At 71.3% G+C, this 90038-nt stretch carries 71 protein-coding genes and 1 pseudogene; 32 read left to right on the forward strand and 40 right to left on the reverse strand.

Annotated elements, in window-relative coordinates:
• The coding region (locus BGM09_RS23620) for a peptidase C14 (RefSeq protein ID WP_223187496.1) at positions 1–1954 on the forward strand (1954 nt) is incomplete at its 5' end.
• Positions 1955–1978: 24 nt separating this feature from the next.
• Positions 1979–2923 (forward strand): GNAT family N-acetyltransferase, encoded by a 945-nt coding sequence (locus tag BGM09_RS23625; RefSeq protein ID WP_223187497.1) that lies wholly within the window; start codon positions 1979–1981, stop codon positions 2921–2923.
• Between the two features lie 46 nt (positions 2924–2969).
• On the opposite strand, the gene BGM09_RS23630 is transcribed toward BGM09_RS23625, so the two are convergent.
• The 6 genes from BGM09_RS23630 to BGM09_RS23655 form a co-directional block, all read right to left on the reverse strand.
• Positions 2970–3683 carry a class I SAM-dependent methyltransferase gene (locus tag BGM09_RS23630; RefSeq protein ID WP_411158364.1) on the reverse strand — a complete coding sequence of 238 codons (714 nt, stop codon included), beginning with the start codon at positions 3681–3683 and terminating at the stop codon, positions 2970–2972.
• Complete coding sequence (locus BGM09_RS23635) at positions 3680–4309, reverse strand: DUF2064 domain-containing protein (RefSeq protein WP_188283689.1); 630 nt, start codon at positions 4307–4309, stop codon at positions 3680–3682. Before BGM09_RS23635 ends, BGM09_RS23630 begins: the two co-directional genes overlap by 4 nt.
• Positions 4306–5034 carry a glycosyltransferase family 2 protein gene (locus BGM09_RS23640; protein WP_188283690.1) on the reverse strand — a complete coding sequence of 243 codons (729 nt, stop codon included), beginning with the start codon at positions 5032–5034 and terminating at the stop codon, positions 4306–4308. The genes BGM09_RS23635 and BGM09_RS23640 overlap by 4 nt, the downstream gene beginning before the upstream one ends.
• 51 nt (positions 5035–5085) lie before the next feature.
• Positions 5086–6144 (reverse strand): NAD-dependent epimerase/dehydratase family protein, encoded by a 1059-nt coding sequence (locus BGM09_RS23645; RefSeq protein ID WP_188283691.1) that lies wholly within the window; start codon positions 6142–6144, stop codon positions 5086–5088.
• A gap of 79 nt (positions 6145–6223) precedes the next feature.
• On the reverse strand, positions 6224–6925 hold the full coding sequence (locus BGM09_RS23650; RefSeq protein ID WP_188283692.1) for a hypothetical protein: 702 nt from the start codon (positions 6923–6925) through the stop codon (positions 6224–6226).
• Positions 6922–8220: a molybdopterin-dependent oxidoreductase gene (locus tag BGM09_RS23655; protein ID WP_188283693.1), complete on the reverse strand. Its 1299-nt coding sequence runs from the start codon at positions 8218–8220 to the stop codon at positions 6922–6924. Before BGM09_RS23655 ends, BGM09_RS23650 begins: the two co-directional genes overlap by 4 nt.
• A 113-nt stretch (positions 8221–8333) precedes the next feature.
• Between BGM09_RS23655 and BGM09_RS23660 the strand changes: the two genes are divergently transcribed.
• The 3 genes from BGM09_RS23660 (at position 8334) to BGM09_RS23670 (ending at position 10581) form a co-directional block, all read left to right on the forward strand.
• Entirely contained in the window at positions 8334–9764 is a 1431-nt protein-coding gene (locus tag BGM09_RS23660) for a hypothetical protein (protein ID WP_188283694.1), read from the forward strand.
• 128 nt (positions 9765–9892) lie between these two features.
• Positions 9893–10162, forward strand: a complete 270-nt coding sequence (locus BGM09_RS23665) for a CopG family transcriptional regulator (RefSeq protein WP_188283695.1) — start codon at positions 9893–9895, stop codon at positions 10160–10162.
• Complete coding sequence (locus BGM09_RS23670; RefSeq protein ID WP_188283696.1) at positions 10159–10581, forward strand: PIN domain-containing protein; 423 nt, start codon at positions 10159–10161, stop codon at positions 10579–10581. Before BGM09_RS23665 ends, BGM09_RS23670 begins: the two co-directional genes overlap by 4 nt.
• Before the next feature lie 176 nt (positions 10582–10757).
• On the opposite strand, the gene BGM09_RS23675 is transcribed toward BGM09_RS23670, so the two are convergent.
• From BGM09_RS23675 to BGM09_RS23685, 3 genes are read right to left on the reverse strand one after another with little or no spacing between them, the layout of a single operon-like run.
• Positions 10758–11138, reverse strand: a complete 381-nt coding sequence (locus BGM09_RS23675; protein ID WP_188283697.1) for a RidA family protein — start codon at positions 11136–11138, stop codon at positions 10758–10760.
• On the reverse strand, positions 11135–12262 hold the full coding sequence (locus tag BGM09_RS23680; RefSeq protein WP_188283698.1) for a mandelate racemase/muconate lactonizing enzyme family protein: 1128 nt from the start codon (positions 12260–12262) through the stop codon (positions 11135–11137). Before BGM09_RS23680 ends, BGM09_RS23675 begins: the two co-directional genes overlap by 4 nt.
• Positions 12249–13088 carry a creatininase family protein gene (locus BGM09_RS23685; RefSeq protein WP_188283699.1) on the reverse strand — a complete coding sequence of 280 codons (840 nt, stop codon included), beginning with the start codon at positions 13086–13088 and terminating at the stop codon, positions 12249–12251. Before BGM09_RS23685 ends, BGM09_RS23680 begins: the two co-directional genes overlap by 14 nt.
• 41 nt (positions 13089–13129) lie before the next feature.
• Between BGM09_RS23685 and BGM09_RS23690 the strand changes: the two genes are divergently transcribed.
• Complete coding sequence (locus BGM09_RS23690; protein ID WP_188283700.1) at positions 13130–14101, forward strand: ROK family protein; 972 nt, start codon at positions 13130–13132, stop codon at positions 14099–14101.
• A gap of 44 nt (positions 14102–14145) precedes the next feature.
• Here BGM09_RS23690 and BGM09_RS23695 read toward each other — a convergent pair whose 3' ends face one another.
• Genes BGM09_RS23695 through BGM09_RS23715 form a run of 5 tightly spaced genes read right to left on the reverse strand, consistent with a single transcriptional unit; the run spans position 14146 to position 19265 of the window.
• A complete protein-coding gene (locus BGM09_RS23695) occupies positions 14146–14970 on the reverse strand; it encodes an ATP-binding cassette domain-containing protein (protein WP_188283701.1) in 825 nt (274 codons plus the stop codon).
• Entirely contained in the window at positions 14967–15788 is an 822-nt protein-coding gene (locus BGM09_RS23700) for an ATP-binding cassette domain-containing protein (RefSeq protein WP_188283702.1), read from the reverse strand. The genes BGM09_RS23695 and BGM09_RS23700 overlap by 4 nt, the downstream gene beginning before the upstream one ends.
• A complete protein-coding gene (locus BGM09_RS23705; RefSeq protein WP_188283703.1) occupies positions 15785–16693 on the reverse strand; it encodes an ABC transporter permease in 909 nt (302 codons plus the stop codon). The genes BGM09_RS23700 and BGM09_RS23705 overlap by 4 nt, the downstream gene beginning before the upstream one ends.
• Positions 16690–17694: an ABC transporter permease gene (locus BGM09_RS23710; RefSeq protein ID WP_188283704.1), complete on the reverse strand. Its 1005-nt coding sequence runs from the start codon at positions 17692–17694 to the stop codon at positions 16690–16692. The genes BGM09_RS23705 and BGM09_RS23710 overlap by 4 nt, the downstream gene beginning before the upstream one ends.
• Entirely contained in the window at positions 17691–19265 is a 1575-nt protein-coding gene (locus BGM09_RS23715; protein ID WP_188283705.1) for an ABC transporter substrate-binding protein, read from the reverse strand. The genes BGM09_RS23710 and BGM09_RS23715 overlap by 4 nt, the downstream gene beginning before the upstream one ends.
• 54 nt (positions 19266–19319) lie before the next feature.
• Between BGM09_RS23715 and BGM09_RS23720 the strand changes: the two genes are divergently transcribed.
• Both BGM09_RS23720 and BGM09_RS23725 read left to right on the forward strand, forming a co-directional pair.
• Positions 19320–20156 carry an IclR family transcriptional regulator gene (locus BGM09_RS23720; protein ID WP_188283706.1) on the forward strand — a complete coding sequence of 279 codons (837 nt, stop codon included), beginning with the start codon at positions 19320–19322 and terminating at the stop codon, positions 20154–20156.
• 86 nt (positions 20157–20242) lie between these two features.
• Positions 20243–21253 (forward strand): serine hydrolase domain-containing protein, encoded by a 1011-nt coding sequence (locus BGM09_RS23725; RefSeq protein ID WP_188283748.1) that lies wholly within the window; start codon positions 20243–20245, stop codon positions 21251–21253.
• Positions 21254–21347: 94 nt separating this feature from the next.
• Here BGM09_RS23725 and BGM09_RS23730 read toward each other — a convergent pair whose 3' ends face one another.
• On the reverse strand, positions 21348–23096 hold the full coding sequence (locus BGM09_RS23730; RefSeq protein WP_188283707.1) for a ricin-type beta-trefoil lectin domain protein: 1749 nt from the start codon (positions 23094–23096) through the stop codon (positions 21348–21350).
• 195 nt (positions 23097–23291) lie between these two features.
• On the opposite strand from BGM09_RS23730, the gene BGM09_RS23735 reads away from it, so the two are divergent.
• The 4 genes from BGM09_RS23735 (at position 23292) to BGM09_RS23750 (ending at position 31310) form a co-directional block, all read left to right on the forward strand.
• Positions 23292–23900, forward strand: coding sequence for a phosphorothioated DNA-binding restriction endonuclease (locus tag BGM09_RS23735; RefSeq protein WP_188283708.1), 609 nt, complete (start codon positions 23292–23294; stop codon positions 23898–23900).
• A 164-nt stretch (positions 23901–24064) separates the two neighbouring features.
• Positions 24065–28780: a DUF6531 domain-containing protein gene (locus BGM09_RS23740; protein ID WP_188283709.1), complete on the forward strand. Its 4716-nt coding sequence runs from the start codon at positions 24065–24067 to the stop codon at positions 28778–28780.
• Between the two features lie 25 nt (positions 28781–28805).
• Positions 28806–29273, forward strand: a complete 468-nt coding sequence (locus BGM09_RS23745) for a hypothetical protein (protein WP_188283710.1) — start codon at positions 28806–28808, stop codon at positions 29271–29273.
• A 339-nt stretch (positions 29274–29612) separates the two neighbouring features.
• A complete protein-coding gene (locus BGM09_RS23750) occupies positions 29613–31310 on the forward strand; it encodes a choice-of-anchor P family protein (protein WP_188283711.1) in 1698 nt (565 codons plus the stop codon).
• Positions 31311–31456: 146 nt separating this feature from the next.
• Here the strand turns inward: BGM09_RS23750 and BGM09_RS23755 are convergent, their stop codons facing one another.
• Entirely contained in the window at positions 31457–32785 is a 1329-nt protein-coding gene (locus BGM09_RS23755) for a hypothetical protein (RefSeq protein ID WP_188283712.1), read from the reverse strand.
• 203 nt (positions 32786–32988) lie between these two features.
• On the opposite strand from BGM09_RS23755, the gene BGM09_RS23760 reads away from it, so the two are divergent.
• The 5 genes from BGM09_RS23760 to BGM09_RS23780 all read left to right on the forward strand — a co-directional run bounded on the left by BGM09_RS23760 (position 32989) and on the right by BGM09_RS23780 (position 36025).
• Entirely contained in the window at positions 32989–33633 is a 645-nt protein-coding gene (locus BGM09_RS23760) for a dihydrofolate reductase family protein (protein ID WP_188283713.1), read from the forward strand.
• 123 nt (positions 33634–33756) lie between these two features.
• A complete protein-coding gene (locus BGM09_RS23765) occupies positions 33757–34125 on the forward strand; it encodes a Tat pathway signal sequence domain protein (RefSeq protein WP_188283714.1) in 369 nt (122 codons plus the stop codon).
• Between the two features lie 56 nt (positions 34126–34181).
• A complete protein-coding gene (locus tag BGM09_RS23770) occupies positions 34182–34868 on the forward strand; it encodes a class F sortase (protein WP_317452863.1) in 687 nt (228 codons plus the stop codon).
• Positions 34869–35025: 157 nt separating this feature from the next.
• On the forward strand, positions 35026–35517 hold the full coding sequence (locus tag BGM09_RS23775) for an RNA polymerase sigma factor (protein WP_188283715.1): 492 nt from the start codon (positions 35026–35028) through the stop codon (positions 35515–35517).
• The gene (locus BGM09_RS23780) at positions 35501–36025 is read left to right on the forward strand and encodes a hypothetical protein (protein ID WP_188283716.1); all 525 of its coding nucleotides are present in this window, start codon (positions 35501–35503) and stop codon (positions 36023–36025) included. The genes BGM09_RS23775 and BGM09_RS23780 overlap by 17 nt, the downstream gene beginning before the upstream one ends.
• 116 nt (positions 36026–36141) lie before the next feature.
• Here BGM09_RS23780 and BGM09_RS23785 read toward each other — a convergent pair whose 3' ends face one another.
• The 3 genes from BGM09_RS23785 to BGM09_RS23795 all read right to left on the reverse strand — a co-directional run bounded on the left by BGM09_RS23785 (position 36142) and on the right by BGM09_RS23795 (position 45090).
• Positions 36142–42987 (reverse strand): glycoside hydrolase domain-containing protein, encoded by a 6846-nt coding sequence (locus BGM09_RS23785; protein WP_188283717.1) that lies wholly within the window; start codon positions 42985–42987, stop codon positions 36142–36144.
• Positions 42988–43312: 325 nt separating this feature from the next.
• Positions 43313–43855, reverse strand: a complete 543-nt coding sequence (locus BGM09_RS23790; RefSeq protein ID WP_188283718.1) for a GNAT family N-acetyltransferase — start codon at positions 43853–43855, stop codon at positions 43313–43315.
• Complete coding sequence (locus BGM09_RS23795) at positions 43846–45090, reverse strand: XRE family transcriptional regulator (protein WP_317452864.1); 1245 nt, start codon at positions 45088–45090, stop codon at positions 43846–43848. The genes BGM09_RS23790 and BGM09_RS23795 overlap by 10 nt, the downstream gene beginning before the upstream one ends.
• A 207-nt stretch (positions 45091–45297) precedes the next feature.
• On the opposite strand from BGM09_RS23795, the gene BGM09_RS23800 reads away from it, so the two are divergent.
• The 3 genes from BGM09_RS23800 (at position 45298) to BGM09_RS23810 (ending at position 47467) form a co-directional block, all read left to right on the forward strand.
• Entirely contained in the window at positions 45298–45825 is a 528-nt protein-coding gene (locus BGM09_RS23800; protein WP_188283719.1) for an ATP-binding protein, read from the forward strand.
• 11 nt (positions 45826–45836) lie between these two features.
• Positions 45837–46370, forward strand: coding sequence for a DUF6907 domain-containing protein (locus tag BGM09_RS23805; protein ID WP_188283720.1), 534 nt, complete (start codon positions 45837–45839; stop codon positions 46368–46370).
• 206 nt (positions 46371–46576) lie between these two features.
• Complete coding sequence (locus BGM09_RS23810; RefSeq protein ID WP_317452865.1) at positions 46577–47467, forward strand: D-alanyl-D-alanine carboxypeptidase family protein; 891 nt, start codon at positions 46577–46579, stop codon at positions 47465–47467.
• 95 nt (positions 47468–47562) lie between these two features.
• On the opposite strand, the gene BGM09_RS23815 is transcribed toward BGM09_RS23810, so the two are convergent.
• Together BGM09_RS23815 and BGM09_RS23820 are read right to left on the reverse strand one after the other, a co-directional pair.
• Entirely contained in the window at positions 47563–49785 is a 2223-nt protein-coding gene (locus BGM09_RS23815) for a YncE family protein (RefSeq protein ID WP_188283721.1), read from the reverse strand.
• 335 nt (positions 49786–50120) lie between these two features.
• A complete protein-coding gene (locus tag BGM09_RS23820) occupies positions 50121–50714 on the reverse strand; it encodes a snapalysin family zinc-dependent metalloprotease (RefSeq protein ID WP_188283722.1) in 594 nt (197 codons plus the stop codon).
• A gap of 261 nt (positions 50715–50975) precedes the next feature.
• Between BGM09_RS23820 and BGM09_RS23825 the strand changes: the two genes are divergently transcribed.
• Positions 50976–51578: a nitroreductase family protein gene (locus BGM09_RS23825; protein ID WP_188283723.1), complete on the forward strand. Its 603-nt coding sequence runs from the start codon at positions 50976–50978 to the stop codon at positions 51576–51578.
• Positions 51579–51662: 84 nt separating this feature from the next.
• Here the strand turns inward: BGM09_RS23825 and BGM09_RS23830 are convergent, their stop codons facing one another.
• From BGM09_RS23830 to BGM09_RS23845, 4 genes are all read right to left on the reverse strand, one after another.
• The gene (locus tag BGM09_RS23830; RefSeq protein WP_317452866.1) at positions 51663–54365 is read right to left on the reverse strand and encodes a PA14 domain-containing protein; all 2703 of its coding nucleotides are present in this window, start codon (positions 54363–54365) and stop codon (positions 51663–51665) included.
• A gap of 371 nt (positions 54366–54736) precedes the next feature.
• On the reverse strand, positions 54737–57328 hold the full coding sequence (gene pepN, locus BGM09_RS23835) for an aminopeptidase N (protein ID WP_188283724.1): 2592 nt from the start codon (positions 57326–57328) through the stop codon (positions 54737–54739).
• Positions 57329–57508: 180 nt separating this feature from the next.
• A complete protein-coding gene (locus BGM09_RS23840; protein WP_188283753.1) occupies positions 57509–58078 on the reverse strand; it encodes a DinB family protein in 570 nt (189 codons plus the stop codon).
• Positions 58079–58259: 181 nt separating this feature from the next.
• Complete coding sequence (locus BGM09_RS23845) at positions 58260–59183, reverse strand: isocitrate lyase/phosphoenolpyruvate mutase family protein (RefSeq protein ID WP_188283725.1); 924 nt, start codon at positions 59181–59183, stop codon at positions 58260–58262.
• Between the two features lie 317 nt (positions 59184–59500).
• Here BGM09_RS23845 and BGM09_RS23850 point away from each other — a divergent pair, with 317 nt between their 5' ends.
• The 3 genes from BGM09_RS23850 to BGM09_RS23860 are packed head-to-tail and all read left to right on the forward strand — an operon-like array spanning position 59501 to position 62211.
• The gene (locus tag BGM09_RS23850; protein WP_188283726.1) at positions 59501–59878 is read left to right on the forward strand and encodes a hypothetical protein; all 378 of its coding nucleotides are present in this window, start codon (positions 59501–59503) and stop codon (positions 59876–59878) included.
• A gap of 6 nt (positions 59879–59884) precedes the next feature.
• Positions 59885–61504: a hypothetical protein gene (locus BGM09_RS23855; protein ID WP_188283727.1), complete on the forward strand. Its 1620-nt coding sequence runs from the start codon at positions 59885–59887 to the stop codon at positions 61502–61504.
• A gap of 38 nt (positions 61505–61542) precedes the next feature.
• Positions 61543–62211 (forward strand): TIR domain-containing protein, encoded by a 669-nt coding sequence (locus BGM09_RS23860; RefSeq protein ID WP_223187498.1) that lies wholly within the window; start codon positions 61543–61545, stop codon positions 62209–62211.
• Between the two features lie 117 nt (positions 62212–62328).
• On the opposite strand, the gene BGM09_RS23865 is transcribed toward BGM09_RS23860, so the two are convergent.
• On the reverse strand, positions 62329–63159 hold the full coding sequence (locus BGM09_RS23865) for a macro domain-containing protein (RefSeq protein WP_317452867.1): 831 nt from the start codon (positions 63157–63159) through the stop codon (positions 62329–62331).
• Between the two features lie 250 nt (positions 63160–63409).
• Here BGM09_RS23865 and BGM09_RS23870 point away from each other — a divergent pair, with 250 nt between their 5' ends.
• Entirely contained in the window at positions 63410–64804 is a 1395-nt protein-coding gene (locus BGM09_RS23870) for a macro domain-containing protein (protein ID WP_188283728.1), read from the forward strand.
• 347 nt (positions 64805–65151) lie between these two features.
• On the opposite strand, the gene BGM09_RS23875 is transcribed toward BGM09_RS23870, so the two are convergent.
• Genes BGM09_RS23875 through BGM09_RS23885 form a run of 3 tightly spaced genes read right to left on the reverse strand, consistent with a single transcriptional unit; the run spans position 65152 to position 66870 of the window.
• Positions 65152–65532, reverse strand: a complete 381-nt coding sequence (locus tag BGM09_RS23875; RefSeq protein WP_188283729.1) for a roadblock/LC7 domain-containing protein — start codon at positions 65530–65532, stop codon at positions 65152–65154.
• Positions 65533–65569: 37 nt separating this feature from the next.
• The gene (locus tag BGM09_RS23880; protein ID WP_188283730.1) at positions 65570–66589 is read right to left on the reverse strand and encodes a hypothetical protein; all 1020 of its coding nucleotides are present in this window, start codon (positions 66587–66589) and stop codon (positions 65570–65572) included.
• Complete coding sequence (locus tag BGM09_RS23885) at positions 66586–66870, reverse strand: hypothetical protein (protein ID WP_317452868.1); 285 nt, start codon at positions 66868–66870, stop codon at positions 66586–66588. Before BGM09_RS23885 ends, BGM09_RS23880 begins: the two co-directional genes overlap by 4 nt.
• A 259-nt stretch (positions 66871–67129) precedes the next feature.
• Here BGM09_RS23885 and BGM09_RS23890 point away from each other — a divergent pair, with 259 nt between their 5' ends.
• Positions 67130–67495 carry a hypothetical protein gene (locus BGM09_RS23890; protein ID WP_188283731.1) on the forward strand — a complete coding sequence of 122 codons (366 nt, stop codon included), beginning with the start codon at positions 67130–67132 and terminating at the stop codon, positions 67493–67495.
• 374 nt (positions 67496–67869) lie between these two features.
• Here the strand turns inward: BGM09_RS23890 and BGM09_RS23895 are convergent, their stop codons facing one another.
• The 5 genes from BGM09_RS23895 to BGM09_RS23915 all read right to left on the reverse strand — a co-directional run bounded on the left by BGM09_RS23895 (position 67870) and on the right by BGM09_RS23915 (position 75945).
• Positions 67870–71097: a family 78 glycoside hydrolase catalytic domain gene (locus BGM09_RS23895; RefSeq protein ID WP_188283732.1), complete on the reverse strand. Its 3228-nt coding sequence runs from the start codon at positions 71095–71097 to the stop codon at positions 67870–67872.
• A gap of 213 nt (positions 71098–71310) precedes the next feature.
• Entirely contained in the window at positions 71311–72780 is a 1470-nt protein-coding gene (locus tag BGM09_RS23900) for an oxygenase MpaB family protein (RefSeq protein WP_188283757.1), read from the reverse strand.
• A 284-nt stretch (positions 72781–73064) separates the two neighbouring features.
• Complete coding sequence (uppS, locus tag BGM09_RS23905; RefSeq protein WP_188283758.1) at positions 73065–73787, reverse strand: polyprenyl diphosphate synthase; 723 nt, start codon at positions 73785–73787, stop codon at positions 73065–73067.
• A 699-nt stretch (positions 73788–74486) separates the two neighbouring features.
• Positions 74487–74996 carry a signal peptidase II gene (locus BGM09_RS23910; RefSeq protein ID WP_188283733.1) on the reverse strand — a complete coding sequence of 170 codons (510 nt, stop codon included), beginning with the start codon at positions 74994–74996 and terminating at the stop codon, positions 74487–74489.
• Positions 74997–75144: 148 nt separating this feature from the next.
• Positions 75145–75945, reverse strand: a complete 801-nt coding sequence (locus tag BGM09_RS23915; protein ID WP_188283734.1) for a VOC family protein — start codon at positions 75943–75945, stop codon at positions 75145–75147.
• 234 nt (positions 75946–76179) lie between these two features.
• On the opposite strand from BGM09_RS23915, the gene BGM09_RS23920 reads away from it, so the two are divergent.
• Entirely contained in the window at positions 76180–76626 is a 447-nt protein-coding gene (locus tag BGM09_RS23920) for a universal stress protein (RefSeq protein WP_188283735.1), read from the forward strand.
• 565 nt (positions 76627–77191) lie between these two features.
• Here the strand turns inward: BGM09_RS23920 and BGM09_RS23925 are convergent.
• Entirely contained in the window at positions 77192–77464 is a 273-nt protein-coding gene (locus BGM09_RS23925; RefSeq protein ID WP_188283736.1) for a helix-turn-helix domain-containing protein, read from the reverse strand.
• A 165-nt stretch (positions 77465–77629) separates the two neighbouring features.
• On the opposite strand from BGM09_RS23925, the gene BGM09_RS23930 reads away from it, so the two are divergent.
• The 3 genes from BGM09_RS23930 to BGM09_RS23940 all read left to right on the forward strand — a co-directional run bounded on the left by BGM09_RS23930 (position 77630) and on the right by BGM09_RS23940 (position 80775).
• Positions 77630–78112: a helix-turn-helix domain-containing protein gene (locus tag BGM09_RS23930; RefSeq protein ID WP_188283737.1), complete on the forward strand. Its 483-nt coding sequence runs from the start codon at positions 77630–77632 to the stop codon at positions 78110–78112.
• A gap of 175 nt (positions 78113–78287) precedes the next feature.
• Positions 78288–78677 (forward strand): MmcQ/YjbR family DNA-binding protein, encoded by a 390-nt coding sequence (locus BGM09_RS23935; RefSeq protein WP_188283738.1) that lies wholly within the window; start codon positions 78288–78290, stop codon positions 78675–78677.
• A 220-nt stretch (positions 78678–78897) separates the two neighbouring features.
• Complete coding sequence (locus BGM09_RS23940) at positions 78898–80775, forward strand: discoidin domain-containing protein (RefSeq protein WP_223187501.1); 1878 nt, start codon at positions 78898–78900, stop codon at positions 80773–80775.
• Positions 80776–81052: 277 nt separating this feature from the next.
• Here BGM09_RS23940 and BGM09_RS23945 read toward each other — a convergent pair whose 3' ends face one another.
• Genes BGM09_RS23945 through BGM09_RS23955 form a run of 3 tightly spaced genes read right to left on the reverse strand, consistent with a single transcriptional unit; the run spans position 81053 to position 85336 of the window.
• A complete protein-coding gene (locus BGM09_RS23945) occupies positions 81053–82744 on the reverse strand; it encodes a glycosyltransferase family 39 protein (protein WP_188283739.1) in 1692 nt (563 codons plus the stop codon).
• Positions 82741–84024, reverse strand: a complete 1284-nt coding sequence (locus BGM09_RS38960) for a glycoside hydrolase family 26 protein (RefSeq protein WP_188283740.1) — start codon at positions 84022–84024, stop codon at positions 82741–82743. The genes BGM09_RS23945 and BGM09_RS38960 overlap by 4 nt, the downstream gene beginning before the upstream one ends.
• Complete coding sequence (locus BGM09_RS23955) at positions 84017–85336, reverse strand: glycosyltransferase family 2 protein (protein WP_188283741.1); 1320 nt, start codon at positions 85334–85336, stop codon at positions 84017–84019. Before BGM09_RS23955 ends, BGM09_RS38960 begins: the two co-directional genes overlap by 8 nt.
• Before the next feature lie 441 nt (positions 85337–85777).
• On the opposite strand from BGM09_RS23955, the gene BGM09_RS23960 reads away from it, so the two are divergent.
• Positions 85778–86875, forward strand: a complete 1098-nt coding sequence (locus BGM09_RS23960) for a glycoside hydrolase family 26 protein (protein ID WP_188283742.1) — start codon at positions 85778–85780, stop codon at positions 86873–86875.
• Positions 86876–86954: 79 nt separating this feature from the next.
• Positions 86955–87929: a hypothetical protein gene (locus BGM09_RS23965; protein ID WP_188283743.1), complete on the forward strand. Its 975-nt coding sequence runs from the start codon at positions 86955–86957 to the stop codon at positions 87927–87929.
• Positions 87930–88075: 146 nt separating this feature from the next.
• Here the strand turns inward: BGM09_RS23965 and BGM09_RS23970 are convergent, their stop codons facing one another.
• Together BGM09_RS23970 and BGM09_RS23975 are read right to left on the reverse strand one after the other, a co-directional pair.
• A complete protein-coding gene (locus tag BGM09_RS23970) occupies positions 88076–88897 on the reverse strand; it encodes an FHA domain-containing protein (RefSeq protein WP_188283744.1) in 822 nt (273 codons plus the stop codon).
• Positions 88894–90038: pseudogene (locus BGM09_RS23975) on the reverse strand (hypothetical protein); the annotation flags it as partial. The pseudogene BGM09_RS23975 and the gene BGM09_RS23970, both read right to left, overlap by 4 nt.

Here is a 90038-nt window from a genome sequence, read left to right on the forward strand (position 1 = left end):
CGGCGACGGCGGGGGCATGACCGTGCGCTGGGACGCGGCAAGCACCAGGGCGCCCAACGGCGGCACCGCGCTGCGGCCCGCCGGCCGCCCGGCGCGGGGCCGGTGGCTCCGCCTGCACGACGGCGTGCTGGACTTCCGCGGTTTCGGCCTGTTCGACGCCTCCCGCCCGGCGGACGACGCCCTGGACGCCATGGTCGGCGACCCGGCCGTCCACCGCGTGGAGGCCCACACCGACCTGCTCTTCCAGCGCCGCCACACCTACCGCCGCTCCCGGATCACCCTCGACTTCGGCGGCCACACCGTCCACACCGGCGGGATCGAGCGCAACGCCCACGACAACCCGTTCGGCGCTGTCCTGTTCTTCCAGGGCGCCGTCACCGGCGACCGCGTCAGCCACGCCCTGCCCGCCGAGGTCATCGAACTCACCGACGCCTTCCCGGTCCCCGACTCCGGCGCCTTCGAGGTCGGCCAGTGGTGGGCGGTGCAGTGCGACGAGGTGCCGGGCGGCGGCAGCGACGAGCGCGAACTGCAGAAGATGGTCGAGGTCACCGAGATCATCGACCGCACCCACATCCGGGTCGGCTACCTCAACGGCTGGCGGCTGGCGGCAGGCCGGACCGTCACCTGGCGCCGGGTCGAGCCGGTGGTCGCCGCCCGGGTGGACAACCTCGTCTTCCTCGGAGCGGGCCAGGACACCGGCGCGGTGGACGACGAGTACACCGGCTCGCACCCGGTGGCGTACGAGTACGCGGTGGACTGCGACGTCTCCGGCATCCAGGCCACCGGCACCTTCTGGCCGGTGATCATGCGGCGCTGGTGCACCCGCTACCGCACCGTCCGGTGCGGGCTGAAGAACCCGCCCACCGTGATGTACGGCGGCGCCGGCTATCTCACCCAGCAGATCTACTGCCTCTACGGCCACGTCGCGGACTGCACCAGCAGCAACGTCCGGCACCTCAACGACCTGACGGCGTCGGCCTACTGTCAGGTCGTCAACTGCCACGGCGACGGCGACGACGAGGGCGGCAACCCGTTCACCACCCACGGCCAGTACGAGCACGACCTGCTCTTCGACGGCAACTCCGGACTGATGGACATCGCCAACTCCGGTGCCCAGTGGGGGAATTCCGCCAAACGCATCACCGTGCGCAACCACGTCTGCTCCTGGTTCACCGCCAACACCAAGATCACCGACCTGACGCTGGAGAACGTCAAGGTCATCGCCCGGCCGACCTTCGACCCGGCCGGCACCCTCGTCGTCAACGCCGACGGCGCTCAACTGCGCGGTTGCAGCGCCTCGTTCTTCGCTGTCGCCCAGCAGTCGGCCCGGTCCAGCCGGCCGACCACCGTCACCGACTGCACCTTCGATCTTCCCCGGGCGAGCGTGCTCGTGCAGACCCCGGTCACCGCCGTGCTGCGCTTCGTCCGCACCACGCTCAACGGCTGCGACGGGACGGTGCTGCGCGGCACCGGCGCCGTCCACTTCACCGACTGCCGACTGGTGGGCGGCGCGGGCGCGGCGCCGATGTCGGTCGGCGCGCCCGAGGTCACGGTGGACGGCGGCAGCATCACCGACACCGGTATCGCGCTCAGCGCCGTACGCGACCAGCGCATCGGCGTCGGCGGCGGCGCGGTCCTGTCCGGGACCAACACGGCGGGCGCACTGCTGTCCCGTGTCACCGGTACGACCGCGACCGTCACCTGGGACCTGGCCGATCTGCGCAGCACCGCGGCCGACGCGACCACCGCGCACCTGCGCGTGAGCGACGGCCGCAACCGCTACACCGCCGTCGGCGCCCGGTTCACCGGCGGCCGACTCGCCCTGGCCGCCGCCGCGTTCGGAGGCACGTCCTCGCTGCTGCACACCGCGTGCACGGAGGACGGCGTCACCCGGGACGGGCTTCCGCCGGACGGCGAGCGGGTCAGTGCCACGACCGGCAATCTCACTCTCTGACGTCCGAACGGGAAGGCCATCGCCATGCGCTACCGCACCGCCACCGCGGCGGACGAGCCGGGGCTGCACGCCCTGTGGGCGGTGGCCTTCCCCGACCCGGCGCAGGTCATCGCCCTGTGGCAGCGGGACCCCGGTCGGCACGGTCGTACCTTCGTCGCCGAGGACGACGGCGGCCGGCCGGTCTCCGTGGTCCACTACCTGCCGCGTCCGATCCGCTCGGCCGAGGGCCGCCCGCAGCGCGTCGGGTGCCTCGGCAGTGTCGCCACCCACCCGGACGCGCGCGGTCGCGGCCACGTCCGTCACCTGCTCGCGGCGGCGGTGCGGGCCATGACGGCGGACGCGTGCGCGTGGTCGCTGCTGTTCACCGGCACCCCGCAGGTCTACGAAAGCGCGGGCTGGCGTACGTTCGCCGCCCCCGGCTGGTCCGGCCCGCTCGCCGCCCCGCCCTCCACCGGCCTGCCCCCCTCCGTACGCCCGGCGACCCGCGCCGACCTGCCGGCCCTGCGGGCGCTGCGCGACGGCTTCGACGCCGTCCGCCCGCTGTCCACTGTGCGCGGCGCGGACGACTGGCTGCACCGGATACCCGTCTGGTACGCGGCCCCGACCGAGATCCTGGTCGCGCACGAGCCGGGACCCGCCGGCCGCCCCGTGGGCTTCGCCGTCCTTCGCCGCCCCGCCCCCGACCGGGCTGAGCTCGCGGAGATCGCACTCGCCGCGGACCATGCCGCCGCGGCCGACTCCCTGTTGGCCACCGCGGCCGTACGCGCACGCGCGGCGGGCGCCACGACCGCGACGGTGCGGCTGCCGCCGGAGGCCGCCGTCCTCGCCGCTCTCCCCCGGTTCCTCGCCGAGCCCGTCCCTGTCGTCAGCCATTACGGCATGGCCCGGCCGATCCTCTCGCCGGCGGCCGACGTCACGGCGACCGTCACCGCCCCGGGCGCCGTGCACTGGTACGGCGACTCCTTCTGACCCGGTTTCTGACCCGGTTTCTGACCCGGTCGGCTCGCGGATTCGGTTACCGCTCGTCGCCGGTATCGGTGAGGGCGAGCGTGACGAATCGTCGGCCGGACCGCGTCCACGCGTCGCTCGGTGTCCATCCGGCCGCGGCGGCGTACCGGATGAGCGGGCGGGGGCCGAGCCTGGCCCAGGGAAACACCTCGCCGTACCGGCCACGGCAGTCGTCGAGATGGACCTGGACGTATTCGTCGATGTCGTCGTCCACATCGGGCGGGAGGGTTTCCACGATGAGGGACCCCGCGGGTCGGGTGATGTCGGCCATACGGCGAAGGAGCGCGGCCGGGTCGCCGCCGATGCCGATGTTGCCGTCGATGAGCAGTGCGGTGTCCCATCTGCCCTCGCCGGGCAGCGGCTCGAACACCGAGCGCATCAGCGCCGGTCCACCGGTGCGGGCGGTGCGGCGGACGGCCTCAGGGCTGACATCGATGCCCAGGGCCCGGTGCCCGCGGACGGCCAGCGCGGTGACGAGCCGTCCCGGGCCGCAGCCGACGTCCAGGACCGCGCCGCCGCATCGCGCCAGCACCGTGAGATCCGCGTCGTCGGGCTCCGCGCACCAGCGCTCCACGTCCAGGGGCAGGAGCCAGCCGGTCGTACTGCGCAGGAACAGCGGTCCCCGGCCGGCGCGCAGCGCGCGCGTGTACGGGTCCGCGTCCCACCGGGCCCGGCGGCCGCCCGGAGCGGGCATCCGCAGGGGCGCGATGGACGCACTCACGACGCCGCCTTCGTCATCCGCTCCAGGGCCGCCGCGAACCGGCTGTCCGGCGCCTCGGCGGCCACCGACTCGGCGTCCGCCGCGGTATCCACATCGCGCAGGACGGGCAGGTCCCGTACGGTCAGCCCCGCGTCGGTGAGCCGCCGCCGCTGCACGCGGCCCGTTTCCGGGGTCGACATCGGTACGCCCCTGATCAGGCCGGGGTCGGGCACGGCGAGTCCCAGGGCCCAGAATCCGCCGTCGACGGCCGGACCGAACCACGCGGAGCACGTGTCCCAGGCGTCCGGGGCGAGAGCCGGCGCGAGCAAGCGCGCGGACACCTGCGGGGTGTCCATGCCGATCAGTACGGTCGGGCCCCGGCTCCGGCCGAACGCCGCGGCAAGCCGCTCGTCGAGGCCGCCGGACACCTGGGGCACCACCTCGATTCCCGGCGGCAACCACGCGCCGGGCGTTCCGTCCAGTACGAGCACCCGGCGCCGCACCGGCATCGCCAGCACGGCGTTCAGGGTGTCGACGAGCGCGGCCTCGGCGAGATCCGCGGCCTCCCGCGGAGACCAGGGCGGGGTGAGGCGGGTCTTGACCCGGCCGGGCACCGGCTCCTTGGCGATCACCAGCACCGTGGTCATCGCGAGACCGCCGAGGTCGGGCTCGGGGCCGCCGAAGGGCTGCCCGCGGGCGCGGCGAGGACGGCGCGCATGTCGCGTACGGCGTGCCAGGTGCCGAGCCAGGTGCCGGTCACCTTGGACTTGCCCGTCCGCGGCCGGTACGGCACATCCCGCTCGGTCACCCGCCAGCCGGCGTCGGCGGCACGTACGACCGTCTCCAGTGGATAGCCGCTGCGGCGGTCGGTGACCCCCAGACCGAGCAGTGCCTCGCGCCTCGCGGCCCGCAACGGACCGTTGTCGTGCAGGCGCAGGCCGGTCCTGCGGCGCAGCATCGCGGACAGCGCCAGATTGGCGACCCTCGCGTGCGGCGGCCACGCCCCGGCCGCCTCGGGACGGCGACGGCCGATGACCAGGTCCGTCTCGCCGTCGGCGACCTGCTGGACGAACGCGGGCAGCAGCCCGGGATCGAGTGAGGCGTCACAGTCGCAGAAACAGACGATGTCGGCCGTGGCGGCGAGCAGGCCGGCGTGGCAGGCGGCACCGAAACCGCGCCGTGACTCGTGCACGACGGTGGCGCCCGACTCGGCGGCGAGGGCGGCGGATCCGTCGGTCGAGCCGTTGTCGACGACGATCGCACGCCATCCGGAGGGAATCTGCCCCAGGACCCAGGGCAGCGCGAGGGCCTCGTCGAGGCAGGGCAGAACGACATCGGCTGTGGTGGGGGGCACGTCACTACCGTCCATCATCGGGAACAGCGGGCTGTGAACCCGCGGGCGTTGAGCTGGGAGAGGGGCCGGTCAGGCAGCGGGAACCGCCCGCTGCTCGGCGTTCGCGAATTCGGCCATGCCCGCAGCGAAGCCGACCTCCGGCGCCCATCCCAGTTCCCGGCGCAGCCGTTCGGAGGAGGCGGTGATGTGCCGGACGTCGCCGAGCCGGTACTCGCCGGTGACCACCGGTGCCGGGCCTCCGTGCGCGTCGGCGAGGGCGGTGGCCATCTCCATGATGGTGTGCGGGGTCCCGCTGCCGGTGTTGAAGGCGCGGAAGGTGCCGGGACGGCTGTCGGGCAGCGCGGCCAGGGCCACCGCGTTGGCCGCGGCCACATCCCGCACATGGACGAAGTCCCGGCGCTGGCCGCCGTCCTCGAAGACACACGGCGCCTGTCCGCGGGCCAGGGCGGAACGGAAGAACGACGCCACTCCGGCATACGGGGTGTCGCGCGGCATGCCCGGTCCGTACACGTTGTGGTAGCGCAAAGCCACCGCCCGGCCGTCGACCGCGCGCGCCCAGGCCGCGGACAGGTGCTCCTGGGCGAGCTTGGTCGTCGCGTACACATTGCGCGGATCGGCGGGCGCGTCCTCGCCGACGAGGCCCGGAGTGAGCTCGGCGCCGCACCGCGGGCACCGGGGCTCGAAGCGGCCCCCGGTGAGATCGGCGACGGTCCGCGGGCCGGGGGCGACGCGGCCGTGCCGCGCGCAGTCGTAGCGCCCCTCGCCGTAGACCACCATCGATCCGGCCAGGACGAGTTGCCGCACCCCCGCCTCGGCCATCGCCGCGAGCAGCGTCGCCGTACCCAGGTCGTTGCACTCGACGTAGGCGGGCGCGTCGGCGAAGTCCTTGCCCAGGCCCACCATGGCCGCCTGATGGCACACCGCGTCCACACCGCGCAGCGCGTGGGCGACGGCGGCCCGGTCCCTCACGTCGGCGTGGATCCAGTGTGCGTCGGGCCGGGGCGGTGGCACGGCGTGGGCCGCGGGGAGCAGGGCATCGAGTACGACCGGTTCGTGGCCTTCGGCGATCAGGGCGGTGACGACGTGCGAGCCGATGAAGCCCGCGCCGCCGGTGACGAGTACGCGCATGTCGCCGACCCTAGGGGCCGTTGCCCGCGATCCGGTGCGCTGCGGCCGTGGCGCCACCGTTTCGTAAGATCCGCGTCTTTCAACGGCGGTGCGATGATCCGCCGGTCCGCTTTCGCGCTTGTCGGTTCGGTGTCCTCGGGGCGCGGTACCGCCACAGGCGGAGACCGAACAGGGCAGCGGACGCGGCGAACACCACCGCGGTGATCAACAGCCAGCGGCCCAGGAACACGTCGGGGCTCAGCGCGGTCGCTCCGGCGTACGGTGCCGAGTCCTGGAACACCAGCGGCCAGTAGACCAGCAGGAGCAGCAGCGAAAGGAACGCGGGCACCCGGAGGTGGTTGAGCACCGCGGTCCTGGTGTCCCGGCCCCCGGTGGAAGGCGGCACCGGACGGCCGCCTCGCAGGGCCCGGTTCACCAGCCAGTCGGTTCCGGCGTACAACGGGACGAGCACGAGGTCGTGCACCAGGCCCGCTCCCACGACCCACTTGGCGACGCCGAACCAGTCGGCGTCGAGCAGCCGGACCGCCGCGTAGCCGCTCACCACGAGACAGAAGACCAGCGCGAGCAGGTGCCAGGGCGATTCCCCGTACAGCCGGCGGAAGCGCGCGACCAGCGTGCGCCCCTTCGTCGGTGCCGACCGCCCGGCGGAGGCGGGCGCACGCCCGGATTCGGACTCGGGCTGGGATTCGGACTCGGGCTGGGGCTGGGATTCGGACTCGGGCTCGGGCTCGGGCTCGGACTCGGGCTGGGGCTCGGATTCGGACTCGGGCTCGTCCGTCATGACTGTCCTCCGGGCACGGTCGCGCCGAAACTGAGCCGGCCCACCCACTTGGTGTTCATCACGCCCGGCGCGTTGGGCACGATGATCCGTGCCGGATAGCCGTGGTCGTGGGAGAGGACCGCGCCGTTGACCCGCAGCGCGAGCAGGGACCGCCCGTCGCGGACCTGGTTGTCGCGCATCGCCGCCGCCCGGAAGGCTCCGCCGCGCTGGACCGACTCCACGAACACGTCGGGCGGATCGGCGGCGTAACCGACGAGCTTCGCGAGATCGGCCAGCCGCACGCCTTCCCACTGCTGGTTCTCCGTCGACCAGCCCTCCACACACGCGATGGGCAGCGCGGAACGGTGCTGCGGGAGCTGCCGCAACTGCGGCAGCGACAGCGAGACCTCCTCGCCGCGGCCCCGGACGACGAGGCGCCAACTGTCGTCCACGTCCGTAGCCCTGATGCGGGCATAGGCCGCCGTCTTGTTGACCGGGAAGCCGTTGGGACCGGAGCCCGGCTGCCGCCCGTGCGGCGCGAGCAGCGCCGTCTCCCGCAGCGGACCGCCGATGCTCTGCCCCGCCGTCACCCCGAACAGCGCCACCGAACCGAGCCCCACCATGCCGAGGGCGCCGCGCCGGGACATCGTCGGCTCGGCCGGACGGGAGGACACCAGCCCGCTCCGGTCGTCGGGTTCCGGACGCGTCCGGGTCCTCGACGTCCGCAGCTCCGCCCACAGATCACGCCCCCGCACGGCCCGCAGCGTACGGGGGAGCCGGATCGCCACATGGGCGGTGACCGCGCCGAAGAACACCCACGCACCGTAGAAATGGAGCGGATAGAACGAGCCCGGGAAAATGTAGTCCAGTTGGACGTTGAGAATTCCGGTGAGGAATTCGAAGATTCCCCCGCCCACCAGAAGCAGCAGGGAAAGCCGCTCCAACGCGTGCCCGGGGGAACGCACCGGCGGCAGTGCGAAGAGCTTCGGCACGACCGACCACAGCTTGGCCAGCAGCACGGGCACGAGCACGATGCCCAAGGTGACGTGCACACCCTGGTTGACCCGGTAGAGCCAGTACGGGTGGGTGGGCCAGGAGAAGAGGTAGAAGCCCAGCAGGCCCTTGTCCGGGGTCTGGTCGTTGACCGGCGACAGGTTCGGGTTGTAGGCGGCGTAGGACAGCAGCCCGGTGAGGAACAGCACCGGAATACCGCAGAGCAGCACGAGTCCCAACACCGAGGTCAGCCATGGTCCGCGCAGCGGGCTGCGCCATGGACTGCGCAGCGGAACGGAGGGAAGCCGCGCGGGGATCTTCATGCCGGGACCCTAATTCGGGTCACCGCCGATATGACCGCAGCGACATGTGACGGAAGTCTGACGTTCCCGCGGGGGCGCGCGGGCCGGGCCCGGAGCGTGCCTAATGTGAGGTCGTGTCCTCGCCGCCGCGTTCTCCCGTTCCCCTCGACGTCCCCGTCCCCGGCCCCGGTCCTGACGCCGCAGCGGGGACGGATGCGGCCGGCGGTCGCCGCACCGACCTGACCGCGGCCGGAATCGGCGTGCTGTTCTTCGCCGCGGTCGCCGTCATCGGCGTCCTCGTCGACCGCCGCACGCACTCCGTCCTCGTCCCGTGGCCGCCGCTGATGGCCCAGTGGAGTCCGCACGTCGGTCCCGGAACTCCGGCCGCTGTGGCCGTCGCCGCGCTCGTCGTCGCGTACGGGCCCGTCGTGGCCGGCCGGCTGCCATGGAAAGCGCTGCTCTGGTCGGCCTGGGCGGCAGCCATGGCCTGGACCTGGTCGCTCGCCCTGGTGGACGGCTGGCGCGTCGGTATCGCGAACCGCCTGTCCACGCCGAGCGAGTACGTCAGGGGTGTCGGCCACTTCGACGACGTCGGCGCCGCGCTGCGGGACTTCACCCACCACATTCTCGCCGACTCGCCCGCTCCCTGGGAGACCCACGTCATCGGCCACCCGCCCGGAGCCGTCCTGACGTTCGTCGGGCTCGACCGGATCGGTCTCGGCGGCGGTGCCTGGGCGGGCGTCTTCTGCATCACCGTGGGCAGTTCCTTCGCAGCCGCCGCCCTGCTGACCCTGGGCATCCTGGGCGGCGAGCGGACGGCACGGGCGGCGGCGCCCTTCCTGGTCCTGGCGCCCGGCGCGGTCTGGGTGGGCGTGTCGGCCGACGGCTATTTCGCCGCGGTCACCGCGTGGGCGATCGCGCTGCTGGCCGTCGCCGCCACCCGAACGTCCGCCGTACGGGGGGCGGTCGCCGGTCTGGCCAGCGGCCTGTTGTTCGGCGCGGCGGTCTACCTCTCCTACGGTCTCGTCCTCATGGCGCTCCCGGCCGCCCTCGTCCTCATCTGCACCCGGAAGGTCCGCCCGCTGCCGTACGCGCTGCTCGGATTCACGATCGTCGTGACCGCCTTCACCGTGGCCGGCTTCAACTGGTGGGAGGGGTACGGCCTGCTCAAGATCCGCTACTTCCAGGGGTACGGCGGCGTGCGCCCCTACGCCTACTGGCTGTGGGGAGATCTCGCCGCCGCCCTGGCCGCCGCCGGCCTCGCCGCTCTCGCGGGTATGCGCCGCGTCCTCGTGGGCGTCCCGGGATCGCTGCGTTCGCTGCCGCACGGCACCCCGCCGACGTCAGCGGCGACCGTACTGCTCCCCTGCGCCTTCCTGCTCGCCATGGTCGCCGCCGACCTGTCGGGCATGAGCAAAGCGGAGACCGAACGCATCTGGCTCCCCTTCGTGCTCTGGCTCCCGGCGGCGGCGGGCCTGCTGCCCCCACGCGACCACCGCGGCTGGCTCATCGCCCAGGCCGCCGCCGCCCTCCTCGTCAACCACCTGCTGCTGACCCTGTGGTGACCGCGGCGGCGGCGCCGCGGACCGCACCGCATCCGTGTCACCGCCGCTCCTCGACGGGCCGGGCGGGACCGTACGTCCCATACTCGCTCATGTGGCAGGCTCGAAGCACCAGGAGTATGGTCACTTGTATGGCGAGTAAGAAGGTGACGGTGACGATTCCCGAGGATCTCCTCGACGAGATCCGTGCGGAGGCGGCCGAGCGCGGCCTGTCGGCGTACGTTGCCGAAGCGCTGCGGGCCAAGCGCGATCGGGACCGGCTGGTGGAACTCGTCGACTGGCTGGAGGAAGAGCACGGTCCGGTCACCGAGGATGAACACTCGGCGGCACTCGACGAGTTGAACCGTCTCGACGCCGAGCACGCACACCGTCGGCCGGGCAGCTCCGGAGAGGCCGCGTGAAGAAGCGCGGCAGCGATCACGAGTCCCCGCTCCGGGTCTTCGTCCTCGACTGCGAGGCCCTGTCCCTCGCCGTGCGGGGCGACCGGAAGATGCTCGCTTGGCTCGACCTCGCCGCCCGGGGCGAGGCTGACGTGGTGACGTCCCCGATGACGCTGGTCGAGGCGTACGACGGCAGGACCACAGAACAGCGGTGGGACTGGGTGCTCTCCCGGCTCAAGGTCGCCGACGTAGGAAAGGAAGAGGCGCGCCAGGCCCGCCGCCTTCTGGCCGGTGCCAAGCTCCATGGCCACAAGTACGCGATCGACGCGGTGCTCGCCGTCATCGCGCGACAGCAGAAAGGCCAGGTCACCGTCTTCACCTCGGACGTCGACGACCTGGAGAAACTGGTCCCGGACACGATCGTCATCAAGCAGGTGTGACCCGCCCGGCGGCGTCCGTGGCTTGCGGGGTTCGCTGGAGATTCGTGTTCTCGGTGGTGCCGTGTCCGGTGGGGAGTCGAACCCCCGCGTTGCTCTTCACGCGCCAGATGTGGGCCGGAAAACCGCCGGCCCTCGGTGTGTGCACGCCTCCGAAACCGCTACCTGCGCGGGCGGGGTCAGGTCGGGAGCAGGGCGACCACGTCGATTTCTACGAGGATGTTCATGAGGTCGGAGCCGACGGTGGTGCGGACGGGGTAGGGGGCGGTGAAGAAGGGGCGGTAGGCGGCGTCGAATTCGGCGAAGTCGCGGTGGAGGTGCTGGAGGTGGACCGTGACCTTGACGACGTCGTCGAGGGTGAGGCCGCGCTCGGCGAGGACGGCGGTGAGGTTGCGGAGGACCTGGCGGGTCTGGTCGCCGACGAGTTCGGGGACCTCGCCGGTGAGGGGGTCCTTGGGGCCGAAACCGGCGGTGTACAGGAAGCCGCCGGCGACGACGCCCTGGCTGTAGGCGCCGGCGGGCTCGGGCGCGTGGGTGGTGTGTACCGCTTCCTTGGTCATCCGGTCAGATCCCCGTCCCGCTCGTTGGCCTCGGCGAAGTGCCGCAGCTTGTCCTCGTCCACGCTGACTCCCAGGCCGGGCCCTGTGGGTACACGCAGACGGCCGTCCGCGAGGTGCAGCGGCTCGATGATGTCATCGGCGTGCAGGTAGTACATGCTGTCGATCGCGCGGGAGAGCACGGGGGTGCTGGAGACGACCGCGAGGTGCGCGGCCGTGGCGATGCCCAGCTCACCGCCGCTGTGCAGGTTCATGCCGAGCCCGAACGTCTCGCAGTGGGCGGCGAGCGCCTTGGTGGCGGCGATACCGCCCCACTTGTAGACGTCGCCGTGGATGACGTCGACCGCGTTGAGCCGCATCGCGGGGGCGAAGTCCTCGAACCGTACGACGCACATGTTGGTACACAGCGGTATCCGGACCTTCGCCTTCACCTGGCTCATGCCCTCGATGCCGACGCAGGGGTCCTCCAGGTATTCGAGGTCCAGCTCCTCAAGGGCGATCCCGGCGCGTACCGAGTCCGGTACGGACCAGGCCGCGTTCGGGTCCACCCGCAGATTGACGCCGGGCAGGGCGGTGCGCAGCGCCCGCAGGATGGCCACGTCGCCCGTGACATCGGTGGTGCCCTTGAGCTTGACGGCGCTGAAGCCGCCCTCCTCGACCACCCGCGTCGCGTGTTCGGCGAGCTGCCCCGGCAGGGCGGCGGCGCTCGCGCCGGGCGCGTCGGCGCGGGTCACCAGTGCGGTGATCGGCACCTCGTCGCGTACGGGACCGCCCAGCAGGTCGGTGAGCGACTGGCCGGTGGCCTGGCCCATGGCGTCCCAGCAGGCCACGTCGAGGGCGGCGATCGCCGCGTATCCGAGGTAGCCGTGGAAGAAGGGCACCATGTGCTGCTTGCGGTGGAAGCTCTCCAGGGCGAACGGGCTGGTGCCGATCAGATCGTCGGCCATCGCCCGGACGATCGCCGCGACGGGCCGGCCCCACATCGTCTCGCCCCAGCCCTCGACACCGTCGTCGGTGCGGATGCGCACGACCGTCCTGGTCTCCCCGGTCTTGGTCTCGAAAGAGCTGGTGAACGGGTTGAGCAGGGGCAGATTGACCACCCATACGTCGACGTCAGTGATCTTCATTCTTCTCCTCAGCTCGGATGGTGGCCGCGTCGGCCGCAGGGGCAGTGGCCGCATCGGCCGCACGCACGGTCGCCTCGTCAAACGCCCTGATCGCCCGCGCGAGCCCCCGCGCCCGGTCCGCCAGCAGCCGGCGCCCGGCCCCCGCGTCCGCTCCGGAGGCGTCGTCGGTCGAACCGCCGACCCGCGCCCACTCGCCGTGGCGCTCCACGGTCAGGCCCGGATACGGCGGGTTGTCGAAGAGCGGCGGCGGCTCGACCGGGGCGCGGGCGGCGACCGGGGTACGGACGAGTTCCGGGTGGGCGGCGAGCATCAGGGAGGTCTCGAACCAGCCCGCGTGCCCCGGGGTCACCTCGGGCCTGCCCCCGTCGGGCTCGCCGTCACCGGCCGTGACCGTCCAGTACGAGCAGGCGGCCACGGTGACGTCGGCGCGCAGCGCGAAGCGCTTCACGGCCAGCCGCATGATCTCGTCGTTGCCGCCGTGCCCGTTGACGACCATGATCCGCCGGTAACCGCTGGTCACCAGGGAGTCCAGTACGTCGTCGAGTACGGCGCCGAGCGTGGCGGCGGACAGCGAGACGGCGGCGGCGAACAGGTGGTGCGGGCTGTGGCCGAACGGGAGGGCGGGCAGCCGTACCAGTTCCGAGGGCGTCGGGTCCTGGTCGAGCAGCGCGGCGGCGGCGTCGAGGACGGCCTCGGCGAGGAGCGTGTCGGTGCCCATCGGCAGGTGGGCGGCGTGCTGCTCCTGCGATCCGATGGGCAGCAGGGCGATTCCGCTCGCCCCGGCACCGCGTACTTCGCGCCAGGTCAGCCGGGTCAGATCTCTCACAGCGCTACCTCCCGGAAACCGTGTCGTGGCAGAGTCGGCGCATGGTCCATGAAGGTTCTCCGTTGCGGCTGGTGCCCGAGCCCGCGCCGGGGACGGTCGCGCCCCGGCCGCCGCGGACGCTCGGAGCTGTCGAACTGGTGCCCGGACGGGTCCGGGCGGCGGTGCTGACGATGTCCGGCGCGGTGCTGCGCCGGGCCGAGGCGTCGTACGACGCCGCCACCGCCCTGCCCGCCGACATCGACGCGGCGCTCGCGCTGGCCGCCGAGGTCTTCGCCGGGTACCACCCGGTCGGGGTCGGGGTGGCGGCGGCCGGGATCGTCGATCCCGGAGCCGGTCTGATCACCGAGGTCAACGACGTACCGGCGCTGCACGGCTATCCGGTGACCGCCCGGCTCGCGGCGCTGACCGGCGCCCCGGTACGGGTCGAGCACCGGGCCAGGCTCCAGGTGCTCGGCGACCGGTGGTTCGGCGCCGGGCGTGGCCGCCGTACGTTCGCGTCGGTGTCCACCGGTGAGGTGCTGGGCGTCGGCATCCTGTACGACGGCGGGGTGCTGGCCCCGGCCGGCGGGCGCAGCGGCGCCCATATGACCGTGTCGGCCAGCGGCGAGGCGTGCACCTGCGGCGGGCGCGGCTGCTGGAAGACGGTGGCCACCACCCGCTGGCTGCGCGAGCGCGCGCGGGCGGCCGGGCTCGGCGACGGCGCCACGCTCGCCGCGCTGGTGGAGCGCGACGACGAGGCGGCCCGCCGGACGGTCGAGGAGTACGCGGAGAACGTCGCCCTGGGGCTGGTCAACGTCCAGCATCTGTTCGCGCCGGGACTGTTCGTCCTGCACGGCGAGGCGCGCGAGGGCGGTGAGCGGTTCCGTACGCTGATCGAGGAACGGCTGCGCTCCGACGTCGCCGCGGCGGGAGCCTCCGCGGGAGCCGAGCTGCCGCAGGTGCTGGTGAGCGGCGCGGCCGTGGACGATGTGGCGCTGCTGGGCGGCGCGGGGCTGGTGCTCTCCCACCTCTAGCCGCGCACCGGTTTCTGCCGCTGCTCGCGTTTCCGGGCCCACCTCTAGACCGCCTCCGTACGGGGGCGGGACCGGGTACGGCGGGCGCGGCGCGGGTCGGGTACGGGCACGGCGTCCAGCAGCTGCCGGGTGTACGGGTGCTGCGGAGCGCCGAAGACGTCCGCGGCGGCGCCGACCTCCACCAGCTTGCCGTGCCGCATGACGGCGACCCGGTCGGCCACCTGCCGGACGACGGCGAGATTGTGCGAGACGAAGACGTAGGTGAGGCCGAGGCGCTGTTGCAGCTCCGCCAGCAGGTCGAGCACCTGCGCCTGCACGGAGACGTCGAGCGCGCTGGTGGGCTCGTCGAGCACCACGAGCCTTGGTTCGAGGGCGAGCGCGCGGGCGATCGACACCCGCTGGCGCTGACCGCCGGAGAACTCGTGCGGGTAGCGGTCCTGGATCGTCGCGGGCAGGCCCACCGACTCCAGCAGCTCGCCGACGCGTTCGCGGCTACGGGCCCGGCCGCGTCGGCCGCGGGCGTCCGGATCGTGGGTGACCAGCGGTTCGGCGACGATGTCGGAGATCCGCATGCGCGGGTTCATGCTGGAGTACGGGTCCTGGAGGACGACCTGCATCTGGCGCCGTACGGACCGCAGTTGGGCCGGTGAGAGGGCGGCGAGATCCTGGCCGTCGAACCGGACACTCCCGGCGGTCGGCTCCATCAGCCGCAGCAGCAGCCGGGTCAGGGTGGTCTTGCCGCAGCCCGACTCGCCCACCAGGGCGAGGGTTTCGCCCTCGGTCACGGTCAAGGACACGTCGTCGACCGCCACATGGACCGGCCTGCTACCGAACTCCTTGCGCAGTCCGTCCAGTTCGAGCAGCGTCATGCCGACTCCAATCGTGGGGTGGCGTCCAGCAGCCGCCGTGTGTAGTCCTCGGCGGGGTGGTCGAAGACGTCCATGACGTCCCCGCTCTCCACGACCCGGCCCGCGTTCATGACCACGACCCGGTCGGCCGTCTCCGCGACGACTCCGAGGTCGTGGGTGATCAGCACGACGGCCATGCCGTGCTGTTCCTGGAGTGCGACGAGCAGGTCGAGGATCTGCCGCTGCACGGTGACGTCGAGCGCGGTGGTCGGCTCGTCGGCGATGAGCACGCGCGGCCGTCCCACCAGGGCCGTCGCGATCATCACGCGCTGGCGCAGGCCGCCGGACATCTCGTGCGGATACTGCCGGTAGCGCCGCTCGGGGTCGGGGATGCCGACCTCGTCCAGCGCGGCGACGGCCGCGTCCTTGGCCTCGGCGCGGGAGACGCCCCTGTGGTGCCTGAGCACCTCGGCGACCTGGGCGCCGACCCGCTGGAGCGGGTCGAGGCTGGTCATCGGGTCCTGGAAGATCATGGCGATGTCATGGCCGCGGACCGCGCGGAGTTCCTTCTCGCTCACGGCGAGCAGGTCGCGTCCCGCGAAGCGGATCTCACCGCCCGCGTACACGCACGGCGGCTCGGGGTTGAGGCGCAGCACCGACAGCGCGGTGGCCGTCTTGCCGCTGCCCGACTCCCCCACCACGGCGAGGGTTTCGCCCGCGCCGACCTGGAGGCTGACGCCCTGGACGGCGTGCACGGTGGAGCTGTCGAGCCTGAAGTCGACGCTCAGGCCGTCGATTTCGAGCACGGGCTCGGGTGGCGTCGTACGGTCGGTTGTCATCGGCGGTACGCCTTCGGGTCCGCGACGTCGCGCAGGGCGTCGCCGGTGATGTTGACAGAGAGCGAGGTGACCATCAGGGCGATGCCCGGGAACACCGCGACCCACCAGGAGGTGCCGAGGTAGAGCTGGCCGTCGGCGAGCATCGAGCCCCAGGTGACGGTCTCCTTGGGCACGCCGAGTCCGAGATAGCTCAGCGACGCCTCGGCGACGATGGCCGCCGCGATGTGCAGCGTGCCGATGGTGGCCAGCGGCGCCATCACGTTGGGCAGCAGGTGGCGGCGCATGATGGCGCCGTCGGTGACACCGATCGCGCGGGCCTCGGTGATGAAGTCGCGCGAGCGCAGCGACATCACCTCGGAGCGCACGACGCGGGCGTACGAGACCCAGCCGGTGAAGCCGAGCACGAGGATCACGTACCAGAGCCCGGAGCCGAGGAAACCGACGACGGCCAGGGCCAGCAGGATGGAGGGGAAGGCCAGTTGGACGTCGGCGAGCCGCATGAGCACCCGGTCGAGCCAGCCGCCGAAGTAGCCGGAGGCGAGTCCTACGGCGGTGCCGATCACTCCGGCGAGCAGCGCCGCGCCCGCGCCGACCAGCAGCGAGATCCGGGTGCCGTAGATGACGCGGGAGAGCATGTCGCGGCCGAGCTGGTCGGTGCCGAGTAGATGGGCGCCGCTGCCTCCGGACTGCCAGGCGGGCGGCTTCAGCCGGAGCAGCAGGTCCTGGGCGTTGGGGTCGTGCGGGGCGATCAGCGGCGCGAAGACCGCGAAGACCAGCATGACGGTGAGTACGGCGAGCGCGACGACGGCGAGCTTGTTGCGCAGCAGGGTCCGCAGGGCGGCGGCGCGCGGGCCGGGCCCCGCCGTCGTCGCCGGTGCGGCGACGGCCGGTGATGTGACGGTCATCGGGACGTCCTCACCCTCGGGTCGAGGAAGCTGTAGGAGAGGTCGACGAGCAGGTTCACCACGACGAAGGTGGCGGCGAAGAACAGCACGGTGGCCTGGACGAGCGGGAAGTCGCGGTGCGAGATGGCCTCGATCGTCAGCTGTCCGACGCCGGGCCAGGAGAAGACCTGTTCGGTGAGGATCGCGCCGCCCAGCAGGCTGCCGACCTCCAGGCCGACCACGGTCACCACCGGCAGCGACGCGTTGCGCAGGCCGTGGGTGAGCACCACCTTGACCGGGCCGAAGCCCTTGGCGCGGGCGGTGCGGATGTGGTCGGAGGACAGCACGTCGATCAGCGAGGAGCGCAGCAGCCGCGCGACGACGGCGACGGAGTACACGGCGAGGGTGACCGCGGGCAGCACGAGGTTGGCGAACGTGCCGTAGCCGGACGCGGGCAGCGCGTGCAGTCCGACGGCGAAGACCAGGATCAGCAGGATGCCGACCCAGAACGGCGGGGTCGACTGGCCGAGCAGCACGCCGGTCATCACGGTGCGGTCGGAGGCCCGGCCGCGGCGCATCGCCGCGAAGATGCCCGCGGGGACCGCGACGACGAGCGTCACCACCAGTGCGGCGGCGGCCAGTTGGAGCGTGGCGGGCAACCGGTCGGCGAGCACGGTGCGTACCGGCTCGTTGTAGAAGAGGGAGTTGCCGAAGTCCAGGCGCGGCAGGCCCCACAGGAAGTCGAGGTACTGGGTGAACAGCGGCCGGTCCAGGCCCAACGACCCGCGCAGTACGGCTTCTTGCTGCGCCGTCGCGTCGGGCGGCAGCAGCAGTTTGACAGGGTCGCCGGAGAGCCGGACGAGGAAGAACGAGACGGTCGCCGTACAGAGCAGGACCAGCAGCGCGGTGCCGAGCCTGAGCAGGACGGTACGCAGCAGCCGCAGTCCGGCGCGGTCGCGGGTGTGTTCCCGCGGCTCGCCGTCGGCGGCGGACGGCCGCGGCTGGAGGGAGATGTCGGTCATCGGGAGACCTCCGCGCTCGACATGTCGAGGACGCCCGCGGGCCCCGGCTTCCAGCGCGGCCGTCGGTTGCGGGCGTAGATGTTGTCGAGCTGGTAGAGGAAGACGAACGGCGCTTCCTGCTGCATCAGCCGTTGCAGGTCGGCGAACGCCTTGGTGCGCTCGGCGGGATCGACGGAGAGTTCCTCGATGTCGACGAGGCGGTCCGCCTCCTTCGAGTGCCAGCGGCTCTGCCTGCGGTCGCTGCGGACGTTCGACTGGATCATGCTCTCGCCGTCCAGCGTCCAGATGGTGCTGGCGGCCAGGTACATCGGGCCGAGCGCCGAGTGGTTGGTGGAGGTGAGCCGGCCGGCGTACGTGCCGGGGTCGAGCAGGCTGACCTTGGCGCGTACACCGGCCTTGGACAGGAGTCCGGACAGCGCCTCGGCGACGTTGGAGTCGTTGTTGGAGGCGGTGAGCGTGGTGCTGAAGCCGTGCGGGTATCCGGCTTCGGCGAGCAGCGCGCGGGCGGTCTCCACCGAGCGGGTGAACGGCTTGACCGTCGGGTCGAAGCCGAAGGCGCCGTGCGGGATCATCGCGGGCACCTCGCGCGCCTTGCCGCCGAGCACCGCTTTGATCAACAGGGGTACGTCGATGGCGTGGTTGAGGGCCTGGCGCACCCGCCGGTCGCTGAGCGGCCCCTTCTCCAGGGTGTTCAGGGACAGGTAGGAGGTGCGGATGCCGGTGTAGGCGTCCAGGGTGACACCGGGGTAGCCGTCAAGCTGCTGCGCGGCGTCGGGGGTGAGTCCGGCGACGAGGTCGACGCCGCCGCTCTGGAGGGCGGCGAGCGAGGACGAGGCGTTGGGCGCGGGGCGGAAGACCAGTTCGTCCGCGTGCGGACGGCCGGACCAGTGCTTCGGGTAGGCCCGCATGCGCAGTTCGTGGTCGCGCTGCCAACTGACGAACGTGAACGGCCCGGTGCCGACGGGGTGCGCGGCGAAGCCCCGGTCGCCGACCTCCGCCAGATAGCGCGGCGGCACGACGACCCCGCCGAACAGCGAGAGCTTGTCGGGCAGGATCGGGTCGTGCTGCGTGGTGTGCACGTCGACGGTGAGCGGGTCGACCACGGTGACGTTCTTCACGTACCGCAGTTCGACGATCGGTGACTTGGTCTTGGGGTCGAGCAGCCGCTCGACGGAGAACTTGACCGCTGCCGCGTCACACGCCTCGCCGTTGTGGAAGGTCACGCCGGGGCGGAGCGTGAACCGCCAGGTGAGCTCGTCGCGCGCGGTCCACGTCAGCGCGAGCCGCGGGTGCAGGGCGTTGTCCTGACCGCGGGTGGTGAGGGTGTCGAACATGTTGATCAGGGCGTTCATCGAGACCATGTCGCCCTGCTTCTGCGGGTCCATGGTCACCGGGTCCCCGGGCTGCGAGACCCGCAGGACGTTGCCCGCGCCGCTCGCCGGGTTGGCGCCGCATCCCGTCAGCAGTCCGGGCGCGGCGATGGCCGGCACGAGCAGGCCGCCGAGGCGCAGGACGTCGCGGCGGCGCGGACGGCTGCGGTCCACGGCCCGCCCTTGACGTATTCGTTCCATTGAACAACACATCCGTTCCGGCAGATGGAATGCGGTTGGGTTAAGCTAAGCGACATGTCGAAAGCGGTCAACACCCGAGCCAGCGAGCAAGAGCCCGCGAAGGGTCCCGTCGACAAGGCGATGGAGGTGCTCGAAGCGCTCGTACAGACCGGTGGCCCGCACCGGTTGGGCGATATCGCACGACGCACGGGACTGACCAAACCGACCGTCCACCGCCATCTGAGAACGCTGGCCGAGTACGGCTTCGCCCAGCCCGCCGAGGGCGGCAGCTACCGCGCCGGACCCCGGCTGCTGGGGCTCGCCGCCGCCGCGCTGCACGACAGCCGGGACCTCGCGCTCGCCCGCCCGGTCCTGGCCGACCTGCGGCGGCGTACCGGACTGCTCGCGCAGTACGCCGTACGCCACGGCGACGAGGCCGTCCTGCTGGCGGAGTCCGAGCCCGCCGGCGAGTACCGGCTGAGCGGGCGGCCGGGCGGCCGGGTCCCGCTGCACAGCAGCGGGGTGGGGCTCGCGATGCTCTCCGCGCTGCCGCCGCACGAGACGGCGGCGCTGCTGGACGCCGGGCCGCTGACCGCCCGCACCCCGCGCACCCCCACCGAGGCCGCGGAGCTGCGCGCGCTGCTGCGGGACGCGGCGAGCACCGGTTACGCCGTGGACGACGAGTACGACGAGCCGGACGTACGGTCGGTGGCCGCGCCGGTCCTCGACGGCGAGGGGCGGGTGGTCGGCGCGATCGGCGTCCGCGGCCTGACCTTCACGCTGGACGAACGGAGTGTGGAGATGTTCGGTCCGATGGTGCGGGCGGCGGCTCGTACGGTGTCGGGGGGGCTGGGCCGCGTGCCCGCGACGCCGTTCCTCGTGGTGGACACCGAGGCGGGTGAGTTGGCGTGAGCGGGGGCGGAGCCGGGGGCGGGGGCGGGGGCGGGGACGAGTTCAGCGGCGGGGACGAGTTCAGCGGCAGGGTCGCGCTCGGGGAGATCGTCGCCGCCGGGCGCACGCGCCGCGCGTACTCGGGCGCCGCCTGGTCCGTCGGTACGGCGGCGGGTCCACTGGACCGGGGCTGGACCGGCACCCGCGCCTGGGACGGACCGGCGCTCACCGGCGACGAATTGTGGGACCTGGCGTCGGTGACGAAGCCCGTCGTCGGCCTCGCCGTGATGGCCCTGGTGGACCGGGGCGCGCTGGACCTCGCGGGCACCGTCGGACGGTATCTTCCGGCCTACCGGGGCGGCGACAAGGCCGACCTCACCGTACGGCAGCTGCTCACGCACACCTCGGGACTGCCGGGCCAGGTCCAGCTCTACCGCGAACACCCCACGCGCGAGGCCCTGTTGGAGGCGCTGCGCCTCCTGCCGCCGCGCTCGGCGCCCGACACCCGGGTCGAGTACTCCTCCCAGGGCTTCATCCTGCTCGGCCTCATCGCCGAGAGCGCGGCGGGCGAACCGCTGGACGAACTGGTGGACCAACTGGTGTGCGCACCACTCGGGTTGAAGGACACCGGCTTCACCCCGGACCAGGCGGGCCGCGCGCGGGCCGTCGCCACCGAGGACTGCCCCTGGCGCGGACGCGTCGTGGCGGGCGAGGTGCACGACGAGAACGCCGTGGTGCTCGGCGGAGTCGGCGGCCACGCCGGGCTGTTCGCCCCCCTCGCGGACGTGGAACGGCTCGGCCGGTCACTCGCGGGCGGCGCGCGCGAACTGCTGCGCCCCGAGACCTTCGCCCTGATGACGGCCCCCCACACCGACGGCCTCGCGCTGCGCCGCGGCCTCGCCTGGCAGGGCCAGGACCCGGTCGGCTCCCCCGTGGGCCCCGCCCCCGGCCCCGACTCCTTCGGCCACACCGGCTTCACCGGCACCAGCCTCTGGATCGACCCCGCCACCGCCCGTTACGCCGTCCTCCTCACCAACCGCGTCCACCCCTCCCGCACCGCCGACGGCATCACCGCCGTCCGCCACGCCTTCCACACGGCGGCGGCAGCGGCGAGGTGATATCGGTCGGGCCGTACGCCGCATCCGCCGAAGGGCCGCGGCCCTCGCAGCCGGGCCCTTCGACGTAGGCGGCCTCAGGAGGCCCCGGCCACCGTCATGCCAGGGCGAACTTCTGGGCGCCGGAGCCGTTGCAGTCCCAGATCTGGAGCCGCGTGCCGTTCGCGGTGGCAGCCGAGGGCGAGTCGACGCACCGGCCGGTGGTCGGATTGGACATCGAACCGTCGCCGTTGGTCACCCAGTTCTGGTATCCGCCGCCGTTGCAGGTGGCCAACTGGAGCTTTGTGCCTGCCGCGTTGGCGCCGCCCGCGATGTCCAGGCACTTGCCGAGCGTCCGCAGGGTCTGCCCGCTCCAGGTCCACTTCTGGTCGAGTGAGGTCGCCTGCTGGCAGTCCCACAGTTGGACCGCGGTGCCGTCGCCGCCGGTGTCGTTGCCCGCGACGTCCACGCACTTGCCGCCGGGACCGTAGATCGGGGTGCCGATGGCGAACTTCTGGGCGCCGGAGCCGTTGCAGTCCCAGATCTGGAGCCGCGTGCCGTTCGCGGTGGCGCCCGAGGGCGAGTCGACGCACCGGCCGCTGGCCGGATTCCGCAGCGAACCGTCGCTCTGCCGTACCCAGTTCTGGTAGCCGCCGCTGTTGCAGGTGGCGAGTTGGAGCTTCGTACCTCCCGCGCTGTTGCCGCCCGCGATGTCCAGGCACTTGCCGAGGGTCTGGAGGGTCTGGCCGCTCCAGGTCCAGTGCTGGTCCTTGGCCGCCGCCTGGCAGTCCCACAGTTGGACCGCCGTGCCGTCGCCGCCCGTGTCGTCGCCCGCCACGTCCACGCACTTGCCGCCGGGACCGGTGATCGTCTGGCCGTTCACAGAACCGCCGCCGCCACCGCCGCCGGAGCCGGGCGCCTTGTTGTACACGGCCAGCGAGTCGATGACCATCTTCCCGCCGGAGACCGTGGCCGCGTTCGGGCCGCCGCCGAAGGCGTCGGGGAAGCCGCCGCCGATCGCGAGGTCGTAGATGATGAAGAACGGGTGGTCGATCGCGTTGGACCAGGTGGTCGCGTCCACCTGGTTGGCGCTGACGGTGTAGAAGTTGTTCCCGTCGAGGTAGAACCGGATCTGCTCGGGCGACACGGAGCGGTCGATCTCCGCCGCGTAGTCGTGGAAGCCGGTCTGGCAGCCGGAACAGGCGCGCTCGCCCGAGCCGATGCCGGTCGACTCGTTGCACGGCCCGCCCGGGTTCACACCGCAGTGGATGGTGCTGAACTCGGAGCTGCGGCCGTTGATGTCCTCCATGATGTCGATCTCGCCGGACTTCGGCCAGGTCACACCGTCACGCAGCGGTGCGCCGAGCATCCAGAACGCCGGCCAGTAGCCCGCGCCGTTGGCGGTGCTGACATTGGGCTGCTGAAGGACCGACTCGATGCGTACGACTCCGCCCGCCGGGGCGCCGAAGGTGGCCGCCTGGGTCTCCACGCGCCCGGACGTCCATCCGCCGCGCGGGTCGGAACCGGAGTGCAGGGCCTGGAGCACCAGATGGCCCTGGCCGTCGTAGTAGACGTTCGACGTGCTGCTGGTCATGGTCTCGATCTCACCGGTGCCGAAATTGCTGCCCGGCCCGGTGTCGTACTTCCACAGGTTCTGGTCGATGCCGGTGCCGGACGCGCCGTTGAAGTCGTCGCTCCAGGTGAGCGTGAAGCCGGGCGGCGTCGGGGGCACTGCCGCCTCGGCCTTCGTGGTCGTGAGGTTCACTGTCGCGACGACGGTGGCGGCCACCGTGACCGCGACGACGGGGATGAGTGAGAGCGCTCTCTTCCATGCGCGGCGTCGCGGCCCTGCGATGAGAGGTGTCATGTACACAGCTTGGCGAGGGGGACGGTGTCCGACAAGACGCTGGCGCGTTCACGCGGATACGTTCACGCGGGTGCGTTGGTGTGGGTGCGTTCACGCGGATACGTTCACGCGGGTCCGTTGGTGTGGCTCGTGTCCAGGCGCGCCCGTGTCCGTGTCCGGGGCGGCATGCCTGCGACGGCCCTATGATCGCCGGTCATGGACTGGCTGGAGCGTGCCGCGGGGTTGAGGCAGTGGACCGGGAACGGGAACCGCGCGCCCCACAAGCCGCTGCTCGGCCGGCTGGCGCGCGTCCTGCTCGACCTGAACTTTCCGCCGTCGTTGCACCCGGACCTGTGTGAGGCGGTCGGACTTGAACTGGAGCCGGCCGAGACGGAATTCCTCGTCGCCGGGCGGCGGCAGCGGGACCGGCGGATGCGGGAGGCGGTGCTGTCCGCCTACAAGTACCAGTGCGCCTTCTGCGGCTACGACGGCAGAATCGGCACGGTCCCGGTCGGGTTGGAGGCCGCGCATGTGCGCTGGTGGGCCTTTGACGGGCCGGACGACGTCGACAACGGGCTGTGCCTGTGCGCGCTGCACCACAAGCTGTTCGACAAGGGAGTCCTCGGGATCGGCGCGGGCCACCGGGTCCTGGTGTCCCAGGGGTTCGTCGGACGGAGCACAGCCGCCCGCGAGCACGTGATCGCCCTCGCGGGCCGCCCGCTGCTCGGCCCGCAGCCGGGTGCCGACCCGGTCGCGGCGGCCCACCGTTCATGGCACACCGAGCAGGTCTTCCACGGCACCCCGCGCCCTCCCGCCCTCGTATGAGCACCCGCCGGGCACAGCGTGTGCCCGCCGGGCGGGAACCAAAGGCCGGTGGTGGGGCGTCCAGGGAGACGGAGGCGCACCGCTGGGGGCGATGAGAGAATCGGCGGGATCACCGAGACTGACGACGGGGGTGTCTGGCGGTGGCTCGTCCGACGGATTGGGATGTGCTGGATCTGGACCGTGATCCGGTGCCGGGTGATCCGTTCGAGGTGAAGGAACTCGCCCGCAAGCTCGGGGACTTCGCCGATGACGTGGCGAGCGCGCTCAGGTCCGTCAAGGGCCTCAACGGTGACACCGTCGTGCAGGAGTGGGCGGGCCTGTCGGGTGACGCCTACCGGCAGCAGTTCGGGGACCTGCCCGGCGAGCTGGACAAGCTGGAGCGCTCCTACCGCCTCGCCTCAGGCGCCCTCGACGGCTACTGGCCGAAGCTGGAGACCGCCCAGGCCGACGCCGACCGCGCCCTGGCCCAAGGCCGCACCGCACGCCAGGAACTGGACTCCGCCACATCCCAACTCACCAACGCCGACGCCTGGGTGAAACGCGCCCAGGACAAGTCCAAGGCGTATCAGGACGACCCCAAACCCAACGTCCCACCGCCCTCCGCGGAGGAAGTCCGCGCCGCGTCCCGTAACGCCACCGACGCCAACTCCGCCCACACCACCGCCTCCACCGCCGTCCACACCGCGCAGGCCAAACTCGACGCCGCCAAGCAACTGGCCGCCGACGCCGCCCAGTTGAGAGACGACGCCGCCTCCACCGCCCAGCACGCCCTCCACGAAGCCTCCGACGCAGGCATCAAGAACAAACACTGGTGGGAAAAGGCCGTCGACTTCGTCGCAGACCACTGGGACGACATCATCGCCGTCTGCAAAGTCATCGTCGCCGTCCTCGGCATCGTCGTCCTCATCATCGGCGGCCCCCTCGCCTGGCTCGTCCTCGCCGCCGCGATCCTCGTCCTCGCCGACACCGTCACCAAATACCTCAAAGGCCAAGCGTCCTTGTGGGACGTCCTGTTCGCCGCACTCGACTGCATCCCCATGTTCAAAGGACTCACCACCGCCGGCGGCCTCCTCAAAATGGCCCGCGAACTCCCCGCACTCCTCAAATCCGGCAAAGCCCTGGAGAACATCGCCAACAGCATCCGCAAAGGCGCGACCGGCCTGAAGAACGTCGCGCAGGACATGAAGGACCTCTACAAGGGCCTTCGTTCCGGGGCCGAGAACGAGGCCAAGGCCGGCAAGGCGATGAAAGGCCGGTGCAAGGGCGGCGACCCCGTCGATATGGTCACCGGCGAGATGCTGATGTCCCATACGGACGTCAGCTTGCCCGGCCTGCTGCCCCTGATGATCGAACGCCACCATGTGTCGAGCTTCCGCTCCGGGCGATGGTTCGGCGCGGCGTGGATGTCGACCTTCGACGAGCGGCTGGAACTCGACAGCGACGGCGCTGTGTGCGCGCACGCGGACGGCATGCTCCAGACCTATCCCGTGCCTCACCCGGGACAGCCGGTGCTGCCGAGCCATGGCCCCCGTCGCCCCTTGGCCTGGGACGGAACTCCCGGTGGTGCGGTCACGATCAGCGACCATCTCACCGGGGAGACGCGGCACTACGGTCCCCCGGTCGCACCGGACTCCGCCGACCGCGACCGCGCGGCAGCCGTCGTGCTCCCGCTGCGGGCCGTGACCGACCGCAACGGACACCGAATAGACATCGACCGCGGCGATGACGGCGCCCCCACCGCCGTACGGCACTCCGGGGGCTATCACCTCGCGGTCGACACGGACCAGGGTCGCATCACCGCCCTGCGTCTGCTGCCGTCGGCGGAAAGCCCGGACAGCAGCGCGGTCGACGGCACCCTTGACGGCCCGCTCGACGGCCCACTCGACGGCCCGGTCACCACCGAGGCCGAGACGGACATCGGCCGCGGCACCCTGCTGCGCGCCTACACCTATGACGGCCCGCACCGGCACCTCACCGGCGTCGCCGACTCCGTGGGCCGTCCCTACCGGCTCACGTACGACGAGCGGGGCCGCATCGCGTCGTGGACCGACCGGAACGACCGCTGGTACCGCTACGAGTACGACGGCCCGACCGACCGCGTGGCACGCGGCATCGGCCAGGACGGCCCGATGTCCGCGGAATTCGCGTACGACGACGACCGGCGGACGACGACGCTGACCGACAGCCTCGGCCATCGCACCGAGTACCACTACGACGAGCGGCTCCACCTGACGCGCGTCGTGGACCCGCTGGGCTTCAGCGTGCACACCGAGCACGACACGTACGGGCGGCTGCTCTCGCGTACCGACGAGCTCGGCGCCACCACCCGCTTCACCCTCGGCGAGCACGGCCAGCCGGTGCGGGTGGACCGGCCGGACGGCACTGGCGTCGAGGTGGACTACCACGACGGCCTTCTGCCGATCGCCGTCACCGAGGCCGACGGCTCCCGCTGGGAGTGCGCGTACGACGAGCGGGGAAACCTCCTCACCAGCACCGACCCACTCGGCGCGGTGAGTTCGTACACCTACGACGAGCGCGGGCACCGGATCACCCAGGTCGACGCCCTGGGCAACACCTTCCGGTTCGAGACCGACCGCGCGGGGCTTCCCGTGCGGGTGCTCGATCCCCGCGGCAGCGTCGTCCGGATGGACAGGGACGCGTTCGGGCGGGTCGTGCGGATCGAGAACTCGGTCGGCGGCACCGTGCGTCAGAAGTGGAGTCCCGAGGGGTTGCTGCTGTGGCGCACGGACAGCGGCGGGGGCCACGAGTCCTGGACGTACGACCCGGAGGGCAACCTCGTATCGCGGCGCGACGCCGGCGGGTCCGTCACCGCCTTCGAGTACGGCCCGTTCCGCCTGCCCAGCGCCAGAACCGACCCGGACGGCACGCGTTACCGCTTCACCCACGACACCGAGCTGCGACTCACCGCCGTGACCAATCCGCGAGGCGACGTGTGGAGTTACCACTACGACGCCGCAGGTCATCTCACCGGGGAGCGCGACTTCAACGGCCGCGCGCTCACCTACGTCTGCGACCCCGCAGGTCGGCCGGTCGAGCGGACCAACGGGGCCGGTCAGACAACCCGCTTGACCTTCGACGTCGCGGGCCGGGTCGTGGAGTCGCGCACCGGTGACGGCGCGGTCACCTCGCTGCGCTACGACCCCGCGGGACGGATGGTGGAGGCGGTCGGCCCTGACAGCGCCGTGGTCTTCGGCTATGACACGGTGGGCAGGATCGTCGCCGAGACCGTGGACGGCCGCACTGTCACCAGCGCGTACGACGCGCTGGGCCGACGGGTACGGCGCACCACGCCCAGCGGCGCGGCCTCGAACTGGTCCTACGACGCGGCGGGGTTGCCCTCGTCGCTGGTCGTCGCGGGCTGTCGGCTGACCTTCGCGCATGACGCGGCGGGCCGCGAGACCGCCCGCGGTCTGGGCGCCGCCGCGGTGCTGACGCAGAGCTGGGACGCCGGCCACCGACTCGTCGAGCAGGTCATCCGGGCGGGTACCGCAGACGCGCCGGAGACCGGCGAGGCAAGCGTGCGGCAGTCCCGGTCGTACCGCTACCGCGACGACGGCCATCTGGCCGGGATCACCGAACTGCTCGGCGGCACACGTCGTTTCGACCTCGATCGGGCGGGCCGGGTCACCACGGTGTCGGCCGACAGCTGGACGGAGTCGTACGCCTACGACGCGCTCGGCAACCTCAGCGCCACCGCTCATCCGGCCCCCGGCGGACAGGACACGCAGGGACCGACGGAGCGCTCCGGGACAAGGATCACCTCGGCGGGCCGCACCGCCTACGAGCACGACGCCCAGGGGCGCGTGGTCCGCGTGATCCGGCGGACGCTGTCCGGACTGCGCCGGATATGGACGTACGCGTGGGACGCCGAGGACCGGCTCACCGAGGTGGCGACCCCCAGGAGCGGTGTGTGGCGGTACCGCTACGACGCACTCGGCCGGCGCGTCTCGAAGTTCCGGATCGATGCGGAAGGCGCCGCCGCCGAAGAGGTCCGGTTCACCTGGGACTGCGCCAATCTCGCCGAGCAGCAGACGCTCCGGGACGGCATGACGGAGACCGACACATGGGACTGGGAGCCGGGCAGTCACCGGGCCGCGTCCCAACTGCGCAGGCAGTGGCGGGCGGACGCTCCGGACGAGGTCAGTCGGCAGTTCTACGCGATCGTCACGGACATGGTCGGCACTCCCAGCGAACTCGTCGGTGAGGACGGCACGATCGCCTGGCGGGCCGCCAACACCCTGTGGGGCAAACCGCTCGGGGGAGGCGACACCGGCGACAGCCTCTGCCCGCTGGCCTTCCCCGGACAGTACCGCGACGCGGAGACCGGGCTCCACTACAGCCTGGCCCGTTACTACGACCCGGACACCGCGGCCTTCCTGACGCCTGACCCGTTCGGGCTGGTCCCCGCCCCGAATCCACACGCGTACGTCGACAACCCCTTCCGCTGGAGCGACCCACTCGGTCTGGAGGGCGACAGCACCGAGCCGGCTCGCGTCTACGACGACTCGGAGTACGACAAGCACGGCTCGAGCGGCGGTTCATCGGCCAAGGGTGAGGTCAGCCGCGCGCCGTCCAACGGTCAGGCGGCGCTCGACCGTTCCATCGACATGGATCCGAGCAATCCCAACGTCACCAGGCGCCTCGGCGTCGACCACGTGAACGGCGAGATCGTGGTCCTGGACCGGCACCGGGCGATCGCCGACGCGGACGGCAATATCATCAAGGAGATCTACCACGGCCATGTGCAGTCCACGTATCCGTCGAAGAGTGTCACGCAGGGCGACCTGACGAAGCTCAAGAAGGCGGGCATGATCGACAACATCAAGAAGCAGCGTGTGCTCCCGCCGCCCTGCGAATAGCCACAGCGAAGGTCCGGTATCCCGTATGGCGTCCGAATACGACTGGGACAGCGGCGAGGGCCTGTCGCGGATCGACGACCCCGCGGCAGTGGACGCCGCGTTCGAACGCGGCGAACGCCACCTGGGCACCGCGGTGGTGGGCCTGGCCTTCACCTGCCCGCTGGCTGAGTCGTCACCCCGGATCGTCAGGGCGACAGGGCTGCCGGACCCTGCGGAGCGCCAGTTCGCCTTCACCGCCGCGGGCGTCGCGGCACGGGTCCACGGCTCTCTGACACCGGAGTTGTACGCGGCCCTGCGCGCGGAGGGTTCCAGCGGCTTCGCGGAGACCGCCATCGACGACGCCCTGACCTTCGTTCCGTTCCGGAAGCTGCCGCCGTGGCTCAAGCGGCGCTGGCTGCTGACCGGAGCGCGGGACATCGCGCAGGGATGGTGGCTGCGCACCGCGGATGTGGCCGACCGCATGCGGCAAACCGTGCGACGACGACGTCCCTGAACGGCTCGCAAACCTCCTGAATCGGCCGGACGGGCACATACCGGGGGCTTGTGGCAGTACGCACCGGCTTGTGCGGCGTACGGGACCTTGTGTGCATCAAGCGGGGCGGCGTGCGCCGATGTGCGCAGGGGCGGGGGGCGGGGAGGGTGACCGCAGACGCGCAACGCGTCGGCACGGCGGGCCTGTTGACGAGCGATCGGACGGCGCACCGGCGTGCCCGTACGAAGGAGATTGTCGATGAGAGGCTTCGGCCCGGCAGATACCGGTATCGACGGAAGACGGCGCGGCGAAGGGGGCGGCGGGGCCAGTGGCAGGGCGGACCGGCGGTGGCGCCGGCGGGTGGCCACGGCGCTGTTGGGCGTGACCCTGCTGGCCACGGGATCGCTGGTCGGGGGCGGCCCGGCACAGGCGAACACGCCCGGTCAGCCCGGCACACCGAGCGCGCCGACGACCGTGTTCACGGAGGACTTCGAGAACGGTCAGGGCCCGGCGGTGACGACGCTGCCGGACTACACGGGCGCGGCGCCGCTGGCGGAGACGTACACCGCCGATCCGGCGTGGCTGACCTCCTGCAACGGCCTGCTGGTCTCGCAGCAGGGCCCGGCGAATCCCCCGCCGGGCGTCAACTGCGGGGGCTTCTGGAACGCGAACAAGCAGATGGCCGCCGCGCTGGGCACGTGGGCGGGCGGCGACGCGTCCACCAACCACTCGCTCACCGCCTACACCTCGGGCGATCCGGGCGCCGGGCGCACCGAGTTGGAGACCGTACGGCCGATCCCGCTGAGCGCGAACCACCGGTTCCTGACCTTCTCGGTGGACGCGGCGGCCCAGAACTGCTTCGCCAGCCACCCCCTGCTCGCCTTCTACCTGCTCGACGGCGGCACCGCCCGCGCCGCGTTCACCTCCCCCATCGACCCGTGCCAGAACCCCGGTTCGGTGATCGGCGGCACCTCGGTGGGTACGTACGCCAGCGACGGCTCGGTGCTGTTCACCGGCGACTCGGCCGGTATCCGGCTGGTCAACGAGCAGGCCAGCGGCAACGGCAACGACGGCGCGATCGACAACGTCCGTCTGCTGGACGCCACTCCGCAGCTCGACCAGGGCTTCGCCCCGGCGAACCTGCCCGTGGGCGCGCCCGCCACACTGACCTTCACCCTCACCAACACCAGTGAACTGGCCGCCAAGAACGGCTGGTCCTTCGGCGCTCAACTCCCTGACGGGCTGCGGCTGGACGGCAGCAGCGCGACCACCGACTGCGGTTCGGGAACGGCCACCGCGGACGCGGCGGACGGCACGATGACCGTGAGCGGTGACCTCGCCGCCGGTCAGCAGTCCTGCACCGCGACCGTCAAGCTCACCTCCAACTACGGCGGCACGTACCAGATGTGCGGCTCGTCGATCACCGACCCGGTCGGCGTCGACCTGCCGGGCTGCGCCTCGGTGACCTTCACCGCGCCCGTCTTCGACGCCCGCGCGCACGGCGTACGGCTCACCTCGCCGCTGCTCAACATCGGCCCGCTGGCGCCGTCCGCCCACTCCTGCACGCCGCTGCCCGGCAGCGACAGCCACTCCGTGGTGAGCGCCGGGCTCGGCACCGTCGGCAACCTCGGTGTCCTGACCACCGACGCCTCGGGCACCGTCGACGCCGACGGGACCCGTACGGCCGCGGCCCACGCCCAGACCTCCGGCATCAATCTCCTCGGCGGCCTGATCACCGCCGACCTCGTCGGCACCTCGGCCCAGGCACGGCAGTCCCTCACCGGCGCCGGGCCAGGACCGGTCTCCTCGACCGGTTCGACCGTCCTGACCAACCTCCGCGTCGCCGGTGTCACCGTCGCCGCCAACGCAGCGCCGAACACCACCATCGGCCTGCCGCTCGTCGGCTCCCTCGTCATCAACCAGCGGACGACCGTCGCCGCAGGCAAGGGCATCACCGTCACCGCCCTCTCCCTGACCCTCCTCACCGGCGTCCACGTCACGATCGCCCAGAGCACCGCCGCCCTCCTCACCTCCACCGACCCCTGCCCCGCCACCTGACCTGACCCGACCCATCCGAACTCCCTTGCCCCGCCCGGTCATTGAGCACCGCACCCGGGCGGGCCGAGGCCGCGCCCGGCAACGCGTCGAGGGCTCCACCGCGGATGGTGGAGCCCTCGACGTGTCTGGTGGCGGAGTCCTACGGGTTACGCGGAGGCCACCTGGACGGTGCCGGTGGTCACGGTCTGCCAGGTGTCGGCGCCGTCGAAGCGGGCACGGAAGTACCCCGCCCGGGTCTTCGTGACGTCCGCTGAGAAGCCGTACTCTCCGGAGCCGTCCCACCGGGCCTCGACCGTGGACAGCGTCTTCCAGTGCGTGCCGTCCGCGGAGAACTGAAGGGCGACGTCAGCGGTGGCCGGAGTGATGTTCCCGTCGAAAGCGATATGCCCCTCGGTGCGGACGTGATGACGGTCCAGCCGATAGGCGCTGTAGTCGGTGAAGCGGGCCGGCTGGAGAACGGTCACGACATCGCTTCGGCCGACGGTGTCACTGATGAACGGGTCGGCGCTGAGGCTCGTCACCTGGAAGAACCCCGATTCCGGAGGCGTGTAGTCGGCCCGGAACGACCCGTCAGCGGATGTGGTGAACCCGCCGACCAGGTCGTTGTACTCGGCGGACGGCCCGAACAGAATCCCGCCGGAAACGTCCGGCAGCGGCTGCCATACGCCGTCCGTCAACTGCTCCAGCCGCCCGGTCAGGGTGACCTGCTGATTCAGGTCGATACGCGACGGACTCGTGTGCAGAACAGCCCGGGTGGGTGTCTTCTCGATACCGACGGCGATCTGCGGAGATTCGCCGTACAGGGCGTTCGGAGCGGTGTTGTCCGGGCGGTAGTACGCCTGGATCGTGGCGGAGTTCCCGAGAGGCAGGGTCAGCGAGATTCTGCCCTGAGCGTCGCTGACGGCACTGGTGTCGAGCCAGTCGTCGGGATAGGAAACGGAGACGTAGACCGTGTGACCCGGCAGCGCGCGCAACTCCCCGCTGTCGGGCCACCTGCCGCGCAGCGTTCCGCTCAGCGTGACATCACGGTGACCGGAGTCGACGGAAGTCCGGTCCACGGCGACGTCCGAGAGGTCCGCGACGACAAAGTAGGAGAGCCCGCCGGCCCGGGGCACCGACACGTGGTCCCCCGCGCTGTCCGACGCTTCGATATCCACCTGGTACGAGGCGAAATCCGGCAGGTGCAGCGGTGTCCGCGTGCGCCACAGGCCGTCTTGCGCTGTGCCCGAGAACAGGACGAAATCCTCAGGTCCGACGAGACCTACCTCCTGGCCGGTCGTCGGCGAGACGATGTGCGCTGTCAGCGCGGTGATGTCGCTGCTCGCCTCGGCCTTGACCTGAAGCGTGCCCAGGTCACCACTGACACTGTTCGCGTAGGACACCGTGATCGAATCCGCCGCGTGTGCGGCCGGTGCGCCCACCACGCACACGGCCACGGCCGCCGCACTTGCCAGCACGGCATGAAATCGCCTCATTCTTCCTCCCCCTAGCAGCAGGTCCCATGTCTCCCCGCAGCTCACGGACGGCGCCGGAGCCAACTGCGACCCTAGCGCCGGCCTGTGACAATCACTTCTGATTTCCCGAGGAGGCCGCCGTCGCCCACGGTCCGGCGATGAGTTCCGGGGGTGGCGGGGGTCTACCTCTCGGACGGGAAAAAGACACTGACCGGGAGTACGCCATGGGTCTCATTCACATTGAGCTGTTCACGACGCTGGACCTGGTGGGGCAGGCGCCCGGGGGGCCGGAGGAGGACCCGGAGGGGTTCTCGTACGGGGGGTGGCAGGTGCCGATGCTGGACGAGGTGGCCGGGGCGCAGGTGGACGCGGCGTACAAGGGGACGGACGCGCTGCTGCTCGGGCGGCGGACGTACGACATCTTCGCCGCGTACTGGCCGCATCAGGAGGACGGGGACAACGGGGGCTTCGCCACGCTCTTCAACAGCGTGCCGAAGTACGTGGCCTCGCGGGGTACGCCCGATCTGTCGTGGGCGGGGTCGACGCACCTGGGGCCGGATCTGGTGGCGGCAGTGCGCGAGGTGCGGGAGCGGCACGAGCACATCAAGGTGGTCGGGAGCCTGGACCTGGTGCAGACGCTGCTGCGCGAGAAGCTGTTCGACCGGCTGGACCTCTGGGTGCACCCGATCATGCTGGGCGTCGGGAAGAAGGTGTTCGACGGCGGCGCGGTCCCCACGAACGTCTCGCTGCTCGCACCGCCCGTGGCCAGCCCGAAGGGCACCGTGCACCTGCGCTACGCACGCGCCGACGGCGTCCCCGGGACCGGGGACATGAGCGCGGTCGACCGCGACGCCGGACAGGACGCCTGAGGCAGCGTTCGACGGCTTTGCCAGCTCTTTACAATCCGTTCCGCCCACGTCTCGTCTTTTCAGTCGATCCGCACCTCAGCCCGCGCGTGACCGCGCGGGCGGGCCGACGAAAGAGAGCGATTCATGCGCCGAACTGTTCTGAGCGCCGTGGCACTCGCGTGTACCGCCGTACTGGCGAGCGGTGTGCCCGCGTTCGCCGACGGGGCGTCCCCGACCCCGGCCCCGACCCGGTCCGCCGTGCAGACGCCGTCGACCGGGCCGTCGGACGCCACGTCGTCCACGCGGCCCTCCGCGACGGCCGCGCCGACCAAGGCGACGCGGGCGGGCCAGGTCCCCGCGGTGCCGAAGGGAGCGCCGAACACCGGTGAGGCGCCGGTGGCCTCGCACGGCGGAAACGACGGCGGGCTGATCGGCGGGGGCGCGGCCGCGGTGCTCGCGCTCGGCGGCGGGGCCGTTCTCCTCGTACGCCGCCGGCGGGCGACCGGGGCGTGACCTCCCGCCGCACGGGCGACCGCGGCACGGGCGACCGTGGCGGGGGCTTCCGAGACGTGAGCGACCGGTCCGTGGGCTCCCGGCTCACCGGCCCCCGGCTCACCGGCTCGCGGCGCGCCTTCGTCACCGCCGTGACGGCCGCCCTGCTGCTCACCGGCTGCGGCGGCCATCAAGCCGCGGGCCGCGCGGCGGGCGACGCCTCGGGTGACACCTCCAGCCGCGCCGCCGTGACCGAACGCCCCACCGGCGCACCGCGCTCTTCGCGGCCCGCCGCGAAAACGGCACACGCGCTGGCGCGTTCGGTCCCGGTGCGCCTGGAGGTCCCGGCCATCGGGGTCAACACCCCGCTCATGGAGCTGGGGTTGGCCCCGGACGGCACCGTGGAGGTCCCGCCGATCACGGCGCACGACCGCGCGGGCTGGTACCGGGGCTCGCCGACACCGGGTCAGGCCGGCCCGTCGGTGATCCTCGCCCACGTCACGGTCGGCGCGTACGGGGACGGGGTCTTCCGCCACCTCTCGCGGCTGCGCCCCGGCGACCGGATCGTGGCGCGCCTGAAGAACGGCGAGGCGCCCCGGTTCGCCGTCACCGACGTCCGTACGGTCGCCAAGTCGGACTTCCCGACGGACGCGGTCTACGGCGACGTGGACCGTCCCGAGCTGCGGCTGATCACGTGCGGCGGCCCGCGCGAAGGCACCGGCTACCGCGACAACGTCATCGTCTTCGCCACGCTGATCCCGTAGCGGGCGCGTCACGACCAAGCACGGCCAAGGCGGTCTCCTGACGCCTTCCCCGAGTCCCGGGCCGCCGCCGGTCCCCGTACGCCGGCGGCCCGGGACCCTCCGCGGGAGGGCGGAGGAGACCGCGAGAGCACCACCCTGCCCCCCGACATGGAGAGCGTTGAAACGGTCCCGCGAGCAGGCAGCGTCCGAGCTGTTCGCCGCCTTCTACCCGCGCCTCGCCGGCTGGTGCCGCCGCCTGGTCGACGACGACGAGACGGCCCACGAGATCGCCTCGGAGGCGTTCACCCGGCTGTGGGCGCGCTGGACGGCGGTGGCCGAGCCGCGCGGCTTCCTGTACGTCACCGCGACCAATCTCGTACGGGATCATTGGCGCAAGCTGGAGCGCGAGCGCAGGGCCGTACGCCGGGCCACCGTGGAAGCCGCGGTACGGCCGCCGGCCGAGCAGACCGACCCGTCGCTGCGCATGCTGGTGCAGTCGCTGCCGGAACGCCTGCGCGTGCCGATCCTGCTGCACTACTACGCCGACCTCCCGATTCGGGAGATATCCCTGCTCACCGGCCGCAAGGAGGGGACGGTCATGTCCGACCTCCACACCGCCAGGGAACTGCTGCGCGCCCACTTGAGGAGAAGCCTTGATCACACAGTCTGACGACGGTCAGGACTTTGACCCCGAGGACCCGCTGACGGTCATCCTGCGGCCCGCCCCCGACCATCTCGGGCTGCCGCCCGGCCGGTACGAGAAGATCCGCAGGGGCGCGGCCCGCCGCCGTCTGCTCCGTATCGCCGTCGGGGTCGGCCTGTCCGGCGCGGTCGCCGCCCTTGTCGCGCTGCCGCTGCGCATGGCGGGACCGCAGTCGCCCGCCGCGCCCGCGATCCCGCTCGGCACGCCGCCCGCGAGCAGCTCCGCGACCAGGCCCGTCACCACCCCGACGCCGCGGCCCGCGCCGACCGACGGCCCTCGGACGGCGAAGACCCGGCCCACGGCCCAGGCCCCGTCCCCGAGCGCCGCCACGCGGACCGGCCCGCCCGGCAGATCCGCTTCCGCCACGCCCACCGCCACGCCCACCGCGACCCGCACCACGGACCGTCCCACGGTCCGTTCTACGGACCGCCCCACGGGCCGCTCGACGGAAGGTCCCACTACCTCGAACCGGTAGGCGGCACCAGGGTGTTGCGTGCGCAAGCCCCGCAAGCCCCGCAAGCCCCGCAACACGCCGCAGGGCCCGGCCAGGATGCGGTCGGGCCCTGCGGGATGACGCGGATCGGGGCGCGGTCAGTGCCCGTTGCCCCGCGCGGGCCGGTGGAAGGCGACGGTGTAGGTACGGGTCACCGAGCCGTTGGGTGAGGTCAGGGTGACGGTGCGAGTGGTGGAGCGCGGAGCGGTCGAGGAGACGACCGCGCTGCCGTCGGTGACCCTGACCCGGATGCCGGTCTTGGCCGGTACGGCGGTGACGGCCGGGACCCTGCCGTTGGCGGGGAGGTCGACGACGTACGTGGAGACCTCGGGGTCGAAGCCGTCGACGGCGACTCCCCCGATTTTGAGGGCACTTGCGTCCGCGACGCTCGCCTTCGTGGCGTCGGCGAAGTTGGTGACGGTGACCGAACCGTCGTGGTTGACGACGAAGTGCGCGGCCATCGCGGCGGCCAGGTTGATCCGCTCCCAGCTCGCTGCGCCGGCCGCCGTGAGGTCGAGCGGGTAGCCCGAGTCGGTGGCGGTCTGCTGGAGGATCTGGGTGCGCTGCTCCGCGGTGAGGTCGGGGAACGCGGTGACCAGCAGGGCCGCCGCGTCGGTCGGGGCCGCGAGGGACTGACCGGCCTTGCCCGTACGGGAGAAGCCGTAGGTCAGGCGCTGGGTGTAGACGTCGATGTCCTGCGCCGTGGTGAGGCCGCCGTAGGAGTCGCCCGCGCAGGCGGCGAGCGTGTCGCCGTATCCCTGCTTCTCGCACTGTGCGAGCAGCACGTTCTCGATCTCGGTGTGGGCCTGCGTGAGCAGTTGGGCGAAGTCGGGGTCGGCCCACCGGTGGGCCACGGTGGCCTGTCCGGTGATGCGGCCGCCCATGACGTCGAGCGGGTAGTGGAAGCCGAGGACGACCCGGTTGTCGCCGTACTCCGAGGTGCGGGCGAGGATCGACGGCGCCAACTCCGGCAGGAGCGTGGCGAGTACGGTCCCGGCCTCGTATCCGCCGTACGTGTGACCGCTCGGGTACGAGCCGCTGGTGGCGAGACCGCTGTACGAGCCGTCCTGCGACTCGTAGACGTCTCCGCCGTCGCCGACGAAGCCGAGCCGGACGTACGGGCGCAGGTAGCCGTAGTGGTCCTTGGCCGCGTCGTGGGTGTCGAGACCCTGGGTGACCCGGCCGAACAGGGCGTTGGTCTTGGGCAGTTGACCGCCGCTCAGCGCGTCGCTGTAGATCGCGCCGAGCCGGGACCCGAGGCCGTCCGCCATCGTGACGGTGGCGCTGTGCGTCGCGTCGACCTCGGCCCTGTCCACCTCCTTCTGCGTGGCCGCGTTGTTGATGCGCACCGCGATCTCGTCGTTCTCCGCGGTGAGCGAAGTGCCGTTGGCGACCTTGGAGTTGGCGCCGAGGACGCTGGAGGGGAGGTGGTCGAAACCGCTGAGGAGGTGGGTGAAGTAGTCGGAACCGTCGCCGGTAGCAGGCCACTTGTCCGACGCGTAACTCGCCTTCAGCGTCTCGTCGGGGAACGGGGACGGCGTGTACGCCGGGGCGGCCACGTCCTGGGCGGTGGCCGGGTCCTGTGCGGTGGCCACGTCCTGAGCGGCGGCCGGGTCGTCCGAGGTCCCGGCCAGCGTCACCGCGGTGACGGTCGCCGAGTGGGCCTTGGTCGTGCCGCCCGGGGCCGTGAGCAGCGCCGTGCCGGCCGTGGCGGGAAGGTGCGCGGTGGAACCGTCGTCGAGGGTCACGGTGTAGCCGATGACCGGGAATCCGCCGTCACCGGCCGGCCGCCAGGTCACCCGGACGTGGCCGCCGTGCGTGGTCACCCCCGTCACGTGCGGCTTCTGCGGCCGGCCGCCGCCGGTCACCACCGGGGCGGTGGCGGCGCTCTGCCGCGAGGCGCCGACGGAGTTCAGCGCCTGGACGCGCGCGGTGTACGAGCGGCCCGCGGGCAGCGAAGTGAACACCGTGCCGCGGCTGTTCGGGTCGCGGATCTCGACCTGGTGACCGTCGTTGAGGCTGATCCGGTAGCCGGTGACGGGCGAGCCGCCGGTGTCCTGCGGCGCGGCCCAGGCGACGGTCACACTCGCGCCGGACGAGGTCGCCGACACCGCGCCGGGCACCGCCGGTACGGTCTTGGGCTTCGTCCTGAGCGCGGACATCGCGCGGTCGAGGGACTGGTGGCGCGCGGTGAGGGTCGCGTCCGTCGCCTTGTCGTCCGCGACGGCCGCCTTGGCCGCGGCGAGCGCGGTGGTGAACGCCTTCCACGACGCTTCCGTGTAGCGCGCGTTGTCGAGGGCCGACGCCGTGCCGACCAGGTCCTCAAGTCGCAGCCGGGGCAGCGGAATCAACTGGCCGGCGGCGAGGGTGAGGCTGCGGGTCTGCGCGTCGACTTCGAGCTGCGCCGCGTCGTCGGCGGCCAGCAGGGCCTGTGCGGAGGCGAGTTCACGCCGGAACACGCCGAAGTCGATCGTGTCGTACCGCGCCGCGTCGCCGGACAGTCCCGCGTACCGGTCGACCGCCTTGCGCAGCGCGGTCTTGTCCGTCGCGGTGGGCGTGTCAATGTGGCTGAAGGTGATCCGGCCCAGATTCGCGACGTACGGGTGCGAGGAGTCCGGGGTGGTCAGCAGCCGCAGGTGGACGGTGTGCGTGCCGGTGACCGGCGTGGGCAGCGTCAGGCTCGTCGTGCCTCCCGACGACCACGCGCTTCCGGTGACCGGCAGCGGGACGGTCGCGTACGGCGTCCCCGGGTCGGCCGCGTCGAAGGAGTCCAGGTAGAGCTGGGCGGCCGAACCGGTGCCGCAGCGGGCGGAGTTGTTGACGTAGGTGAAGGTGACGGTGTTCTTCGGCGTGGACCCGAAGTCGACGGTGCCGTAACCGGCCCAGGCCCCGTTGTACGTGCCGCCGAGGTCGGTGGTGGAGCCGGAGCCGGTCCAGCCGACCGGCTCGCTCTTGAGGCCGCCGCCGCTGGTGGAGTCGAACGCGGTGGCGTCGAAGCCCACCGGGGCGTCGGCGGTGCGCGTCAGGGTCAGCGAGTAGACGTTGGCCACGTACGGCTGCGAGGACGACTGCGTGCTGGAGACGAAGTCGGCGTACACGTCCTGGACGCCGGTGAAGACGGCCGGGTCGAGCTGAACGGTCGCGGTGGCGAGGGTTCCCCAGCCGGAGCCGGTGTAGTCGAGCGGGATGTCGACGCTCTTCTCGCCGTCCTTCGAGCCGAGGTGCAGTTCGAGGTGCCCGTCGGACGCGGCGCGCGACTGCGGCTTGTCATAGCTGACGGTGACGGTGTCGGCGCCGTCCTTGAGGTCGGTGGCCTTCCACTGGGCCCACGCGCCGTTCGTGGTGTTCTCGAAGATGCCGTTGCCGAGGCTGAGCGGCAGCGAACCACCGCCGGTCGTGGTGCTGTTGGCCGCCGTCAGCGTGGCGAGCGTGGTCGAGGGCGAGGAGGAGACCGCCTCGGGCGAGAACTGGTACCAGTCGAAGTTCGACACCCACTGCTGGCCGGACGGCGCGTGGAAGACGAACGTCGCACCGGACGCGGTCAGCAGCGCGTCCGGGTCGGTGACGGCCGCCCGCACGGTGGTGTAGTTCTGCCAACTGCCCGTGCCGGGAAGGGAGACGGTGGCGACGACGGGGCCGTCGGCGGCGCCCGCGTGGACGTCCACACTGCTCGGCTTCGCGCTCGTGGCCTGCGAGTTGGCGTAGCGGACCGCGACGCTGCGCGGCGCGACCCCGCCGAAGTCCAGCTTGTTGTACCGCTCCCAGGCGCCCTCGGTGACCCCGCCGAGGTCCCCGTCGGAGTAGTACGCCTCCTTCACGAGGCTGGGGCCCTCCATCTGGTCGGGGGCCTCGGCCTGGAGTACGGCGAAACCGCCCTCGTCGATGGTGAGCGCGTCGGCGGCCGAACGCAGCGCGTCCTGCGCCGCCATGAGCGTGCCCGTCCTGGCGGCGGTGTCCGCGAGGACGGTCCGCGCGCGCTCCAGCGCCGAACTGAACAGCGTCCAGGAGCCGTCGGAGTAGTTGCCGCTGCGCACCAGCGACGCCTGGCCGACGAGCGTGCCGAGCCAGGCGCGGTACACCGCGGCGGCGGAGACGGTCAGCGGGTCGGTGGCCGAGATGCCGGTGCCGCTCACCGTGGAGGCGCGCACGCCGTGGGCGAAGGCCGCGTCGCGGAAGGTGATGCCGTAGCGCGCGTCGACCTTCGTGGTGCCGGTGAGCGACAGCGTCGCCGTACGCGAGCCGGTCACGCGGAGGTCGGCCGTGACGCCGCCGGGCAGGCCGGTCACGCTCGCCGCGCCGGTCCTGGTGAGGCTGGTGCCGCTGCGGGCGGCGAAGGACGCCGGTCCCGACAGGGTGAGCTTCACGCTGCCGCGGACGGCGCCGTCCGCTGCGGTGGCGACGGTGTCCGGCCGGGCGGAGAGCACGGTGCCGGTGTGGCCCGTTCCGCTGCCGCCGTGGCCGGTGTCGGTGTCCAGCGAGTACGCGGGCTTGGTGTCGGCGCCCCACCGGGAGGGCTTGGCGCCCATGGTGAAGTCGAGGGTCCCGCCGGCGACGATCTGCGAGTAGTCCAGCCAAGTGTTCTGGAAACGCTTGCCGTTGAGCGTCGCGCTCTGCACGTAGTAGTTCGTCGGCGAGACCCCGCCGGCCTTCACCGTGAAGCGGGAGCCGTTGGCGTAGGTGATCGTCGTGGAGTCGAAGAACGGGCTGCCGATCTGGAACTGGCTGGAGCCCGCGGTCACCGGGAACAGGCCGAGGGCCGCCGCGACGAACATGGTCGACATGGTGCCCGCGTCGTTGTCCATGGTCGGCAGGAAGCCGTTCGGGGCGAGCTTGTAGACCTGCGTCTTGACCGGCGGGGTGAACTCACCGCCGCCGCTGGGGGCTTCGTTGGTGGAGCCCGTCGCGATGTACCGGTTCCAGGTCGAACCGGTGTAGATGGCGCGCACCCACTTCTGCGTCAGGCTGGGCTCGCCGACGTAGTTGAAGAGGTACGGGGCCTGGAGGTCGATCTCGTTCGCGTTGGAGTGCAGCATGGTCGAGCCGTTGTCGAGGGCGGAGTCCTCGCCGAACATGTGGTCGACGGCGGCCTTTCCGGCCTTCGTACCGCCCATGGCCTTGATGAGGCCGCCCATGTCGTAGGCGTCGTACCAGTGGTACTGCCAGAGCGTGCCCTGGTAGAGACCGGCCGCCTCGAACTTCTCGTAGTCGGCGCTCTGCCAGTCGCCGCCGGACGCGCGCGGGGTGAGCAGACCGACCTTGGTGCCGTCACCGGCCGTCCAGGCGCCGGACTTCACCAGGTTGTCGATCGCCATGGTCGACTGCGTGCGCAGCTTGTCGGCGTCCGCGTCCTTGCCGAGCGCGCCCGCGACGACGGACAACGCCCACTGGTCGTACCCGCGTTGGACCGTGGTGCCGGGATCACCGGTGACGTACCCCTGCCGCAACTGCGCGCCCGTGTAGAACCCGGAGTACGACAGCAGCGCCGGATACGCCTCGTCCAGCCGGTCGAAGTTCTTGTACCCCTTCGACAGCGCGTCGGCGATCACCACCGCCGAGCGCTCCCACCGCACGGTCGGCACCGAGTGCGTGAGACTGCCGAGGCTCTTGCCCGAGGCGTGCACGTCGGCGAAGAGCACGATGAGCGACTGCACCAGGTCCCGGTACGTGGCCGGGTCGATGTACGCCTCGACCGAGTACTTCCTGAAGTCGTCCCAGGTGGACCAACCGTCGTAGTACGTGAAGCCGTTCGCGGTGTGCACCGCGCCGTCCGCGCCCCGGTAGGTCCCGCTGGTGCTGGTGGCGTTCACCGGCAGCCCGTACATCCGGTACAGGTGCGTGTAGAACTCCTTGGTGAGCATCGACCCGGGGTCGGACTTCGCGGACGCGCTGACGGCCACGGCGCCGAGCGTGCTGTTCCACTCCGCCTTCGTCCGCGCGCGGGCCTGGTCGAAGGTGAGGCCGCCGACCTCGTTGCGCTGGTCGGTCACGGCCTGGTCCGCGCTGATCGGCGAGAGCGTGACGCGCAGTTCGACATCGCGCCCGTGCGCCTTGTCGAAGCCGAGGACCGCTCCGGCGTCGGAGCCGTCCCGCGTGGTCGCGTCGCCCAGCGTGCCGTCGTTGCCCCAGCTCTTCAGCGAGGTCACCGGGACATTGGTCGTGGCGGCGTAATAGAGCTGGTACGAGGCGCCGTTGAACGAACCCGCGATGAGGCCGGTGATCGAGGTCGTCCCGTTCGGGAGCGTCGTCGCCTTCATCGTCGTGCGGGTGCGGCTGGTGAAGTTGTTCGCGAGGTCGAGGACGAGTTGGGGCTCGGCGCCGTCGGGGAAGCTGTAACGCTCAAGGGCCGTACGCGTCGTCGCCGTCATCTCGGCCTTGACGGTCCCGGCGTCCCGCGTCACCGCCGAGGCGGTCCCGGAGACCGACCCGAGCCCCACCTGGTAGTAACCGGGCGTCGCCGTCTCGTCGTCGTGGCTGTACGGGTGCGCGTACGTGCTGGGCGCCGGGCGCTTGTCGTAGCGCACGGACGTCGGGACGACCAGCAGGTCACCGCCGCCGCCCGAGCCGCCGACGCCGTCGAGATTCGTCGCGGTGAAACCGGCGATGCGGCTCTCGTTGTAGTCGTACCCCGTGTGGTTGCGGCCCGGTGTGGTCAGCGGGTTGACCTTGGCGAGGCTGTGCGGCGCCTCGGCGCCCGGCAGGTCGTTGCCGTCGTCGCCCGCGGTGGAGACGAAGGGGTCGACGAGCTTGGTGTAATCCGTGCCGCCGGACGTGCTCGCGGTGTTAGCGGTGGGTGCCGCCGTGGCCGTACCGGCGCCCGCCAGCGCGGCGAAGGCGAGCGACCCGGTGAGCAGCGCCGCGACCGCGGCACGCAGCCGGCCGCGGTGCCCGCGGGCTGCTCCCGGTGGCGTCACGCGGGGCGTCGGGGCATGGGATCTGATGGGCATGTGGCCTCTCCGGAGTCGCGGAACGCACGCACGACCCCGGGAGGACAACGTTGTCAACCCAACACTGGAGCGTGCAGAGTGAGATGGCGGTGGACACGCCGGAGTATTCCCGCAAGCGCCCACGGACGTCCACCATCAGACACGGGAAAGGCGTACGGGGGACAAACGGAATCCGCACAGAAGGTGCGCTCCGGGCGCACGGGACGGGGCGGGGGGCGGGGGGTGCGGTTCGCGGCGGGGCGCCGCTCGCCGCTTGTGGCAGGTGACGACTCGGCGATGCCCACGCGTCGAGTTCATGGCACAAGTGGCCCAGCGGCCACCGGTGTCAGCCGTCACTCAACGGCAACTCGGCCACCATGACGGCGTAGAGCGGCGAGTCCGCGAAGGGGCGCTGCGTGCCGACGCGGCGGTATCCCCAGGCTTCGTACAGCGCCTCGACACGGCGATGGGTGGTGTCGACCAGCAATACGGCGAGGGCTTCGGTGCGGTCCCGCAACAGGGAGTGGAGCAGGCGCTCGGATATCCCCCGCTTCCGCCACTGGGGCCGCACCATCAACTCCGAGACGGAAAAGGTGGATGGGTCTTCCGGGGCGGGGACGATGTACTCACGCCACCACTCCCGGCCGGGACCGGCGGGTGCGCCGTATGCGAAGCCGACGGGTTCGTCACCGTCGTAGGCCACGACGCAGGTGAAGCCGCCCATCGCACCCCAGTGGTCGACGAACCAGGGGAAGCGCTGGTGGAATTCGTCATGCATCTGGTCGGCGAAGGCGTCGGCGTGCACGTCGATCAGGAGCTGCCGGACCGCCGGGAGGTCATCGCTCGTGAAAGGGCGCAACTCGATGACGTCGGGCACAGTCAGCTCCATTCGGTGCGGTATCGGTCGCCCCACTCGTACGCACTCCTCGCGTCCGGCGCGGCGGTGAGCAGATCACGGTAGAAGTCGCCGATCACGGATCGTAGACGGCCGGGCAGGGGGCCACCATCCATGAGGGCGAACACCTCCTCGGCGCTGGCGCAGCCCTGTTCGATGTCTCCCTGGTGCACCTGCGCCAGCGCGAGGCGTGCGGTGACCAGTGCCCGGTTCCTACGGAACCTCTGGGGAAGGGTCGCCAACGACTTGTAGGAAGCGGCCTCGGATTCCTCGTGTCGGCCGAGCAGATCCTCCGCGATGGCGGTGAGCGAGTGCAGTTCCGCCGCCCCGTAGAAGGCGACCCAGCTCGGACGGGCTTCGCTCTCGGCCTTGCCGAGGGACTCCTGCGCGTAGCCCAGGTCGCGCAGCGTCGGTTGTTTCTGCCCGACGACGGCGTGAGCGATGGCCGTACGCGCATGGGCGAGGGAGGCGAAGAGGGGGTCTCGTCGCGTGATGCCGACCCGTTGGGCTGCCTGTGCGGCGGCCAGCGCCTCGGAGTAGTGGCGGTTGTTGTAGCCGAGCATCGAGAGCGTGTTCCAGACACGGAATTGCGTGACGGAGTCCTGCGCCATACCGGCGAGGCTGAGGGCCTGGTCCAAGTGCGCCCGTGCTCGTCCGAGTTGCCGGGAGTCGAGGGCGACCCATGCCGCGGTGGCCGTCAGATCCGCGGCCAGTCCGAACAAGCGGTTGCGCACCCGCTGCGTCGCCGCGCCGTTCTGCAGGGCGAGGGCCTGCTTGGCCGCGTCTAAGGCGCTGTCCTCCAAGTTGGTGGTACCGCCCGTCTGGTCGTCCAGCGCGTTCAACACGTCCAGCTTGTCGCGGACCCGCTGGGCGTCGGTCGTACCGACAGTCGAACGCGAGGTCAGTAACGGTGCGGCGGCGCCGGCCGTGGTGGAAGCGAGGAACGATCGACGATTCACGGGCTGCTCCGCGGTGCGTGACGGGCTGGCGGGTGTCGACTGGGCAAAGCCGAGTTCCTCCATGGAACACCCGAATACTGCCTGCAACGCGAGCCTCATGCGGCGATAGGGCCAGCGGGTTTTCCCGGTCAGCCAATACCTGACCACCCGGTCGGTGGCCGTGCCCTCGTGTCCTCCGGCACACAGCCACTCGTTCAGGGCCTCGGCCAAACCCGCCTGGGTGAAGCCGACTTCGGCCATCCGCAGTCGGAGTTGCACATTGCCCGTCACACACTCACCGTAGCCGCGCCTCAGCGTTCGGTGAAGGCGAGCGCGCTCCGCGCGCCTCGAACTTTCCGGTTAGCGCCGATCCGGGCACCCCCGGACTTTCCTTTCCTGCTGCTGGGCCTCTGCGTTGACTGTCCATGGGCGGTTGAGCCGCCGTCAGGGACAAACGGTCCCGTGGCATCCGGCACGGACAGGCGAGAGGCGTGACCAATGGCATTCGGCAGGGGCTACCGGAGCAGGTTGGAGCTCGACTCCCAGCCGACGTCCGTCCGCTGGGTCCGTGCGCATACGGAGGATGTTCTGCGCGGTTGGTCAGCGCCCGATGCTCTCGTGGAGGACGCGGTGCTGGTCGTCTCCGAGTTGGCGACCAACGCGGTGCAGCACGCCGCCGGTGTCCCCGCAGAGGCTTGCACGGGACAGCGCGGCACCGAGTCCCGGTTCGCGGTCGGCCTGTGGACAGCGAACAGCGGACTCATCGTCGCTGTCTACGACGAGGTGCGTCGGCCACCCGTCCAGCAGAAGTCGTCACTGGAGTCGGACGGCGGACGGGGCCTGGCCCTCGTCGACGCGCTCAGCGCGAGGTGGGGCTACGCCTACCTGCCGCAGGGCTACGGGAAGTTGGTGTACGCGGTACTGAGCCCGCCGGGGCAAGGTGATACGACGGTGGCACTGACGGAACCGGCGCTCCAGCGACTGCTCACCGCTGACGCGGGCTTATCGGCTGCGGTGAGCGCATGAGTGGTGAGCGCATGAGTGGTGAGCAGCCCAGGCCGTTCAGCGTGCCGGGACGATGGACGATCACCACGCCGAACGGCCCGGAGGTCTCCGGCTACCTGCCCGACTGGGCGGAGGACGATCCGAGCGAGTCCGGGGTGCCGCTCGACCAGCTGCCTATCCGGCTGACGCACATCGAGCATCGCACCTTCTTCGAGGGCCAGCCGGTGAGCCTTGTGGAGACATGGCCGGGAAACACCGCGGAGGAGGAGGTGCTTCTCGGGGGCAGTATCGACTGTGCTCCGTACGCTTCGGATCCACGGTTTCGTCTCCCGGTCGTCAACATCCAGGTGTGCCCCGAGCACTGGATCGCGGGCCTCGATCCGGACGGAGTCGCCGAGGTCGCCGCGTGTCTCCTCGCCCAGGCCGAACTCCTCATGCACGAGGTGCGTCCGGCCCTGATCGCCGCCCGCAAGGACTGGGAAGCACACCGTCCCCCACGGGACCAGGGTTCCCGGACGGACGGCAACCCGCTGTTCCCGGAACCTCCCTCAGCCACGCCCTCGTAGGAACACAAACGTCGCGCTCAGCGCAGCCGGACGGCTGCGTCAACGATCCGGGCCATCGGCCCGGCTGCGGCTCGTTGGATCTCCGGCAGGTAACGACTCGGTGAGAACCGGGCGGGGACCACATCCATCCGGCGGGGTGGCGCGTCTCACGTTCGAGCCGCACACTCTCATGTGACCGCGCCGCAGGGGCATTTGGAGCATTCAACGTGATAACCGGCAGCAAGGCCATTCGTCGTACGTCCGTGGTGGCCGTCACCGCGGGCGCCGTACTGACCGTCGGAGCGCTCGGCTCCACGGCCCAGGCGGCGACGCCCGCGCCGCCCCCGATCGTGGCCAAGGGCGGCTACGTGATGAACAACTCGACGGGCACGACCTACTACACCAAGGCCGCCGACACCAAGCGGTCCACCGGCTCCACCACGAAGATCATGACCTTCGAGGTGGTGCTGCGGCAGAAGAAGCTCAATCTGAACACCAAGGTCACCGTCCAGAAGGCGTACAGCGACTACATCGTCAGCAAGAACGCCTCCTCGGCCCGCCTGATCGTCGGCGACAAGGTCACCGTGCGGCAGCTCCTGTACGGGATGATGCTGCCGTCCGGCTGCGACGCGGCGTACGCGCTGGCCGACAAGTACGGCGTGGGCTCCACGCGGGCCGCCCGGGTCAAGCAGTTCGTCGGCCAGATGAACTCCACCGCCAAGGCGCTGGGCCTGAAGAACACCCACTTCGACTCCTTCGACGGAATCGGCAACGGCAACAACTACTCGACGCCGCGCGACCTGACGAAGCTCGCGAGCACCGCCATGAAGAGCGCCGACTTCCGCTCGGTGGTGAAGACCCGCTCCATCAAGACCAAGGCCACCACCAAGAGCAACGGCTACCGCTACTACACCTGGACCAACACCAATACGCTGCTGGGCAGTTACAGCGGCGCGATCGGCCTCAAGACGGGCTCGGGCCCGCAGGCCGGCTACTGCCTCGTCTTCGCCGCCACGCGTGGCAACCGCACCGTGATCGGGACCGTCCTGTCGTCCAGCTCGGTGAACCAACGCGCGGCGGACGCGAAGAAGCTGATGGATTACGCCTTCAAGCGCTGACGCGGTCGCCCACACGCATCAGGCCCGGCACGCATCAGGCCCCGCACGCCGGAGACGGTGTGCGGGGCCTTCGTGCAAAGCGGTTGGCTACGGCGTCAGTTGGTGAAACAGATGTACTTCCACGCCCCGTAGGTCGTGGTGTTCAACGTGTCGCCGGAGGAGCCGCTGACGTAGGCCGAGCGCACTCGGGCGCGGATGCCGGACTGGCCGGGGTGGCCCAGGTTGACGGCCGACTTGCCGTTGGTGCCGAGCTTGAAGTACTCGCTGGCGGAGTTGTACCACTTGCCCCGGTAGTACACCTGCACTTCAAGGCGCTGCTTACGGCCCTTGTAGTACGTCATCGTCGTCGTGTCGATGACGTCGGTCCTCTTGTGGAAGTAGTAGTACGACGTGGACCCGATCTTGCCGGTCCGGTAGTACCGCGACAGCGTCGACGACACCTTCACCCGCGCGAGTCCGGTGGACTTCAGCGTCCTCGGCGCGGTCCGGGAGTCACCCTTGTAGACGGCGGTGACCGTGGTGTTGCGGGTCATGCTCACCGACACCGACAGGTTGCCGCCGGAGTTGACCCTGGCGGACTTCAGCAGCTTGTTCGGCTTGTCGCCGCCGTAGGGGTCGGCCCAGATCTCGACGGTCCGGTTCTTGTACGTCGAGCCCAGGTGCGCCGTGAAGACGACCGTCTTCCCGTAGTCGTACAGCTTCCTGTTGTTGTTCAGCGTCAGCGCCGGGGTGGCACGGGAGACGGCGACAGTGCGGGAGGCGGTCGCCGCGATGTGCGCGGTGTCACCGGCGTACCGCACCGTGTATTTGACGCTGCCGCCGGCCGGCGGGGTGTCCTTGAAGGAGAAGCCACCGCCGGAGGTCGTTCTGACGGAGGCCAGCGCCTTGCCCGTGGGGCTTTCGAGGTCCGTCCGGGTCACCGTGAGCACCGTGCCCACCGGGACCGCCGACTTGGACGTCAACTTGCCGCTGACGGTGAGCGCCTTGGCCCTGGTGGCCGTGGCGGGAGCCGACACGGTCAGGGTGGGCATCTCCTTGGTGGGATCGGTCAGGGCGCGCAGGCTGTAAGTGCCGTAGGAGTTCTCGGACACCGCGAAGATCCGGCTGAGGTCGGGTGCCCAGGCCAGCGCGCCGTCGACCAGGGTGTCGGCGCCGCTGCTGTTGCCCGTGTTGGGGAAGTCGTACTCCCGTGTCGGCGTCGTGGCGCCCGGCTTGTAGATGTGGACGTCGGGCTCGTACCAGGAGAAGCTGCCGCCCGCGACGGTGCCGTTGGGAGCGACCGCCACGGCGTTCGGATAGGCGTCGATCGGATACCGGCCGACGTGCGAGAGGTCCGTGGTGGAGTACGCGCCGAGGCCGTACCCGTAGCCGCCGGTGTCCCAGGAGGTGAGGACCTGTTTGCCGTCGGGCGTCAGGGCGATCTGCTCCACACTGGTGTCCATGCTGCCGGAAGCCCGCAGCACGGCTCCGTCCGCCGAGACGTCGAACACCGCGAGCTCGCCGCCACTGCCGGCCGCCACCACGTCCGGGGTACCGGACTTGCCGGACGCGGAGGCGAGCAGGGGCGCGCCGTTCCAACTGTGCGCGCCCTCTTCCAGGGTGACGGCGGCGCCGTTGGTGGTGGTAGTGCTGGTGTGGGTGGTGGCGGCGGCGAAGGACGCGGTCCTGGCGGTGTCGGCGGTGGGCGCGGCCGTGGTGGGCGAATCCGTGGGAGGCGGGTCCGTGACAGGCGGGTCCGTGACAGGCGGGTCCGTCGGCGTATCCGCGTCCGTCGGCGTCGGCTCAGGCGTCGGCTCGGTGTCCGTCGGAGTAGGGGTGGGCGGGTCGGTCGGCGGCGGGTCGGTCGGCGGGGTGGTCGGCGGATCGAGGTCCAGGGAGCCGAGGTTGCCCGTTCCGTTCGCCGTGTAGCCGAACCAGATCGTGTGCTTGGTCATCGCCAGGTGGCGCGGGGCGACACCGAGCGGGTAGCGGGCCGTCTCGCGCAGTGTGGCCGTGTCGATCGCCGAGATCGCGTCGGCTGTCGGGAGCGCGACGTACACCGTCGAGGAGTCCGCGGACAGGACGAGCCCGGCGGCGCCCGGCTCCGAGGTGATCTGGGCGATCGTCTTGCCGTTGTAGTCGGCGACGACGACCTTGTTGCCGGCGCCGCTGATGAAGACGCGCCGGTGCGCGCCGTCGACCACCATGTCGGAGTACGAGGTGATCGGCAGGGTGGCCGCGCTGTCGGCGGCGGCCGGTTCGGCCGCGACCCCGAGCAGGGACGCGGTCGCGAGCAGGACGGACAGAGCCGTCCCGCCCGCCACATGACGGGTGAGCAAAGTGGTTCCCCCCAGGAACACGTGCGAGGCCGGACGTCCTCCGGCAAGATGCGGGCGCGCCGCCGAGCGCGGGTTCCGATGCGGACCCGGCCTGCTCGCGGCGCCGACCATGAGCACGATAGGGCATGGCTGTGACAGCGGGCCATCGTATTGGCGGGACCGCCGCTCCGTCACCGCGCCTTGTCCCGGCGGTGGCCGTACCGTGCCCGATTCGGTCCCTGATCTCCTACAACCTTCCGGCGCGCGGTACGGAGCCCGTGCCCGTACCGCGCGTCCGGTGGCAGGTCAACGCCGAGCGTAGGCAGCGCTGAGCGTCGGTCAGTGCTGAGCGTCGGTCAGTGCTGAGCGGTGGACGCCGACGGGGACCAGATGTCGATCACGATCTGCTGCCGCTCGGGGCGGACGGCCGCCGCGCGGCCCGCGTAGTTGCGGTCGACCTGGGCCGCCTCCGCCGCGTTCGGCTTGGCGTTGAGGCACGCGGTGCCGGGGCCGTGCCCCGACATCAACTCCGAGCACGGGCCGCTGTAGTGGTCGAGCAGCCCGAGGATGTGCCCCGTCTCGTGCGCGGTGATCCGGGTCACGTCGTACCCCTCGTTGACCGCCTCCTGCCCCAACTGCACCTGGCCCCTGCTGCCTCCGGGCACGATCGGACCCAACGTCGTCTGCGGCCACCCGCTGGTCGCCTTGTACACGAAGTTCGCCGAGCTCGCCGAACTGGCCGGTTGCATACGCACGTTGTGCACCGCGCTGTTCCAGTTCTGCACCCCCTGCGTGATCGCCGCCGCCCACTGCCCCGCCTGGCTGGCGTCATACGTCAAGGTGACGACCGCCGTCGCCGCCTTCGGCTCGGCCTGCGCCGAAGCGACCCCGGACGCGGTGCCCACCATGGCCGGAATCAGCGCCGCCACAGCGACTATTCGCGTGATCATGAGACTCACCCACCTCCTCAGAACCAGTTGCCCCGCAGTCCTCCAGAGCATCACGCCCCCGACCCCCACCACAAGTACCCGTTTCCCACCCTTTCCCCGCCATCCCGCCATCCCGCCCCAAGCCCCGGCCGTGACTTTCCGGCACCGGGGGGTGGCCGGCCGGGAAGACACCCCTCTCCACACCCGTCGCGTGACGGTCCGTATCAGTGGTGCGTGCCGGTACGTGTCGGCGGGCGGGGCGGCGTGGCAGCATCTGGGGGCATGGAATTCTCCGAGGTCGTCCGCCGTCGTCGCATGATCCGGCACTACTCCGACAAGCCGCTGGCCCCCGAGGTGACCGAGCGGATTCTGGCGTCCGCGCTGCGGGCCCCTTCGGCCGGTTTCTCGCAGGGGTGGGCGTTCCTCGCGCTGACCGACGCGGCCGACCGCGCGCGGTTCTGGCCGTTCGTGCCCACGCGGGTCGAGAACACGCCGACCATGCAGGACGCGCCCCTCGTCGTGGTGCCGCTGGCCCACAAGGCGACGTACCTCGAACGCTACGCGGAGCCGGACAAGGGCTGGGAGGACCGCGCCGAGGCGCGCTGGCCGGCGCCGTACTGGTACATCGACACGGGCATGGCCTCGCTGCTCATGCTGCTGAGCGCCGTGGACGAGGGCCTGGGCGCCTGCTTCTTCGGCATCATGCCCGAGCATCTCCAGCCGTTCCGGGCCGAGTTCGGCATCCCCGACGCGTACGCGCCGCTCGGCGGCATCACCATCGGCTACCGCGCCGACGACCTCCCCCCGCAGAGCCCCCGCACCCGCGACCGCCGCCGCGACCCCCAGGAGGTCGTCCACCGCGGCCAGTGGGGCCGCCACGCCTGAAAGAGCCCTCGCGGGGCGGAAATAGCCCTCGCGGGCGACCCGGGGTGCGGGCCGCCCGCGAGGGCTTCAGGGGAGAGAGCGGGGTCAGCCGGTGGTGCCTGCCGCGGCTCCGGCGGCGATGAGCCTGCGGTTGATGTCGCGGACCGGGCCCGGTTGGACCTTGAGGACGTCGCGGTCGTAGGTGATGAGGCCGTTCAACTCGCCCTCGACGTCGCTGATCTGGGTGTACACCGAGCCGGAGAGGTCGGTGGAGGCGTCGGGGATGAGAAGAGCGGTGTTGGCGACGTACGCCTTGGTGAGCTCCTCGATGGTGGGGACGTCACCGTAGTTCTGGCCGCCGGAGACGCCGAGGATGTGGCCGGGGATGGTGAGGGAGTAGCCGCCGTGCTCGCCGTCGACGGCGGCGCGGGTGGCGTCGGGGGCCGGGGAGGCGGGTCCGTGGTAGAGGTGGTAATCGATCAGGTCACCTCGGCCTGAATCGCCCTTGGACGCACAGCAGTTGACGCCGGAGGCGGGGTCGACCAGGCGGCTCGGGTCCTGTTGCTTGACCGAGTCGGCGAGGGCGCCGGTGGCTTCCTTGGTCTTCTCGCCCCAACCCTCGTTCGTCATCGTCCAGATGACGATGGACGGGCTGCTGATGTGCTGGTCGACGATCTCGTGGACCTGGCTGGTGAAGGCCGCGTCGCTGGCCGGGGTGGAGTCCGGGCCGGTGTTGCGGCTCGGCATGTCCTGCCAGACCATCAGGCCGAGCTTGTCCGCCCAGTAGTACCAGCGGGCGGGTTCGACCTTGATGTGCTTGCGCACCGCGTTGAAGCCGAGCTGCTTGTGCAGTTCGAGATCGGACTTCAGGGCGGCGTCGGTCGGCGCGGTGTAGATGCCGTCGGGCCAGAACCCCTGGTCGAGGGTGGCCAGGACGAACGTCGGCTTCCCGTTGAGCTCGATCTTGTTCACGCCGCCGACCTTGCCGACGGAGATCGACCGCATGCCGAAGTAGGAGCCGACGGTGTCGATCGAGCGGCCGTTGGTGAGCGTGACCTGGAGGTTGTACAGATACGGGTGGTCGGGGCTCCACAGCTCCGGGTGCGGAATGCGCAGCTTCAGCGTCGTGCCCGCGGTGCCGACGGCCGCGCCGACGGGCTTGTGGCCCGCGTACGCGACGGCTGCCACCAGCGAGCGGGTCGACGTACCGGCCGCCGGACGCACCGTGACGGACAGCGTGCCGTCCTTCACATTCGGCGTCAGGACCAGGGAGTCGACGCTCGCGTCGGCCACCGGCTCCAGCCACACGGTCTGCCAGATGCCCGAAGTCGGCGTGTACCAGATGCCGCTGGGGCTGCGCGACTGCTTGCCGACGGGCGTGCCGTCGTCGGTGGTGTCCTTCACCTTCAGCAGGACGGTCTGCGGCCCGCTGCGGGTGAGCGCGTCGGTGACGTCGGCGGTGAACGCCTCGTATCCGCCCACGTGGTGGGCGACCTGCCGGCCGTTGACGTACACCCACGTCTCGTAGTCGACCGCGCCGAAGTTCAGGTGCAGGCGCTGGCCCGAGCCGATCCGCCAGTTGGCGGGTACGGAGAAGGTGCGCTGGTACAGCGACCAGTCGTGGTGCTCGGCGACGCCGGACAGCGGCGCCTCCATCGGGTACGGCACCAGGATCTTGCCGCTCAGCTTCGACGTGGGCAGCGGCGCGCTCTGCGTGGTGCCCTGGAACTGCCAGGTGCCGTTGAGGTTCTGCCACTTGTCACGCGTCAACTGCGGCCGGGGGTAGTCAGGGAGCACGTGGGACGGGTCGACGTCCTTGGCGTACTTGCTGGCGAAGTACCAGGTGGAGTTGTTGGTCGCCAGACCCGAGAAGAGCGGTACGGGACCGGCGGACGTCGTCAGGCCGCCGAGGCCGTCGTAGCTGATCCGCACATCGGAGTGCAGGGACACCGGGGTGTCCGACTCCCCTGCCGTGAGCAGGAGTTGGGAGCTGTTCGCCGGGTTGACGGAGACGCCCGGTGTCCACCGGCCCGCGCCCGCGATCACCGCGAGGTGCTTGGTGATGTCGGACGGCAGCGCGGTGACGGGGCCAGCCAACTGCACCGTGGCGGTCTTCCCCGAGGCGGCGACCACGGCGTTCACGTCGGACGGCGTGTAGCCGACCGGCAGATGCAGCGCCGCGTCCGGGATCGCCTGGCGGGCGATGCCGGGACCCGACCACTCCGTCTTGATGTACGCGCCGCCGTTGCCCTGGTTGTAGTCGAACGCCAACTGGTGGGCGCCGGCGGTCAGGGTGACCGGCTCGGACGTCGTCTGCACGTCCCAGTCGGTCGTCCAGTGGTCGATCACGCTCGACCCGTCGAGCGACATCCGGAAGCCGTTGTCACCCTTGATGTAGAAGGTGTACGTGCCGTCGGCCGGGACGTCGAGCTGGCCCGTCCAGTGCACGGCGACGTTCTCGGTCGAGCCCGCGTAACCGCGCAGCGTGGGGATCAGGTCGGGCACGTTCAGGGACGGCTCGACCGCGGTGCTGCTGTACTGCGCGAAGTCGAGCGAGGTGGCGTCGGTACTCAAGTAGTAGTCGCCGCGCAGACCTTGGGCGGTGTCGGCCGGAGCGGCGGACGCCCCGGCGGTGGAGGAGGCCGGTGCGGCGGCCGGTGCCGCGCCCGCCGCGGCCGGGGTCAGCAGCGCCGCGCCCAGTATCAGCGGCACCAGTGCGGTCAGCCGGGCCGTCCGGGACAGCCGGGACGACCCGGTACTGCCCGCCGGCCGGCGGCTGTTCGATGTGCGGGATATGCCTGATCTCACTGCGGATACACCTCTCCGTAAGAGAACTCGGCGTCCAGGAAGCGGGTGAGGACGTGCGGCTCCACGACAGTGCCTTGGGGGCCCTGCCGACTTTCCAACGTTAGAAACCTGGACCGGGAGCATGAAACCAGCAGGCTTCAGCGCCGTCCACCCTCCGCGCAAAGTTTGTGAAAAATCGAGCGGCCCGATCACACAAAGCACTGGCCGCCACATGAGGCACAGGGGAGGCACGGGCGGTGCGGACGGCGCAGACGCGCGGGCATACGAGGGCCGCACGGCGGCTCTCCGGCCGGGCGCCGTCCCTGCCGGAGCTCGCCGCCGCCTCCTTCCCGGATCTTTGCATCGTTAGAAAAAGTGCGGCAAAACGGCCCTCAGACCCGGTGTGCGAGGGCGCGGCGGAGGTCGTCCAGGCCGTCGGCGAGGTGACGGCGCATGGGCGGGACCAGGTCGGTACGCGCGAGGCATTCCTCGGCCGCGCGTACCGTGTCGGCGTCGGCCGCACCGACCGGGAACAGCGCCCGGCTCAACGCCTGGACCACCGCGCCGCCGCGCTCACCGGCCGCGGGAAGTTGCTCGAAGTACCGTCGCACGTAAGCCTGTTGAATTCGCGGCGCGCCCGAGCGCCAGAAGCCCTCGGCGGTCGCCACGAGCTGATGATTGGTCAGCTCACCCGGCGCGAAGAGCAGGTGCCAGGCGCGCTCCTTGGCGGCGTCGTCCGGGAGCGCGGCGCGGGCTCGGGCCGCGCCCACCTCGCTGACGTTGCCGGGGTCGGCCGCCAGTTCGGCCGCGATCCGCTCCTCGTCGGCCGCCCCGGCCGCCGCCAGCCGGGCCAGTGCCGACCAGCGCAGGTCGGCGTCGAAAGCGAGGCCGTCCGGTACGCCGTCGCCCGCCAACCAGCCCTGAAGCCGCGCGAGTTGCGTGGCACCGGACGCCGTGGCGACGGCCGTGCGCAGGGCGGCCAGCCGCAGGCCCTCGCCCGTGGTCGCGGCCGGGCGGGCCAGGACCGTACGGGCGGTGTCGCCGAGCCGGGCGAGCGCGGCGGGCCGGTCGGCGGGGGCGAGGTAGCGGCCGATGACGTGGTCGGCGGCGAAGGCCAGCACCGCCTCGACGACGCAGTCCGAGGTCTCGCCCGGCAGGTGCGCGGCGACCAGGTCCAGGTAGTCGGCGGCCGACGCCTCGGCGCCGCGCGTCAGGTCGCGGAGGTGTTCCCACAGGACGGCGCGGGCCAGTTCGTCCGTGACGGCCGACAGCGAGGCGGCGACGGTGGCCGCGGAGTGCGCGTCCAGGCGCAGCCGCGCCCAGGTGAAGTCGCCGTCGTTGGGCAGCAACAGGGCGGGGCGCGGGGCGCCGGACAGTTCGGGCAGCGGCGTACGGCCGCCCGGCGCGACCTCCACGTCCAGCCGTCGGCGCGGGACGACCGCCGCGCCGTCCCGGTCGTACACGCCGACGCGTACGCGGTGCGGGCGGGTGCCGTCGTTGACGAGCACGGCGGAGGTCAGGACTCCGGGTGCCGCGCCGGGTACCGTATCGGCCCCGGCCTCGACCTCGACCTCGGCCCCAGCCCCGGTCCCGGTCCCGGCCCCGGCCTCGATCTCGACCTCGACCTCGATGCGCAGCGTGTCCACGCCGGTCGTCCGCAGCCAGTCGTCGGCCCAGCCGGACAGGTCAGGTCCCTGTGCGCCCGCCGGGCCGGCCGGGAGGGCGAGCGCGGCGAGGAAGTCCTGGAGGTTCGCGTTGCCCCAACGGTGCGCGGCGAAGTATCTGTTGAGCCCGGCGAAGAACGCCTCGTCGCCCATCCAGTGCACGAGCTGGTGCAGTGCGGAGGCACCCTTGGCGTACGAGATGCCGTCGAAGGCGGACAGTGCCTCGGCCGCGGACGCGGCTCCGGTGGCGGCGACGGGGTGGGTGGTGGGGCGCTCGTCGGCGTCGTAACCCCAGCTCTTCCGGCGGGAGAAGAGCGTCCAGGCGCTGTCGTAGCGGGTGGATTCGGCGGCGATGCGGTAGCCGAGCACCTCGGCGAAGGACTCGTTGAGCCAGACGTCCTCCCACCAGGCCAGGGTGACGAGGTTGCCGAACCACATGTGGGACATCTCGTGGCACACCACGACCGCGCGCAGCGCGCGTTGCGTGTCGGTCGGCGCGGACCGGAACAGCATCTCGTCCTGGAAGAGGACACAGGCCGGATTCTCCATCGCGGCCCAGTTGAGCTCGGGCATGAACACCTGGTCGTAGCCGCCGAAGGGGTAGCGCTCCTCGAACAGCCCGTGCAGCCGGTCGAAGCTCGCTCGTGTCACCGCGAACAAGTCCGGTGCCTCACGGTCGAGTTCGGCGGCCAGCGAGCGCCGCGCGTACAACCCGAGCGGGATGCCGTCGTGTTCGGCGCGCACCGCGTACAGCGGCCCGGCGGCCACGGCGACCAGGTAGCAGGAGATCGGGCCGACCGGTGCGATCTCCCAGCGCCCGTCGTCGAGTCGGGACGACCGGCCGTTGCCGACCACCGTCCAGCCGTCCGGCGCGGTCACCGTGAAGGTGAACGGCGCCTTCAGGTCCGGCTGATCGAAGCAGGCGAAGAGCTTCGAGGCCAGGTCGGGCGCGCACGCGGAGTACACATAGACGGCGCCGTCCGCCGGGTCGGTGAAGCGGTGCAGCCCTTCCGCCGTACGCGAGTACGCCATGTCGGCCTCGACCAGCAGCTCGTTGTCCGCCGCCAGGTCCGCCAACTCCAGCCGGTTGTCGGCGTGTTCCGCCAGGTCGAGCGGTCTGCCGTTCAACTCGGCGCGCAGCAGCGTCTCCGGCTGGATCTCCACGAAGGTCGCCGCGCCCGGCTCCGCGCAGCCGAACCGGATCGTGGTCGTGCTGCGGAAGAGACGGTCGCCGCGCGTCACGTCGAGGGCGACGGCGTACGACCGTACGTCGAGCAGGGCGGCGCGGACGACGGCTTCGGTACGCAGGAGGGGTCGCATCTACGGCATGCTGTCGCAGCTCCGCACGTCGGACAACGGGTTGGGGGGCGGTGCGGTTGCGCCGAGCGCGAAGCCGGGGCGGCACCGGGGGAGACCCCCATGGCCCGAACCCCCGTACCGCGCGCGGCCCCCGTACTCCCGCTGACCCGTACTCCCGCTGTCCCGTACCGCGTACGCCGCTCAGCCCATGGTCTTGGCGCCGTCCAACGACTCGCGGATGATGTCCGCGTGACCGGCGTGCTGCGCGGTCTCGGCGATGATGTGCAGCAGCACCCGCCGCGCCGACCAGCGCGCGCCCGGCTCGAACCAGGGCGCCTGCGGGAGCGGGTGGGAGACGTCCAAGTCGGGCAGTGCCGCGATCAGTTCGTCGGTCGCGCGGGCCTGCTGCTCGTACGCCTCCAGTACCCCGGCCAGCGTCTCGCCGGGCAGCAGCCGGAATTCGTCGGCCCGCCGCTCCCAGTCGGCCTCGGTCATGGCCGTCGCGTCCCCCAACGCCGACGGACCCGCCACGATGAAGTCCGTCCAGCCCCGCTCCCCCGCCGACACGTGCTTGATCAGGCCGCCCAGACACAGCTCGCTGACGGTCGTCCGCTGCCGCGCCTGCTCGTCGGTGAGGTCCCGCGTGGTGACGCGCAGGAAGTGCCGGTGCTGGGCGAGCACCGCCAGCAGGTCCGCCCGCTCACCGGTCACGGCCCCGGCCGCCGCCTCCGCGGCGCCCGACGCCGTGCTCCCCGCCGCCTCCGCCTTCATCGTCTCGCTCATGATCCACACCCTTCGCAGTGCCGCCTGGTTCCTCGGTCATCACCACAGTAGAAGCCGATGCGGTCAGCTTCTGTCCGCATTGACGGCGGTCCGCGGGTTCGGTTTCTCCGCTGGTCAGGACCCTTTCAGGGACGGGCGCCGACGGTGTGGCCGGCCGGACCCAGGCCGTCTACGAACGCCCGCCCCCGGCAGCCCTGTTGACGACGGCGTTGAGCGCGCCGAAGTCCACGCCGTGCGCCATCCCGAAGTACGTTCCCCCGCCGAGCAGTTCGGCGGCGGCGCGCTCGGCGGCGCCGTAGGCGGCCTGGGCCAGGGCGGTGCCGACGCTGATCCGACGGACGCCGACGGCGGAGAATTCGGCCACCGACGGCGAGCCAGGACCGGCCATGACGTTGACGGGCAGCGGGCTGTCGCGGACGAGGGCGGCCACGGCGGGCAGGTCGACGAGACCGGGGACGAAGATGCTGTCGGCGCCGGCTTCGGCGTACGCGTGCGCGCGGGACAGGACGTGTGCGGCCCGGTCGTGCGGGTCGCCGATGCCGAAGAGGAAGACGTCGGTGCGCGCGTTGATCCACAGGTTGGGGACGCCCGCGTCCTCGGCGGCGGAGCGGGCGGCGCGCAGCCGTACGGACTGGGCGGCGGTGTCGTGCAGCGGGCCGCCCGGCGCGAGGGAGTCCTCCAGGTTGACGCCGACGGCTCCGGCCGCGACCACCGCGCGGACGGTGGCCGCCACGTCGTCGGCCCCGGGGCCGTAACCGCCCTCGATGTCGGCGGTCACCGGTACGTCGACCGCGCGCACGATACGGCCGACCGACGCGGCCATCTCCTCGCGCGTGAGCCCGTGGCCGTCGGGGCGACCGGCCGACCACGCGACACCGCCGCTGGTGGTGGCGACGGCGGGGGCACCGGCCCGCGCGATGAGCGCGGCGCTCGCGGCGTCCCACGCGTTCGGCAGGACGAGGGCGCGGCCCCCGGAGACGGCGGGCGTCCCCAACGCCCCAGCGGGCTGGGCCGGTTCATGCGCTTCGTGCGCTTCGTGCGCTTCGTGCAGTGAGCGAAGGACCTCTGCGAGGGTCCACTGGGCGGTCGTCATGCGTCTGTCCTTCACACGGAGGTGAGCACTGGTCCGGACGACCGGATACGTCGTCCCGATCCAGTTCTACGCACTCCCCCGCCGGGACTCCGGCCACATCCGGACACGCTGCCACTCACCCCGGGGAGCCCGGGGCGGGCGGAACGGGCGGGGCGGGCGGAACGGGCGGCGGAAGCGGATCGGAAGCGGTCCGGTTCTGGCCGGGGAAGCGGCGGCACTGGTCGCATCTGAGGTGTCAACAGCCCTTCCGCGCAGGCGCGTACGCCAGCGTGCCGAGCGGAATCGGGCGCACACCGCACCGACCGTTGGAGTGGTCCATGAGCGACCCCGGACTGCCGTCCCCCGACCCGAATCCGTACCCGTATCCCAGACCCGCCGACCTGCCGACGCCGCCATCGGCGCCTCCGTCCGCACCCGCGCCCGCGCCCGTCCCGGGTTCCGCGCAGGTGCACGCGCCCGGTCCGACGCCGTACCGCCACGTGGGCCTGATACCGAGCGCCGGGCCCGCGCGCGGGTGGGGGCTCGTCGTCGCCGCGGCGCCCCTGTTGCTGATCGCGCTGATCGCCCTCGTCGCCGGCTCGGCGCTGAACCCGACGAGCGGCCTCACCTCCGGTGCGCGGACCGGCGTCGGCTCCGTCCACGGCGCGCCCGCACACAGGGCCGCCGCCAACGCCCCCTTGAGAGCGGAGCGCTGAGCCGCCATGACCGTCACCCAGACCCTGCTCCCGCACCCCGCCGAGCCCCCGCAGGCACCGCCGGTGTCCCGCGCGTACGCCCGTACGAAGGCGACCCGTCTGCTGTCGGCGGGCACGTACCTCGACCCCGTCTACCGCACCACCGTCATCAGGGAGTTGCTGCGCAACCGCTTCCGCGTGGTCGCGCCGTCCTACGGCTACGACAACGTGTCCGTCCTCGCGCACGCCCTCGCCGCCCGCCGACTGCGTCGCCTGCAACGGTGGTTGGGCGCCGGGTCGGTCGTCGCCGCGCTAATCCTGACCGCGAGCGGCGCGCTCGGTCCCGTCCTCGCCGTCCTGCTGGTGTTCTGGGCGCTGTGGGCGCTGGCGTACCTGCGCCGGATCGTGACCCTGAACATCCTGATGACGCGGCTGAAGGAGACCGGCACCGACGGCGGTTTCGACGGGGCGTACCCGGCGAACGCGCGCCTGACCGAGACCATGATCCGCAAGATCGACCGGGAGCAGTCCGCCAGTGACAGCCTGGTCTTCTACGGCGGCTTCCGGCCGTTCGTCGGCGCGGGCGAACCGCTGCGCGACTGGGCGAACGCCCAACTCCTCATCGGCGCGAAGAAGTTACGGCTCAAGCCCAAGGACCACGAAGGGAAGCGGGACGTCGAGGGGACGGCGCCGGGTCTCGACACCGACGAGCGGGAGCCGCTCCTGCCGTTCACCGTCGACAAGATCACCGCATACGTCGGCGAGCGGATGGCCGCCGAACTGCGCGACGGCGCGAAGCCGGGCGAGCGCATCGAGGGCCTGGCCGTCGAGCGGCGCCGCTTCACCACGGCGATCCGGACCAACGACCGCACCAGCGGCGAGGGTTGGTCCCGGCTGCCGGGTGTCGGCGACCTGCCGGACCTGCACTGGCGCGAGGACTACGACTCGGCGCGCGAGTACCTCTGCGTGCGGATCGGCTCGTGGAACGAGGAGTTGGTGACCTCGATCTTCGTCGGCTTCGACCTCAAGGGGAACACGCTCCACACCGAGTTCTACCCGTACGTCCTCGGGCCGCTCGTGGAGGACTTCCACCTGGTCGACCGGCTGCCGGAAGCCTTCGACGGGCGGCTGGCGGTGCGGGTGGCCTGGGACATGGTCAAGGCGACCCCGCGCTGGGGGTTCAGCCTGCTGCTGTCACCGCTGCGGCTGCTGCCCGAGCGCTTCCTGCCGTCGCCGCTGCGCTCGCTGGTCCGCCCCGGCCGCCGCGGCCCCAGCTCCATCCGGATCAGCGGGGGCGTCACCTCGGTCGACAGCAGCGAATTCCGCCTGGGGCGCTACGTGACCAAGTCGGTCAACTGCGGTGCGCTGACCAGCGTGCGCGAGTTGGCGACGAACGACTACTACCACGCCTTCTTCCAGAAGTCCGACGCCGTGAAGTACACACAGATCGTCGAGCGCCGTCTGCTGGAAATCATCCGCACGTTCCTGAACGACCACCATGTGGATCTCACCGACCACGACAGGGCGCAGAACAACATCCTCAACTACGAGGACAAGAGCATGCACGTCTCCGGGGACAACAACAGGAATTTCGGCTACGAGTACGCGCCGGACAACGGCGGAACCGCGAACGGCCAGGGGGATTGAGCGGTATGGGCGACGAAATGGATCACCAGGACAAGCGCATGACCGTTTCCGGTTCCGGAAATGAGCACTTCGGGTACGAATACCGTCCTGTTCTGGCCGCCGCGCAGGAGACGACCACGGCCGGGACCGCGCGGCGGGACTCGTCGGAGCGGACGCCGGACGACGGCCTCCGCAGCCGTAACGTCTTCGTCGTGCACGGCCGGGACGAGCAGGCGCGGCTCGCGATGTTCGGGCTGCTGCGGCGGCTCGACCTGCGCCCGCTGGAGTGGGAGGAGTTGGTGCGGGCGACCGGCAAGACCTCGCCCTACATCGGTGAGGTGATCGCGAACGCGCCGTCGCTGGCGCGGGCCGCGCTCGTCCTGCTCACCCCGGACGACACCGCCAAGCTGCACCCCGAACTCCTCGGTGACTACGAGCGGGTGGACGAGGTGCAGTACACCGGGCAGCCCCGGCAGAACGTGCTGATCGAGCTGGGCATGGTGCTGATGGCGTACCGCGCGCGCACGGTCATCGTCGAGGTCGGCCGGCTGCGGCACGCCACCGACATCGAGGGCCTCAACGTCATCCGCTTCGACGGCTCCCAGTCGTCGCTGGAGAAGATCGTCGCCCGGCTGAAGGTGGCCGAGTGCCCGGTGGACGACAGCCGCTCCGACTGGCGCGACACGTCGTACTTCGAGAATCTGTCGGCCTATCGGCGGCTCGCCTGACCCGCGGCCCGCCGGACACGCAGCGCACCGCCTCGCAGGACGAAGCAGGGGGCGGCCGGAGACCGGCCGCCCCCTCTCGTACGGCACGCACGCGACACCCGGCACCCGGCACCCGGCTTATGCGCGCTCGACGCCCGACGCCAACGTCTGCAGGAACGCGGCCACTTCCGGCATGTTGACCCGCTCCAGGTCCGCGGCCCTGACCACCACCCGCAGCTCACGGCAGACCGCGCCCTCGCGGGACCTGGCGATGAACGACATCAGGATCAGCCGCAACAGGCTGTCCTGGTCGAGGTAGTCGAGACGGGAAAGACCCGAACCGACCAGCGGCATCGCCACCGCCTCCGGGCGCGCGTACCGACTCACCGTGTCCCAGAGCCGGTTGAGGCTGAACCAGAGGTCCTCCACGCTGGACGCGGCCACGTAGTCGTTGCCGATACGGCTGTACGCCGCCGCGAACGTCAGCCGCGGACGGGCGCCGAGGACCGCCACCGTACCGATCGGGTAGCGGTCCAGCTTGCCCAGCGGCTTGCGCGCCGGGTCCTCGCGGGCGACGGGCGTCACCGCGCCGAGCGCCGCGGCCAACTCGGCGTCCAGGCGCGGGAGGTCGCCGTCGTAGCGGCGGGCGAGCAACTGCCCCTGGACGCTGGCCTCGTTGATGACCAGGCCGCCCTCGGAAGCGGTGTCGAAGGTGTCGGTGAAGCCGATCACGAGATGCGCGGCCTGCTCGAACAGGTCGCCCTCCTCGACCACCACCGTCATGTCGGGGCGCCGGAACTCCTGCCGCACGCGCGTGACCGGCCGGGCCCTGCCGATGCCCCACAGCACGCAGGCCGCCACCGACGCCGCGGTCACCGGGGCCGGATCGGGAAAGCTCTGGGGAAAGAGCTGCCCCACGAACTGGAGGACGGCGGATATTCCACCGAATGCCGCAATGGCATTGCGCACGAAGATCTGCCGGGCGCGCCGCGCCACGCGCAACCGTAAGCGAGCGCGGAGCCGGGTCCGTAACCGCGCGCGTAACCGCATGCGTAACCGCGCGCGCACGCGCATCCTGCGCCGCACCCCGGTGCGCGGGCGGGCCGGAACCGGGCCTGTGGGATCAGCGGAACTCATGGTTTTTCCAAGGCGTCTTGATAATCTGGCATTCGCCTCCGGGGGTTTGCGTCGAGGGAGGCGGAAACGGGTGGGGAAAGCAATGACGCATGTTCGGATAAATGTGCTGGGGCCCGTACTGCTCGAAGTCGACGGTCTTCCGGTACGGCTGACACCGCTCACGACCCGGCTGCTGGTCCGGCTGGTGGCCGCCGAGGGCGAGGCCGTTCCCGTACGGCAACTGCGCCGCGATGTCTGGGGGCTGGCCGACGAGCCGCGGCATCAGGCGCAGCGCAACCGCAACGAGGTGCAAAAGCGGGTCCTGGAGCTGCGGCGCGCCCTCGATCCGGGTCAGGACGGGACGGCCGCCCGGCTGCTGCGGACCGAGCAGCAGGTCACCGTGGGCGGCGCGGAGACCGCGTACCGACTGGTGCCGCGCGCCGAGGAGTTGGACAGCGCGCGGTTCACGGCGGTCGTCGGCGAGGCGCTGCTGGCACCGCCCGCGACCGCGGCCCACCGGCTGGCCGAGGCGCTGGCCATGGTGCGCGGACGGCCGCTGGCCGAGGTCAACGGGGAGGCGTTCGCGGTCGACTTCGTCCGGCGGCTCACCGCGCTCCAGGACTCCGCCCGGCGCGGCCTGGTCCGCTCCCGCACCGAACTCGGCCGCCCCGATCTCGCCCTGCCGGTGGCCGAGTCGATCGCCCGCGAGCATCCCGGCGACCCGGACGCGGCCCGCACGCTGGAAGCCCTGCGGGCCGCCCTGCGCGCGCGGCACGGCGCCGAACTGCTGCGCCACGCGGTGCCGTTGCCCGGCCGGCAGGTGGATGTCGTCCTCGTGCAGGGCGACCTGTTCGACCAGACGGACGCCAATCTCGTGGTCGGCTTCACCGACACCTTCGACACCGCGACCGACGAGGACGTGGTCATCAGCCGCGGCAGCGTCCAGGGCCAGCTCGTGGACCGGCTCTTCGTCGGCCAGCGCCGCCTGCTGGACGAGAAGCTGCGGGCCGGGCTGCGCGCGGTGCCCGCGGTCGGTACGGAGAGCAGCCGCGCCAAGCCGCGCGGCCGGCGCGTGCGGTATCCGGTGGGCACGACCGTCGCCGTACCGGTGGACGGGCGGCGGGTGTTCGCGACGGCGTATTCGCGGATCGGCAACGACCTCGTCGCGCACTCCGGCCGCGACGACCTGCGGGTCAGCCTGGACAGCCTCTGGGCGTCGGTGGCCGTGCACGGCCTGTTCAAACCGCTGGCCGTCCCGCTCATCGGCTCCGGACTCGCGCGTGTCACCGACCTCGACCGCGGGCAGCTCGCGGCCCTGATCGTCGACTCGTTCATCGGCGCGTGCCGTCGATACGCGGCGCTGACACCGGAGTTGCGGATCGTCATCAGGCCCGAGGATCTGGGCAGGACGGATCTGTCGCCGGTGGAGCGGCGGTTCGAGGAACGGCACGGGGAGGGGGTCGTGGGCCCCTTGGCGCGGGCGGACCTGACCGAGTGACGGCGGCGGGTGCGTGGTCGTCGCCGCGACCGTGACCGTGACCGTAGCCACGCCCGTACGCGTCCCCGAGCCCGTACCGTACGACCGGCTGTACCCGCCCATCTGCCCGTCCCCGTCCCGCCCGAGGCGTCGGCCCGGCCGGCCGCGCACACCTCAGTCGACCGCGGCGGGCGCTTCCGCGGGTACCCGCCGGGCGCTTCCGCCCCGCTTCCGATGCGGGGCGATGGCGGGGCCGGGGCGATGCCGGGGCCGAGGCGATGTCGGGGCCGAGGCCGAGGCCGAGGCCGAGTTGGGCGGTGTCGGGACGGGATGGCGCCCGTGCCCGGCTCGCGTCCGGGCCGGAGGCGTCAGGCGGCGCTGAGGAGGGAGACGAGGTGGTCGACCGTCGCCGGGGACTCGCGGTGGAGGCCCGGCAGGTCGAGGCCCTCGTCGGCGAGGATCACCAACAGGGCGTGTTCGCCGACGGACAGGACGACGATGTAGCCGCCGTTGCAGCGGACGACGACGTCGCGCAGCCCGCCGAGGCCGACTTCCGCGGCCGTGCGGCGGCCGACGCCGAGGCTCGCGGCGGCGAGCGCCGCCAGCGACTCGGGCTGCACGGTCGCGGTGTCGGCGGCCACGAGCAGCCCGTCCGACGTGGAGATCACCGTCTCGTTGACGCCCATCACGCGTTCACGCAGGGACTTGAGCGAAGCGACGAGCGCTTCGTAAGGGGCGGCACTGGTCATGGTGCACTCTCCTCGGGCAGGCCGGTCGCTGTCCCGCTCACGGCAACAGGTTGTTCTGTGACGGATGGTTCGGTGACGAGTGATGGGGGCGACCGGGCGGCTGGCGGTCCGACGGCGGTCGTGTGGAGGGCAGTTGGCCGCCGGGCTGGCGGCGCGGAAGCGGCTTGTCCTCGGCGCCCGGCGGCGGCGGTGACTGCCGGTCGGCGGCCCGCGCGGTCAGCAGCGGGCGCGGCGCGAGCGGGTCGTCGTCGCGCGCGGCGGCCCTACGGGTCGCGATCCGGGCCAGGTCGAGCATCACCGGGTACACCCCGCGCCCCAGCGCGAACGCGAGATCGCGCGGTGTGCGGCGGCCGTTGGCGGCGAGCAGCAGCGTACGGCCACGCTCGCCGATACGGTCCGCGTCGGATCTGGCCTCGGCGCGTACCGCGCCGCGCGCGAACTCCGCGACGGACGGCACCATTTCGCGCAGCGTCCGCAGCCGCAGCGCCGTCTCCTCGGTCAGGCGCGCGGGCTCCTGGCCGGGCCAGGCGGCGAGTTCGGGTCCGCGTTCGGGGCCACGGTCGGGGCCGCGTCCGGGATCGGTGCGCCAGCCGGTCACCGGTTGCAGGGCCATCGCGAAGGCGCCGTCGAAGAGCGCGGCGGTGCAGACGACGAACAGCTCCGCCGCCGTCAACGATCCGCGTGCGGTCAACACCGCGCCCACTTCGCCGTCTTCGGGAAGGGCCGCCAGCGCGGCCTCCCACTCCCGTTCGTCGAGCCGCCCGGACTTCAGCAGCAGCGAGCGCGCGGAGGGGGCGGCGGGCGTTTCCACGGCGCCGACCAGTCCTTCGCGGAGGAAGAGAGCGCCGCCGGGGCCGCCTTCGACGGTGACGGCTCCGGTGAAGCGCTCCTGCCGGAGCTGGGCGAGGAGGGCGGGGACGTTCCGGGGCACGCGCAGCTCGGGGTCGGTGTCGGGCCCGGACTCCACCTCGGACGTGGACGTGGACACGTCCGTGGACTTGGACACGTCGTCGGACTTGGACACGTCGTCGGGCGCGGTCCCGCTGTCGGCCGTCATGCGAACAGGCTCTCGGCGGCCGTGGCGATGTGCCGTGCGGCCAGCGCCAGATTGGTGTCGGCGCGGTCGAGCACCGTGGAGATCAGCACCGGGTCGCCCTGCCGGGCCACGACCTGCACGACGTGGTACGTCCGCCGCCCGGTCACCACCACGCTCTCCAACTCGCCTTCCGCTCCCGCCTCGTGCAGCCCGTCCTCGATGAGGCTCAGCAGACGGCAGACCTCAGGTCCGTTTCCGGCCACCGCGCAGTCCCCGCTCTCGGCATATGTGAGACCGGTCACCGCGTCGACCAGGGCCGCACCGGACGTCCCGGAAGCACCCGGGGTCCCAGCAGTCCCTGACGTCCCGGCAGCGGAAAGGACTTCGCCGAGTACCGACTCCAGCGCGTCCACAGGCACCCCTTCACTTTCGAACACCTGGCAGAGTACTTTAACGCCGAACTCTTTCACCTGTGATCGCGCATAGCCGTTTTCCGCTCACGCCGATCCTCGCCCGTACGGTCCGCGACACCGATGGACCTGCACAACCAAGGGAATTCCCGTGAACATTGAGTCGGCACTCAAAGAAGCGATGTCCGTCGAAGGCGCCATCGGCGTCGCGCTCGTCGACTACGAGAGCGGCATGGCGCTCGGCACCCTCGGCGGCGGCCGGGGCCTGGACCTGGAGGTGGCGGCGGCGGGCAACACCGAGGTCGTACGCGCCAAGGTCCGCACCCTGTCGATGCTCGCCATCGACGACACGATCGAGGACATCCTCATCACGCTGGGCACCCAATACCACCTGATCCGCCTGCTCAACACCAGCAGCGGCTCGCTCTTCCTCTACCTCGCGCTCGACCGGAGCCGGGCCAACCTCGCCCTGGCGCGGCACGTGCTCAAGCAGGTCGAGAACGGCCTGGAGGTCTGAGCACCACCGGCTCCACCGGCTCCACCGAACGGAATATGCGGCTGGACTTTGCCCATCGGTGAATATCCGCCCGCCGAATTCCCTTTCCCCTCATCAGGCACCAACCGGCCCCAACCGGCCTCAGCCAAAACATCCATCCCGCCCGTCACACGGCAGACAGATTCCGCGGGACGGTGTTTTGGCATGCGCCATGCCGCATACACATGTAGGGCGGCGGGCCGCCGCGTACGGGATATCCATTTCCTCCGCCCCCCGGCTCGGACCCCGCGATTCCTACGCGAACCACCTCGCACGGCCTCACCACCGGCCCCTGCCGCCCTGGCCGAATTTCGCCGCCCCGGCGGCAGGCCGACTCAGCCCCGCCGCCGGGCCCGCTAGCCGGCGACGCGGAAGACGTAGTCGCCGGAGCCGACCTCGTAGGTGGCGTAACCGTCCTTCAGGCCGGTGAACCTGGCGTCGGAGGGGGCGTGGACGGCGGTGCGGGTGCGGGCGGGGACCAGGATCCGGGCCGTGGCGCCCACGGGGACGGTGGCGCGGAGCGTGAAGCGGCCGTGGTCGAGGGTCCAGGAGGAGGCCACACGGCCGAGGGGGGATTCGACGTGGGCGGCGGCGTCGGTGAGGCCGCCGACCGGGTGCGGCTGGATCGTGATCCGGGTGTAGCCGGGCGCGGCGGGTTCGATGCCCGCGACGCGCTGGTAGAGCCAGTCGTCGACCGTACCGAGGAAGGCGTGGTCGTGGGAGCGCGAGGTGTCCTGCCACTCCTCCCACATGGTCGTGGCGCCGAGGCCCTGGAACCAGTAACCCCAGCCGGGGTAAGTGGGGTTGGTGGCGACGTCGTAGGCGAGGTCGCCGTTGCCGGTGTCGGTGAGGACGGGGAGGATCAACTTGGTCCCGAGCGCACCGGTGTTGAGGTGGCGGCCACGGGTCCTGATGTCGTTCGTGAGGTTGGCGACGACGGCCGCGCGCTCGGACGCGGGGACGATGCCGAGGCTGAGCGGCAGCAGGTTGGACGTCTGCCGGTAGCCCGCGTCCTTGTTGTCGTAGTACGCCTTGGCCTTGGCGTCGTAGAAATTCGCGTTGATGGCGTTCGCCGTCGTCGTCGCGAAGGCGTCGAAGTGCGCGGCGTCAGCGCTGTGTCCGAGGGCGCGGGCGATCTTCGCCATCATGGTGGCCGTCTGGTGGAGGTACGCGGTGCCCGAGAGCCGGGTGCCCTCCGGCGGGAAGGCGGCGCCGGGCGCGACCCAGTCGCCGTAGCTGAAGCCGGTGTAGACGTTGCCCGTCTTCGCGAGGGTCTGCTCGTAGTGGTCGAGCCACAGCTTCATCGCGGCGTAGTTGTCGGCCAGCGGCCGGATGTCGCCGTAGTACCAGTACAGATCCCAGTTGATCAGCACGAAACTCGCCGACCAGACAGGGTCGTTCACACCCTTGGCGCCGACGGTGCCGGGCACGGTGTGGCCGAGCGTGCCGTCCGCGTTCTGGTCGTCGCGGTGGGCGCGCATCCAGTTCTCGTAGAAGTTCTCCATGTCGAAGTTGGCGATGGCGGAGTCGGCGGTGAGGTGCGCGTCCGCGTCGTACGGCCGCTTCTCGTACATCGGGGTGTCGGTCGGGATCGAGTGCAGATTGTTCAACGTGGTGTTCGCCTGGGCGTCCTGGTAGCGGTTGAGCAGGTCGCTCGAACTGCTGAAGTCGCCGGTGGCGGTGACCGCCGTGTGCACCCGCTCGCCCTTGACGGACGTGACGGTGACGCCCGCGGGCGCGGCCACCTGCACGTAGCGGAAGCCGTCGTAGCTGTAGCTGGGGCGGTAACTCTCCCCGCCCGGAGCGCCCTTGAGCGTGTACGCGTACGTCTGGAGCCCGGCGTTGTCGACCGTGCCGTCGGCGAGCAGCTTCTCGCCGTACGTGATCGTGACGACCGATCCGGCCGGGCCGCGCAGCGCGGTGTCCGCCCAACCCGCCGTGGGCGAGGCGAAGTCGTACACCTTGACGGTGCTCGTCGCGTCGCTCCTGGGCGTGGTGACCCGCGTGACCGGGAGGGTGCCGGTCACCTTGATCGGCGGGAACGCCTGCGCGCGGAGGGTGCCGCTCGGGGCGGTGACGGGGAGCGCGGGCTTCCAGGCGGTGGCGTCGAACCCCGGCTTGTTCCAGCCGGGTTGTTCGAGCCGCGCGTCGTATGTCTCGCCGTACAGGACGGATTCGGTGCGCGTCGGGCCGTCGGCGGCCCGCCAACTGCCGTCGCTGGTGACCTGTTGGGTGCTGCCGTCGGTGTAGGTGATGTCGAGTTCGAGCTTCAGCTTCGGCTCGCTGTGCCAGGGCGAGGCGTTCCACTCGTCGGGATTCGTCATCGCGTAGTACCCGCGGCCGAGACTCACGCCGAGCGTGTTGCCGCCGCCGCGGAGGGACTTGGTGACGTCGTACGTCGCGTACAGCACCGTCTTGTCGTAGACGGTGAAGGCCGGGTCGAGTTCGTGGTCGCCGACGCGCTGGCCGTTGAGGTAGAGCTTGTAGTAGCCGAGCCCGGCGACGTAGGCGCGGGCGGACGCGACCTTCTTGGGGCGCTGGGCCCCGCCTTTCGCGCTGCCGGTGGTGAAGTCCTTGCGCAGCAGCGGCTCGGGCGGGCTCGGGACGCCGACCGAGCTGTACCAGGGCGCGTCGCCGTAGTGCGCGGCTTCCAGGGCCGCGGGCCAGGCCGTGTCGTCGAAGTCCGGCCGCTGCCAGCCGGTCGGCGCGGTGTCGCTCGTCTTCCAGGCGGCGTCGGTGACGAGGTCGGGCGGGACGCCCGCCGAGCCGTCGATGTGGAGCTTGCCGATCACCCCGGCCGGGCCGGGGAACGTGTTGACGGCCTGGACGGCGATGACGTTCCGGCCGGGCCGCAGGTCGGCCGCGAGGTCCGTGACGGTCGCCGTGCTCCAGGAGTTGCTGACCTGCGGCGAGCGCGCGATCTCCTTGCCGTTGACGTAGAGGACGAAGCTGTCGTCGGCCGTCAGCTCGAACGGGGCTGCCGTGACCGTGGCGTTGGCGGGGAGGTCGACCGTGCGGCGGAAGTACCGCGTGGCCGCGGGCGCCGAGTCGGCCGGATTGCCCTCCGGGTACCAGATCCAGTCCGCGCCGGTGAGCGTCGTGGTCGCCGGTTTCGTCGGCGAGCCGATCCAACCGCCCTTGAACTGGCCGGGATTGAGGAACGCCGTCTCGAACGAGGCCGGCTGGCTCCACCGCGACACCTTGTGCGCGCCGTCCCAGACCCGCACGCGCCAGAAGTACCGTGTCTGCGAACGCAGTTGCCGCCCCGCGTACTCCACGTCGAAGGACTTCGCCGAGCGCACCTCGCCGCTGTCCCACACGTCCGCGCGGCCGTCGCGCGTGGTCGACACCGCGATCTCGTACGCCGTCTGCCTGGCGCCGTGCGCGTTGCCGCTCGCGCTCAGCGTCCACCCGAGCCGCGGCTTGGCCTCGTCCACCCCGAGCGGCTCGGTCTGATGCTCCACCGTCAACCCCCCGGCCCGCACCCCGCCGTCCCCGCCGCCGTGCCCGGCCCCACCGGCCTCCGCGGGCGCCACCCCCACGACCACCAAGCTCAGCACCGCCGTCACCACACGCACGATCACCGGGGTCTCCTCTGCATCTCTGCTTCGGCACGATCTCCCCATGCGTCGACCCCATGTGTCGCCCACGAAAAAATCGTTTCAAGTCCGTGGCCGCGAACCTAAGCGGCCACTCACCGAAGGTCAAGAGCACTGCCGCAATGCGTCAACCCCAGTCAATTGAAACGTATTTGAAATCCTGACACCCCCACCCAACACCCCACCACCACCCCGGGGTCAGGCGTCGGCGAGGAGGGGGTCGTAGGGGGTGGAGCGGTGACGGGCGGACATGAAGGTGAGGAAGTCGGCGATGAAGGCGGAGCGGGTGTAGGCGGAGGCGGCGGTGGGGACGGTGCGGGTGAAGGCGGTGCGGAAAAGGGCGCGGTATTCGGCCGCGTCGATGGTCTGGTTGCCGTCCTTGTCGGTGACGTCGAAGAGGACTTCGGCGACGCGGATGAGGGCGGGGCCCGCGAGGGTGGGGGCGGCGGCGGTGTATTCGGCTCTGCTGACGCGGCCGTCGCCGTCGGTGTCGAGGGCGGACTGGAGTTCGCGCCACCAGTCGGCGTAGGCGTTGTAGAGCCTGGTCTCCTGGGGCTCGTCGAGGTCGAGGCGGGAGGACAACTCGCGGGCCATGGCGGCGAGATCGGGCCAGTCGAGGAAGCCGTCGCCGGTCTGGTCGAGGACTTCGGTGAAGAACTCGTCGGCGCTGCGCCGCGATCCGCCCGTGGTGGAGGTGCCGGTGGAAGTGCCGGTGGTGGCGGTGGCGGTGGGGCCGTCGTCGGCGGGCTCGCGCTGGGCGGGGAAGGGCGTGACGAGACGGATGAAGGCGCCCGCCTGCTTCATGCGGTCGCGCACGGCGGTGACCGTGGCGTAGCGCGGGTCGTCGCTGTCCGAGGTGAGGGCCATCAGGTCGGTGAGGGTCTCGGTCCTGATCCAGCCCTCGGGGAGGAAGCGGGCCAGGCCGGCGGCCATGTAGGCGCCCTGCATCAGCGTCTGGGCGCCGGGGATCTCGGGCAGACCGGCGCGGCGCCGGAAGGGTTCGGGGAGCGACGCGACGGTGATCTGCCCGATGACGGGCCCGGCGAGCGCGCGGCCCGCCGCCCAGACGGTGGGCAGGCCGTCCAGCAGGGGCGGCGCGGGGAGATGGTCGAAGAGCTTGTAGAGGATGATGCGCAGCGCCTCGGTGTTCTCCAGCTTCTCCTCGACCATGCGGTCGTAGTACTGCCAGAACTCCGGCAGGGTGGCGGGCAGTTGGCCCGCCTGGTCACCCAAGGCACCGAGGAACGCCTGGAATTCGGCGTAGAGCCGCTCCATCGTCGTCTGGTCGAGCGGCTGCCCGCTCAACCGGCACATGGTGACCGAGCTTTCGAAGAGCGTCGCGACCACCCACGCGCGGACCTCGGGGTCCATCGCGTCGTACGGCCGGTGCCGGGCGTCGGCTCCGTTGAGCCGCGCGTGCAGGCGGTTGAGGCGCGCCGCCTCCCGCTGCCGTACGGCGTCGTCCGCGCCGAACATCCGCTGGAGGCTCACGAGGGTGTTACGCAGCCGCCGCCACGGGTGCGCGACGAAGGTCGAGTTGTCGGCCAGGGCCGCGCCGATCTGGGGGTGCGCCGCCTCCAGCACCGTCGCCCTGATCACCGCCAGGCCCCAGCGGGGGTCGTTGAAGAAGCGGTGGAACTGGGAGTCGGGGCCGAAGAGGGATTCGATCTGCGGGGCGGGCGCGGGAGGTGGCCCTGCGGGCGGCTTGCCCGGGTCCGGTGCTACGGGGCCCGGTGCTACAGCGTCCGGTGCTACGGCGTCCGGTTTCGACGCCCTCGGCTTCGCGGCTCGCGGCTTCACCGCCTTCGGCTTCGCCGCCTTCGGTTTCACGGTGCCGGCCGACTCAGTCGCCTCGGCCGCCTCGACTGCCTCGGCCGCTCCGGCCGCCCGCGAACGGGCCCGCTTGGGAGGCCGGTTGGCGCTGCTACTCCTGCTGGTACTACCTGTCTCCGTCACGTGCGGGACTCTCCGTTCGCGTGCGGCGGCACGCCGCCGAAGCGGCGCTTGCGTTGCTGGTACGTGTGCAGGCACTCCAGGAAGTGCGGGGCGCGGAAGTCGGGCCAGAGCACCGAGGGGAAGGTCCATTCCGCGTAAGCGACCTGCCAGAGCATGAAGTTGGAGATGCGCTGTTCACCGGAGGTCCGGATCACGAGGTCGACGTCGGGTGTGTCGGGGAAGGGCAGATGTGCGGCGAAGTGGCTCTCGTCCACGGCGTCGGCGGACACTCCGCTGCGGATCAGGGAGCGGGCCGCCTCAACGATGTCGCCGCGTCCGCCGTGGTCGAACGCGACGGTCAGCGTCATGCGGCGGTTCGTGCGGGTGAGTGTCATCAGGTCGGCGAAGTCGCGTGCCAGCGGGGCCGGGATTCTCGGGTCGGCGACGCCGAGGAAGCGGCAGCGGATGCCGCGCGCGTGCAGCAGTGCCGCGTGTTTGCGTACGACGCTGCGCACCAGCCGCATCAGGTAGTCGACCTCGTTGCTCGGGCGGCTCCAGTTCTCGGTGGAGAACGCGTACAGGCTCAGCCACTCCACCCCGGCTCCGCGCGCCGCCTCGATGACGTCGATCACCGTCGTCTCCGCCGCGCGGTGGCCCGCGGTCCGCGGCAGCGAACGGCTCTCCGCCCATCGGCCGTTCCCGTCCATCACACACGCGACGTGCCGCGGGGCCGGGGTCAGTGACGTGGCCCGTCGCGGCTGCCTGCCCACGCGGGCTCCGGTGTCCCGTACGACCGAAGTGCCGCTGTCTCGCTCCACCGTCACAGGTGCCCCCGGCCGTCACCGTCACCGCGATTGGATCAACACCTCACAGCCTCCTGGTACTTGGCCTCCGGCACATCCCGATCCGCGCATATTCACCCATGGCACGCCCGTCCGATTCCGCGCCGCCGCGACACGCGGGCGGAGGCACACCGAGGGGCGTGCGGCGTGCGGCACGGTGCGATGGCGGTTCCGCTTCCGCTACGACGAGGACGAGACGGCCGCCCCGCGTGAGTGCCTGTCGCCGCCGGACTCCCCCGTGGCAGCGGCAGGACGACCGGTCCGCCTCGTTGGGGCGGAGGGTCCGCGGTTCGCCGCGCCCCTTGAAGGACCGGGCGTACGCCTCGCGCCAGCTCGCGGCACTGCGTCAGCGGCGCGGCGCGGCGGGTGACCGGCGCCGTACGGCGTATCCGTCCCGCACGGCAGACCGCCGTCCGGGACGGCGCCAACGTGACCTTCGCGCCCGAGGACGCCCGGCGGACCGAGGCCGACGCCGGAGGAGCCGTGGGAGAGGACCGGCCCGCTCGGCGACCTGGCCACCGACCTCGGCGACCTCAAAACCGCCGTGAAGCACCGTGAACCGCCGTGAAGCGCCGTGAACCGCCGTCGCGCGAGCGATCAGGCGCTGCCCACCGCGTCCGGCTCTCCGGCAGGAGATGCGGCGGCGCGCATCGGGACGCCGCGGAATGCCTGGACGAGGACGAAGAGGGCGCCGGCCGTGACGCACTGGTCGGCGAGGTTGAAGATGCCGCCGTTGCCGACCTGGATGAAGTCGAGGACGGCGCCGCGGCCGAAGGCGGGGGTGCGGAAGAGGCGGTCGGCGAGGTTGCCGCCGGCGCCCGCGAAGAGGAAGCCGAGGCCGAGGGCCCAGCCGGTGGAGCGGACGGAGGGGGCGACGCGGGCGATGAAGACGAGGACGCACAGGGCGAGGAAGGTGAAGACGAGGGTGGCGCGGGGTGCGAAGGAACCGGCCGCGCCGGGGTTGCGGATGGCGGTGAAGGTCACAGCGCCGCCGAACGCGTGGCTGGCGTCGTGCCCCTCGACCACGACCGCCGCGACGGCCTTCGTGGTCTGGTCCACCACGAGCCCGACGGCCGCGGTCGCCCACAGCAGGTACGTACGCCGCACCGCACACCTCCCGATCCCAGCCCCGTCCCCCGTCGAGCGTACGTGGCCGCCCGCCGAAACCCCGGCCCGCGCCCGCACCGACCTCCATGGACAGAACACCTAGGCCGTGGCTCAGCCGGAAGAGCCGTGCCGCGCGGCGGCGGAACCTCTACGCCTCCGCCAGCTCCGGCATCTCCCCCACCGTCCGTGCGGTGTCGATGACGGAGAAGTTCGCGCCCTGCGGATCGGTGACGGCGGCGAAACGGCCGTAGGGGCTGTCCATCGGGCCGAATCGGAGGGTGGCGCCGAGGTCGACCGCCTTCTGTACGGCGGCGTCGCAGTCGCCGACCGCGAAGTAGACGTTCACGTACGCGGGCACCTGCGGCGGGAATTCGTCGCCCATGGTCATGCGGCCGAGAACGGGGTTCGGGCTGCCGCCGACCTTGAAGACCTTGAAGTCCACCTCGGTGTCGGTCATTCGCTGCGCGGAGTACGTGAACGCCTTCGTCAGGAAAGCGTCCGTGACGTCGGGCTCGCGCGTGAAGAACTCGGCCCAGCAGAAGGCGCCCGGCGCGCCCACCTTGGCGAAGCCCTTGTGCTGCCCCGGCTGCCAGAGCCCGAAGGCCGCGCCGGTCGGCTCCTTGGCCAGCGCCATCGTGCCGAGCTGGCCCACCCGCATGGGCTCCATGAGCAGTTCGCCGCCCGCCGCCTTCACCTTCTCCGCGGTCGCCGCCGCGTCCGGAGTGGCGAAGTACAGGTACCAGACCGACTTCCCCTCTTCTCCCGGCATCGGCGGGACCACGCCCGCGACGGCCTCCCCGTCCGAGAACGCCTGCGCGTAGTCGCCGAATTCGCTCGCGCTCTCGCCGAACGTCCAGCCCAGCACGTCGGCGTAGAAGCGCTTGGCCCCTTCCAGGTCCACGAACATGGCGTCCACCCAGCACGGTGCGCCTTCCGGGAAATCAGTCATGACCCGCGACTCCGTCCCAATGGAGATGACATACGTCACTTACGTACGTTTCCACGCTAGTCAGTCATCGCGCTCCCCGCACGGCGAGGGAACGGTTACGGGTGACGGAGAGCGGCAGCGTACGAAGTGGCCATGGTCACCGCCGATCCGGGAATGGCGCCCGGCGCCCGGCGGCTGAGGACGTACGGAGGCCGCACCTCCCGTGAGACCCCTTCGGACAAGGAAGTTGAGCCCATGTACAAGAAGATCCTCGCCGCCGTCGACGGTTCGGCCCACGGCAGCGCCGTCCTCGACGCGGTGTCGGCGCTCGCCAAGCTGACCGGCGGGACGGTGCAGGTCATCCACATCCGGCCGTCGCAGGTGATCACCGGAGGGATCACCAGCACGGTGGTGCCGGTGGAGGAGAGCGCCGAGAGCCGCAAGGTCGTGGACGACGCGCTCGCGCGGCTGCGCGCGGACGGCGTCACCGCCGACGGCGAGGTGGACGAGGGCCTGACCGAGGACCTGGCCGCGATACTCGTCGAGCGCGCCGAAGCCCTCGGCAGCGACCTGATCGCCGTCGGCCCCGGCCACTACAGCGGCATCTCCGCGCTCCTGCACCCGAGCGTCAGCCGCGCCGTCGCGAAGGCGTCGCCGGTGTCGGTCCTGCTGGTCCACAGCGAGGCCGGGGCCACCGCCTGACGGAGGCCGGGGCCACCGCCTGACCTTCCCCTCCCCGACCGCCCCACTGCCCGCCACCCCCGGTTCCGCACCCGGCCGGGGACGGCGGGCAGCGTCGTACCCGGAGCCGTACTCGTACAAGCACACGGCACAGGCACTGGACTGGCACTGGCACTGGCAGAAACGGTCAACCGGGGCAATTCACCGACCGCCGGACACGGAGAGTACGGCCGCGTAACCTGACCGTTAGCCGGGCGCCTGGACGCTGGTGCCCTCTCCGTACATCGCATTCGGCGGTGTCCGAAGAGAGGAGCAGTGCAGTGGCGCGTCACCGCAGGCCGAAGAGGCTGCGGACTACCGATCGATTACGCATGGGCTGGTGGCTCGTCCAGATTGCCGTCTGGATCCATCAGCACGTCAACGACCGGTAATCCGGCTGGGCGGGGGCCGTCTTCGTTGGATGCGGCGGCGGCCTCCGCGTACTCACCTCATGATGTGCCGCCCCGGCCCCGCGGGCCGCGAGTCACACAACTTTGGCATATGCCAATCCACGCGTCGAGCAGTCTTTCGAGTGCGCGCACCGGCCTCATTCGGCCGCACCCTCAGGCGCGGCGGTACGGACCGCGCCCGCGTGGCGCTTGCGCTCCAGGACGACGAGCGGGCAGTTCAGCGCCTCGGCGATCTTGATGAGATTGGCCGGGGTGGCACTGCGCCAGCCCGACTCGATCTCGCCCATGAGCTGCTCCGAGATGCCGACCTGGTCGGCGAGCGCCCGCTTGGTCAGCCCGGACTTCTCCCGCGCCCAGGTGACGGCCTCGGGCTCCTGATGGAGCCTGCTCGGCCGGGTGCGGTGCGACATGGGCAAAAACTAGCGCGTAGTAGCGCGTAGCACAAGTATTTATAGAGAACTACGCACACCTGCGCACGTTGCCGTCGCGCATATGCGCAGGCCAGCCCGGCCGATACCCGCCCGTCTTCGCCGTTTCACTGGACGCATAATGCGTAGTTGTGCGAAGCTCGCCGCATGACTGAGCGCCCGGACGCGCCGCCCGAGGGGGAACTGATCAAGGTCGCGCTCGTGGCGTCCGGCCTTTCCCAGCGGGAGGCCTCGCGACGAGCCGGTATGAGTGACACGCGGTGGCGGCAGATCGTCAGCGGCTACCAGTCGGTCGACGGGACACCCGTCCCCGTCCGCGGCCGTGACGAGACGCTGGCCCGTATGGCGCATGTGGTCGGCGTACGCCCGGAGCAGTTCGAGGACGTCGGCCGCCCCGACGCCGCCGAGGAGCTGCGCGACCTCACGGCCCGCAAGCGCGACATCGACGCCGCCTCGTCCATCCCCTCCGGCGCGTACGACCGCCTGGAGGAGCGCTGGCGTCTGGTGGAAGCCGTGCTCCGCTCCGCGCGCGAGGGGTTGAGCCCGTCAGAGGACAGCAGCCTCGTCAGCCGGGTGCACGGACTGCTGGCGCAGGACCCGGACAGCTTTACGCCCAAGGCTCCTGGGTAGCGGCCGACTTCACCCGTCGGCGCGGGCCGACGCTTTCCGCGAGCGTGTCGAGCCGGAGCCGGAGCGGGAGCGGCTACGGCTACGGCTACGTGGCGAGCGCGCCCCGCCGTGGTGGAATTGGGCGCGTTCAAGCGACGCGACACGCGGGCACGCGGGCACGCGGACGGAGCCGGGGATGGGGAGAGTCGTGGGGCGGCGGGCAGTGCTGGGGAGCGGGGATGTGCGGCGCGTGGCGCTCGGGCTGCCCGGCACCGTGGAGAAGGAGCTGTGGGGGCATCCCACGTTCCATGTCGGCCGGCGGATGTACGCGACGGTGCCCGACGACGGGACGTCGTTCGCGGTGCGCTGTCCGCGGCACGAGCGCGCGGAGTTGATCGCCTCGGAGCCGGAGAAGTTCTGGGTGCCCGCGCACGAGGCCCACTCGTCGTGGGTACGGGCGCGGCTGACGGCGCTTGAGGACGAGGGCGAGCTGTACGACATCCTGCTCGACTCGTGGCAGCAGGCGGCGCCGGAAGAGCTGGTCGAGACGTTCCTGGCGAACGGCCGTCGACCCGACCGGAATTGATTCACCTGGCGGGCGGGGGAAGGGCCGGGGGGAAGGGCCCAGGGCGACGGCGCGGGCCCGAGGCGGACGGTTCCGTAAACGTTGCCGGAAGCCTTGACAGGGGCTGGGGCAAGGCCGACTCTCGCGTGGAGAGAGCGCTCTCACGAAACCCCCCACACCCAACGGCGGGTCTGCGCACGGGAGTTGCGGGGTCGCCGTACCCCCCACACAAGGAGCAGGCATGTCGATGAGAGACAAGCGCTTGCGGAAACGGCTGGGCGTCGGATTAGTGGCCGTCAGCGCGATGGCCGCGGTGGCGCTGGCCGGTTCGCCGCAGGCGTCGGCGTCGGCCTCGGCCTCGGCGTCAGCCGCCGAGAAGGGCACCGTCTCCCCACAGACGGCGACCCGGACCGCGGCAACCCGGACCGCGGCGGCCGGGACCGCCGCGGCCCAACCGGCCGCCGTACAGCCGAACGCCGTCCCCGCCGCCCCGAGCGGCTTCACCACCACTTGGAGCGACGACTTCAACGGCGCCGCCAACACCGGCCTGGACACCGGGACATGGCGGTACGACGCCGGTGAGGGCTGGACCTTCGGGACCGGCGAGATCGAGACGATGACGAACAGCACGGCGAACGTCTACCAGGACGGCAACGGCCATCTGGTGCTCAAGGCACTGCACTCGGGCACGGACCCGAACACCGGCTGGACGTCGGGACGGGTCGAGACCCAGGCGGACGGCTTCGGCGCGCAGCCCGGCGGCGTCGTGCGGATGCAGGCGTCGATCCAGCAGCCGAACGTGAACACGGCCAACGGCGCGGGCTACTGGCCCGCGTTCTGGATGCTGGGGTCGCCGCTGCGCGTGGGCGTGCCGTGGCCGGGGTCCGGCGAGGTCGACATCCTGGAGGACATCAACGGCCGCGGCTCGGTGTTCGGCACGCTGCACTGCGGGACGAATCCGGGCGGCGCGTGCAACGAGTCCAGCGGCGTCGGCAGCGGTGAACGGGCCTGCTCCGGCTGCCAGACGGGCTATCACACGTACGCGGTGGAGATCGACCGCTCGACGTCGCCCGAGCAGATCCGCTGGTACCTGGACGGCGCGAACTACTTCACGCTCAGCTCCAACCAGGTGGACGCGACGGCGTGGGCCAACGCCGTCGACCACAGCTTCTACATCATCTTCGACCTGGCGATCGGCGGCGGCTTCCCCGCCGCCTTCGGTGGCGGCCCCAACGCGGCCACGGTCAGCGGCGGTTCGCTGAACGTCGACTACGTGGCGGTCTACAACAAGGCCGCGCCCGGCACCACCGGCGCCAACATCGCCAAGGGCAGGCCGACGACGGCGTCCTCGACCGAGAGCGCGCAGTTCCCGGCGTCCAACGCGACCGACGGCGATGTCACCACCCGCTGGTCGAGCGGCTTCAGCGACCCGCAGTGGGTCCAGGTCGACCTCGGCCAGTCCTACAACCTCACGCACGCGAGTCTGGTCTGGGAGGCGGCGGCCGCATCCGCCTACCAGCTACAGACCTCGGCCAACGGCACGACCTGGACGACGGTCTACTCCAACAACAACAGTCCGGCCGACATCCAGGACACCGCGCTGTCGGCCACGGCCCGCTATGTGCGGGTCTACGCGACCGCCAGAGCCTCCCAATACGGCGATTCGCTCTACGAGTTGGCGCTGTACGGCACACCGACGTCCGGCGGCGGCGACCCCGGCGGGCCCGGCACACCCACCCTGCTGTCGCAGGGGAAGGCGGCCACGGCCTCGTCCAGTGAGAACGGCGGCTTCACGGCGGCGAGCGCGGTGGACGGCGACCCCGGCACCCGCTGGTCCAGCGCCTTCAGCGACCCGCAGTGGCTCCAGGTCGACCTCGGCGCCGGCCACACCGTCAGCCAGGTGAAGCTCAACTGGGAGGCCGCGTACGCGACGGCGTACAAGATCCAGACCTCCGCGAACGGCACCACCTGGACGGACGTCTACTCCACGACCGCCGGCACCGGCGGCAATCAGACGCTGAACGTCACCGGCACCGGGCGGTACGTGCGGATGTACGGGACGGCCCGCGCCACCCAGTACGGCTACTCGCTCTGGGAGTTCCAGGTGCTCGGCACCTGACCGTCAGGACCGCGTGAACACGTACGGCCGCCTCCGGCGCACGCGCCGGGGGCGGCTTCCGTACGTACTTCGCCCGGCTCCAGACCTGGCCGTAGAAGGGACTGGACAGCCGCCCCGGCCAGTTGACGAGCGGACCTCCGCGCGTCCACCGGTCGCGTCTTCCCCCGAGCATGCTCCCCCGCCTCCGTTCCCCGTTACGCCGTTCCCCGCTATGCCGTTCCCCGCTACCTGGTCGCTTCGCGCTGGACGCCCCGCTCCGGCGCGCCCAACGCGCCCGCTACCGGGCCGACTTCAGCGGCAGCCGGTCGAACAGCGTAATCCGCAGGCCGCCCGCGAAGTCCTTCGCGGTGCCCGCCTTGTACTCGGTCTGGAGGAACTTCCCCTCGTCGGAGGTCATCCCCGCGTACGGCGTGCGCGGCGCGGTGGCCACCAGCCAGATCCGCTGGACGTCCTTGGTGCACACCACGGGCGCGGAGCACGGCTGTCCGGTGTACGTACCGTCCCGCTGCGGCGACACCGTCACGTACACCGCGTCCGGCGGGTCGGCCACGGCGCGCAGTTGGTACGCGGTGCCCCGCATCGCCTTGTCCAGCTCACCGCTGTAGACGACCCCGTCGCCGCCGCGCGTCTGCGTCCGCAGCCAGGCCGAGGCCGCCTGGTAGTCGGGGAGTCCGGGCCGCGGGTCGGTGCGCAGGCCGTTGAAGGCCGACAGCGAGACCGCGGCCACGGCGACGGCGGCGACCGTGCCGAGCAGGATCTGCCGGGTCGCCGCCCCGCGCTCCCTGCCGGGCAGCAGCTTGGCAAGACCGCACACCCCGGCGCCCGCGAGCAGCGCGACGGCGGGCACGGTGAAGACGAAGTACGACGGCGTGAACAGGTTGCCGTACGAGCGCAGTCCGAACAGCGCGACCGGCGGCAGCACCGCCCACACCAGCAGCGGCACACCGTTCCTGCGGCCGAGCAGCACCCCGAGCAGCGCGAGGCCGCCCACCGCGAGGGCGACGTGCTGCGAGCCGAGCAGCTCCTGCGGCAGCCGCAGCAGCGCGTGCACGTCGGTGCCGCCCTGCGGGTCCTGGTGGTTCTGGCCGCGCGCCAGCATCAGCACCGCGAAGAGCGGCGCGACCGGCACCAGCGTCACCGCCAACCACGCGCCGGTGCGCTGACGTTCGGTGGCCAGCGTGATCAGCAGATACGCCACCACGACCGTGGCCGCCACCGGGTGGAACAGCCCCGTGCACAGCATCCCGAACGCGTATCCGCCCGACCGGTCCGCGCCCACGTGGTCCAGCGCCCGGTACAGCAGCAGCGCCCCGGCCACCACCGACAGCGCCGCCAGCGCGAACGGCCGTGCCTCCTGCGCGAATCGCGTCGTCACCGGCAGCACCGCGAACACCAGCCCCGCGGCCAGCCCGGTCGGCGCGTCGAACATCCGGCGGCCGAGCAGCGCCAGCAGCCCCGCCGTCACCGCCGTCGCCACCACCGACGGCGCCCGCAGCACCGCGGGCGAACTCCCCGCGACCGAGACCCAGATGTGCATCAGCACGTAGTAAGGCGCCAGCACCACATCGGTGTTGTCCAGCAGCCGCCCGAGGTCCGACCACGACAGATGCGCCGCCCACCACGTCGCCGCCTCGTCCTCCCTGACCTGCGCCGCGCCCACCCGGTACCCGCCCGCGACGAACGTCACCAGCATCGGCGGCAGCGTGATCGCGGCGCGGCCCATCCCGCGCCGCTTCTCCTCCTGCCGCTTCTCTTCCCGCCGGCGCGCCGCCCGCCCGCCCGTGGCCGGGCGGTCCCCGGTGCTGTCGTCCCTGATCTCCCACTCGCCCTGGTCGTGATGGGAGTTCCGCGGCTGCGGAATGACCGAGATGGGGATGGTGTCGGGGTGATCGGGGTGGTCGGGGTGGTCGGGGTGGTCGGGGTGGTCGGGGTGGTCGGCGCCGGATGCGAGGGCTTCCCGCTCGCTCATGGGGTGCTCCCGGCGGGGGAGTCGGAGGGCGAGGCCGCGGGCGCGCCCGGTGAAGGACCGGACGACGTCTTCGTCTGCCCGGTCGCCAGCCGTAGTGTGGCCAGACCGGCCTGGAACGCCTGCTGTTCGGCCTTGCTTGAGGTGAACCGCCAGTTGGCGCGGGCGCCGGTGTCCCGGTCCTTCTGCATCCAGATGAAGCCGACGATGTCCGGATGGGCCTGGAGCCAGGGGAAGAAGGCCCGGACCCAGTTCAGTTGCTGCTTGTCGATCTGCGCGCCGGTCTCCATGATGATCAGCGGCTTGTCGGCGAAGGCCCGCACCTGCTTGATCGTCGCGCCGAAGGTGATCTCGGGAGTCTTCTCGCGCACGCCGTAGCCGGTCATCCCGATCCAGTCGACGTAGTCGTCACCCGGGTAGTACGGCTGGAGTTTCACCTTCGGCTTCGGACGGATGATGTTCGGCGACCAGGTCCAGATCACGTTGGTGGCCCCGGCCTTGTCGAAGAGGTCGTGGACGTGCCGCCACGCCTGCACGTATTCGCCCGGCTTGTTGGCGTTCACCGCCTCCGACCAGGGGTACCAGCCGCCGTTCATCTCGTGCGCGAGGCGCAGCACCAGGGGCCACTTGGCGTCGGCGATGGCCGTGGCCGTACGGGTGATGTAGGCGTCGAACCTGCCGCTGATGATGTTGCCGAGCCGGAACTTGGGCTGATCGGTGTTCGTGTCGAGGATGACGCCGCCCGCCGGATTCTGCACACCGCCCGCCCAGGGCTCCCAGGTCAGCACGGGGAGCGTGCCGTGTTCGTAGGCCGCCGTCATCGAGTACGGGTTGAACTCGTGCTCCCAGTCGAGGAAGTACGAGGCCATGGTCGGCCGGATGCCGCCGTCGTCGGTGGTGAACCCGTCCAGTTCCTTGGCGTCGTAGGGGGCCTTGACGGTGGCCGCGCCGAAGTAGATGCCGTCCGGTTTCATGAACTGCTGCTTGGTCGGCACGTTCGGGTCGCTCTTGCCTTTGAGCCGGTCGAGCAGTCCCGGGTTGCTCTTGCTGCCGCCGCCGAGTCCGGAGTAGCTGTTGCCCTGCGCGTTGGAAACCACGGCCATGTAGACGCCGTAGGACAGCGCGGAGAGCAGGACCGCGTTGACGGCCATCCAGATCCGCAGCCGGATGCCGGTGCCGCGGCTCCACCAGTGTGACGGCTTCTTGCGCCGGCGCTTGGCCTCCGCCCGGCTCCCCGACCGGTTCGCGGACCGGTTGGCGGCCGGCCTGTTGTGGCTAGACACTCATCATCACCGACCCCCCGAGCATGAGGCCGCCGATCACGTATGGCACCAGGACCAGGGAGCTGTGGGACTTCTCGCCCGCGAAGCTGTCGGCGCGGGTGCCCCAACTCGCGTTGTGCGCGCAGCGGAAGAAGCCGAGCAGACGCACCGGCAGCAGCAGCAGGGTGTTGATCACCATGAAGGTGGGCAGGAAGAGCAGATCCTGCGGCCGGTAGGCGAAGTGCCGCCCGAAGCGGAACATCAGCGAGAACAGCGACATCACGGCGGCCAGCGCGAGGAGCAGCACCAGTGACTTCGTGGGGTCGCTGGGCAGCGGCAGATCATCGTAGATGGTGGGCCGGCCGCGGTGGAATGCGGCGACCAGCCAGGAGGCGAAGGTGCCGAGGAGCACGAACGGCACGGCCACGTCGGTGAAGTAGAACAAGGCGAGCATCTTCGCGTTGCGCAGCATCCACGGCATCATCCGCAGCGTGTTGTACTGCGAGCCGCGCGCCCAGCGGTACTGCTGCTTGGCCAGCTTCTTCAACTGGAGCGGGGCGTCGGTGTAGACGAGCGACGTGGACTGGTAGACGGTCTTGTACCCGGCTTTGAGCGTGTAGTTGGTGAGCGTGCGGTCGTCGCTCACCTCCAGGAAGACGCCGAGGAACTTCTCGCCGAGGAAGGCGTCCATGCAGTCGAAGAGGATGTGGCTGCGGAAGGCGATGGTGCGGCCGGGCAGGCAGCCGACAGTGCCGAGCACGCTCATCGCGGGCATCGAGTACTGACACCGCACGCTCTCCAGCCAGTCCGCCCAGCGGGTGAGCACGGTACGGCTCGGCTGGAGGATGCGCTGACGGGTCGTCACCCCACCGACCTCGCGGTCGCGGAACGGCTTGACCAGTTCGCTGAGGGTGTTGGCGGTCCAGATGGTGTCGGAGTCGACGAGTACGGCGATCTCGCCGCTGGATTCCGCCAGGCCGACCTTGAGCGCGTTGCGTTTGCCGGGGACGGGCGTCCACCGCCAGAACACGCCGAGGTCGTCGCAGATCCGCTCAAGTGCCTCGTTGCGCCGCCCGTTGATGACCACGATGATCTCGGTCGGCCGCTGGTCGATGATCCGGCCGACGACCTCGCGGAAGAGGTCCTCGGGCTCGTCCACCACCGGAATGATCACGGAGGTGGTGGTCTGGAACGGGCGCTTCCAGGGCTTGTAGCGACGCGCGAGCACGACCTTGATCAGCCACAGTAACCAGACCAGCGCCATGAAGGCGGCGAAAGGGTACACCACCCCCTGGAGCCGCAACTCACGGATCTCCAGCAAGAACGCCAGCATGTCTTCCTTATCGCGCCGATTCCCCCGAGCCACATACAAGGCGGCGTGCCGCAGAGAGCGTATGTGGTGACACGATTTTTATCATATGAACCTTAGCGTCCCTCACGGGATCACCTTGAGTAACGCCTCTGCCGCGTACACAACGGCCCAGTCGCGTGAGTTGTGTTACACCTCGACGGCAAGCCCGTTCAGTCCGGCCCGGAATTACCTGGACAAACGACCGGAGCGGTGAAATCCAGGTCACATTCGTGTAGGTCCTGTGTCAATCGGACGGTGCGGACGTCCGGTCATCGCACCGGTCCGGTGCGCGACGGCCCGGCCGACCCGGAGGCCCGACTCGTGGAACCGGCCGCGGCCGCACCGCCCGGACACCTAGAGACGACCATAGGTTCGTCTGATGAGATGCTTCCCGTGACGGTTCGCCGAGCAGAATGGCCGGGAATGAATGTGCTCACACGAGGGAAGCGGCGGCGGCCCTTCCTGGTGAACGCCCTGGCAGGCGCGCTCGTGGGCGCCCTGCTGCTGCCGCTGGCCGCGTGCTCCTCCGGGGGCCAGGAGCGCATCGACGACTCCGGCAATCCCGCACAGTCCACGCCTTCCGGAACATCCGCCGCAGATCCCGTGGCGCGCACCAAAACACTGAGCAAGGCGGCATATCTGCATCCGAAAGGCGTCTATTTCGGCGTCGCGACATTCCACGCACCGGCATGGGCGACCACCGCGGCCGTGACCGCGGCGTCGGAGCGTCACCCGCGAATGCTGGAGTACTACCAGGGCTGGAACGAGGATTTCTCCGCCGCCGACGCCGAACTCAGTTACAAGCAAGGTGCGGTGCCCTTGCTCACCTGGGAACCGTTCGCCAAGTCGCGGGCCGCCGACCAGCCGGAGTACTCGCTGAAGAAGATCGCGTCGGGGTCGTTCGACTCCTATGTGATCCGATTCGCGCGCCAGGTCAAAGCGGCGGGGCAGCCGATCGCCCTGCGCTTCGCGCACGAGATGAACGGCGACTGGTACCCCTGGTCCGAGAAGAACAGCGGCAACTCGCAGGGCGACTACGTGAAGGCGTGGCGGCACATCCACGACCTCTTCCAGGCCGTGGGCGCGACCGAGGTGATCTGGGTCTGGAGCCCGAACGCGCTCCGTGGCGCCCGCGACGTCCCGCTCAAACCGCTCTACCCAGGGGACGGTTACGTCGACTGGATCGGCGTCGACGGCTACGGCTTCGGTGAGGAGACGGCCACCGAGGTGATCCAGCCCACGGTGGACGAGATCACGAAGTTCTCGCACAAGCCGATCCTGCTGAGCGAGACCGGCAGTTCACCGGGACCGCAGCAGCCCGGCTGGACCGCCGACCTCTTCCGCTGGATCAAACGGACGCCCAATGTGATCGGCTTCGTGTGGTTCCAGCACAGCGTGGACGAAGGCGGCCAGTACGACTACCGCTTCGACGTCAATCCGCAGACCAAAGCCGCATTCCGGAAGGGACTTGATTCCCTCACCCTGAGCCCGTGGCCGGTCACTTCCGATGCGCCCCAATAAGGGGAGAAGACACCCCGCGTACATGTCTGACGCTATGATTCACCGAAATGAGTGACGGGAAAGGCGAACTTCTCCGGCCATGAGTACTCCCACGGGGCCCCCGGAAGATCCTCGCATACCGCACCAGAACGGTGCCGTACCGCAGGTCGAACAGCAGCCGACGCAGGCCGCGCAACCGACGCAGCAGGCGCAACCGGGTTACGGCTACCCCCCGACCCAGCGTCCGCAGTCGGTCCAGCAGGGCTACCCGTACGAAATCCGTCCAGGCGTACCGCAGTTCCCGCAGCCGCAGCCCTACGTGCCCAATCCGAACGAGCCCGACTGGTCGGCGCTCGCGGACCAGCACGTGGCCGAGCAGCGGGCGCGCAAGAAGCGGATGCTCATCATCGGCGTGGCGGCCGTCCTGGTCGTGGCCGTGGCGGGCGCGGCGGCGCTGTTCCTGATGGGCGGGTCCAAGAAGGACGACGACACCGTCGCCAAGGACGGCAAGGACAAGCAGACGACCGCGCCGGCCGTCCAGCCGAGCGATTCCGCCAGCACTTCGCCGAGCACGGAACCGAGCGGCTCGCCGAGCGGCACCTCGACACCCACGATGCAGGGCAAGGACCTCTTCTCCGACACGTCCACGCGGGTCAACGGCCAGACCTTCACGCGGAAGACCACCAGCCACGAAGCACCGTGCTGGAAGGCCACCCGCAGCGGTCTCGGTCCGACGCTCGGGCCGAACAAGTGCGCCCAGGTCGTGCTCGCCACCTACACCGCGGCGAAGTCGTCGGTGACCGTCGGCGTGATGGTCTTCCCCAGCGCCAAGGAAGCGAACGCGGTGAACAGCGCCTTCAAGGGCGAACTGATCCCGCTCACCAACAAGTCGGGCATCCCGAACTTCTGCGAGAAGGTCGCGTGCGCGGTGACCCACGCCGTCCACGACCGTTACCTCTACACGACGATCGCCGGCCCCAACAACGGCACCGCGGGTGTCAAGGACGACGACGCGATCGCCGCCGGCCACGGCATCGCCGGTTACACCCTGACCCGGCTGACCGAACTGGACTGACCCGCAGCCGTCGTTCCCGCCCCGCGCCCGCTAGGGCGTGACACGTCACGGCCCCGCGCGCTTGTGCCGCCATCGCCGGTCAGCCGCCATACGCCACTCGGCACGTCCGTACGGTTCCGGGTGTTCCGGACACACCTCGCCCATGACTACCCCGATCGGTCCGGGAGGGGGCCCGCGTCGAGAAGTGCCAGGTCGGGCGGGACGAGGGTGGTGGACAGCAGGAGTTCGCGCAGGAGGTGGTCGTTGAGGGTGTTGCCGACCGGCTCGCCGACCTCCTCGCGGGTCAGGAACGGCACACCGCTGCGCGAGAGCCGGTTGCGTACGCCGCTGACCAGGTGTTCGACCCGCTTGGGCCCCCACGGCACGCCGGGCTGGATACGGGACAGGTGCGCGGCGGTGTCCTGCCAGGTCAGGGGCTGCGGACGCAGGTCGTGCAGCAGATAGCGCCGGCCGAGGACGACCAGCGCGAGCCGTTCCTCGTCGGTCAGCACCCAGGTACGCGGGGGGCGGGTGACGTCCGAGGGCATCGGTACGGGCGTCTCGCCGTCGGGGCCGGTCACGAAGATCTCCAGCAGGTGTTCGCGGTGGCGCGAGCCGCGCACGAACAACGGGGTGTAGCCGGTGGCCAGCGGCAGCGGCTCCTCGTCGGTGAACAGCAGCCTGCCGCCCGCCAGTCGCAGCGGCAGCCGCCCGTGGTTGCCGACCCACCACTGGCCGGCGCGGTGCGTGAGCGTGCCCTGATGGCGGCTGACCAGCGGGTCGTCCTCGCCGAGGCAGACGTGCACGGCCGGGCGGTTACGGCCGAAGATCACCTGCCGGTTGGCGCCGGGGCCGAGCCGCATGCCCCCGGTCAGCGCCAGCGCGAAGACGGTGCCCGGCACGGGCGCGGTGACGCCCCTGGCGAGGCTGCCGTGCGTCTCCGGCAGCCGCTCACCACCCGCCGGAGCCGCGTCCCCGTCCCCGTTCATGCCTTCGGCAGCCGTGCCGCCGCCACCTCACCCAACTGGCGTGCGGTGTCGCACAGGGCGGTGACCGGACCGGGGCCCGCGACCGTCAACTCGACCAGCTCCTGGGTGGTGTCGCCTTGGAGATCCTTGTACGTGCGGTTCACGATCCGGGCCGTGCAGGTGCCGGTGTCCTCGTACTCCTCGGCCAGGAAGCCTTCCCTGGAGCCGAGTTGGACGCGCTTGCCGTCGGAGGCGTCCAGCGGGGGCGAGTTGCGGTCGAAGACCAGGTCCACGCCGGTGTCGCCGGAGGAACCGCCCCAGTGGCAGCCCCAGTTGCCGAAGCCGGCGTCGCGGCGGGCCGCGTCGACGCCCTGGACACGGCCGAGCGCGGTGGCGGTCAGCAGGGCGCAGGCGTCGGCGGCGGCCAGCGATCCGGGGGCGGCGGCCGACGGACGGCGGGCGACCGTACCAGAGGCGGCCAGAACGGACACCGCGTGGTCGGTCGCCGCGTCGGCCATCGCGCACAGGTCGGGCGCCGAGGCGCCGGTCTGCCGGGCCATGATCTGTACGTGGCTGCCGTCGCCGAGCCGCAGCGTGCGGTCGCACTCGTCGCCGTCCAGCGGCTCCGCCGCGATGGTCACGTTCCCCGCCTCGCGCGTACGCACCTGCGTGCCGGTCTCCACGTCCGTGCCGATGAAGGTGGCCGCGACATCGGCCGACGAGTCGGCGCCCGGTCCCTCCACCAGCACATCGCAGCGGTCGAAGTTGCCGTAGGCGGTGGCCAGTTCGGCGCGGCCGAAGCGGGTGAGGGACGCGGTGGCGAGCAGTGAACAGGGGTCGGCCGTACGGGCGTCGCCCAGCGCGCTCGCGGGAGCGGAGCCGGAAGCGGAAGCGGAAGCGGGCCGGGCCGGGCCCGAACGGGCGCCCTTCGCGTCGGCGGTGCGGTGCCCCGACGCGCCGCCGTCCCACGGGCGCAGCGCCAGCAGCCCCGCGGTCAGGCCGACGACGGCGGCCACCGTCGCGGCGGTGATCCAGCGCCCGCGCGGGCCGCGTACGCCGTCGCGCGGGTGCCGGCCGGTCGGGCCGACGGGCGTACGGCTGCCGCCGCCGGGGCCAGGACTCGCGCCGGAGACGGCCGCCTCGTCCCCGGCCGGGCCCACGA

Source organism: Streptomyces sp. CBMA29 (assembly GCF_014596445.1).
Classification (GTDB): Bacteria; Actinomycetota; Actinomycetes; order Streptomycetales; family Streptomycetaceae; genus Actinacidiphila.

Coding starts and splice junctions, on each gene's coding strand:
- BGM09_RS23765 (WP_188283714.1), top strand. CDS start 33,757: ATGCGCCGAACTGTTCTGAGCGCCGTGGCACTCGCGTGTACCGCCGTA.
- BGM09_RS23720 (WP_188283706.1), top strand. CDS start 19,320: ATGTCGAAAGCGGTCAACACCCGAGCCAGCGAGCAAGAGCCCGCGAAG.
- BGM09_RS23855 (WP_188283727.1), top strand. CDS start 59,885: ATGACCGTCACCCAGACCCTGCTCCCGCACCCCGCCGAGCCCCCGCAG.
- BGM09_RS23935 (WP_188283738.1), top strand. CDS start 78,288: ATGGGGAGAGTCGTGGGGCGGCGGGCAGTGCTGGGGAGCGGGGATGTG.
- BGM09_RS23920 (WP_188283735.1), top strand. CDS start 76,180: ATGTACAAGAAGATCCTCGCCGCCGTCGACGGTTCGGCCCACGGCAGC.
- BGM09_RS23845 (WP_188283725.1), bottom strand. CDS start 59,183: ATGACGACCGCCCAGTGGACCCTCGCAGAGGTCCTTCGCTCACTGCAC.
- BGM09_RS23690 (WP_188283700.1), top strand. CDS start 13,130: ATGGTCCATGAAGGTTCTCCGTTGCGGCTGGTGCCCGAGCCCGCGCCG.
- BGM09_RS23625 (WP_223187497.1), top strand. CDS start 1,979: ATGCGCTACCGCACCGCCACCGCGGCGGACGAGCCGGGGCTGCACGCC.
- BGM09_RS23965 (WP_188283743.1), top strand. CDS start 86,955: ATGAGTACTCCCACGGGGCCCCCGGAAGATCCTCGCATACCGCACCAG.
- BGM09_RS23710 (WP_188283704.1), bottom strand. CDS start 17,694: ATGACCGACATCTCCCTCCAGCCGCGGCCGTCCGCCGCCGACGGCGAG.
- BGM09_RS23850 (WP_188283726.1), top strand. CDS start 59,501: ATGAGCGACCCCGGACTGCCGTCCCCCGACCCGAATCCGTACCCGTAT.
- BGM09_RS23730 (WP_188283707.1), bottom strand. CDS start 23,096: ATGACACCTCTCATCGCAGGGCCGCGACGCCGCGCATGGAAGAGAGCG.
- BGM09_RS23840 (WP_188283753.1), bottom strand. CDS start 58,078: ATGAAGGCGGAGGCGGCGGGGAGCACGGCGTCGGGCGCCGCGGAGGCG.
- BGM09_RS23635 (WP_188283689.1), bottom strand. CDS start 4,309: ATGACCACGGTGCTGGTGATCGCCAAGGAGCCGGTGCCCGGCCGGGTC.
- BGM09_RS23640 (WP_188283690.1), bottom strand. CDS start 5,034: ATGATGGACGGTAGTGACGTGCCCCCCACCACAGCCGATGTCGTTCTG.
- BGM09_RS23880 (WP_188283730.1), bottom strand. CDS start 66,589: ATGACGGCCGACAGCGGGACCGCGCCCGACGACGTGTCCAAGTCCGAC.
- BGM09_RS23970 (WP_188283744.1), bottom strand. CDS start 88,897: ATGAACGGGGACGGGGACGCGGCTCCGGCGGGTGGTGAGCGGCTGCCG.
- BGM09_RS23655 (WP_188283693.1), bottom strand. CDS start 8,220: ATGAAGATCCCCGCGCGGCTTCCCTCCGTTCCGCTGCGCAGTCCATGG.
- BGM09_RS23945 (WP_188283739.1), bottom strand. CDS start 82,744: ATGAGCGAGCGGGAAGCCCTCGCATCCGGCGCCGACCACCCCGACCAC.
- BGM09_RS23805 (WP_188283720.1), top strand. CDS start 45,837: ATGAGTGGTGAGCAGCCCAGGCCGTTCAGCGTGCCGGGACGATGGACG.
- BGM09_RS23695 (WP_188283701.1), bottom strand. CDS start 14,970: ATGACGCTGCTCGAACTGGACGGACTGCGCAAGGAGTTCGGTAGCAGG.
- BGM09_RS23820 (WP_188283722.1), bottom strand. CDS start 50,714: ATGATCACGCGAATAGTCGCTGTGGCGGCGCTGATTCCGGCCATGGTG.
- BGM09_RS23870 (WP_188283728.1), top strand. CDS start 63,410: ATGACGCATGTTCGGATAAATGTGCTGGGGCCCGTACTGCTCGAAGTC.
- BGM09_RS23705 (WP_188283703.1), bottom strand. CDS start 16,693: ATGACCGTCACATCACCGGCCGTCGCCGCACCGGCGACGACGGCGGGG.
- BGM09_RS23665 (WP_188283695.1), top strand. CDS start 9,893: ATGGCGAGTAAGAAGGTGACGGTGACGATTCCCGAGGATCTCCTCGAC.
- BGM09_RS23745 (WP_188283710.1), top strand. CDS start 28,806: ATGGCGTCCGAATACGACTGGGACAGCGGCGAGGGCCTGTCGCGGATC.
- BGM09_RS23650 (WP_188283692.1), bottom strand. CDS start 6,925: ATGACGGACGAGCCCGAGTCCGAATCCGAGCCCCAGCCCGAGTCCGAG.
- pepN (WP_188283724.1), bottom strand. CDS start 57,328: ATGCGACCCCTCCTGCGTACCGAAGCCGTCGTCCGCGCCGCCCTGCTC.
- BGM09_RS23955 (WP_188283741.1), bottom strand. CDS start 85,336: ATGCTGGCGTTCTTGCTGGAGATCCGTGAGTTGCGGCTCCAGGGGGTG.
- BGM09_RS23925 (WP_188283736.1), bottom strand. CDS start 77,464: ATGTCGCACCGCACCCGGCCGAGCAGGCTCCATCAGGAGCCCGAGGCC.
- BGM09_RS23930 (WP_188283737.1), top strand. CDS start 77,630: ATGACTGAGCGCCCGGACGCGCCGCCCGAGGGGGAACTGATCAAGGTC.
- BGM09_RS23915 (WP_188283734.1), bottom strand. CDS start 75,945: ATGACTGATTTCCCGGAAGGCGCACCGTGCTGGGTGGACGCCATGTTC.
- BGM09_RS23760 (WP_188283713.1), top strand. CDS start 32,989: ATGGGTCTCATTCACATTGAGCTGTTCACGACGCTGGACCTGGTGGGG.
- BGM09_RS23800 (WP_188283719.1), top strand. CDS start 45,298: ATGGCATTCGGCAGGGGCTACCGGAGCAGGTTGGAGCTCGACTCCCAG.
- BGM09_RS23875 (WP_188283729.1), bottom strand. CDS start 65,532: ATGACCAGTGCCGCCCCTTACGAAGCGCTCGTCGCTTCGCTCAAGTCC.
- BGM09_RS23790 (WP_188283718.1), bottom strand. CDS start 43,855: ATGGAGCTGACTGTGCCCGACGTCATCGAGTTGCGCCCTTTCACGAGC.
- BGM09_RS23785 (WP_188283717.1), bottom strand. CDS start 42,987: ATGCCCATCAGATCCCATGCCCCGACGCCCCGCGTGACGCCACCGGGA.
- BGM09_RS23860 (WP_223187498.1), top strand. CDS start 61,543: ATGACCGTTTCCGGTTCCGGAAATGAGCACTTCGGGTACGAATACCGT.
- BGM09_RS23735 (WP_188283708.1), top strand. CDS start 23,292: ATGGACTGGCTGGAGCGTGCCGCGGGGTTGAGGCAGTGGACCGGGAAC.
- BGM09_RS23680 (WP_188283698.1), bottom strand. CDS start 12,262: ATGAAGATCACTGACGTCGACGTATGGGTGGTCAATCTGCCCCTGCTC.
- BGM09_RS23940 (WP_223187501.1), top strand. CDS start 78,898: ATGTCGATGAGAGACAAGCGCTTGCGGAAACGGCTGGGCGTCGGATTA.
- BGM09_RS23645 (WP_188283691.1), bottom strand. CDS start 6,144: ATGCGCGTACTCGTCACCGGCGGCGCGGGCTTCATCGGCTCGCACGTC.
- BGM09_RS23825 (WP_188283723.1), top strand. CDS start 50,976: ATGGAATTCTCCGAGGTCGTCCGCCGTCGTCGCATGATCCGGCACTAC.
- BGM09_RS23700 (WP_188283702.1), bottom strand. CDS start 15,788: ATGACAACCGACCGTACGACGCCACCCGAGCCCGTGCTCGAAATCGAC.
- BGM09_RS23755 (WP_188283712.1), bottom strand. CDS start 32,785: ATGAGGCGATTTCATGCCGTGCTGGCAAGTGCGGCGGCCGTGGCCGTG.
- BGM09_RS23675 (WP_188283697.1), bottom strand. CDS start 11,138: ATGACCAAGGAAGCGGTACACACCACCCACGCGCCCGAGCCCGCCGGC.
- BGM09_RS23715 (WP_188283705.1), bottom strand. CDS start 19,265: ATGGAACGAATACGTCAAGGGCGGGCCGTGGACCGCAGCCGTCCGCGC.
- BGM09_RS23960 (WP_188283742.1), top strand. CDS start 85,778: ATGAATGTGCTCACACGAGGGAAGCGGCGGCGGCCCTTCCTGGTGAAC.